This is a genomic window from Cutibacterium modestum, from assembly GCF_008326345.1.
In the GTDB taxonomy this organism is placed as follows: Bacteria; Actinomycetota; Actinomycetes; order Propionibacteriales; family Propionibacteriaceae; genus Cutibacterium; species Cutibacterium modestum.
This window is the reverse complement of sequence record NZ_BJEN01000003.1, coordinates 288,358-403,700: the sequence shown is the minus strand read 5'-3', so window position 1 is coordinate 403,700 and position 115,343 is coordinate 288,358. Positions and strand designations below refer to the sequence as shown.

The window sequence follows — 115,343 nt, the reverse complement described above, 5'->3', positions numbered from 1 at the left end:
TCCAGCTCCACCGATCACGGACGGATCAGCAGCAGCCTTGTCCTGCAGGGCGCCGAGGCCGCGAGCAGCCTTAGACGGCAGGGCATTGAAGACCACGGCGGCCTTCGTGAGGTTGGCCTTGAGGCCACCGGCGAGCTTAGCGAGGAGGACCTCGCGGGACTCGAGATCGGCGAGCTTCTTAACCTGGTCGGCGTCGAGGACGTTACCGTCCATCACACCGCCCTTGATAACTAGGAGCGGGTTGTCCTTTGCGAAGTTCTTCAGACCCTTGGCCACGGAGGCCACATCACCGTTAATGAAGGCGAGGGCGGTGGGGCCGACGAGCTGCTCATCAAGTCCCTCAATACCCGCCTCCTTGGCGGCGATGCGGGTGAGGGTGTTCTTCGCAACGGCATAGGTGGCCTCACTCCCCAGCGAACGGCGCAGATCCTTGAGCGCCGACACGGAGAGACCGCGGTACTCGGTCAGTACGGTGGCGTCGGCCGAAGAGAACTTCTCCTTCAGCTCGGCGACCGCAGCGACCTTGTCAGGCCTAGCCATTGGGTCTCCTTCCCACTTCTCGTATGTCGCGCTGGCAGTCGAGCTGCTAGCGCCGGAGCCGTAGCGGAGGACAAAAAGAAAACCCCGGTGCACAGGCGCACGACGGGGTAACAGAGTCATCTCGGCATTCACCTGCGCGGGCCATCCGTCACTCCGGATGCTTGGCGGGGAACCCCGACCAACGGTCTACGGCAACGTATAAAGGGTAGCTGACTGGGGCCATAGCACCAAATCACGTAATAGACAGGCTCCCGCCGCCTCAGCAAAACAGGCAAGAACCGGTGGGATGTGTGCCCAGGAACTCGCCTTGCGTCATGATGCCGTCACAACCACGCTCGCATCTGAGTTGCCCGCGCTGAGCTTGGCCACGAGAAAAGAATGATGGCCCCCGCCACGATGTGGTGAGGGCCATCAGTAGTTCAGTTAGTCACTCTGTGTCGCGAGCGGCAGCAGTATCGATCTGCACACCGGGACCCATCGTCGAGGAGACGGTAATCTTGCGCAGATAGCGACCCTTAGCAGCGCTTGGCTTGAGACGCAGGATCTCGTCGAGAGCAGCGAAGTAGTTCTCGGTTAGCTTCTCCGATCCGAAAGACACCTTTCCGATGAGGAAGTGGAGGTTGGCGTAACGATCAGTGCGGAACTCGATCTTGCCGCCCTTGATGTCGGAGACAGCCTTAGCAACGTCCATGGTGACGGTGCCGGTCTTGGGGTTCGGCATCAGACCACGCGGACCGAGGACGCGGCCCAGACGGCCGACCTTGCCCATCATGTCCGGGGTAGCAACCACGGAATCGAAGTCCAGGTACCCGCCCTGAACCTTGGCGATGAGATCGTCGTCACCGACCTCGTCGGCGCCCGCCTCGCGGGCCGCCTCGGCCTTCTCACCAGTGGCGAAGACGAGGACCCGTGCCGTCTTGCCAGTACCGTTGGGAAGGTTGACGGTACCGCGAACCATCTGGTCGGCCTTCTTAGGGTCGACACCGAGCCGGATAGCCACGTCAACGGTCTCGTCGAACTTGGCCGATGCACCGGCAGCCACCAAGGACAAGGCCTCCTCCGGAGAGTAGAGCTGGTCGAGGTTCACCTTCTCGACGGCTGCGCGATAAGCCTTGCTGCGCTTCATATCTGGTTCCTTTCACCAGGTGTGGTGAGGGCGGCGCGTGCCCCTCCACAAAAACTATTTATGCGAAAAACTGTCTGAGGGTTCGGGGGAGCTCAGGCCTCAACCTCGACGCCCATGGAACGAGCGGTACCGGTCACAATCTTCATGGCGGCCTCAATGTCGTTGGCATTAAGGTCGGGCATCTTGGTCTCAGCGATCTCACGGACCTGATCCGTGGTGATCTTGCCGACCTTGTGAGTCAGAGTGTTCTCGGTACCCTTCTTGATCCCAGCAGCCTTCTTGATGAGCTCGGCCGCCGGAGGGGTCTTAAGGACGAAGCTGAAGGTACGGTCCTCGTAGATGGTGATCTCGACCGGGACAATGTTCCCGCGCTGTCCCTCGGTCTGGGCGTTGTAGGCCTTGCAGAACTCCATGATGTTGACACCATGGGGGCCAAGAGCCATACCAACGGGCGGGGCTGGGGTGGCCTGTCCCGCTTGCGGTGCGACCTTAACGACGGCCGCTACTTTCTTCTTAGCAGGCATGTTGGGTCCTTCTTTCGGTGGTGACAGCACCGGTCGGTGCGGTCAGTGCGAATCCGAGTGTGACGAGCACCCGGACACAGACGCACCGGCCAAGTCTAAGCATCTCGGCCGGTTGGGGCCAAAATCAGGTTCAGATCTTTTCGATCTGGTTGAACTCGAGGTCCACTGGTGTGGAGCGGCCAAGAATCTCGACTAGAGCCTTGACGCGCTGGTTATTGGTGTTGATCTCAGTGATCTGGGCCGGGACACCAGCGAACGGGCCATCAGTAATCTGCACCGACTCGCCAACCTCATAATCGGCAACCTCAACCTTCGGCTTGGCTTTCGGTGAGGGAGCCTTGTCCGCATTCTCGCGACTAGCCTTGGCGATGACCGACGGCGTCAGCATCTTGACGACCTCGTCGAACGTCAGCGGGATCGGAGTAGTAGATTGCCCGACGAACCCAGTCACCGACGGAGTATGACGCACGATGCCCCACGAGTCGTCAGTCAGGTCCATCCGCACCAGCACGTAACCAGGCAGGTACACCCTGGTGATCGTGCGGCGTGCGCCATTGCGGATCTCGACGACCTCCTCAGTAGGAACGACCGTCTCAAAGATGTAGTCCTCCATATTGAAGTTCTGTACCCGGGCATCAAGGTTCTGCTTCACCTTGTTCTCCATGCCGGAGTAGGTGTGCAGCACGTACCATTCGCCGAACTTCGAGGACAGCTCGTCGCGCAACTCCTCGATGGCAGCGTCAACGACATCCTGGTTACCAGCCTCAGCCGGCTCATCCTCGTCGGCGCCTTCCTCATCGTCAGCTGCCTGCCCGATGCCGAGATTGCGAGCGATGTCGTCGTCTGAAGCCTCAGCAGACTCATCGTCACCAAGATCAAGGGTGACCTCGGGCTCCTGAGCGGAGCTCTCCTCGCTGAGGTCTCCAAGGTCGATCTCGGCCTCGTCGTCCTTCTCCTCGTCGGTGTCGGGGGTCAACACGTCGAGGTTGATCTCGACGTCGTCATTCTCGCTGAAATGGGGGCTGTCAGTCACAGGTCAATTCTCCAATGTGATCGTCAGTTGCCAAAGAGCTTGATGACGATCCATCCGAAGAGGACGTCCAAACTACTGACGTAGGCGATGATGAGCAGAACAAAGACGAGGACGACGATGAAGTACTGGCCCAACTCGTCGCCAGTAGGCCACTTGACCTTACGCAACTCAGCAACCGACTGCTTAGTAAAGATCACCGGGCCAGCGCGATGCTTGTCTTGGTCGACGGGCTTATGTTGAGAGCTCGCCTTGCGAATCGGAGCCTTCGTTAGCTCACGCTTCGGCGTAGGGCCAGTAGATTTAGCAGCAGACGCAGCGGGCTTCTCATCGCTCGCGTTAGCCGCTTTGCGCACGGGCTTGCCGCGGCGGGCAGGTTTGCCAGCAGAATCCTTCTTATGCACTGGGCGGGAAGAACGAGCCGATGCGGCGGCCCCCTCCGCTTCCTCAAGTTGGTTAGGATCGTCAATGACCACGTCTCCAGGATCGGCTTTATCCGGAGTCTCATCGACGACATCATCTGGGCTCGTCAACTTCTCAGCCTCTGAGTCAACGACGTCATATTCGTCAGCCTCCGGAAGGTTGTTGGATGCGAGATCCTCGCCCCTCGGAGACAGCTCGCCCTTGACGGAAGGATCGTCTCCGTCACTGAGGTTTCGCTTCTCGTCGGTCACGCTATTCCTTCGGGTCCTGCCTGACGGTTGGTGCCGTGGACAGGACTTCGCCACGGCTATGCACCAGGGAAACGCCCCGCACAAGCGTCCCGCAGGGCACGAGGGACTTGAACCCCCAACCTGCGGTTTTGGAGACCGCTGCTCTGCCAATTGAGCTAGTGCCCTTCAGCGTTGCCTGGGTGACAACACCAGCACAGGGAGTATAGGAGAGAATCCGGTCCCGCGTCGAATCAGGCACGGAAGACACCTACAAAACTCCCTGCCAACCATCCATCACGCCAAACGGCTGGCCACGTACTTATCCATCGTGTCGGTGCCCATCGCCTGCGCCAACTCCTGCATCCCGGCTTCATCAACGACGTCGTACTGCTGTCCATCCTTCGACTTGCCAAACCTTTAACTGGGGGCCTCAACGGACACGATGTCGTCACCAGAGTCAAACTTGAGGCTGGTCGCAAGTTTGCACACCTCCTTGGTGAGCGCAGGGCCGCTGCACCGTGTTTAATCAGGCTGCTTTCGTGACCGAAATTAGTCTTTCAACAGCTTCTCGCTAGCTGCGAGCAGAACGCAGGTCGAAACACCCTCCATGGCATCTCGCAGCTCGCCCATGCCCGGAAACGACGGGGCCAGACGAATCGTGCGATCGTGCGGATCGTGGTGCAGCGGGTGAGACGCTCCAGCCGGGGTCAGCGCGATTCCAGCCTCCTTAGCCAAAGCAACAACCCGCGATGCAGTACCGTCCATAACGTCGAGGGTGATGAAGTAACCGCCAGTCGGGTGGGTCCAAGATGCGACACCACGTCCGCCCAAGCGATGCGTGAGGATCTCGTCGACAAGCACGAACTTCGGAGCGAGGATCTCACGATGAGCACGCATGAGCTTGCGAACCCCCTCGGCGTCACGCAGATACTGCGCGTGACGCAACTGATTGACCTTGTCAGGACCGATCGAGCGAATCGCTGCATGTCCCAAGTACCAGTCCAGGTTGGCCTTGGAGGAGGCAAGGAAGGAAATGCCATCACCGGCGAAGGTGATCTTGGACGTTGAGGCCAGCTCGAACACACGGTCGGGATTGCCTGCCTCCTCGGCCCATCGGAGCACCGGTAGGGCGGGACGCTCGGTGTCGGTGAGGTGGTGCAGGGCGTAAGCGTTATCCCACCAAATGCGGAAATCTGGCGCTGCCGGCATGGATACTAAGGCCCGGATTGTCTGTTCGTCATAGATGACGCCGTTCGGGTTGGCGTACATCGGTACAACCCACATGCCTTTGACCGACGGATCGGCGGCAAGCTTCGAGACCTCGTCGACGTCAGGTCCGTGCTCTCCCAGCTCCACCGGGATCATCTCGATACCCAGATGCTCGCAGATGGCAAAGTGGCGGTCGTAACCGGGAACCGGGGCGATGAACTTGACGTTCTCGCCAGACCAAGGCCGCTGTCCGGCGATGCCATGAACGAAGGCAAACATCGCCAGGTCGTGCATGATCGACAGGCTGGAATTATCGGCAGCGATGATGTGGTCGACGTCGACGCCCAGAAGTTCGCCGAAAATACGGCGAATCTCGGGGAGGCCTCGGTTACCGCCGTAATTGCGGACGTCCTGGCCATCCTCGGCATGGGAAGGGACGTCGATCGTCAGCAAGTCTGCGTTGAGTTCGAGCTGAGCTGGGGAGGGTTTGCCGCGGGTGATATTAAGAGAGACACCACGAGCGGCGAGGTCGGCATGCTCGCTACTCAACTGTTGATGCAAGGCGGATAGGTCATCGTAGGACAGGTCAATTAGCGGGGTGGTCATGGCCCAATTGTCTCCCCCCGCCGGTCAAAATGATACGCGACCCTCCCCTACAGCCGGGCATGAAGGGTCATCTGCCATGCTGGGACCAACCGTGATGGGAACGGTCAGATCGTGCAGCCGATCAGGCGCGGCTCCGGCACCAAGGTGATCCCATAGGCGTCGCGGACTCCGTCGATAACGGTGCGTGCCAGGGTGGTGAGATCGTCGGAACTGGCACCTCCACGATTCGTCAGAGCCAGCACGTGCTTGGTCGACAGACTTGCCGGGGCGTCGCCAGCCACCTTAAACCCCTTGCCGTAACCGGCGTGGTCGATGAGCCAAGCCGCGCTCGTCTTGACCCGACCGTCGGGCTGGGCGAAGGCCGGAGCTCCGTCGGGAACCTGATCCGGAGCCACCAGCGGGTTGGTAAAGAAAGATCCGGCACTCCAGGTGTCATAGTCATCGGGATTGAGGACCATCCCTTTGCCGCCACGGACCGCCAGTACCGTCTCGCGCACCGTGGACGTATTGACCCTCTCCCCCAGCTTGACGCCCAAACGTCGCGCTAGCTCGGCGTAGCGGACTGGTAAAGAGCGGGTACCGAGGTTAAATTGCATGGTGACGTCAAGGACGACGTAACGATCAGGCTCAGCCTTGAAACGGCTAGAGCGATACCCGAAGCCACACTGATCAGCGGTAAAAGTGCGCTGGGTGTCGTCGACACGGTCCCAAGTACGCACCCTCGCGATGAACTCGCTCACTTCGACGCCGTACGCACCGACGTTCTGAATGGGCGTCGACCCGACGAGACCGGGGATACCGGAGAGGAATTCCGGGCCGATCCATTCCTGCTCGATGGCGTGGACGACAAAGTCATCCCAAACCTGGCCCGCAGCGACCGTCACCAAAGCACCCCCGCACGACGAGACCTCCGCGGACAGCCCCGAGGTAGCGACGCGGACAACAGTACCGTCGAACCCGCCGTCACCAACGAGGACATTCGAGCCGCCACCGAGCACCAGGCATGGTTCGCCGCAACGATCACAGTCGCGAACAGCCCCCAGGAGTTCATCGTTGGTCGTCGCAATGACGAGGCGACGGGCCGGGCCGCCTACCTTCAAGGTTGTCAATGGGGCCAACGAGACGCTGTCGCCACCAGACAGTGCGGATGTTGCCCCAATGGCCTCATGGTGGATAGTGCTGCATGCCTCCGCGGGATCGTCGTCCTCGTAAGGGCCGATGACAGTGGTACTCATTACTCCCCCCGCCTGACGCCGACCTCGACGCGGCCGAGGACCGATTGGCCATTGCATTTGACGTCGACGGCAAGGGTCGCCGCTTCATCACTGACCTTGCGTACCATGGCGGCAACCTCAATGGCTGCGCCCTCCTTGGTATCCGGAACCTGAACCGGTCGGGTAAAGCGGGCCCGCTGCGAAATAACCCGCTCAGGGCCACCAACCCAGTCGATGACAGCACCAAGAGTCGCACCCATAGTCCACATGCCATGGGCGATCACTCCGTCCATGCCGGCCTCACGGGCGGCGCAATCACTGTAGTGAATAGGGTTAAAGTCGCCGGACGCGCCTGCGTAGCGGACCAGAGTGGTCCGAGTGACCTTGATGGTGCGCGGTCCGAACGTTTGGCCCTCTGTCAGCTCAAGGCTCACGCGTCCCCCTTCGGACGGGTGTGCCACAACGTTGAGGTGGCATTGCCCAAATGCTCGCCGTTGACGTGATCCAAAGAGACGTCGATACCGATGATGTCGCTATTGCCTCGGATACGTACGGAAGTGATCGTGAGGGTGGCTGTCACCTCGTCGCCCTTGTGGAGCGGACGGATCCAGTTAAAAGACTGGTCGGTGTGGATCATGTGCTCCAGGTGCAGGTCAAGCTGCTCATCGTCGAACAACGCCTCCCACGCCCGAGACGCCAGCACCATCGCGAATGTGGGCGGGGCAATCGGGTCGTCGCCTTGATAGGCCGGAGCGGTGTCACCCAAAGCAGTGGCAAGTTCACGGATTTTCTCCGCTGTAACGAGGTAGGGGTCTGTCGTCGGGTAGGTGCGCCCGACGACATCAGGACTGATCGACATGCTGTCAGGCTATCCCAGACCCCCGACGCCGCGGAGCGCTTCGAGATGGAACAAAGCAAGCAGCACAGATATGTGTGGGACCTCTTCTTCATCTAGCCGGCTAGGCGTGATGTTGGGTGAACATACTGCGAGAGCATGGTAGGGCAAGTCGCAAAGAACTATCCGCAATGTGGTGTATGTGAGGCCCGATACCAGCGTTTACTGTCCGTAGCTGCCCAAAAAAGCCGACGGTAACGTTACCGTCACGAATCCAAGGTAGTTTTGGCAGCTAGCGGACACCATCCGAAAGACAAGCGGCGCCCACAGTGGCCAGAGGGCTGCTGCCGGCTACACGAAGCCCCCATGTGTGCTTCTACCCTTCTGCCGCCAAATCACAGAGCCCGCCGGAACACGCTCTCCGCTCCACACACAGCACGAGGGACCGCTCTAAAGACGACCCCTCGTTTAAGGTTCTTGGATCTAGATCCCGATGTCAGCGGGTCTCACGGTGCGCCGTGTGCTTACGGCAGCGCGGGCAGAACTTCGCCATCTCCATGCGATCAGGATTGTTGCGGCGGTTCTTCTTGGTGATGTAGTTGCGCTCCTTGCACTCGGTGCAGGCGAGCGTGATCTTCGGGCGAACGTCGCCGGACTTTTTGGCCATCTTTCCTACTTTCGAGCCGTGCGGAGTGGGCACTCCCGGGTTTCCCCGGTTTAGGTTGGTAGCGGGAGCGGGAATCGAACCCGCGACACAGCGATTATGAGCCGCTTGCTCTACCCCTGAGCTACCCCGCCAATGTGATCCTCGGCACCACTTTATTGGCCCGACCCACCGGGCAAGTGGGGCCGATTCACACCCAGAGCCCCCAAGCAGAATCGAACTGCTGACCTTCTCCTTACCATGGAGACGCTCTGCCTACTGAGCTATAGGGGCAACGGATGAGAAAGCTACACGAGCTTCCGACCGTTGGCAAATCAGAACCCGACTCCCCTGACGCCGGGGATTAAACCCCTGAGACTGGCTTTCAGCCGAACCGAGTCGTCCCACCACAATCACATCTCCGACCGAACAAATGCCAGCCCAAGACCCAGCCATAGCGAAACCAACCCCCGAATCCATCCGACCCCGGGGGTTGTGTGGCAGGTGTTGGATTCGAACCAACGTAGGCGAACCGACGGTTTTACAGACCGCTCCCTTTGGCCACTCGGGCAACCTGCCATGCTGGCGCTAGCCAACGATCGCTGATGCTAGCAGGCAGACCGCAGCCATGACCAATCCAGACAGCCTCACGGGCGTATTTCCGGCCGCGCGGCATCGCTCGTAAGCACGGCATTCCTCAGACATCTTCGCAGGTGAGACCGAAACAACCACCTCCGCGCACCATCGTTGTGACACACTCTGTATATGCGCATCGCCAGCTTCAACATCAACGGCATCCGAGCCGCCCTGAAGCGGGGGTTCTCCGAGTGGATGGCAGCTCGCGACTGTGACGTCGTCGGGCTGCAGGAAGTGCGCTGTCGACCTGCCGACCTACCCGAGGGAGCCTTCGGCGACCGTCACGTCTCATGGGCACCCGGCTCGCTGGCCGGACGCAACGGCGTCGCGCTACTCACCCGTACCGCCCCAGCCGAGGTCCGGTCCTGGGGAACCCACCTCGTCATGGCTCCCGGCCAGACTCCCAACCTAGATGAGGTAGTCACCGGCAACACTGACGGCCTCCCCACCGAGTTGCTGCCCTTCGCCGAGGAGGGACGCTACATCGAAGTCGACCTGGCCGATTCTCTCCTCACTGTCGCCTGCCTCTACCTACCCAAGGGAGCCACCCCGGATCCGACTAACGAGAAAGCCATCGCCAAGCAGGACCGTAAAATGGCTTTCTTGGCAGGGTTCCGCGATCACCTAACCCGACGCTGTCAGGAATGCGCAGCCCAGGGTCGTCACTTCCTCGTCATAGGCGACTTCAACATCGCCCACGAGAACGCCGACCTCAAGAACTGGAAAGCTAACCAGCACAACGAAGGATTCCTGCCCGAGGAAAGACAGTGGTTCGACACCATTGTCTCCCCCGACACCCTCGTTGACGTCCTGCGCGCCCAACACCCTGACATCAACGGACCCTACTCATGGTGGAGCTGGCGCGGCAAGGCCTTCATCAATGACGCGGGCTGGCGCATCGACTATCACCTGGCATCACCAGAATTAGCGAAAAGGGCCGTCACGACCGAAATCGACCGTGACTCCTCTTACGCCGAGCGCACCTCCGACCACGCCGCAGTCGTCGTCGACTACGATGTGTAAGTCAGGACGGGTCGAACATCCCCTCAACCTGGCGAGCCGACACGTTAGCCAAGCTCCCGTGGGACCAGTGCGGGTTGCGGTCCTTGTCGACCAGCTGGGCGCGCACCCCCTCACAGAAGTCCGAATTGCGCATGAAGGACCGTCCCAGGGCACGATCGGTCTCCAATACCTCGCCGAGGCCTGACGCGGATTCGGCCTTGATGACAGCCGCCAAAGCGACAGCTACCGACAACGGGCAGCGCGTCGCAATGTGCTCAGCCGTCTTGCGCGCGGCTTCCTCGGGACGATCAGCCAATCGACGGCACACCTCGACGGGGTCATCAGTGTTGTAACACTCCTGAATCCACACCGCGTCACGAGCCAACTGACACGCGACCGGATCAACGTCAGCGGGGTCGCCGCCGGCGTCGACGACCTCATCCACCAAACCAGCCCACAGCGCCGAAGCCGCGTCAATAGCGGCCCCGGTCATGGCCAAATGGCGTCCGACAAGGCGCGGGGCTCGTGAGAGCTCGAAGCACACGCCAACGTCAGGCCATAGACCTATACCTGTTTCCGGCATCGCAAAGACGAGGTCGTCGCGGGCTTCAACGTGTTTGAGCCGTAACGCCAACCCCAACCCGCCGCCCATGGAGATACCGTGTAGGTGCGCGGTCCCCGAGTGCACCTCGGCAATGGCGGCATCGACGTCGTACTCAGCATCCAGCCAGTCACCGGCTGCCTCGGGATCCTCCAGCGCCACTGACCTGAGTTCGCGAATGTCAGCCCCCGAGCAGTAGCCGCGCTCCCCTGCCCCCGACAAGTCGATGCTGCGCAGCGACCCCTTGACGACCTTCCCAATAGCCCCCAGCATCTCGCCGGACAACGAGTTGATCGCTCGGGGACGGTTCAGGGTGATCGTCACATCGTCGGTACCGCTGATTTTCACCTCATCCATGTCCCCAGCCTGCCACGTCGGGGGTTGAGGCCTCGCGCACCATCAATCATGACGCCCGCCACCCGCCGTCCCGGCGCCACACAGTGCGCCACTGTGGCAGTCAGTGAACCTTGTGGGGATGCGGAACGTGGACGTCCTTGTGCGTCCATCCCTGTCCCAGGCTGCGTTCATGCCACACCAGGCGGGCCGCCAGCACCAGAACCAGCGCGATGCCGAGGGCGGCGGCGCTATTGCGCCAGGACAGGTTGACGGCGTCGAAAGACAGCAAGATGACGGTGGTCCACACCGCGGGGCGGACGAAGCGGGCAGCTTCGTCGATCAGCGGCAGTAACAGTGCTCCCCAAAGCACATACCAGGAGTGCAGGGCCGGGGCACATAGCGCGACGGCAAGAAATCCTAACACCAGAAAGGACAGCGGCTTGCGCGGTAACAACCGGACGGCCATAACCACCAACAACAACGCACCAACGAGCACACCAATAGCCTGAGCAATCGGAATGACGGCCGCCGCCGCCTGATGCGCACCCAAGGCACCGAGCACCATTCGCACACCCATGCCGACAAGGGTGAAGGGGGACACCGTCAGCACCATACCGGGAACGCCAACGGCATGGTACCAGCCAATTCCCAAACCGGATGCCCACGAAATACCTGCAAAGACCGCCACCGAGATCGCCAGGGACCCTACTGCTCGTCCCAGGGCTGGAAAGAGGTGGCGCGGGTGCCACGACGCCATAGGGTGACGGATCAGTGGCAGGGCAACTGCGACCATAAAAGCCGGCTGCTTGACGGCCGCCGCACCCCCGACGAGTATCGCGCCAGTCGTCCATGACCAGCTCGACATACAGGCGATCCACAACCCGATAACAACCAGCCCCATCATGAGGGCGTCATTATGCGCTCCTCCAATGAAGTCCACCACGAGGATGGGGTTGAGGGTGGAGAACCAGGCTGCAAAGTGCGGATCTCGACCGACTCGACGCGCCACCCGGGACAACAACAGCCCTATGGCAACGACGCCCAAAAGAGCCGGGACACGCATAAACACCGACGACCAATAAGGATTGTCACCGCTCAGATGAACAATCCAATGTTGGACGACGAGGGCTAGGGGCCCGTAGGGGGTCCTAGTGTAACGCCATTCCTGGGCGACCTGATCGGCGAAGGCCCCCGGCAACAACCCCGGATATCCCTCGTAGGGGCTGATGCCGTTCTCCAGCAGCCAGCCCTGAGCGGCATAGGAATAGGAGTCGTGACTGAAGATGGGTGGGGCTAGCAGGAAAGGCAAGCCCCATACGCCAAGCACAGCCCACGGGTGAAGCCCAGCACGAATACCCGGACGGTGGTTGAAATATCGACGCACATGCCTCGGCAGCGGCTCTGCGGCCAGGTCGCGCGGCTCGCGACCTGGCCGCAGCCGCAACCAGGAACCGACTAGCAGACCGACGCCGACGAGGACGAGTATGGTCCCGACAATGCGCCACGTCGATCCACGCAACCCCGCCTCATCCAGCCGAGACCACCATGGCGAGTTCAACGGCAGATAGGCAGGAGTGAGTGATCCAGCCGTGATGAGAATCGTCCCGACCAGCCCTTCCAGGACCGACCGGGACCGCCAGGCACGCAGGTAGGCAAGCCATTCGAGATGGATTCGTCGCTGCCAGCCAACCGGCTGTTTCACCGCTCACCGTCCAATCCCCACACACTGACCAGGTCGGTGCGCGATGCCGAATCTGGAACACGCTTGTCGCTCCAGGACAGGGCGTCGAACGGACAGGACTCGATACACATGCCGCAATACATGCACAGTCCCCAGTCGATAGTAAACTCGTCAAGAACGGCTACCGTGCGGGGACGGCGCACATCGGAGCTCGGAACCGATTCGTGGTGAGCGTCAATGGTGATGCACCAGACCGGACATTCTCGGGCGCAGATCACGCAGGAGGTACACGCGTCGACGTTGAGGTCGATTGCCGAATGTCTCATGCTCGCCTCCCCAACGTCGTCCTCGTCATGTGCGCCGCCCGCGCGGCGCCTGATCGCGGACGCCGACCTGTCATAGCCGCGACAACCTCAACATCCGGAACACCCTCGCCACCTTTGATACGCCGCCACGTCTCAGGGTCGGGAACACCGGCAGGCAAACGCCGACTAGCGGACTTCGAGGTGGCCCGGTCAGCCGACCCCGGCCACACAGTATCGGCTCGCTGCGCCAACACAGCCTCCTTGCGCAGGGGCGGCTTCAGCGCGTCATGGATAAGGAGGGCACGGTCATCCGCCCCAGGGCCGACAAACCTCACCCCAAAAAAGTCGTGGATCTCCCGCTGATACCAGGATGCTCCTGCCAGGACGTCGACAACCGAGTCCAAGGTCCCGTCATTACGGGGCACACGAGTGGAGACGGTGACGTCATCGCCGTCATGGTTCTCCATACGGCAGACCACGATGATGTCGGGATCCTGGCCGCGCTCCCCGACCCCGTCGATAGCCGTCATATGAGCCAGCCATGGATGAGTAGACACCGCCTGGGCGACGGCATCGTGCCAGGCAGTTGCGGGGACATCGCGGGTTGTCATGCGGCCTCCCGGGAGGATGCCATAAACCCGGTGAGCGCGTCAGGGCCAGGAGGACAGCCCGGAATCCAGTGGTCGGCGTCCAGCCCCGCATTCGGAAGCCCAGCAGCGACGCCAGCGGAATCCCAGTAGGGACCGCCGGCGCAGGCGCATGCTCCAAAAGCCACAACGTCGACAGGATGGTTACGCTTCAGTTCATCGACAGTGACACGCACCGCGGAGGCCAGACCAGTCGTCACCGTCCCTGAGACGAACACCACTATCGCGGCTCCGTCTGGGATCTCCTCACGCACCGCAGCAGTGGCTGGCACGGCCACCTCGCTCTCGACCCCGCAGCAGGCCAGGGCGAGGTCGACGACATACACGGATCCGTCGGCGAACCAGTCGATGAATTTCACCAGGTCATTCTACCGAGAATGCTATTCACCCTGAGGTTCGCGCTATGTGCAAGCGTGCAGCACCGACCGAAGTTCGATAAGCAGAGGCTCGATGGTAGCGTTGGTAGCCGGTTCCGAAGCATCCAGACGCCCACCGCGGGTGCGGTCATTAGACACCCGCATGACGCGTCAACAAGGGAATCCCGCGATGAGAAAAGAGGTCAGAGTGCCTTCTACCGACACGGCACATCACACCACTGGCGAGCGAGAGGTCCAGTCCCTCGACCGAGTCGTCATTCGATTCGCCGGCGATTCCGGCGATGGCATGCAGCTGACCGGCGACCGCTTCACCGCCGAGTCCGCCATTCACGGCAATGACATTTCGACCCTGCCAAACTTCCCTGCCGAAATTCGCGCCCCCCAGGGCATTATTCCCGGCGTCTCAAGTTTCCAGGTGCACTTCGCTAATTACGACATCGCCACCCCGGGCGACCAACCCGACGTCTTGGTCGCCATGAACCCCGCCGCCCTGGCTGCGAACCTCCGTGACATCCGCCGAGGCGGTCTCATCGTCCTCGACTCCGCCGAGTTCACCAAGAAAAACCTCAAGAAGGCCGAGTACGCCGAGGATCCACGCCACGACGGCACCTTGGAGTCCTACCAGGTCGTCGAGCTCGACCTCACTAGCCTGGCCGTAGCAGCCGTCGAGCCCTTCAACCTTGGCCGTAAGAACTCCGAGCGCGCCAAAAACATGTTCGCGTTGGGTCTGCTGACTTGGCTGTATGGGCGCCCCCTCGGCCCCTCGGAGAAGTTCCTGGCCAGCAAGTTCGCCTCCAAGCCCGAGATCCGGGACGCCAACCTCGCCGCGCTTAAGGCCGGACATGCCTACGGCGAGACCTGCGAGCTGTTCCGGGTGCGCTACGAGGTAGCCCCAGCGCCGATGCCGGAGGGCACCTACCGTCAGATCACCGGAAATATTGCCACCGCCTACGGTCTCATCACCGGTGCGAACAGGGCCGGTGTGCAGTTGTTCTTGGGCTCTTACCCCATTACCCCGGCCTCCGACATCCTGCATGAGCTGTCTAAGCGGAAGGCCCACAATGTCGTTACCTTCCAGGCTGAGGACGAGATCGCCGGGGTCAGCTCGGCTATTGGCGCGTCCTTCTCCGGTTCCCTGGGCGTGACGACGACCTCTGGCCCCGGCATGAGCCTCAAGTCCGAGGCCATCGGCCTGGCCGTCATGACCGAGCTGCCGCTCGTGGTCGTCGACGTGCAACGCGCTGGCCCGTCCACTGGCATGCCGACCAAACCTGAGCAGGCCGATCTGCTCCAGGCCATGTTCGGACGCAACGGGGAATCCCCTGTCCCGGTGCTCGCAGCAAAGTCCCCGTCGGACTGCTTCAACACTGCCCTGGAGGCCTGTCGCATCGCGGTGACCTACCGCACACCGGTCATCATGTTGTCTGACGGGTACCTCGGCAATGGGGCAGAACCGTGGAAGGTGCCCGATCTGGCTGAGATCCCGCGCATCGACCCGAACTTTGCTACCGAGCCCAACTCCTCCGCTGCCGACGGCTCACCGCGATTCATGCCGTACCACCGCGACCCGGAGACCCTGGCCCGTCCGTGGGCCTTGCCCGGGACCAAGGGTCTGGAGCATCGCATCGGCGGTCTGGAGAAGTCGGCTCGCACCGGCGCCATCTCCTACGACCCGTCCAACCACGAGGGCATGGTCGCCACCCGAGCCGCCAAGGTTAAGGGCATCGCCAAGACCATCCCGCTGACCGTCGTCGACGATCCGTCCGGTGACGCTGACGTCCTCGTCCTCGGATGGGGATCCACATATGGCCCGATCACCGCTGCGGTGCGTCGAGTCCGTGCTCGTGGCCTGTCCATCGCTCAGGCCCACGTGCGTCACCTCAATCCGCTGCCGGAGGACCTGGGCAAGATCTTGCATCGCTACCGACGCGTCGTCGTCCCCGAGATGAACACCGGCCAGTTCGCCATGTTGTTGCGTTCGACATACCTCATCAACATCAAGACGATCTCTCGGGTGCGCGGACTACCGATCTCTCCGGTGGACCTGTGCGAGGAACTGTGCCAGTACTGCAACGACGAGACCAAGGAGGCCTGAGATGACCGACATCACCCCCGAGAATCATCCCGTCGGTCTGGCTGGCGTTCCACTAGCCGTCGAGCCGCTCAAGCGTCGGGACTTTGCCTCCGACCAGGAGGTGCGTTGGTGCCCGGGCTGCGGAGATTACGCGATTTTGTCTACTTTCCAGGGAGTGCTGCCCGACCTGGGCATCGCTAAAGAAAACGCCGTCGTTATCTCGGGTATCGGCTGCTCCTCACGCTTCCCGTACTACATGAGCACCTACGGCATGCACTCCATCCATGGCCGCGCACCGGCCATCGCGACAGGAGTCGCAGTCTCGCGCCCTGACCTGGCCGTGTTCGTCATCACCGGCGACGGCGACGCCTTGTCCATAGGCGGCAACCACCTCATCCACGCCATGCGACGCAACGTCAACCTGACGATCCTCATGTTTAACAACCGGATCTACGGACTGACAAAAGGCCAGTACTCCCCCACCTCGGAGGCTGGCAAGGTCACGAAGTCGTCTCCAATGGGGTCGATTGACGCCCCGTTTAACCCGTTGGCGGTGGCGTTGGGGGCTGGGTGCTCTTTCGTGGCTCGTGCCGTCGATTCCGACCGAACACACCTCGCCCAGATACTCACAGCAGCCGCCAAACACCGCGGCACCTCATTTGTCGAGATGTACCAGAATTGCCCAATCTTCAATGACGGGGCTTTCGACGATTACAAGGGGCCCGAAGCCGCCCAGCACCTCATCCGACTCGTTGACGGCGAGCCGGTCCTCGTCGGGGCTGACGGTACCCGTGGCGTAGTCCGCGACCCCGTCAATGGCGAGTTGACGGTCGCAGACGTCGCCGAGGTGGGTATGGACCACATCCTCGTCCACGATTCCCACCGCACCGACCCATCCCTGGCCTTCGAACTAGCCCACCTCGACGACGGCAACCTCATCACCCAGACCCCAATCGGAATCTTACGCAACATCGAATGCCCCACCTACGACGACCAAGCCCGCACCCAAGTCCAGCTCGCCGCCGGGGACACCACCACGCTGCAGGATCGCGACAAGGGGCTCCAAAGCCTGCTCCTCGGTACGGATACGTGGCAGGTGCGGGAACGAAACGCCTGAGCAAGGCACGCATCCCGGAGAAGTCAAACACACCATCGCGAGACGACTCCTCCGGGGCCGACTCATCAATCGCACTCCACACCCACACCTTCCATAGGGATTTGGATATGCTAAATCTCGTAAATCCGTGGACATCAACTCAGAAGGAGAGACAGCGTGAGGAATCGAACGCTTGCAGGCATGACGCTGGCACTTACCGCTCTTGTCACCTTCTCACCTCTCGCAGGATGGGCGGAACAAGCGGATGGGATCAAGAATACATAATCTCTAATTGGATGGTGGGCAAGGAATCGTCAACATGGGACGATCCCAACCACCACGATGGCAGGACAAGCCTTTCACACTACGCCAAATGTTCACCCGCACCGGACAGCGCAGGCGTCATCCCTAGGAGCGCAACTTACAATCTTCGCAAAGTGAGACGTTTCCAGCCTGACGTGAATTCCGGTGACAGAACACTGTCATGCGCAAGGACAGGATCCGCCTATTACGGACGCATGCCTGCCGGGACCTACAGGTTCCGATTGGTCGGTCTGACTGGAGGATCTCCAACTTGGTTGAAGCTTTCCGTACGTGACTTCAGAATCCGATGGTAGCCCAGACCTTGACCCTCAGGGGAATTCGTTTTTCATATTCTCGACGAGAACCCCCACTTTTTGATGGGTTGAACCTGACCCTGGGGGATACCGAAGGTCCAACCGTCCTCTTGGGACTCAATGGTGCAGGAAAGACCACCTTGCTGCGGCTGTGTGCGGGCCAGCTCAAGCCCTTGGCAGGGTCAATCACCGTGGACGCGGGGATTGCCCCTCGGTCTGCCGTGTCCTTGATGCCACAGCAAATCAGGCCAATACCTGGGTTCAAGGTGGTTGAACAGGTGGCATATTCGGCATGGCTCACTGGGTGCAGTTCCCCCGAGAGCGAGGACCGAGCGGTCACGGCATTGAAGGCCGTTCAGTTGGACGATCACCTGACGGACAAGCCCGATCGGCTCTCCGGTGGACAACTGCGCCGAGTTGGTTTGGCCCAAGCCCTGGTGGGCGAGCAGCCAATCATCTTGCTCGATGAACCAACTGCCGGTCTCGACCCGGCGCAAAGGCACGTCTTCAGGGATTTGCTGACGCACCTTAGTAGCACTCGAAATCTTGTCGTGTCGACTCACGACACATCCGAGATCGACTCGATGTACACCAGAGTCATCGTTCTCGATAAGGGACACATTGTCTACGATGGCGCCACTCATGATTTTCTGAGGCGTGGCGAAAACTCTCTCCACGCAGCCGAGGAGGCATTCCTTGATGTCGTGGGAGAATCAGAGGTGTCACAATGACGTGGCGACTCCTTCTCCGACGATCTTATGGCATCCGTCTTTTACCTGTCATGATTCTCATATGGTGTTACGGGGCGTTGGGAAATCCTCCTTCACCGTCAGACATCGAGCGATCTGCGAGCGTGCTCTACGCCTTCATGATGATCGCTGGACCCGTGGCTCTGGGTGCTTGCCTGGAACTTCGGAGGTTCACCGAAGGTCACATCCTCACCACACCGACCGGGAGGTCTCGACTGCGAATCATCCTTCCATGGTGGGCCATCGCCGTTCTCCCATCGACCGTGGCCGTAGGCATTTCTGTTCTGGCGTCAGGATCTGGAAACCAGATCATGGAAATGTCGGCCATCGGTGCCGTTTGGATGCTCGCATGGGGCGTCTTCGGTGCTGCCATTGGGGCATCGTGGCCGCTGGCACTGTCAGCACCAACGGCCCTTCTCCTGCCCTTCATCCTCGTCTTATATGGACCAGCCGTATCGGTCATGGAGCTGCGATATCTTTTTGGCTACTACATGGGCTGCTGCACCGTAGGTGAGATGTTGAATCCTCGAGTCCTCACAGCTGGAATGACGATGGCAGGTGGGATCCTCATCGTGTCAGCCCTGGCCCTCGTAGCAGGAAGACGGAATCATCACGCACGTATCACCGTGACCCTGACCCTGATTATTGGATTGGTTGCGACGACGTTCATCGGCTTTCACACAGTCAAAGGCATAGGTCCGCTGCCCGCCACCCCCCCCCCGAACCAGACCACAGATCTGTCTGAGAGGTAGTGATCCCGTGGTGTGCGCGTGGGAATCTCACGATCTCGAGCTGTTGGGCCCCGTGATCCGGAAAGCAGACACAGCGTGGCGAAATTCCGGTATTCACGTCCCCGAAGAATATAGGCAAGGTACGCAGGACTCAACCCGAGAAACCGTGTGGTGGTCGGCATCTGCGATATCCACATCTGAGTCGCCGTCGAAGGCGGTTCTGGCCGTTGCTTCGGGGTTGGCCGTCGCCCCGTGTCAGGACCACAAAGATCAGGTGGCAGTCTGGGTTCTCGACACTCAGGATCGCGTCGTCGCCTGGCTGACGAAACATTCGGGAATCGCGATGACGGGTCAGGAGTTTTCCCCTGAGACGCGCGAATGGCTGAAGTCCATGGATCGACTGCCCATCCAGGATCAAGCCAGGATTGTCGAGAGTTATCGATCTCGACTGCAGAAATGTTGAGAGGACACATAGCGCTTGGTTGGAGAGCCTGGGCGCGCAATCGATCATTGGCATCTCTTCTCGTAACCACCGTGGTGTGTTGCATCCTTATTGCGTTCACATCTGAGATTATGATTTCGCTTCCTCCACTGTTGTCAGGGAGAGGTGTTGAAGTTCCCAATGCCGCCGTAATACCCCTCTGCGTGGTCGTCGTACAAGGTTGGTGCCTCTCGCGTCGCGACATGAGAGCAGAATCAGGGTCCGTGCGACGGATCACATACGCAGATTGTCTCCTATCGATGACACCTGCGGTGCTTTTCGGGATATTGTCATGGTCGGCAGATCTTCCGCTCGGAATGGTCTCCACCCGCAACATCGTTGGGTTGTCCGGTTTCACCCTTCTCACAAACGCCATTGGCATCAAGAAATTGTCATCCATCCCTGCGATCATCTGGGTTCTGACAAGCCTTCTGTTGGGGAGAACGGAAAGTTACACATCCTGGTGGTCATGGCCGATCAAGGATCGGACGGACGTGGTATCGGCGATATTGTCCGGGGTTCTTTGCCTTCTCGGAATCCTCGTCTCGCTTATCAAGCCTCGTCAGACGGTGTAGCCCTTGGTGATCCCCATGCACCCTTGAGTGGATCCGGACAATCCCCAGCCTCGTGGATCCAGGGCGTTCCACGCTGATCGGCTTCCCGTGCTGCATGAATACCTTGCGATATGCACTCCTCCATGGCCGCGCACCGACCTGGCCGTGGCCCTGGGTGCCGGATGCTCCTTCGTGGCTCGCGCCATAGACTCCGACCGCACACACCTCGCCCAGATACTCACAGCAGCCGCCAAACACCGCGGCACCTCATTTGTCGAGATGTACCAGAACTGCCCAATCTTCAACGACGGCAACCTCGTCACCCAGACCCCAATCGGAATCTTACGCAACATCGAATGCCCCACCTACGACGACCAAGCCCGCACCCAAGTCCAGCTCGCCGCCGGGGACACCACCGACCAAGACTCCCGCGACGTCGTTCTAGCCACCCTACTGACCGGCAACGGCACCTGGCAAGTCTAGGGCTGCGAACTGAATCTCCGGATCATGAGCAATGACCGGCGCCATCGCTGCTTCCAGGGTCTTGACGACCTGGGGCATGTGGCCCACCCCGCAACACCGTTTCCCCGTTGCTACATGATTGCTGCACTTGCTGCATGCGGACCATCAGCCAGCGGGAGATGGCAACGGACGATGATCCGCTGGTATCTCGACGCTTCAGCTGCCGCCAAGCTCATGGTGGCAGAGAGTGAATCAGCTGCCTTGATTGACGAGATCAACCGTTCACAACCACATTTGGTGGCCTCACTGTTGCTGGAGACCGAGCTACGTCGAATGGTTCACCGCTTCCCGCAGCTCACAAGACATGATCAGCTCACTTCTCACGAAGGTGTCCCTGTATCTCATCGAACCAGCGCAGCTCACGCATGCGGGGCTCCTCCCCGGCCAGAACCTGCGCTCACTGGACGCGTTACATCTGGCCACTGCCATAGACCTTGGCGTTGACGCGTTGGTCACCTACGATCAGCGTCTACAGTCGACGGCGCACGAAATCGGCATGCCGGTTGTCGCGCCCTCGTGAATCCCCCAACGACCGAAACACAGGAGCTGCCGCATCATTTCGGTGCGTATGGAGTATTGTGTTCGCTGTCAGCTTGGTTGACGGGTTAATGCCCGGATGGCCTGGGGAAGCCGGTGGGATTCCGGCACTGTCCCGCAACCGTGACCATGTCGCAAGGTGTGGAAGTCGGAGTACCAGCCATATCGGGGTTGAGGTTCTTGGTTCCGCCGTGGATTGCGGATCGACACCGATGTGTCGCGCCTGTGTTGTTAGTGTCCTTTCGGAACGTTTCCAAGGAGGAGCGGGACATGACAGTGGAAACGACGACGAGGCGCGGGCCAGTGGTGGGCGCATATCGGGCTCATCTTCGTATTACTGATGACAGTGGCGCCAGTGACACTCTCACCTTCCCCATCGAGATGACCCGTAACGGTGATGGTGTCCCCGATGCCCGGGATAACTGCCCCACCATCGCTAACCCGGAGCAAGTTGACTCCGACCACGATGGCGTAGGAGACGCCTGCGACCCCCACACCACCACGAAGGCACCGCGATGACCACCCACAACAGCACAACCAGGGAACAGTACCGTCGCGCGCGCCTCAACGGCCTCGCCATCGGCACCATCGTTGGAGCGCTCTGGACGGTTGAGTTTTTACTACCTTTCTTATTTCCGATGGGCGGGTATTCGCGGAACATCAAAATGGCTTTTATTGCCCTGACGCTACCTGGGCTTGGATGGATAACTGGCTTGTGGGGCAGAACAGCCTACAATTGCACAACTCCGGCGAAAAAGAAACGCAGAGTCAAGACGACCGGCATCGTCATGACAACCACCATCGGGGTACTTATGTCAATCACTTATTATACTCTTGTTGCAGGCATGGGGACTTTTGAGATACCAGATAATTCCACTTTCAGTTGCAAAGCTTTTATTATGTTCCTGGCTCCCTTATTCGTGTTTCCCATTGCCGGATGGAGGCTCAGTACTGCTAGAAATTAATACTCCGAGCGATCGTCCCTCAGTAATCTCAAAAATGAGCGCCTGGGTTGCTCTCGGTCTGTACCTGTCTACAGCAGCCTGGTTCGCAATTAGCTTACTTTTAAATATATTATTCTTTTTGAGTTCTAAACACATTCTCACGACGCGCTACTTTTCCGAGCATTAAGACACGCCGAAGCACGACAAGGAGAATCGATACACCACCCACACGACACCGTCAAGAAAATGTCACAACAACCTTTCGGCAGTAGCACCAATGCTACTTTCATCTAAATAACCGAAAAGTTCCTATACATAGACAAAGCCAGCATAGTAACTTTGCATAATTTCAATTATCAGCGTATCGTTGCGACTAATGCAGGGTTAATCACTAGCTTTATCTGCTATATCGGCGTCGACAAACCGGCAGATCGCGTAGTACTACACAACTCCGCTTTAAGTGCAAAAATATTTGTTGCATTGTTCGTCCACCCGATAATCTGAGACTCTTGCTTATCTCCTGGCCGGAACTGACACCTGGCAGGCTTAGGGATGACACCCAGTTGATGTCCTAGTCACGTACGACCAACATCTACAGTCGGCGCACTACATCGAGACGATGGCCGCACCACCGTCGTGAAGCCTTATAGGCTGGGCCCCATGACCGCATTCTTCGAGGACCGTGACCCGAGCGTCCGTCCAGCCGATGACCTCTTCCGCCACGTCAACGGGTCGTGGCTGTCGGCAACGACGATCCCCGATGATCAGGCAAGCACCGGGTCGTTCCGGGTTCTGCGCGACAACTCCGAGGCCGCCGTCCGCGACATCCTTGCTGAATTGAGCTCGGGCAACGCTCACGAGTTGCGGCAGGCGGCCAGCGAGTCAACCGACCACGAGGTCGAGCTCTTGGCCGAGTTGTACCGTCGTTTTATGGACGCCGATGCGGTCGAGGATGCCGGCACCGGCCCCCTGGCCCCGATCTTGGCACGCATCGACCGCGTGACGACGACGTCCGAGTTCATGACATTGCTGGGCCAGCATTACCGCGAGTCTCTGGGTGCCCTGTTCTACCTCGCCGACGAGTCGGACCCCGCCGACCCCACGCGTTACGTGCCGTGGATGGGTCAGGCTGGGCTCGGCCTGCCCGACGAGGCCTATTACCGTGACGACGACAAGGCTGAAATTCGCGAGGCCTATCAGGGCCACATTGCCCGTATGCTCACCCTGGCCGGGCTGGATGACGCCGACGATCAGGCACGGATCATCCTGGATCTCGAGACCGAGATCGCGTCTCACCACTGGGATCAGGTCCGCTGCCGAGATATGAAGGCCGCGTTTAATCCCAAGTCTTTTGACGAGCTGTCGAAGGCTCATCCAGGTCTTCACCTGGACCTGTGGAGAGAGGGTGCGCGCATCCCGCAGCCCGTGCTGGCTACCATCATCGACAACCAGCCGTCGTTCTTCGACGAGGTCGAACCGATGCTGACCGATGAGCGCCTGGACCAATGGAAGTCGTGGGCTCGCTGGCATGCCATCTCGTCCTTAGCCCCGTACCTCACCTCGGCCTTCGTCGACGAGAACTTCGACTTTTACGGTCGTGTCCTCAACGGCACCCCTGCGCTCAAAGCGCGGTGGAAGCGTGGTGTCTTCTTCGTCGAGTCGACCATGGGTGAGGCGGTCGGCAAGCTGTACGTCGCCCAGCATTTCCCACCGGCAGCCAAGGAGCGGATGGACAACCTCGTCGCGAATCTGCTGGCGGCATACCGTCAGTCCATCTCGACGCTGACATGGATGGGCGAAGCGACCCGTGCCGAGGCTCTCGACAAGCTCTCGGCTTTCCGTCCGAAGATTGGGTACCCCACGCGCTGGCAGGACTTCTCAGGGTTCCAATTGCCCGACGGCAGTCTCGTCGATGCCGCCTTGGCCTGCAGTTCGTTTCAGCTCGATCACACCATCGAGAAACTCTCGGGACCCATGGACCCTGACGAGTGGCTGATGTTCCCCCAGACGGTCAATGCCTATTACCACCCATTGCGCAATGAGATCGTTTTCCCGGCGGCCATCCTGCAACCGCCATTCTTCGACGTCGAGGCTGACGACGCCGTCAACTATGGCGGGATCGGTTCGGTCATCGGCCACGAGATCGGTCATGGTTTCGACGATCAGGGCTCGACGTGTGATGGCAAGGGTCTGCTGCGTGACTGGTGGACGATCGACGATCGCGCGGCCTTCGAGGAGCGCACCAAGGGTCTCATCGCCCAGTACAACGAGCTGATTCCCACGCAACTCGGCCCCGACGGCCCACACGTCAACGGCGAGTTGACCATCGGAGAGAACATCGGGGACCTTGGCGGGGCTGGAATCGCCTTCAAAGCCCTCCAGATTTCCTTTGCGGGAGCCGAACCCGAACCGATTGAAGGCCTGCCGTGGCAGCAGCGGTTCTTCCTGTCTTACGCTCGAATTTGGCGCGAAAAACAGCGCAATGAGTCCCTGCGCACCCAGATTGCTACCGACCCCCACTCGCCCACCGAGTTCCGCTGCAACCAAATTGTGCGCAATATCGACGCCTTCCACGACGCCTTCGATGTCACCGAGGATGACCCGATGTGGCTGCCTCCCGAGAAGCGAGTCACCATCTGGTGATGACGATGCCCCCGAGTTCCATGAACCCGGGGGCACTTTTCATGTCGATGCCACTGCTCACGCAGCAACTCACAGGGCTTGTGTGACCTCGCCGAGGCCACGGTGCGCGGCAGGCATCCCAACGGGACCGCGGCAAGAAACACCAAGGGGAACCATGCTCCCTGCTCCAGCACATCGGGCAACGGCACCAAGGTCATCGCCACCGGCCCCAGGTAACACCTGCGGCCGTCAATGTAATCGCTGCACCACACAACACCAGTCCAACAACAACGATTCCCAGCGCCATCACCACACCAATGAGAAAAGCCTCCATTTCAAGGCAACCGAGAATCCACTCCCCCAGAACGGCCGAAAGCCTTGAAAACGGCAATCTGAGAACCACGCTGGCGAGAGATCGTCGAACCAACACTCACGCCAAGCACCAACGCCGCCAAGCGGATGACGACGATGAGGACTGTCTGCATCCGCTGGGCATGAGAGGTCATCTGATCGGCGTATCCGACCACATCGGCCTGGCTGGTTGCAGAGAACCCTGCCTGGCTCAACTGCCGATGGACATCCGCGACGTGGGCACGTGAATCTGCCTCGACGTAGGCCCTTGTAACGCCCTGCCTGTCAAAGGTTTGAGGGGACATCCCTGCGTTGGCGGCCTCCCAATTCTTGGCGTCTTCAACATTGACGTAGACCGTGTCAGGACCGTCATTGTTCGGACGGCTGGTGTCGTAAAGGCCGACGACCTTGAGCTTCGTCGGGACGGCCTCGGCTTCAGATGCTTTCGTCTTGCGCTGATAGGAGACGTTGATCGTCTCCCCCAACAAGTCTTTAAGGTCATGGCCGTTCACGGCATCCGGAACGATGACCTCCCCGGACCGCAACGGCCTAGTGTGACCGTCAAAGGACACGGTGGCGGGCGGAATGTCGGGGATCTGTGCCGTGGCCCACACGATCTGCGGAAGGCCATTGTCGCCATCGGAGAGCAGCCCCGCCTGCGACCACTCGTAGACCTCGGCCACATGGTTCATACCCATCATTTGCTGACGAGCTGCGGCGTCAATCGGGCCGTCGACGACCACGTAGTTGAGCCTCTTGCCGACATCGGCAGTGTCGATCTGGTCACGAACGTGGCCTGCGACGATAGTGTTCATTGCCAGGGCGCATCCCCCCAACAGAGCCAGTATGACGATGAACCAGCGCTGTCGAGGCAGACTGGAGCGTCGTAAAGACATCCGAGTGGCGCGATGCTGACATGCTCATCGTGTCGCCTCCACCTCGACGCTCAGGTGTGGGAAGTCAATCGGTTGATGTGAGGCCATGACGATCGTTCCTCCGTCGTCCAGATATTCTTGAAGTAGCTTTTCCACGGCCGACCGGTTGTCGTCGTCAAGAGATGCTGTCGGCTCATCGGCCAGCAGCACTGCGGGCTTGGACGCCAACGCCCGAACCACAGCCACGCGCTGCTGCTGCCCGCCGGACAAAGTGCTGGCCTGCTGATCGACCAGGTCTGCCATGCCGCAGGACATGAGTAGCTGGTTCGCCTCCTCGGAATCGGCACAGAGTGCAGCATTCTCGAAAACCGTCAGGTACGGCGTGAGGAAAGGGTATTGGAACGCGTAGGCCACCAAACCAGCCCGTCGAGCGTCGATGGGATCCAGGTCATCACCATCATGAGCGACGGTGATGTGCCCGCTGGAAACGGGTAGTAGGCCGCCAATCATCGCCATCATGGTCGATTTTCCCTGACCGGATGCTCCCTTGATGAGACATGCCTGACCTGCGTCAACGGTCGCATCGGCGCAATGAATCGTGCAGCCCCCACGCGCGGAATCGCCCGAGGGGAATGTCTTGGTCACACCTTGCCAAGAAACCGTCATGTCACCACGCCCAATTCCCGGAATACCTCAGCAGGTACGCCGATTCGATACTGCACTTGTTCTTGACCGGCTTTCCATTGCGAATGAGCGCCGGGCCAAGGTCCTTCCTCGGGCATGGCGCATCCGTGAGACGGTCGCCGATGCGTTGCAACTGGGAACGAGACAATGCGGAGACTGTATCCGCCGCTGACAAAGCCATCGCGATGGTTGTACCCGGGCCGCTGTAAGTGTCGAGATGGCGCAGATACCCGTCCGCGACCGCCCTCCACCCCGATCCCTCGACGTCGTCAACATTGCCGAACAGGTCGGCACTGGCCAACGCCTGCATCGCCCAACGAGCGTCCTCGGAAGAAGTCGTGTAGTCGGTCACCGCGACCTTCCACGGCGTGAGGCACAACCCGTCATTGGTCAGCCCGATCTCCCGCCTTATCGTCGCGATGGGCAGATCCGTCATCACCGACTTTCTCGTGATGCAGCCCTTCGGCAGGCGGGTACGTTTGTCGACCTCTGATCTCTCCTTGTCGGACAACGCGTTGAGGGTCTTCAGGGATGACGCCGCCATGAGTTGGTTGACGTGGGCCTGCCGACTGTCTCCACCATTCACCAAATACGGGCGCAAAGCCGCGACCAGATGATCATGAGCGTAGCCATCGTCGTCGGGTAGATCGTGACCGTCGATGAGCCGGAGGTACTCATATGTACTCTTGAGCGTCCCATTGACTGACGAATTCGCCGGCTCGCGAATGAGGGAGTTGGAGGGGCTGAGGACCGTCCCGAGGTTATCGACAACGGGTGCCTGTGCATCATCCTGCCGAGAGCACGCAGTAGGCAGGAGAAGCAAGACGGCCGCTATCCCCGCCAAAAATCGTTGAAAAGACATACTGCGTACAATAATGACGCAATCGGCTCACCCCGACGACGTCCTGTCCATGGTCGGGAGGGCATGCGGCATCAATGGCCGCGTGCCTCGATCGCCTCGGCCATCGCGAGGGCCCGACGCGCCGTGTCGACGTGCAGGTTCTCGATCATCCGTCCCTGGTAGGTGACGACCCCGGAACCGTTGCCATTCTCCCAGGCATCAATGATGCCGCGGGCCGCCTCGACCTCGTCAGCATCGGGGGCGAAGACCTCATTGGCCGGGGCCACCTGATCGGGGTGTATCAGGGTCTTGCCGTCGAACCCCATAAGCTGGGCCTCGCGGCACTGGGAGGTGAATCCATCAACGTCGCGAACGTCGTTGTACACGCCGTCGAGGATGACGACGCCAGCCGCCCGAGCAGCCAGCATGCACAACTGCAGCGCCGTCGTCACTGGGGCACGTCCAGGCACATGGGAAGCGCGCAACTCCTTGGTGAGGTCATTGGTGCCCATAATGAGAACCGTCAGGCGATCCGATGCCTCGGCGATGGCCCGACAACCCAGCACCGCGCCAGGGGTTTCGATCATGGCCCACAGCTTGATGTTCTCGTCAGCTCCAGCGGCCTCCATATCGGCCACTATTGCTCGCACTTGCTCAGCCGAGCCGACTTTGGGAACCGCGATGGCGTCTGGCCGGGCAGCAACTGCGGCAGCGAGATCGTCGGCATACCACTGGGTGTCCATCCCGTTAACCCGGACCGCGACCTCTCGATACCCGTACGGATGCTCCTTCACCACATCGGCCGCACGGCCACGGGCCTCAACCTTGAGGTCGGGGGCCACGGCATCTTCTAAATCGATAATGATGCCGTCGCAGTCGATGCTGCAAGCCTTCTCCAGCGCCCGAGCATTGGCGCCGGGCATGAACAAAACGGAACGACGTGGGCGCAAAGAATCCATGTCCCACATTGTGCCGTACCCGCTCCCGGCGCCAGGTGCGGGTTGAAGTCCAGTCATTTTGACCGAGTACTCACAGCCAAATTGACTGGACTTCAACGACGACGCAGCAAATACGTATCAAACACCCACCCCAAACGCTGTTCAGCGTCGGCCCGGGCGGTCAGGATCTTCTCACGAACCTCCGCGAGGTCCCCGCTGATGAGAATCTCGTCGGGAGTGCCGATGTAGGCGGCCCAGTAAATATCGATACCGGTGGGGTCAATGAGGCTAAACGTCCGACGCCCGTCGAGCATGACGATGACGTCGTCAACTCCCTCAGGCATGCCGTCGGCCAAGAGCCGAGCAGGCGAGATTTGGAGCGCGCGGCCCTGCCGGTTGAGCGGAATTTGGTGTCGCGAGGCCAATGACAGCGAACTCGAAATACCCGGAATGACGTTGAGTTCAATCGGAACTCCCCCGTCGGCGTCGACGGCAGCGATGAGCTTCTTCACGATGGCCAGCGTCGACTCGTACAAGCCTGGGTCGCCCCATACTAGGAAGCCGCCGCGCTGACCGTCAGCAAGATTATCTGCGACGGCATGGGTCCACTGGTCCAAGCGCTGACGCCGCCACGTCGCGACGGCCTCTTTGTAATCCTCGGCGGTCTTCCATGGACGGGGCGGATCCTGCAATTCGACGATGCGCAAACCGACCGCCTCAGCGTCTGGGCGATGGCCATGCTGAAATACGCCACGCCTGTGCCGACGCAGCACCTCGCGGCGGAACTCGACGAGATCGTCAACGTCGTGCTCCTTAAGGACGACGAACAAGACGTCGAGGTGCTGGATGGCGTCAACGGCAGCCAGGGTCAACCAGTCTGGGTTGCCGGGGCCAATGCCGATGAGGTCAAGATGACGGGTCACGATGTCTCCTTGGTAGTTTCGGACGTGGCGTCAGGAGGAGCGAGACACAACCTCGTCACACAGAGCGTCAAGGGCCTGTTTAGCCTCCCCGTCAGGCAGCGGAGCCAAATGGGTTCGGGCGCGGTCAGCCCGGCGCTGGATCTCGGCACGAGCCTCTTCGATGACGTGGTTGGCGCGCAGCTGCTCCAATACGTCAGCCAGCACGGCGTCGTCGGAAAGGTCAGCGTCAAGCATTTTCTTAAGCTCGGCGTCTGCCGGGTCGCCAGAGGCGCGCAACAGAAGCGTAGGCAAGGTCGGGACCTTCTCGCGCAGGTCAGTACCGGGGGTCTTGCCGGTCGCCGTCGAGGTGACGTCAATGAGGTCATCGGCGAGCTGGAATACCTCTCCGATGTCCTCGCCAAACTGCTCCAGTGCAGTGACGTTTTCTGCGGATGCGTGGGAAACCATCGCCCCAAAAACAGCAGAGGTTGCAATGAGAGACCCGGTCTTATCGGCAACGACCTTGAGGTAGTGGGCCAGCGGATCCTCCCCCTGGGACGGGCCACGGGTCTCGGCAATCTGCCCCTGCACCAGGCGGGAGAACGTCCGGGCCTGCAGTCTGACGAAGTCGACGCCCAGCTCTGCCACAGCCAGAGAAGCCTTAGAGAACAGGTAATCGCCCACCATAATGGCCACCGAGTTACCCCACCTCAGGTTCGCCGAAGGGGCACCGCGGCGCTTGGATGCCTCGTCCATAACGTCGTCGTGATATAGCGAGGCGACGTGGGTGAGCTCCACCACAACGGCGGCACGCACGAGGTCGGCCTCGTCGGCCTCGTGACCAAACTGAGAGCACAACACCACCAACAACGGACGAAATCGTTTGCCACCGGCAGAAATGATGTGATTGGCCGCCTCAGCCACAAAAGGTGTGTCGGCGCCGGCCTGACGACCTAGCTCGTCCTCGATGAGGGCAAGTTTGGCGCTCACCAGATCGGTGAACTCGCTGCTTGCGCTGTACGACACGGTTCTCCTCTTCCGACCAGGCGATCGCCCGGTGCTCGTCTGGCCATCGTCTTGACGTGACCCGGCCATCTTCCACACTACTGGCTCAACAGTGCTCCCGTCTTGCTGGGATGTCGTTGCCATGGCCTAAAGATGTAGCCGGGTCGAGGTCGCACGTCTTCCGGACAGCGGCCCCGGCCCCATTGAAACTCAGCGCAGGAAGGTGCTTGCCTGGTTGAACAGGTCAATAACCGGCTGTGGGACTACACCCATGACGACGGTGAATACCGCGCAGACGATGAGGGTAATCCATCCAGCGATGGACGGCTCGGCAACCTCGACGGGATCGTCGTCCTCCTTCGGGGATCGGAAAAACACGACGACGATGACGCGCAGGTAGAACGCCGCTGCCACCAGGGAGAATAGGACTCCAATCAACACCAGCCAGGCGTATCCGCCTCGCCACCCGGCCAGGAAGACCACCAGTTTGCCGGTGAAACCTGCCGTCAGCGGGATACCAGCGAAGCTCAGCACGAAGATGACGACCAGCACACCGATCCACGGATGACTACGACCGATACCCGCCCAAGAGGCGATCTCGGTGGACTCGCCACCGGCGCGACGCACCATGAGGATGAGCAACCAGAAACCGATCGAGGCCAGACCATAGGCTGTCATGTAGACCAGCACCGACGACACCGAACCGGTCTGGCCCTCAACCATGCCGGTTTGGGTCGTCCAGGCCCCGACAACACCCACCAGCACGAAGCCAGCATGGGCGATAGCGGAGTAGGCCAGCAGACGCTTCATATCGGTCTGCGCAAGACCTACGATGGCACCGATACCCATCGAAGCAACAGCCACAACGGCCAGCACGATCTGCCAGTCCCACCTCATCGCGCCCAAACCGACGTACATCACACGCATCAGGCCTACGAGAGCGACGAGCTTAGTTGCGACGGCCATCCAGCCACTGACCGGGGTCGGAGCGCCGGTGTAAACGTCGGGGGTCCAGAAGGCGAATGGAACCGCGCCAATCTTGAACAGCAGACCGACGGCCACCAGGATCATGCCCGCGACGATGAGCTTCGACGAACCGACCTGAGTGACGCCCACCGCGGCCACGTCGCCAAGTTTGAAGCTGCCGGCGCATCCGTACAGCAGCACGATGCCGTACAAGAACAAGGCCGAGGACAGCGAGCCCAACAGGAAATACTTCAGCGCGGCCTCCTGAGACAGGAGTCGACGACGACGCGACATCCCGCACAGCAGGTACAGCGGCAGGGAGAAAATTTCTAGGGCCACAAACATCATGATGAGATCGTTGGCTGCGCAGAAGCACATCATGCCCAGCACCGCAAACATCAGCAGCGGGTAGACCTCGGTGTGCTCGCGATGATCCTGCTCGGCCTTGGCCTCCAAGGGGGATCCAGGCACCGACGAGGCACTAGCCACAAAAGCCGTCTGGGTGGTGCCGACCCGCTCGGCGAAAAGCACCACGGCGCCGAGGCCGGTCACAAGCAGGATGCCCCAGGTAGCTAGGGCCGGTCCGTCGAGGGTTAAGGTTCCCTGCCCGGCGACGATCCTGGTGCCGTGAGAAACGGTGGTCAGCGTCGAAGCAATAGCTACCGCCAGAGTAGCAACCGTCACAACGATCTGGGTCGGACGACGACCCGATCGGGGCACAAAGGCCTCCACCAACACAGCCACGCAGGCCCCAGCCATGAGGACGAACACTGGCGTCAGTGGCCCCCACTCAATATGCGGAGCCGCGACGTTGAGGAGCGCTGGCAATCCAGACGCGGTAATCAACAGGGCGGGATTCACTTGAGACCCTCCTTGACGACGGGTGCCGGATCGGTGGCGTGGACCTGAGTCATGGTCGTTGTGGCCGCCGGTTCAATGGCGTGCAACATCGGCCTGGGGAAGAACCCAAATACCAGCAGCAAAATGATGAGCGGTGCAAGCACCAACTTCTCCCGACCAGTGAGGTCGCTGACCTGCTCGCAGGCACCTTGCACTGGGCCAGTCATAGTGCGTCGGTAGGTCACCAGGACGTAAACCGCAGCCAGCACCATGCCGATAGTGGAAACCGCGACATAGATCGGGTGACGCAACCAGGCACCGGCCAGGGCCATGAACTCGCTGACGAAGTTTCCCGTACCCGGCAGCGACAGGGTCGCCAGCCCAGCGAAGAGGAAGGTTCCGGCGAGCACCGGAGCGACCTTCTGGACCCCGCCATAACCATCGACCTTTGCCGTCCCGCCTCGGCGCACCAAGAAGCCAAGCACCAAGAACAGCGCCGCCGTCGAAAAGCCGTGGTTGAACATGTAGAAGATCGAGCCGGTTATCGACGTCGTCGTCAGGGCAAAAATACCAATGACCATGAAGCCGAAGTGGCTCACTGAGGTATACGAAACAAACCTCATGAGGTCGCTCGAGGTGGCGGCCATCATCGCGCCCCACAACACCGAGATAATCGCCAGGGTAAGAACGAAGGGAGTCGCCCAGTCGGAGGCGGCCGGGAACAGGCCAAGGCACAGCCGCAACATTCCGAAAGTGCCGATCTTGTCGAGCAAGCCGACGAGCAGCGACGACGCCCCTGCCGTGGCCTGCTCGGCGGTGTCGGGCAGCCACGTGTGTACAGGAACCATTGGTGCCTTAATAGCGAAGGCGATAAAGAACCCAACAAAGAGTTCCTTGCCGATCACCCCCGAAAAGTCCACCTTGGCCAAGTCGCTCAGGAGGAAGGACCCGCCGTGTACCCCGACGCCAATGACAGCGAACAACATGACCAGTCCACCGGCCAAGGAGTACAGCAGGAATTTCATTGCCGCACGACCCCGTCGTGGACCGCCCCATCCTGCGATGAGGAAGTACATCGGGATGAGGGTGGCCTCAAACATCAGGTAGAACAACAAAACGTCGGTGGCCGCAAAACAGAAGATCGCCAGTCCTTCGAGCATGAGGGCCAGGCCAAAAAACACCCCGGTCGACCACCGAGCCGTGTCCTCGTCGCCCACGTGCCACTCGGCAAGCAGCACCACCGGCACGAGGATGACGACCAGCAGGATCATCGTTAGGGAAAGGCCATCACCGCCCAGCGCATACCAGGCTCCCACCGCTCGAATCCAGCGACAGGTCTCCGAAAGGTCGGTGCCATTAACGCCGATGATGAAGGCGTAGATGCCCAGTATTAGGGTGACCAGCGAGAATATTACTCCGGTGGCTCGGGCCGCAGCTCCGCGCAGCATCATGGTGATCACGCCGCCGACGATCGGCAGCAGCGCGATCACTGTGAGGATCGGGAAAGACATGTCAGCTCCTCCTGCGCTCAGGCCATCCGGCCCAGGACGACGACGAGTCCGACGACCACCACGCCGACGACCATCATGAGGCCGTAACTACGCACGTAACCGTTCTGGACCTTGCGGATAACCTGGGAACAAGCCGTGGTAACGGAGTCAGCGCCGTTAACCAGACCGTCGACTATCGTGCGGTCGAAGCCGGCGACACCACCGGCCAGCCAACGTCCCGGCTTTACCATGACCACATCGTTGACGTCGTCGCCGTAGAGGTCATGACGACCAGCGACCAGCAGCGGATCGCGAGTCTTGGGTTCCTCGCTCGGCACATCGTGGCGGTTGAGCAACCAGCCCGCCACAATGCCGAGAATCACGACGACAAGGGTGACGATGCCGATCACGCCCATGTGCCACATGCCGACATGTTCGACCTCAGCACCAGTGGCCGGGGCCAGCCAGTCACCGATCCAGTTATTCATGAAGGCGCCAGCGAAGATCGACAGGACGGCCAGCACGATAAGCGGAATCGTCATGACCGCCGGGGATTCATGCGGGTGGACGCCCTCACGCCACCGCTTAGATCCCAGAAAGGTCAGCACCATGAGCCGAGTCATGTAGTAGGCGGTGATTCCGGCACCGATGAGGGCCAGCACCCCGAACACCGCACCCTTGTCGAAGGCGGCCTCAATGATGTGATCCTTGGAAAAGTATCCGGAGGTACCGGGGATGCCGATGATGGCAAGGTAACCGCAAGCGAAGGTCCAGAAAGTCATGGGCATCACCTTGGATAGCGCACCAAAGTGGTACATGTCGGTGTCGTCGCCAGTACCATGCATCACCGAACCAGCTCCAAGGAACATGTTCGCCTTAAAAAAGCCGTGGGTGAGCAGGTGGAAAATCGCCAGTGCCGCACCAGCAGGTCCAAGACCTGCAGCTAGCATCATGTAGCCGATCTGGCTCATCGTCGATCCGGCGAGAACCTTCTTGATGTCCTTCTTTGCCGAGCCGATCCAGGCACCGAACAACAAGGTGACGGTGCCGACGATCGCCACTGCCAACGAGGCCGCGCCCGTTTGAGCGTAGATCTCGTGGGAGCGCACCACCAGGTACACACCGGCGGTGACCATCGTCGCCGCGTGGATAAGGGCCGAGACCGGAGTCGGGCCCTCCATAGCGTCAAGCAGCCAGGCCTGCAGCGGAACCTGAGCGGACTTACCACAGGCAGCCAGTAGCAGCATGAAGCCGAGTAGGGTGGCCCAGGTTGACGTCAGCCCCGACGCCTTAGCCGAGACGTCAGTGAAGCGCACGCTGCCGAACTGGGCGAGCATTGTGAAAATCGCCATCGTCAGACCGAGGTCACCGATGCGGTTCATAATGAAAGCCTTGTTACCGGCGCGGGCAGCAGCGGGACGACCAAACCAGAACCCGATAAGCAGGTAGGAGGCCAGACCAACGCCCTCCCAGCCGACGAACAGGATGAGGTAGTTGTCGGCCAGCACCAACGTCAGCATCGCGGCGATGAAGAGGTTGAGGTAGGCAAAGAACCGACGACGATCGGTGTCATGGGCCATGTACCCGATCGCGTAAATATGGATCAGGGAGCCCACGAAGGTGATGAGCAGAACGAACAGTATCGACAGTTGATCGATTAGGAGCCCCACTCGCAGATCCCAGGATCCGACGACGATGAATCGGTAGACCCCCACTTCGACGGCACGAGACGCGACATCGCGTCCGAGCAGGTCGATGAAAAGGACCAACCCGATGACGAAGGAGACGATTGGGGCCACGGTGGCCAACAGATGCCCCCAGGCGTCGCTGCGGCGTCCAAGCACCAGCAGCAGCGCGGCGACCACCAGTGGTACCGCGATCATGAGCCAGGCCATGTTGAACAGGCCGGTTTCTAGGACAGTCACGGCGCCTCCCTCAGAACTTCAGCAGATTGGTGTCGTCCACCGAGGTGGTGCGACGGGAACGGAAAATGGTGACGATGATCGCCAAGCCGACGACCACCTCAGCAGCCGCCACGATCATCACGAAGAACGCCCCGACCTGTCCGTCGAGGGAGCCGCGCACGTGGGAGAAGGTCACCAACGCGAGGTTTGCGGCGTTGAGCATGAGCTCCACCGACATAAAGGCCACCAGGGCATTACGCCTCGTGAGGAAGCCCAGGATGCCGATAGCGAACAGGATCGCCGAGAGCACCAGGTAGTCATTCGGATTCATTCGAGTTCTCCTTGGACCTCGTGGCGGGCGGCACTAATAGACGCAAACGCCCGGTGCGTTGGAGCCCTCAGTTCACCGGCGTCGATAATGGCGCCACGGGTCGCCAAGGTCCCCGAAACCGAGTCCTGAGCCACCGTGCCGTCAGGCAGCAGGGCCGGTGCACCAATCTGATTCGTGCGGGCGTAAACACCGGAGTTGGGACGAACCCCGGGGTGAGAGCCGTGCTGGGCGTAAACAGCCATACGGTCTGTGACCCGCTCACGCTGGGTCTTTTTCTTGTCAGCCTCACCATGGGCCAACACCATCGTGCCGACGGCGGCAGTGATGAGCAGGGCCGAGGTCGCCTCAAAGACGATGACGTACTTGGTGAACACCAACTCGGCAAGCAATTTGACGTTATCGCCACCCGCCGCGTTGGCCTGCCCCAAGCCCATCGGATGATCAGTGCCGATCACACCGGTCGTCACCGCATTGCCGACGGCCAGAATCAGCAGCACCACGAAGGCCAGAGCAGCGACAATGGCCGCCACCTTATGACCCTTGAGGGTCTCCTTGAGGGAGTCAGTGGAGTCGACGCCGACAAGCATGACGACAAAGAGGAAGAGCATCAGGATGGCGCCGGTGTAGACGATGATCTGCACCACAAAAAGGAAAGGCGCTTCCTGGCTGGCGTATTGCACGGCCAAACAAATCATGACCACGGCCAGCGACAGAGCCGAGTGGACCGGCTTTCTGGCAAAGACAATCACCAGGGCCGCACACACCATGATCGGCGCCAACAGCCAGAAAGCCCACTGGGAAGCCGTCACCATAAGTACGAGACCGGCGAGCAGGGGAAGTCCTGTAGTCATCAGGCGGCCTCCTCGTCCTTATACTGAGTGTCCTTGTCATCGCCTCGGCGCGCGGCGGCACCACTGTTTGTCGGACCAGTACGCACGTCGTCCTGCCCAGAGGGAGGTAGGCCGTTGAAGTAGTCGTCTTCGTCGTCACCGAGACGACGCGGATGCGGCGGCTGCTCCATGCCCTCCTTGAGGGGAGCCAGCAGCTCGTCCTTGGTCCAAATGTGCTTGGCACGCGAGGTGTCTGCCATCTTGAAGTCGTTGGTCATCGTCAGAGCACGAGTTGGGCATGCCTCAATGCACATTCCGCACAGAATGCAGCGCAGATAGTTAATCTCGTAGACGCGGCCGTAACGCTCGCCGGGGGAGTAACGCTCTTCGTCAGTGTTATCTGCACCCTCGACATAAATGGCATCGGCTGGGCAAGCCCAGGCACACAGCTCACAACCCACGCACTTCTCCAACCCGTCAGGCCAGCGGTTGAGCTGGTGACGACCGTGCATGCGCGGGGGCATCGGCTTTTCCTTGCCCTTCTCCGGGTATCCCTGGGTGAAGGGCTTGCGGAACATCGTCTCGAAGGTGATCCCGAATCCTGACCAGGCTCCCATCACAGACCTCCGTTCTCGTCGTGGTCTCGTCGAGCCACCGTGGTGGCGGTTGCGGCCCCAGCCAGTGGAGCCTGCACCTGATGTGGCAATGGCGGTACCGGATAGCCACCGGCGAAAGCGTCGAAGGGCTTATCAGGACTCTCCTTGGCCGCGGAATCGGCTTTGCCCCCCATGAATGCCCAGACGATGAGGGCAACAATGATGACGCCGACGATCGCCAGGAAGACCGGGTTACGACCCCACCCTTGGTTGATGACGGTGCGCCAAGCAGCGACCAGCAGGACCCACCCCAGTGACACCGGAATGAGGACCTTCCAGCCCAGATCCATGAAGTGGTCGTAGCGGAACCTCGGGATCGCGGCACGCACCCACACGAAGAAGAAGATGACGAGCTGGGTCTTGAGGAAGAACCACAGCAAACCCCACCAGCCCGAATCGATGACACCAAAGTAGTTCAGCGGCCATGGAGCGCGGTAGCCACCCAGAAACAGGGTGGTGCACACCGCCGACAGGGTCGCCATGTTGATGTATTCCGTCAGGAAGTACATGCCATAGGGGAAGCCCGAATACTCGGTGATGTAACCGCTGACAAGCTCCGACTCACACTCTGGTAGGTCGAAGGGCAGACGGTTGGATTCACCGAACATCGTGATGACGTAAATGATGAAGCTCGGGATCAGCAACAGCCAGTAGTGCCCTGCGATATGGGTATCAAACCCGCCGACGACCAAGTGACTTGCTTGGGATTCGACGATCTGCGACGTCGACATCGAGCCGGAGAAGATGAATACCGTCACCAGGGATAGGCCCATCGCGACCTCGTAGGAAATCATCTGGGCGCTAGAACGGAGCGAGCCGAGCAGGGAGTAGGTGCCCGCCGACGACCAGCCGGCCAGCACCACGCCGTAGATGCCGATGGACGCCACCGCAAGGATGAACAGCACGGCGACCGGTATGTCGGTGATCTGGAGCCTGGTGGTGTGACCGAACACTGACACCTCACCACCGAGCGGGATGACAGACCAGGACGCAAAACAGGCGATGCCCGCGATAACCGGTGCCAGGTTGAAGACAATCTTGTCGGCACCCTTCGGGGTGAGCATCTCCTTAAAGATGAGTTTCAGACCATCACCGACAGCCTGGAACACACCACCAGCCCATGCCGAGTTCATAATTGGTCCGATGCGGTTCTGCATCTTGGCCAGCACACGACGCTCGAACCATACGTTGAAGATGGTCCAGGCCAACAGGATCACAAAGAGGATGACGACCTTGATAATGATGAGCCACACCGGGTCAATGGTGGCCTCGAGGGGACTCATACCACACCTGCCTCTCGGGAAGTTTCGGATTCAACGGCGCTCAGCGAGACGACAGTTCCCGGAGCGTCGGGGACGGTGGTGCGGCTCTGCGGGGCGGTCGAATCGCCACGCAGCGACGGGATCCACACCGCCTCAGCCGTCATCGTCGCGTCGACCTTGACCGGCAGTCGCAGACTGATAGGCCCGGAGACGTCGATGAGTTGTCCGTTAGTCACGCCAAGTTGCTTAGCCGTCAGCGGATCGATGACGGCAACCGGCGCGGGTGCGGTGGCGACGAGGGCATCGGCGCCAGTTAGGCTTGCTGAGCCCTCCAGCAACTGACGCCAAGTTTCCAGCGCTCGGCCAACCGAACCGGCCTCAACCATGGGTGCCTGCGGTACGAGCGGGGGAGTCGACTCCATCTTCGGATGGCCCCCCTGCCACTGCCCAAGGTCCTTCCAGGCTTTGTGGGCCTGAGCGACCGTCGCGAGGCCGGAGACCGACCCCATCTGTGCGCTCAGCGCATCAAGGACGCGAATCTCGTTCATGGGAGTCGCGGGCTGCTTGTTAACCACCCGGACTCGGCCGGTACGGTGTTCCCAGTCGAGGAAGGTGCCGGAGGTCTCCTCTAGTAGACAGACTGGCAAAACGACGTCGGCTCGGGCCGAGACCTCGGAGAAGCGCTGCTCGACTGAAACGACGAACCCGCAATTCTCGACGGCCTCGCGAGCCCCGGTCGGGTCAGGCATATCGGCCAGCTCAACGCCAGAGACGACCAGCGCGTCGAGTTGTCCGGCTCGGGCGGCAGCCAACATTCCGTCGGCGTCAAGGCCGGGCTGGTTCGGCAGGTTGGTAGCTCCCCACGCAGCTGCGATATCGATGCGGGCTTTGGCATCGTCGACGAAACGCCCACCTGGTAGCAACTGAGGTAGCAAACCAGCCTCAATGGCACCAATCTCGCCGGCTCGACGCGGCACCCAGGCCACCCGTACCGTCGAGTCAAGGTCGTTGATGGCCGACAGGGTGCCAGGCCGGGTGCCAGCTCTCTCCCCCACCAGCACGATGGTTCCCTCACCTATGGTCCCGTCGGCTACCAGCTGGGCTAGGGCCTGAGGCTCCTGACCAGGCAGGCAGCGAGCTAGCTCGGCTCCCATCTTCGCCGAACCATTGGACAGGTGTGTTCCAACCGCAGTGATCGCGACCTTGTGGCGACGCCACGCTTTTCGCAGTCGCAGGAAGATCATCGGGCACTCGTCTTCGGGCTCGAGATCGACCAGGACCACCCGCGAAGCCTCTTCAAGGTCGGCGTAGGTGACGGACTCCTCGAGGCTGCGCCCGGCCACCCGGCTTGCCAGGAAAGAGGCTTCCTCCGCCGAGTGGGGACGAGAGCGGAAATCGACGTTGTTCGTGCCGAGTACGACGCGGGCGAACCGCGACCAAGACAGGCATGTCTCCACCGGGAGTCGTCCACCGGTGAGAACGCCGACGCTGGTGCCAGCCTTCGTCAATCCAGCGGCGGCGGTCTGCAGGGCCTCAGCCCATGACGCCGGTTCCAGCACACCGTTGTGACGCACTAACGGAGTCGTGACCCGGTCGTCGCCACGGCCATAGCGGAAGGCGAAACGACCCTTATCGCAGTTCCATTCCTCGTTGACCTCCCGCAGGTTACCGGCATTGCGACGCTTGACCTCGTAATGACGGTGGTCGGTGCGCAGCTGGCAGCCGGCGGCGCAGTGCTCACAGGTCGTCACCGTCGAGACCAGATCAAAGGGACGGGAACGGAAGCGGTACTCGGCACTGGTGAGAGCACCCACCGGGCAGATCTGGATGACGTTCCCGGAGAAGTACGAGTTGAAGTCATCACCCTCATAAGCTCCAATCTGGGAAACGGCGCCGCGCTCCTGCAGGTTGATAAAGGGATCTCCGGCGATTTGGTCAGCGAACCGAGTACAGCGCTGACACAGCACACAGCGCTCGCGGTCCAGCAACACCTGGGCTGAGATGTTGATCGGCTTGGGATAGGTGCGCTTGACCCCGCCGTAGCGGGACTCACCGCGTCCGTTAGCCATCGCCTGGTTCTGTAGGGGACATTCGCCACCCTTGTCGCAGATCGGGCAATCCAGCGGGTGGTTAATGAGGAGGAACTCCAGCATGCCCTCCTGGGCCTTGCGAGCCATCTCGGAACTGACCTGGGTTTTGACGATCATCCCCTCGGCCACCGGCATAGTGCAGGACGGCTGTGGCTTGGGGAACCCACGCCCATTACCGGCGTCGGGAATCTCGACAAGGCACTCACGGCAGGCACCGGCCGGGTCAAGCAGCGGATGATCACAGAACCTTGGGATAACGGTGCCAATGGACTCAGCCGCGCGGATAATGAGGGTTCCCTTGGGTACGCTCACCTGCTGACCGTCGATGGTGCACGTCACGAGTTCGACAGGCTTATTTTCGCTCATGCTCCGGCCCCCTCCAGGACTCGGCGATCGGCGTCGTTGAAGATCGAACTGCGCTCATAAGGCAGGTACTGCCAGGCGGGAATCCCCCGGCACCCGGCTTCGAACTCGTCTCGGAAGTGGCCAATAGCCCCACGCAGACAGCCCACAGCACCGTCGGCCAGAGCGCAAAAAGAACGGCCGCCGATATTGTCGGCGATGTCCAACAGCTTGTCGACGTCACCCTCCTGGCCCTCACCGGCCTCAATGCGACGCAGCATCTGGACGACCCACCAGGTGCCCTCACGACATGGGGTGCACTTGCCACAGGACTCGTGTTTGTAGAACTCCAGCCACCGCAGCGTGACGCGAACCACCGAGGTTGTCTCATCGAAGCACTGCAGAGCTTTCGTACCGAGCATCGTCTTGGCCCCGGCCATCCCCTCATAGTCGAGCGGAAGGTCGAGGTCGTCCTTGGCCAGAATCGGAGTCGAGGAACCACCGGGGGTGAAGAACTTCAGCTCATGTCCCTGCCGCATGCCACCGGAGATGCCGAGGAGCTGACGCAGGGTTATGCCCATGGGAGCCTCATACTGTCCGGGGTGGGCCACATGCCCTGACAGCGAGTAAATGGTGAAGCCATCGGACTTCTCAGTACCCATGGACTTAAACCATTCCTTGCCGTTACGCAGAATCGCCGGCACCGTCGAAATGGACTCAACGTTGTTGATGACCGTCGGGCTGGCGTACAGTCCAGCAACAGCCGGGAAAGGCGGGCGCAGACGAGGCTGTCCTCGACGCCCCTCCAAAGAATCCAACAGAGCCGTCTCCTCGCCACAGATGTAGGCGCCTGCGCCAGCATGGACGACGACGTCGAGGTCATATCCGGAACCGAGGATGTTCTTGCCAATGTAACCCGCTGAGTAGGCCTCCCGCACGGCCTGCTGCACGCGTCGAATGACGTGCAACACCTCGCCGCGGATGTAAATGAAGGCCACCTTGGCCTTGATGGCGTAGGAGGCGATGATGACACCCTCGACAAGGGTGTGCGGGGAGGCCATCATAAGTGGCATGTCCTTGCAGGTGCCCGGCTCGGACTCGTCGCCGTTGACAACTAAGTAGGTCGGGTTGGGGTTGTCCTTAGGTACGAAGGACCACTTCATGCCGGTAGGGAATCCGGCGCCACCGCGACCACGCAGGTTAGCGTCCCTAACCAGCGAGACGACCTCATCAGGCTGCATCGTCAAGGCATGCCGAAGGCCGGTGTATCCGCCCTGTCGCTCGTAGTTGAGTAACTTCCAGCTGCGCTCGTCGCCCCAATTGGCCGACAGAATCGGGGTCAGTGGATCGGTCACTTCTTTTCCTCCACGGGCTCAGCGGGAGCGGGCAGGTTATTCGAATCTGGAGCTTTCCAGCCGTTCTGCTTCGCTAGACGGACACCTCGTAAAGATGCCTCACCGGCGCTGGGGCCCTCGTCGGCCCGACCATCGGGGAAACCAGCAAGCACCCTCTCGGCCTCACGCCAACTAGTGATCTTCGCACCGCGGGTGGAGTGAACCTCTTCGTCGCGGGCCAAGGCGTCTAGGATCTCTTCGGCACGAATCGGGGTCATGTTGTCCATGTACTCCCAGTTGACCATCATGATCGGCGCGAAGTCACAGGCTGCATTGCACTCCACTCCTTCAAGGGAAAACTTGCCGTCGGGGGTCGTCTCCCCCTCCTTGATGCCAAGCTTCTTCTCGACGCGGGCAAGCACTTCTTCGCCACCCATGACGGCACACAGCGCAGTAGTGCAGACACCGATGTGGTGTTGACCAGCAGGGTGCTTCTTGTACATGGTGTAGAAGGTCGCCACACCGGAAACCTGAGCGGTCGTTATGCCCAGCACCTCAGCTGCGGTCTCAATGCCGACCGGGGAGACGCGTCCATCCACCGACTGCACCAGGTGCAGGATCGGCAGCAGCGCCGAGCGCGGATCGGGGTAGCGCGAGGCAATCTGGCGCATCTCCTCGATGGTGTGCTCGTCAATATTGGTAGAACGGTCGGACTGGTCAATTCCACCGCTCCCCGAGAAGTTCGAATGGAAAGACTCGACGTAGGGGTATCCCAAGCTGACAGGTTCGCGATCGCTCATCGGTCGACTCCTCCCATGACGGGGTCTAGGGATGCCAAAGATGGCACCACGTCGGAAAGCATCCCGCCTTCACACATGGCGGGCAGAGACTGCACATTGATAAATCCGGGATCGCGTAAGTGGGAACGATAAGGCCGGACACCACCGTCAGAAATAAGGTGGCAGCCAAGCTCGCCCCCGGCTCCCTCGATAGCCTGGTACACCTGGCCAGCAGGCACCCGGAATCCCTCAGTGACGATCTTGAAATGATGGATGAGAGCCTCCATCGACTCACCCATGATGTGGCGAATATGCTCATTGGAGTTGCCCTGGCCGTCGGGGCCCAGAGCCAATTCGGCCGGCCACGCAATGTGCGGGTCCTCAACCATGTGACGATCGCCCTGGGTGTCCTCAAGGCGCTTGAGACATTGCTTGAGAATGCGCACCGACTGATCCATTTCTTCCAGACGGATGCGGAAGCGCCCGTAACAGTCGCACGTATCCCAGGTGGCGACGTCGAAGTCGTACGTGTCGTAGTCGCAGTAGGGCTGGGTCTTTCGAAGATCCCACGGCAAGCCAGTGGCGCGCAGCGCAGGGCCGGTAACTCCTAGGGCCATACAGGTAGACAGGTCGGCGTAACCGATGCCCTTAGTGCGAGCTTTGAAGATTGGGTTTTCATTGCAGAACTGGCCGATCTCGGGGAGGTACTTCTCCATGCGCTTAATGAGGTCACGCAACTGGTCGAGCCCGGTCTCGGGCAGGTCAGTGGCGACGCCACCAGGACGGATCCACGCGTTGTTCATACGCAGACCAGTGACGGCCTGGTTGAACTCTAGGATGATCTCGCGTTCCCTCAGGCCAACCTCGGCCACTGAGGAGGCACCAAGCTCCAGGCCGCCAGTACCCACCGCGATGAGGTGCGAGGAAATGCGGTTCAGCTCAGTAATCATGACTCGAAGTACTCGAGCACGCTCGGGAACGTCGTCGGTGACGCCGAGCAGCTTCTCAACGGCCAAACAGTACACCAGTTCGTTGAAGAAGTTCGCAACGTAATTGCACCGGGTCATAAAGGTGACACCCTGAGCCCAGGTGCGAAACTCCATGTTCTTTTCGATACCGGTGTGGAGGAAGCCGATCCCAACTCGTAGGTCCGACACCGACTCGCCATCAAGCTCGATGATGAGCCTCATGACACCGTGGGTGGACGGGTGGGAAGGCCCGAAATTCACGATGATGGTCTCGTCGCCTCGCTCAGCGGCCTCATCAACGATCTGGGCCCAGTCGCCGCCCTGGGACAAGTACTCGTTCTCGCTGATCAATTGTAGCTCCTGCGCTGGTCCGGCGGTGGCACGACGGCACCCTTGTACTCGATCGGGATACCACCGAGCGGATAGTCCTTACGCTGCGGGTGGCCGACCCAGTCGTCGGGCATGAGGATGCGAGTAAGGGCTGGATGACCGTCAAAAATGACCCCGAACATGTCCCAGGCCTCGCGTTCCTGGAAGTCCACATGCGGGTAGACCGAAACGATGCTGGGTACGTGGGGCAGCAAATTGACATTGCTGTGCCCGGTACGGGCGACGTCCTCCTGGCCGGGATCAGCCAGGGCGACCTCGAGGCGAATGCGTCGGTTATGTGTCATAGAGAGCAGGTCGTACACGACATGCATCTCACGCCCAGTCATCTTCGGATAATGCACGCAGGTCAAGCACGAACAGCTCTCAAAGCGCAGAGCCTCGTCGTCGCGAAGAACTTTGACCAGTTCGAGGAGCTTCTCAGGGCGGACGAAGAAGGTGATTTCCCCGCGATCAACCACGGTCAAGCCGTCAGAAAAGTCGGGGACGAGCTCCGCCATGCGATCGGCGACCTCATCAAACCAGCCGCCATAGGGGCGTTCGGAATTGCCAGCTATTTCGACGGTGCGAACGATGCCGCCGTAACCAGACGTGTCGCCGGGGCCAGAGGTCGCCCCCCACATGCCCGTTCGAGTATCGATGCGACGATCGGTCCACTCGCGGCCCTTGGCCGGGGTGTGAACCTGATCGGGATGGCTGGGATCAAGGGAATTGCGGCCGTCGGGGATGCGGTCCCCAGAGTCCGAGCCGCCTGCGGCGCCGCGCGGGGTCGGCTTGTCACTCATCGCATGAGCCCCTTCTGCTCGAGGGTGGTCTTGGCTTCAAGGGTCTGCTTCTCCTTGGCTGCCTCGACCTCGGACATGTGGCCCATGAGCGGCCAGTGCTGGATCTGCTCACGGATCTTGAAGACGGCGTCAATGAGCATGTCCGGGCTGGGCGGACAGCCTGGCAGGTAGACGTCCACCGGGACGATATGGTCGCATCCCTGAACAACCGCGTAGTTATTGAAAATGCCGCCAGAAGATGCGCATGCACCCATCGAGATAACCCACTTGGGTTCGGGCATTTGGTCGTACAGCTGACGGACCACCGGAGCCATCTTCTGGCTCACCCGGCCCGAAACGATCATAAGATCTGCTTGACGGGGAGAGGCACGGAACACCTCGTGACCCCAGCGCGCAGCGTCAGCACGCGGGCCACCGTAGGAGATCATCTCGATGGCGCAGCAGGCCAGGCCCATCGTCAGCGGCCAGAATGAGGTCTTGCGGAGCCATCCGACGATGGCCTCCATTGAGGTCATCACGATGCCAGCTGGGACGTCGGCGTCGTACTCAGCCATCTCGCGCATCCTTTCTTTCTTAGACGTTGAGTGATGTGGCGCTCGGGCCACTCAACATATTTGCTGCGCGCGACCCCAAGGCCGCGCGGGAAGATCAGGTCCAATCCAGGCCGCCGCGGCGACGGATATAGAGGTAGGGGATGAAAACCATCGCCACGAACAACACCATCTCCACCAGTGCAAAGACGCCGAGGTGGTTAAAGTCGACCGCCCACGGGTAGAGGAACATGATGTCGATGTCGAACACGATGTAGAGCATTGCGACGACGAAGAACTTGACCGGGAACTTTCCGCCACCTGCAGGTTGTGGCGTTGGTTCAATGCCACACTCGTAAATCTCATGCTTTGCGCGGTTGGGTCGTTTTACCGCAAGAACGACGTTGACTGCGATCGTCGCCAGCACGAAAAACGCACCGAGGACGACCATCCCCACCAGGGGAGCATATCCGTTCATCTCACCACCTCTAGTCAGCACCATTCGCTCAGACCATACGACTCTCATTTGTCGCGCTGGTACTTTGGGTAACCTAACTTGAGGTTTGGCGACGCCAGATGGCAGTCGTCGACCACGACCTCACACCGACGGGGCAGCCCTCGTCAGGGCGTTGATAATACGGTCATCAAGGTCTCCAGATTCGGAATCAGTGAGGTTTGCCAATAATTTATTCACAAACTTCATGAGTCGACGGCGAGGAAGCCCGTACGTCGTGCAGATCTTCATGACGCGCGGGTCACCAATGAGTCGCACGAAGATCGTCCCCAGCCGGTAGTAACCACCGAAGTGGTGCCGAAGGGCGCGCGGGTACCCCTGAAGCGCTTTCTCGGCAGCCGGTGTCTGGTGGCCACAGTAATAGGCCTCAGCGATGGCGTCAGCCGCCAACTCACCGGCCTCCATGGCGTAATCGATGCCCTCGCCATTAAATGGGTTAACCATGCCGCCGGCATCCCCTACAAGTAGCAGACCGTCGTGATAGTGAGGTTGACGATTAAACGCCATCGGCAAGGCGGCACCGCGGATCGGCCCCTCCTGGTGTTCTTCGTCAAGGGTCCACTCGGCGGGCAGATGTGACAGCCAGCGCTTCATCAAGGAGCGGTAGTCAGTGTTCCCAAAGGCGGCAGAGGAATTGAGCATTCCCAAACCGATATTGACCGTTCCATCCCCCTCAGGGAAGGCCCAGCCGTAGCCCGGCAAGAGGTCAGATTCTTGCGGGGTCCCGTCCCACGGTTCTAGCCAGCTCTCCAAATTACGCGACTCCGACAGCACAGAGCGGTAATAGGCGCGTACCGCCACGCCCATCGGACGATCGTCCCGCTTGTGCAGGCCCATCGCTAAGCCGAGTCGAGAAGAATTGCCATCGGCTGCGACGATAACGGGGGCGGAATACTCGGCACCCTCGGACGTACGGACGCCGCGAATACGGCCGTTAGGATTGAGGATCGGCTCAATGACATTAGCATTCTCAACGAGGGTGACTCCCTGCGACTCGGCGTGACGGGCCAGACGCTCGTCGAGAACCGTGCGTCGGCACACCATGCCGAAATTGGGGTAGTCAGCCAGCTCGGGCCAAGGAAGAACAAAGGGGGTGACACGTCCACCGTGGATCCGCAACCCCTCAGTGTGTTTCCACCCGGCTTTTTCGGAGACGTCTATTCCCAACCGGATGAGCTGCTTGACAGCACGCGGAGTCAGGCCGTCACCGCAGACCTTGTCGCGGGGGAAGGTCGCCTTCTCCAGCAGGGTGACGTGCAACCCCCTGCGGGCAAGATGTGCGGCAGTCGCCGAACCGCCGGGACCAGCACCGACGACGACGACGTCGGACTCCATCTGACTCGTCACGTGGACCCTCCTCATCGACGACGGCGCCGAACTACCGGCATCTGCAAAGGCGAGTCTAGGGGCTGTCAGCTACAAGCATGTCGGCGCGCCAGGTTCACGAAGCCGGAAGGCAGATAAACCTCTACCCGGGACGCCGTCGTCTCCAACACCTTAGTGACACTATGCAGTGCTATGCTCCAAACGAAAGTCTAAATGATTTTCGCTAATTTCCATACGTACGACATATCGGGAGACCATCATGTTCGTCCAAATCGCTGCCAGCCTGGCAGCCGCATCGACCATTGCACTCGGCGTTCCCGGAGCTGCCACACCCCTTAATGGAAGCCAACTTCCGACCGGTCCCCAAGTGTCGGTGACGGACCCTGCACAGCACACTGGACCGTTCAGTACGGCCACCCCTCTCACCATTAAGGTCAAGCCAAGCGCCCCATGCGTGAGAGCCGACGGTCGCCAGCAATCCCTGGTGGCCCGCGTCCTCGACGACAAGGGCCATCAGGTATGGTCCGGAACGTTCGACGAGTCACAGCTCATCGGCGGCACTGGACGTGGCACTGCAACGTTCCACGTTGGATCCGCGGCCGCAGCATTCAACTTTCACGGCGGCAAGCGCACCACCTACCGGGCTCTCGGCTACTGTGCCTACCCGCACTACGTTAACGGCACCCGGGAGCGTCTCTCCCAGGTGAGCGTCAAGACATTCACGGTGGATCCCGCCATCAACTGAGCTAATAGGCGTGGGCAGCGCCGCCAGGCCAACGCGAATTGGCCGTTCTCGTCGGCGCTCATAGCGATGAGACGGCGCTGCCCATGTAGACATCTGGGTTATCCTGCCACCGTGATCCTTGCCCCAGGTTCAGCCCGTTTGTGCGCCCGCACCGTCTCGATCCCGGACCCAGGCCCGCTCGAAAACTACATGACGCCCGAGGACTCGGTATGCTTTTTGCACCGCAACTACGGCATGGTCGGGTTAGGTGAGATCACACGATTCGAGACTGATTCCCCGGCAGCCGCCGACGTCTGGTGGGAGGCGTTGTGCGACGATCTTGAGCACGAGACCGAGATACCTGGCGCTGAGGCCACCGGGCCAGTCGCTTTCGGATCGTTCACTTTTGACCCGGACAGGTCCTCGTCACGGTCCGTGATGATCCTTCCCAAGACGATTATTGGACGCTGGCCCGGTTACTCCTGGCTCACCCAGCTCTCCCAGGACAGCATTACCGATGACGCCCCTCGCCAGCAAAGCGTACCCCGGTCCCCCGGATCTATGACATTGCGTGACGGCGTCGTCAACAAGTCGAGTTGGCGTCAGGTCGCCCGACTCGTCCAGGGCATCATGGGGCCTGAAGAGCTCGACCAGATCGTTCTCATGCGTGACCTCGAGGCCAAAGCTGGCTCCCCCATCGACCCGCGATGGATCGTCGAGGTCCTGCGTCGTCAATTCCCTAACGCATATACCTACCTTGTCGAAGGATCTGTCGGCACCACTTCAAAGCTCACCGTCGGAGTAAGCAAATCCTTAATCACTTCCCGGGTATTAACCCATTCCCCCGCTACTGACGCCAACCACCAGACCCTGTTGTCTGCGCTTCAGGGCACGGGGCCGCTAGCAGCCCACCACGACGAGATCGTCGAGCAGACTTGCGAACGTCTCGAGCAGTTCTGCGACACGGTCCACGTTCCTGATTGTCCAGGATGTGTCTATAGCGACGCCTCAAACTATCTCGTTACCGACGTCACTGGTGTCCGCTCCCCCGACCAGGGGTCTTGTCTGGCCCTCGTGGACGCCCTATGCCCGCCAGCCTTTGTCACCGGACTACCACCACATCGCGCCATGTCCGTGCTGGCCGAAGTTGAGCACGTCGACCGGGGCCGTGTTTCCGGCCCCACCGGTTGGGTCGATTCCTTGGGCAATGGCCAGTGGGTTACTGACTGTCGTGGCGGCCAGATCGACGCCACCGATCCCTCACTCGTCCACATCTTCTCTGGCCATCCCGTCGGTCATGACGACGACACGGACGTTTTATCGACCGAAGCGGAGCATCGCATCGACGTGCTGCGGAATCTCTTCCCAGTTGACGTTAGTTGAAGCTTCACCATACGAAGTCCAGTGGTGGGACAGCTCGGCAGCGGCACGCACCGATAACCGACCCGATCCCGCCCGGCGGTCATCTCCGCTTACGCTCAATGACCTTCTTTTCGGCCTTACCGCCTCGCGCTTCCTGACGGGCTTCCGTTAGCTGTCGCTGCGATTCCTCGCGCATTTCAGCCAGGTCCTGCTGGTTCATTCCGCCCATGCGCAGGAATCCGAACACCACCACAGCGATGAACACCGATACCCACGGCGACCATCCCAGCACCACTGGGATGGTGACGACAGCAACCATGTCAAACCCACGGATGAGGTTGAACATCAACCCGGGAGGCATTGCGCCGGCCTGGGTTGCCACCATCGGCGAGGAGTAATCGGCCGGTTTTGCACTCACCCACCGAATCGCACCAGCAAGGCCACCAGCAGCCGTCACCAAGCCGTACATGATGGCCTGCTCCCACGGTCTTGAGGTCGCCGAACCGGCGCCGTGGAAGGCTGGCATAACGGCAATCGCCCACAACGCTGCTGCCACCGCAGGAATCACTGAGGCCGCCGAAATCACCTGGCTAGTCGTGAAAGGTAAACAACGCACCAGGCCTTTGCTGCGGGTAAGCACTCGCAGGCTGGTAAAGAAGGGCACCAATGCCGCGACGAGTACTAGGGCCGACACTGGAACCGTCAAGGCACCAAATCCCAGGGCTGAGACGGCGTAGGGCACCACAGCCGTCACGATGAGGGTAAGCAGCGGCTTCGGGGAACGCATGATGCGTTGCACATCTCGCCACACCAGGGCCTTCAATCCCTCACCCCGCCCGCGGGTGGCGCGTACCTGGCCGCGCTCAATGGCCTCACGCTCCTGAAGGATGTCGCGTATAAGGGCGAAGTCGAGGGCGAATGCGGCCCCCTGCATACCGGAGGCCAGTGAACCACCGGCCATAAGACGGGCCCGTCGGATCCGGTTCAGACGCAGTCGTGCCAGCAATAACGTGACGACAAGTAGCGCCGTCCCAGCCCCGGCCACTGCCCAGGCGGAAGTGAAGTTAGCGTCACTCGACACCGGCACCGCGTACCATCCCGACGCCGTCGAAATGACTCCCAGCAATACCGTCAGACCAGCTAACCCAGCTAACGCCTCGATGGCTTTCACTGACCAGGTACGTTCGGCCCCTTGCTCAGCGGCCGCAAAGGAGACAACTCCGGCAGCGCCTAGGGCGGTCGCCAGGGTCCAGGCGACGACGGCCTTGCCAGCGGCTCCGGTGAGAGCAGCCACCAAGGCTCCCAAGACAGCACCACCGAGCACCGAAACGAGCACCGCAGCTCGCAGTCGTTTAGCGAGGAATTTAGCCCGGTCAATGGGAGCGTCCATGAGCCAGAACCCCTCAGCCGCCGAGGCGAGTACTGGTCCGAACACCCGAGCCGCGGCCAACGCAAAGGCCAACACTCCTGACAATGCCGCCCACGGCAGCAGGCCGCGTGCCGTCTGGCATCCCGTCGAGGTGCAACCCGAGGCCTGCCCCTGGGCCTGTACGATGAGGCTAACGATCATGGCGAGGACGACGACCAGCGAAAAGACGAGCACGTAAGCATCGCCTATGGCCTGCCAGATATTGCGGGTGGTACGGCCTTTACGCCAGTCACCCATCAGGAGGGAGAGCTGGCGCTCGTCGGCCTGACCACCGAAGAATTCGTCGGGACGGTGAGCGATGACTAACTCCGGATCGGGGGCGACCACCGCCTCAACCCTGGCGGTCTGCGGTTCAGGCTGGGACGCCTTGGAGCGGGGCTTGGAGTGCTTGTCGTTGCGCCGACTCATCCGCGCGGGCCTCCCAGCTCAACGGTTCGGGCCCCCAGGGTCGCAACGAGGGCCGGCTCGTGACTGGCCATCACGATGGCGAGACCGTGATTCATCTCCTGGCGCAGCCTCTTGCCGAGCCAGGCAACACCTTCGACGTCAAGGCGGGCTTCGGGCTCATCAAGGACGAGGAGTTTGCGAGGGCGCACGAGGGCCGTTGCCAGACCCAGCCGTCGCCGCTGGCCCGAGGAGAGGGTGCCAGGAAGCTGGCCGGACTGTGGGACGAGCTGGACCTCCTCAAGCACCTCATCAACGAGGGCGTCAGCATCGACCAGGCCGTGAGCGCGGGCAAGTAAGTCGAGGTGCTCCACCACCGACAGATCAGGGAAGAAATCAAGGTCGTCAATGACCGTGGCAACGTTGCGACGGAACTCCGGGTTCGTCTCGGAAACTTTTTTGCCAAGCACCTCGATCGTTCCAGAGCTTGGACGATCGGCTCCCACCAGCATCCTTAATACCGTCGACTTACCGGCACCGTTGCGGCCAGTGAGGGCGACGGCTTCTCCTTCGCGGACGATGAGGGAGAGGCGATCAATGATGGTTCGGTCACCGTAGGACTTCGAGATGTCCTTGGCAACGAGGACGGTAGAGCGGGATGCCATGTTGGCTATTCTCCCGCACTTGTGAGACCTACCTCAACCTGCGCCCAACCCGATCGAGGGAATCAGGGGACACGCACCCCCTTCGCGGGAACCCACCCCGATCGAGGGAGGTGAGGGGGGAGTCGCCTGCCCCTTAAAATGAAACTCGTGTTGACAACCCGAGCCACCCTGGATAAGCACCACACCGATGTCGCATCAATGTTCGATGGGGTGGCGAAGCGCTACGACCTTATGAACCAGATTATGACGCTGGGGGTGGTCGACACTTGGCGTGACCTTGTCGTTGACGCCGTAGAGCCGGAACCCGGCCAGATCGTCCTCGATCTGGCGGCCGGAACCGGCACATCCTCAGCTACTTTCGCAGCTCGAGGTGCGCAGGTTTACCCCACCGATATTTCCACCGGGATGCTGGCGGTAGGCAAGCAACGTCAGCCCCATCTGCACTTCGTGGCCGGGGACGCCACTTGTTTACCCTATGCCAATAACTCTTTTGACGCGGTAACAATCTCTTACGGTCTACGTAACGTCGAGGATTCCCAACAGGCGCTGCGTGAGATGCTGCGTGTCACCAAACCGGGCGGTCGCGTCGTTGTCTGCGAATTCTCGTACCCCACTTGGGCGCCGTTCCGCCACGTCTACACCAAGTATCTGCTGGCTGCGATACCGGCGATGGCGCGGTTGGCCTCGTCGAACCAACAGGCCTATAACTACCTGGCTGAGTCGATCCTCGCTTGGCCCGACCAGACCCACCTGGCGGACATGATGGCCGAGTGCGGCTGGCAGGCCGTGGCATGGCGCAACATTTGCGGTGGGGTGGTGGCTCTGCATCGTGGCTGGAAAGGCAGTGTCGGCCCCCATCCCAATGGCCACCGTCATGACGATGCCCACTGGCAGGAAGGAGATGGCCTGAGGTGAAAGGCCCTTCCTCCCCCATCCTCCTTAGCGCCTGGGCAGCTTGCAGTTGTCCGGTTAAGACTCAGAACACTTTCGACCCACAATTGTCCGAGCCGGTTGGGGATCCCCGCGACGACGAGCTCTTTGCGGGCGCGCAAACCCATATGACGGCGGTCTGTGACGCTTTGGCTGCTATCGCTGACGCTGTCGATGTGCGATCTGACACGGCTAGCCCAGCCAGCCGTCGAGCTGCGACTCACCGGGCTATAGATGCCGGGGCACCCGTCATCGTCTGCCCGGAACTACCATCGTCTCCCCAAGGCCATCGCTCTGGTTCTCCGGATGCCCTCGTGCTGGCCGGAATCCGCGCCGATAGGGGCCCCGGATACCTACCGCTTATTATCAAGGACTACCTTGTTTTGGAAAAACACCACACGCTAGCCGAATTCACGTGGGTGTCTCCGCTTGACGACCCGGATCCTCGTCATGCCCGAATGTCACTCGACCAGACATTTCGTGCTAGCCGGGAGCGCGCTCTCATCCAGGCTGTCCACCACTGGCGCTTGCTTGACGACCTCGGTCTGGTGGCCACCCCTGACCAGTGCCCGAACCATCGTCGTCTGGTGGGGCTGGTCGGTCGCGACGAGATCGCCATTTTGAGTGACGCCCTGGCAGTCTCCTGGTTGGACCTCGACCATAAGTTCATCCGTACGTTCTCACGGTCGGCGGCGTCGGGATGGCGTCGACGCAGCCTATTTGACCGCTATGACCACGAGCACACGTTCCGGGTCTCGGTCGCCGAACACGCCCTAGCTGGAGGCGAGCCGATGGTCGCCCCAATTGTGGTGCCAGAGTGCGAGTCGTGCCAATGGTGGGCCACTTGCGAGCCGCGTCTTGCCGACGATGACCTGTCCCTGCGCATCTCGAAGGCTCCGCTGGACGTTCGGGAAATCTCGACCCTGCGTCGCCTCGGAGTAGCGACGGTTAACAATCTGGCCGACGTGAGCCTCGACGAGCTGCTGCCGGTTTACCTGCCTGAGGTGCAGCACCGTCCCCGTTCGGAGCAGAGATTGCGGGCAGCGGCCAGGCGGGCTCGACTCATCCGCGAGGGCGTGCTGCTGGAACGTAACGATGAAGGCCCGATCGAGGTGGCCTCCTCGCGTCTGGAAATTGACTTCGATATCGAGACGTCCCCCGATGGCCGCGTCTACTTGTGGGGGTTTGAGGTCAGCGACCCTGAACGTCTACTCGATTCGACCACAGGCTGCGAGCCCTACTACGTGGCGTTTAGCGATTTCACCGATATGGACGATGCTACCGAGCACAAGCTGGCTGCCCGTGCAATCCGGTGGCTTGAGGGTATCGTCAACGCCCATCCCGAGACGATCATCGTCCACTATTCTGACTACGAGATCGTCCATTTGCGTCACTTCGGCCATGTTTGCGAGGACGAACGCGCTGCCGTCCAACGCCTCCTCGGCTCGGGCTGTTTTGTGGATCTCTTTACCACGATCAGGGCCCATTTCTTTGGGGTTAATGGAATTGGACTCAAGGTCGTCGCGACGGCCGGGGCGGGATTCTCTTGGCGCGACCCAGATCCAGGCGGCCTGAATTCCCAGACCTGGTGGGACCTTGCTGTCCACGACCCAGATCCAGACGTCCGGGCGGCGTCCAGGACTCGGGTGCTGGAGTACAACGAAGACGATGTGCGGGCCACCCTGGCTGTTCGCCGTTGGCTCAACGACACGTATCAGGCTCAGCCCTGAGTCACGTGGCCCCAGGGCCTTGACATTCACGCGATGCGGTTACGCAGTTCAACCATTGAACGCGTGAACGAGCACGACGAAGTTCCAAGCCTCGAGAGGACATCGTGGTGGCGGTCTTATGAGGGGGAACACAGAGGTACAGCTGTGTGGGTTGTGATGTGGTTATTTTTGCTCGTGTTGATAACTGGGGCCAGCGCAAAAGACGACGTGGCCTGGTGGTAGCGTCTCATCTTGCTAGCAGAAAGTTAGCTTTTACTAAGTTTCTAACCCTTAGGAGAAACGATGCGTCGCACAAGGATCACCGTGGCAGCTGTAACAGCAACCGCCCTGGTCGGGTCAATAGCAGCTATCACCCTCTCTCTCCCCCCCCCCCCGCGAGTGCCACTTCTGACAAGGGCAGCTCCGTAACCCAGTCAGCTGCCCTCCGTCCCGACACCAACAAGACAAAAATCGACGCGGACTGCCGCAAGGCCATCATCAACGACCTGAAGCTGCGCGCCGCGATCGTCGACGCCCTCATCAAGGCCGGGCTCAGTGCGGCCGACGCAGCCGCTCTGGCCCCCCGCATCGCCGCAGAAATGGCAACAGAGGGGCCCTTATCATCAACCACAACCATCTGAAAGCCCTCGTCGCTTCCCAACTGGGCCTCATAGCAGACGCCAAGATTCAACGCGCAGCTGCAGCCATTGACGTCAGCTTCAAGGCCATCCTGGCCGCGTCGATCATCCCCAACGCACTGGGATCAGCCGCACTGAAGAGCGCGGTCATCACAGACCTCGTCGCGGCTGGTATCGACAAGCACCTGGCACGAGCCACCGCAGTGGCTATCGTCGCCACCGCACTCAACCCCGCCCTTGGGCCCATCGCGAAGATCGAACTCATCAAAGCCGAGATCGCCGCTCAAGCAGACCTTCTCATCAGAAGGGGTGTCCACCTCCAGAAGGCAGCCATCGAGCACATCATCGGCCGAGCCTTCGACACTGCTGTAGCGACCGCAATTATCAGCTCCCCGATCCTGAGCGCGCGCATCGTCACTCACCTTGTCAGGGCTGGAATAGACAAGTCCATTGCCATCAGCCTTGCGCCCCGTATCGCCAAGCGCCTAGCAAAGGAGCCGCTGCTGGCGTTCAACACCGCTAAGCTCGTTAAGGACATCGCCCAAGAAGTCGTCGACGTCCGCAACACTAAGGAAGCCGTAGCAATCTACAAGCAGCTCAAGGCAGAGCTACCAACCCTGGACGGGCTCGTGCAGAAGGCCTGCACCCCGAAACCGGCTCCCGATCCGACACCGACCCCAACTCCAACCCCGACTCCGACTCCAACCCCAACCCATGCGGCCACACCCAATAGGTCGATCAGCCGTACAACGGATCGCCACGACCTTGGGTCTCGCGATCTCCAAATCGCGGCCTCCGCGTTGACCCACGTAAAGGCCCTCCCAGCAACAGGAGTCTGACACCTTCAAGAGAGGCTCCAGAGTCCCTCTAACAACCACAATGGCCGTGGTCCACATCTGTAGACCACGGCCATTGGCTCTTCCCCTAAAAAAAGGGGGTAGAAGAGTTTTCAGCGACCTTTAGCGCAGTAGGTGTACACAGTAATAGGCGATATTTTCGACAGACGAAGTCGAAAAATAGGTTCGATTTCACCGTAGCTGTGGGTTCCATTCTTGCCCTGGACGCCATTCTTTTCCGGAGACGACCGATCTGTCAATAAATATAAATGATGGATGAACCGAGGCATAGCTCGATTAGGATTTCGCACCTCGATTGCCTCGAGACTTATCCGACGAGGGCGCCCACGAACAGGCCGATCGAGCACACCAACTCGGCGAGTCCGGTGTTCTTCAACGCCGACACCAACGCCATCCCCGTGGCCTTGGTGACCATTGCCCTTACCGGGGAGACGAGTAAGGCAATCGCAAACAAGCCGAACAGAGTCCACCACGTCGTCAAGGCCGCGACGGCAACCACCCCGACGCAGGCCAGCGTCACCAGAACGAGGTAAAAGATCCGTGTCCCCTGGTGCCCAAGCTTGGTGGCCAGAGTGTGCTTGCCACTGACGCGGTCACCATCGATATCGCGCAGGTTATTAGCCGTCAACACCCCGCAGGCCGTTGCGCCGATGAGGCAGGCCGCCACCCAACCAGCCGCACCGACGTGGTCAGTCTGCACATAGACCGTGCCGCCGACGGCAACCAGCCCAAAGAACATGAAGACGAAGATCTCCCCTAGCCCAGCGTAACCGTAGGGGTGGGAGCCCCCGGTGTAGAACCAGGCGGCGAGAATGCAGACCACCCCCACGGCGATGAACCACCAATGCCCGGTGACGATAGTGATGATCAGTCCGGCCACTGCCGAGACCCCGAAACACGCGAAAGCCGCAGCCTTGACCTGGGCGGGTTCAGCGATTCCTGACCCGACCAACCGAAGCGGACCAACTCGATTATCACCGTCGGAGCCGCGAATACCATCGGAGTAATCGTTGGCGAAGTTCACCCCGATGACCAGTCCCAAGGCCACCACTAGGCACAGCGCGGCCAGTCCCCAGCATGCACCACTATCGGCGATAGCGATCGCGGTACCTGCCAACACCGGCGCGATTGCGGTGGGAAGGGTGCGGGGGCGAGCCCCTTCAAGCCATTCAGCTGCTGTGGCCATAGACAACTCCCTAAGTCAGTGGTAGACACGCGAACTGTGCGCGTCAGGCGGGCGTTGAGCGGAAGATCTTTTCAGGACGTGCACCTAATGGCGACCATATCGCCGCTGCACGTTCAAACCCGCATCTACACAAGCTAACGAAACGATAAATAACCACAGAAGCCCTTACATCCCCATTCGAGTTTGGCAGGAGACCTCGCCGTGAGAACCATGTTCGCCAGCCTGACCGTTCCGAACTATCGGATCTACTTCTCGGGCACTCTCATGACGAACATGGGCCAGTGGATGGCTCGCACCGCCCAGTCCTGGCTGGTACTCATCATTTTAACCCACGGCAACGCCGCAATGCTTGGCTGGGTAATGGCGGTCAACTTTGCACCAATTCTCCTCGTCACACCGTGGGCTGGCGCCCTGGCCGACCGAATGTCCAAGCGTCGCATCATGGTGGCGGCACAGTCCGCCATGGCTGTTGACGCGGCCATTCTTTCCATCCTTGTCCTCACCGGAACGGTGCAGCTGTGGATGGTTTTCGTTATCTCAGCGATGGACGGCGTCGCCGGAGCCTTCTACAGCCCAGCCACCCAGGCCTTCGTCTCCGAGCTGGTCCCGCTAAAAAACCTCCCCAATGCGGTGAGCCTCAACTCGGCGTCCTTTAATGGCGCCCGGTTGCTAGGCCCGGGCCTCGGTGGCTTGCTCATTGCGGGAGTCGGTGTCGGCTGGGTGATGGCAATCAACGTCGCTTGCTTCATGGGGTTCATCTCCACCCTGCTGCTCATCAAGGCTGATCGCCTCTACACCTCCCCGCCAGCAAACGACAAAGCCCGAGTCCGCGACGGCATCCGTTACGTTAAGCGGCGTCCAGACCTCGTCATTTTGTTGACGATCGGTTTCATGATGGGCACCTTCGGATTCAACTTCAACATCTCTGACGCCGTCATGGCCACCCAGGCGTTTGGCAAAGGGTCCGGACAATACGGCCTCCTCGGTTCCCTTATGGGCATCGGGTCAATGGCCGCCGCCCTAGAAGCAGCTCGACGCAAGCCGCGGCTGCGCTGGGTCGAACTCGCCCTGTTGGTCTATAGCATCAGCATGGCCTTGTCGACGCTGGCGCCAAACTACGGCACCTTCGCCGTCCTGAAGATCTTTGTCGGATGGGGAGCCATCTCGACCCTCATCACCGCCAACGCCATGGTGCAGACCTCCGTCAGGCCGCAAATGCGTGGCCGGGTCATGAGCTTGTGGGCCGCCCTGGTCATGGGCGGCACCCCGTTCGTCTCCCCGATCGTCGGCTGGATCGGCAATACGGTCGGCCCGCGCGCCACGGTCGCCTGGGGAGCCATCAGCCTCGGCATCACCTTTGTGATCATCACTGCCGTGATCATGCACAACGATCACATTCGGGTCGTCTTCGATCCCTCCAAGCGGGCGCCGTGGCTGCGGCAGGTTCGCGGCAAAGTGACCATCGACTACGTCCAGCAAACGAAGTAAGTCAGCCAGTCGCGCATCAGCAAGTGGGCACGCTGCACGGTGTAACAATCCCCCTCTGGAATTTCGGGATCGGGATGGTTCACTGGTGCCATGAAGAAACTCATCAATGCTGTTGAGGATATCATCGTTGATTCCCTGCGCGGCGTAGCGGCCGCCCACCCTGACTCTCTGAAAGTCGATCTCGAACATCGCATCGTGCTGCGCGCCGACGGACCGGTCAGCGGAAAGGTTGGTCTGGTTTCTGGTGGCGGTTCCGGCCACGAGCCGCTGCACTCGGGCTACGTCGGACGAGGTATGCTCGACGCCGCCTGCTGCGGGGAGGTCTTCACCTCCCCCGTTCCTGACCAAATTACCGAGGCCACCAAGGCCGTCGACGGTGGTGCTGGCGTGCTCCACATCGTCAAGAACTACACCGGTGACGTTATGAACTTCGACATGGCTGCCGAGATGGCCTCGATGGAGGCTGGCATCCACGTCGCGTCCGTCATCATCGCCGATGACGTTGCCGTACAGGACTCCCTGTACACCGCCGGGCGACGCGGGGTGGGTTTGACGGTGCTGGCCGAAAAAATCCTCGGTGCAGCAGCTGAAGAAAAGCGTGATCTCGACGCCCTGCTCGAGCTCGCAAAACGCATCAATGACGGTGGTCGTTCCTTCGGCGTAGCCCTCACCTCTTGCACCGTCCCGGCAGCCGGCAAACCCACTTTCGACCTCGGCGCGAACGAAATGGAGTTGGGCGTCGGCATCCATGGCGAGCCCGGTCGCGAAACCGCCACGTTGGGCACTGCCGCCGAGGTTGCCGCCCAGATCATCGAACCTATCCTGGCTGATCGTGACTTCACCAAAGCCCCGGTCATCGCTATGCTCAACGGCATGGGCGGCACTCCTCTCATTGAGCAGTACCTCGTGTGGGGCGAAGTCGCCAAGATTCTGGCAGGAAAGGGCGTCGCGGTTGCCCGCACCTTGGTCGGCAATCACATTACGAGCCTGGAGATGGCAGGATGTTCTTTGACCTTGCTCTCCGCTGACGACGATCTCCTGACGCTGTGGGATGCCCCAGTGGAGACTTCTGGACTTCGATGGGGATGCTGATGTCTGAAATTTCTGCCGTGACCGTTTCTGAGTGGCTCAAGGACTACTCAGCGGTCATCTCGGAACATGCGAATGAGCTCACTGACCTGGATCGCCAGATTGGTGATGCTGACCACGGCTCGAATATGGCTCGCGGGATGACCGCAGTGGCCGCCCTCGACCCGGAGTCCTTCACCTCTGCCTCCGAACTCCTCAAGAAAGCAGGAATGACGCTGGTAAGCACCGTCGGTGGCGCTTCCGGTCCTCTCTACGGCACTTTCTTTCTGCGGCTGTCGACGGTTATCAAGACTGACGGCGAGCCCAATGCCCAGTTGCTCGCCGAAGCCCTCGACGCTGGCTTGGCCGGCATCGTGGCACGCGGCAAAGCTGAGGTCGGCGACAAGACTCTGGTTGACACCCTGTCCCCTGCCGTTGACGCTGCCAAGCAGGTTGCTGCCGGCGGTGGTTCTGTTGTCGAAGCGCTCATAAAGGCAGCCGAAGCCGCTAACAAAGGCCGCGACGCGACTATCGAGATGGTGGCTCGTCGCGGCCGAGCATCATATCTTGGGGAACGAAGCAAGGGGCACCAAGACCCCGGAGCCACCTCAATGGCCCTGCTCATCGAGTCCGCAGCACAATGCCTGTCAGGAGCTAATCATGAGTGACCAAGGTGTTGGAATCGTCATCGTCTCCCATAGCCGCCCATTGGGCCGAGCTGTGGCTGACCTGGCATCGCAAATGCTGCCTGGCCCAGAGATTCCCCCCATTGAGATTGCCGCCGGTCTTGACGACACCACTTTAGGCACCGACGCCTCCGCGGTAAGCGCGGCGATCAAAAAGGTGGGCGGCTGTGACGGGATCCTCGTTCTCGTCGACCTCGGATCGGCAATTCTCTCAGCAGCAATGGCCCTGGACTTCCTCGATCCCGACATCGCTAACAAAGTCAAGATCTCCACTGCCCCGCTGGTCGAGGGGGCTGTCGTCGCGGCCGTCATGGCATCAACGGGCGCCGAGTTAGAGGTCGTCGCTGCCGAAGCAGAAAAGGCCCTAGACCCGAAGGTTTCCCAGCTCTCCAATGACTGAACCTGGGCGGTGTCGGGTTCGCTCAGACATTACCGTTGTGCCTTCATAGGCTCGCCTCCTGACGAGGACGGTGCAGCTAGTGAGCCTTTCACAGCTCCCAGTTGACCAGATCGTCTTCACCAAGCTCACCATCAGGCCAGACTGCCCGCACGACGCCAGCTGCTGCCAGTGCCTTGCGGCATCCAGAACACGGCTTATCGGTCACGTAGGCCGTCGATCCAGCAGTATCTCGGGTGGCGAAGAGCAGGGCGTTCACCTCGGCGTGAATGGCTATGCAGAATCCGGGGGAACCGGGCACGTCATAGTCGGAAAATGCTGGCACCTCGCCATAGCCCAGTTGACCGCGCGGGCAAGCTCCTTCTAAGCAGTCCGGACGGCCGGGAGCGGCGCCGTTGTACCCCGTAGCGATAATGCGATGCTCGTGAACGAGCAGAGCCCCCACTCGACGGCGAGTGCACTTAGCGCGCGCCGAGACAGCCTCAGCTATACCCAGGAAATACTCGTCCCAATCGGGCACTGTTACGATCTTGCCGTTCACCTCGGCCATCTTGGACTCCTCTCGCTCAGCTTCATGCGTTCACGCCCGCTAGGCGCCGCATTCACTGAATCACCATGTCCGACCATAACCCGGGTCAGACGTCCATATCCTCGTAAGAACGCGGGTCCTCGATAGGTTCCAAATGGCCGCTCACCCTCATCTCGGGCCATTCTTTAAGAATTTCATCAATGAGGTCTTCCATAGTGTCATGGCCTTGCTTGACCGTCCAAGACCCTGGAACGAGCATGTGAAACTCGAGAAATTGTCGGTATCCAGCTTCACGGGTGCGCACCGCATGGAACGTAATGTGCTCATTGGAGTGGGCGTCAAGGAAATCCCGGATAGCCGCGTTATCCTCCTTGGGTAAGGAAACGTCGAGCAAAGCAGTACTCGACTGTCCGACGAGTTTGGCCCCAGTGACGAGGATATTGATCCCCACCGCGAGGGCAACGATCGGGTCGAGGCGCTGCCACCCCGTCAGCCAGACCAGGCCCACTCCTACCAGAACGCTGACGGAAGTCCACACATCGGTGAGAAGATGCTTGCCGTCGGCGATAAGGGTCATCGATCGACGGTTGCGGCCATTCCTGAGCAGAACCCACGCGACCGCTCCGTTGATGATTGAGGCTAGCACCGAGACCAACAGGCCGATACCGACGTCCTCAATGGACTGGGGATGGAGAAATCGCTGAATCGCGGTGTACACAATGACCGCAGCAGCGATGAAGATCATCATGCCCTCAGCACCGGCTGAAAAGTATTCGGCCTTGGAATGACCAAAATGATGGTTCTTGTCCGGAGGTCGGATCGACACCTTGAGGGCGACGAGGGCGATGATGGCTGCAACGAGGTTCACGAGGGATTCAGCGGCGTCCGAGAGCAATCCGACCGATCCGGTAATCCGCCAGGCGAGAGTCTTTAGCAGGATTGTCGCGGTAGCCGCTGTGATTGACAGCCATGCAAAGCGGCTAAGGTCCTCCGGAGGTCGGTGCCTCGAGGCGACCGCGGGAAAGTCGGGAATTGTTGTCACCCGAGCATTGTCCCAGCCCAACCTGTGCTCCCCAAACAGGACAGGTGAGCGCCCTGTTAGGACGCAGCGTGTGCGTCCTGGACAAACTCTGCATGGTGGATGGGCGGGGGAGACAGCCGTCACCATAGCCACGGCAGCTACGGTGGAGGGGGTGTCACGATACTGAAACCTCTTGGGTGAAGGATAGGGATGCAAGCAAGTACTTCGTGATGATTGCAGGAGGTTTCTTATGCCCATCAAACCACACAAGCTCGGGATTATCGGAGTCGGCCGGGTCGGTGATGCCGTGCTTTCCGACGCCATGATGAGCGGCCTCTTCGGCGAGATTTGCGTCATTGACATCAATGAAAAGATGGCTGCCGGGCAGGCCCTCGACCAGCATCACGCTACCGCACTGCCCAACGTCACCAGTGTCGCTGTGTACGCCGGCGACTACGATAGCCTGTCTGACGCCGACGTCATCATTTTGACTGCCGGGCCATCTATCGACGCATCCAAAGGCCCAGCCACCGGCGCTGCGCGGCGTGAGTTGGCTGCCACTAACAGCAAAATCATCCGCTCCACCATGACGGAGATCACCAGCCGCAACCACGACGCAGCTATCATCATCTGCTCCAACCCTCTCGATGCCCTTGTCCACATCGCTAGCACCGAGTTTGACCACCCGCAGGGCTTGGTGCTCGGCACCGGAACGATCCTTGATTCGGCCCGCATGTGTCGTGTAATCGCCGACCATCTCGGCGTCGACCCAGACTATGTGCGCGGCTACATGATCGGAGAGCACGGGCCGTCTGGATTCCCGATGTTTACCGGAGTCAATGTTGGCGGCGTCGGTTTTGACAGCCTGGCTAAGCTCTTTGATGCCGATCCGATGGACCGCGACGAGCTGACCACGCGTATTAACGATGCCGGTACTGCCGTGCTCAACCTCAAGGGCTGGACGAGCGCTGGCATCGGCCAGTCGGCGATCACCATTGCGCGCTCTATCCTCCTCAATGAGCACGCCGTCTACCCGGTTTGCACCACTCTGCACGGCCAGTACGGCCACGACGGTGACGTGTCTATGGGTGTGCCGTGCGTTATCGGCGCTAAAGGCGTCGAACGCATCCTCGAGGTGCCGCTGGACGACTGGGAGCAAGCTCACCTGGTCACCACCATCAAGGCCATCCAGGAGACCGTCGAGGCGGCCTCCTGAGCATCCTTTCCTGAAGTCCGTAGGATCGAGTCATGGAACTCCCCTCATGGCTCGGTATCCCTACCCTCGCATTCGGACTCGGGAGTCGAACCCCCCAGCAGGGTCTAGTCCTTGCCGGGGGCGGGTCGAGGACCTCCTTCCAGATGGGGGCGCTGCGGCACCTTTATGACGTCGTCGGGATTGCCCCCACCGCGGTGGTAGCCACTTCAGCTGGGTCGATTGTGGCCTGCGCTCTGTCCCAATGGACCGATCCAGCCAAGCAATCGGCGGCACTGCGCCAGCTGGAGACGATGTGGCTCGGAATGACCGATAAGTCCGACATGTTCACGCCGCGGACATGGTTTTCCCGGTTGCTCGAGAAGGGTCCGGAATGGATGTCCTTGCTCAACCGAGAAGCCGCTAGAGCCAAGAGCCAGCGTCCCTGGATGAGCTTGCCATTCCATCGCGGCCCCGAACAGACGAAAGTCCCCGATCCAGCAGAACCTATCGCTGGCCGTGACGACGACCGCCTCACCGGTCAGGCGTCGACCTTGGAAATGGCCACTCGTGACGACCCCGTTGCGTGTGATTCCTGGACCCCAGGTGTCGTCCTGCAGCTGCTGTCAGCCCTGTCCCGATTGAGCCTCGACGGTGGCGATATTTCGGCGATCGCGACAATAACCCCATCGGCTCCTCAACCTTTGATGTCTCTCGCGGGGTGCTCGCCTCCTGTTCCATTCCCGGGGTATTCCGTCCTGTTTACCTCGACGGAGAGCACTACGTCGACGGTGGACTGCGGGAAAATGTGCCGGCCGAGATGGCTATCGGGCATCTCGGCGTCACAAACCCCTACGTCATCACGTGTTCGCCACGAGGAGCCGCACGAGAGTCCGATTTCGGCTCCCGCAACATGCTCGATCTAGTAATGAGGTCGGTGTCGATCCTAACCGACGAGACCGAACGGGACGAGGTGGCTTATGCTCTCAATGCTGGGGCCGTCGTCATCGGCCCCGAGATTTCCGTGCATGACTCCATGACAGTCGATCCTGGCCTGCTACGCATCAACCGTGATTACGGCTGGATGTGCTCGGCGGAGAGACACGTCAAGTCGGGGTTTGACGATCACGAGCTCGTCAAGGATGCGGTACGTACTCGGGTGCGCGGCTGGGAGCTCGAACAAGCCTGGCTTAAGGAAGAAGCCTCCCGTCACGACATGAACGAGATGCAGCACGTCAAGGACCATTTACGCGACGTTGCGGCCCGACTACCGCTCGATCTAGCTCCTGACGGGGTCGAGACGTGGGGGCGGATTCTCGAAGGACACGGCCATCCGCAAGCCCCCGAGGATGTCGTCATCCCCTGGCAGACGTAAGACCATTCTGGAAGTCTCCGCCTACGGCACGATGGTGGCGAACGAGGCTCGCCACCATCGTGTCGTAAATGTCTCAGATGAGCTCGTTGAGATCGGCAACCGAATCAAGAATGATGTTGGGACGGTAGGGGTACTGCTCGACGTCCTCACGTTTGGTGATGCCCGAGAGTACCAGGACGGTCAGCAGCCCAGCCTCCATACCAGCAACCATGTCGGTATCCATCCGATCACCGATCATGGCGGTGGTCTCAGAGTGGGCCTCGATGCGATTCAAAGCTGAGCGGAACATCATCGGATTCGGCTTTCCGACGATGTAGGGCTTGTGCTTCGAGGCAGCCTCGATCATCGCGGCGACGGCGCCGGTGGCGGGCAACGGCCCGTCCTTACTGGGACCAGTCGCATCGGGGTTGGTGCAGATGAACCTGGCACCGTCGACGATGAATCTGACGGCCCGGGTAATGGCCTCGAACGAGTAGGTACGAGTCTCCCCGAGGACGACGTAATCGGGCTCGGTGTCGGTGAGGATGAATCCTGCCTCGTGCAGGGCCGTCGTCAGGCCGGCCTCACCAATGACGTAAAGGCGAGCTCCAGGCTGCTGGTCGGCTAGAAAATGGGCGGTAGCCAGGGCGGAGGTCCAGATATTATCCTCCGGCACCGTCAAACCCGACACCTGCATCCGGGCAGCCAGGTCACGCGGGGTGAAGATCGAGTTGTTGGTCAACACTAGGAATCGCTTCGAGGTGTCGACCCAACGATTGATGAGATCGCTGGCGCCAGGCACCTCATGGTTCTCGTGGACGAGCACACCGTCCATGTCGGTCAGCCAGCACTCGATGTCTGCGGGATCTCTCATGACTCTAAGCCTATCGATAGGCGGGCATGCACATGAAGGATGCACCCCAAACGGAACCTATGACCACCTGGACGCCAGGAGTGCGCACGATTCACGCTGCTTCTCCCCTGCCGTCTGTTCTACGGCTTCGACGGGCTATGACGATGAGGTGCCCCCACTGGGACTCGAACCCAGGACCCGCGGATTAAAAGTCCGCTGCTCTAACCAACTGAGCTACGGGGGCCCCCCTAGTGTAGCGATGGTTTCGCCAGCATGCGAAGCGACCACGCATCCAGTCATCGATTCCCGGTCACTCGCCGCAGGAATCTCGGTTACTCAGCGCGTGACGTGAAAATACCTACTCATAAGCGTCAACCCGTACTTCAGAGTTGCCATGAGATTTTCAGACTCGCCTTGGCAACGGCGGCAATCGAGACGATCACCTGCACCATGCGCGGCATCACCCCTAGTCAACGCCGATTAGGGGCCCCTCAGAGTCATCAGCGGACTCCAAACAACATCTTTGAGATTCTCAGCCATTTCACGGCGTGTCGCCTTGCGGGTGACAAAAAACTCTTTGGAGCAAGTAGACGAAAACGGTTTTGACAACTTGAATTGCTCTTGTCACGCGAGGTGTTCCTGGTTGGATCGGTGGACGGATCCGGGGAAGAGCCAGGAGCGACTCGAATGAAGGCGGGTCCACACGCCGGAAGGAGTCAGTCCCATGGGTGTAGTGCACCCGCTCCGGGCCGGGGTTGCAACCCTAGCCACCGCTGGTCTCGCAATCGGCGGCAGTCAGTTGTTCGTCCCCCAAGCCCAAGCCTCCAACACCGCAGTCAAGGCCCGCGTGTCCGCTCGCACCGCCGTTAACATTAGAGCCCAGGCGGGCATGAAAGGAAAAATCTTGGGCGTGCTCGAGAAGGGCCAGCAACTCAATCAAACCGGCGCACCCATCAATGGCTGGGTTCCGGTCGCTTACCGTGGCCATACCGCTTTCATCGACCACCACTACCTGTCGTCAGTTGCTTGGCGCCCATCTTCCTCCAACCCCTCCGCCTCCAGCTCTCCGGTCGGATTTGCCCAAGCAACCACCTACGTCAACGTCCGCGCGGGGCATTCTATACGGTCCGCCAAGGTGGGTCTGCTCTCCCCCGGTGAGAGGGTCGGCCTGACCGGACGCTCTTCGCAGGGGTTTAGCGAGGTCATCTATAACGGGGTTCACCGTTGGGTTGGTTCCCGCTACCTGAGCGCCACCCCGGCCAAGCCTGCTCCAAAACCGGCGCCAGCCCCCAAACCAGCCAAAACGGTCTACACCACAGCAAACCTCAACCTACGAAACAGCGCCTCCATGAGCGCCCCCATATACACCTCAGTAGCAAAAGGCACCGCCCTAACAACCACCGGACGCACCACCTCCGAATGGACCCAAATCACCTACCACAGCCGCACCCTATGGGCCTCCACCCGCTACCTCACCACCACCAACAACAAACCTGCCCCAACACCGATCAATAGTGCTCGGGCTGCCATTGTCAACTACGCCATGGCACAGGCAGGCAAGGCCTACACTTGGGGGGGCGAGGGCCCCAACAGCTTTGACTGCTCCGGTCTAGTGATGAAGGCTTACCAGCAGGCCGGAATCGACCTGCCTCACTACTCGGGGTCACAGATCCAGCGTGGCCACCGAATTTCCCTCGACCAGATCCGACCTGGGGACCTTTTCGCCGCCTCAGGTGGCGGTCACGTCAGCATCTACACTGGCGACGGGCAGATGGTGGAAGCAGCGAACCCTCGCGCCGGAGTGCGGCTGAGCCCCATCCGCTCCTCAATGTACCCAGTTCGCATCAATTCAGACCTCCTAAACTGAACTAGCGCGACGCCGGCAGCCTCCAAAGGTTGCCGGCGTCTGCCATGTTGCGAGCCGTGGGCACACTGGTACATGCTCGTCCGCCGCAATGGTCAACAGTAACTCTGGGCGGACGATTTCTCGCCAGTGATACGACCTGGATATGATGGCCTAGTTCGGCAGTTGCCCTTGCATTGATGAGCAACCGCCGAGTCCCGGTCGTCCAGAGGCCTAGGACACCGCCCTTTCAAGGCGGCAACGCGGGTTCGAATCCCGTCCGGGATACTCAAGGTCCTGCATCGACACCGATGCAGGACCTTCTCATGTGTGGGCTGGCTGGTTTGTCAGCCAGCCCAAGCCCATTCACACCTTATCCCCGAAGTCATGTGACCGACGCGGTGAAAGTGCGCACATCAGTCCGAGAGCGTCATCAACACCCACAGCCGGTCAACCGCAGCGGCCATCAGTTCGTCCGTTCCTGCAGAAATGCCCATACGACGTTGGCACTGCCCGATTCGGGCTACTTTTGGCAGGAACGGACAGTAAACCCTGAAGTGCTTCAGGAAACCGCTTAACGCCAAGCTGCCTCTGCCCTTCCACCTCCACACACATCCAGCCCGTGATCGAAGACTTCTCGCCATGTTCGCTTATCGCGAATTTCCACCCCCACAAAGCAGCACCACCAGTCCATACAAAACCCCTAGTCACAGCCACTTTAGGACGACTCGCAAGCCTCAATTTCCCTTCAGGGTCAGATCCTTGCTATATTTTTCGAGCTGCTTCAAGCAGCGGTCAGGCTTGAAAGAGCTAAGGCCCCGTGGCGCAGTTGGTTAGCGCGCCGCCCTGTCACGGCGGAGGTCGTGGGTTCAAGTCCCATCGGGGTCGCTGAAGCGGTGATGAATACATCACCGCTTTCGTGTTCATGAGACCTTTGCGTGAACACGATGGCCGGGTAGCTCAGTTGGTAGTAGCGTTCGCCTGAAAAGTGAAAGGTCACCGGTTCGATCCCGGTCCCGGCCACCTCGCGGAATGGTTCCGTCACTTCGAAGTTCAGCCCCCCGAGAGGCGTGCTTAGGCCGGAACACACCAACCTACGCCGATCCTGGCGTAGCGGAAGAGCACCAACAATCGCGGGCGCCTTCCTCGTTCATGATCTGCGGATAATTCGGGTTCTGTCCAGAAACCAGAGCGTTAAGGCCGATGGTGACAGGCCCGTTGTTTTGTCAGCACCCAAATCAGCAGCCACAAGAGACTCAAAGAGCTCGGTCTGGGCCCGGACACCACCGATTGACAACGGGGTGGCGACACCCGCACCTTGGCCCTCTCCACGTTGGCCATCCAGCCCTTGATGTCGGTCGGGGTCTTAGTGACGCCGGCCCTCCTGAGGCGAGCTGAATTGGCCCACGTCACGGTGACGCGGCAGATGTCAACCAACAAGTAGATATGGCCATCGACCGTGAGCGGGTCGACGAGGGCCTTCGGGAAGACCGACTCACCACCAAGCTCCTTGATGCCGCCGCAAGGGCTGAGATCTTCTTGGCGTACATTCCAAACCTCCGTGTGGTTCGGTCAGACCGCCGTCTCCGGGCGCTCATGCCGCAAAGTCGACCTGTACTGGACGGCGGTGCCCAGCACAGGAAATGTGTCACAAAATATTAACGACGTCCAAAGCGTGTCAGATGTGAGTCATTACGCCAGATAAGCGCCAACCCAGCGCTCCATTTCAGCGAAAACATTGGCCCGAACTGCCGGAGCGGAGAGCACCAAGTCGTGGAGTCCACCCCGGACACGGACCAGCGTGAGATGGCGGCCAAGGTTGACTGATGCACGTGCCAGCCGGTCGACGTTGAGGACGGTATCAGCAGCCTTCATCGACGGCTTCCACGTCGCTGAAAGGTCACTGCGAGCGGATATAAGCACCAACACTGGGACGTCAATGTGCAGCCCCTGAGCCACCTTCTGATGACCATCGAGGATAGCTGCCAGCCATCCAGCACGGGTAGCGAAAGGGGCCCATGACGGGTCCTTCACCTCCGGGACGTCCCATTCCCCGTCAAACTCACGGCGGATTGAGCGACCGAAATTGTCCCGAGACGGAATAGGCAGCACGGTCGTCGGTTCTGCGACACGGACTGACCGAGCCAGTGGCCCGGCTAAGGCTCGGGTCAAGAACGACCCCTGGAGGTCGATCCACGGTGAGTTGAGAATAACCCCGTCAACCCGGCCTGGATGACGTGACACCCACAACGGGACAATGAGCCCCCCTGTGGAGTGGCCCATGATCGTCACCGAATTGTGATCCGCACGCAGCAGTGACACCGCAGCGCTGATTTCCTCATCATATTCGGCCAGGTCACGAACCCAGCCGGCCATCTGACCGGGAACGAGATTTCGCCCGTACCGACGCAGGTCGAGCCCGAGGAAGTCGTATCCCCAACTCTCCACCGCCTCAGCTAGGTGAGCCTGGTAGAAGCAGTCCGACCAGCCGTGGACGTAGAGCATGGCACGACCATGACGTGGCTCACGACGACGCACCACGCTCGCAGTCAGAAGCCCGTCGGGATCTCCAACAGCTTTGGCTGCATGTGGGAGACCGATGCGGGCATATTCGAACCCGTCGAGCAGGGGGTCGTTGAGCCACTTCATGGCCGCATTACCGGCTCAGTCGTCCTCGCCGTAGTGGGCGTACTTTTCAGCCAAATCTGCGTACTCATCTGACAGGCCGTCCTCGTCATGAGGATCCTCCTGCTGATGGTTGTCGCCTCTCAGCTCTCGCTCCAGTGACTCGAGATCCATGTTCACCGAGCGATACTTCAAATCGCGGGCAACCTTGGTCTGTTTCGCCTTTGCACGGCCGCGCCCCATGTGGGTCGACCCCCTCGCTTCTCAATAGCGGCATTGCCGCCCAAAATCATCAACTGTCGTGGAGCACAGGCTACCCGAGCGATGACCCACGTACCAAAGCGGGCCACCGCAAGTTGTGTTTCCGGGAGGAACTGCCTAATGGCGAGGATGGCTTGAGACCAGCGCTGCCCCCGGCTTTTTCGTCGCGTCACGATGGGAAACATGACCGCACTGCCAAGCGGAAAGACCACGCTCAGCAAGCAGATCGATAGCTGTGGAGATGTTCGCGTCGGGCATGACGACGACCATCCCGACTCCCATGTTGAGGGTCGCCTCGATGTCAGGCTGGGAAATGTTGCCCACCTGCTGGACGAGACCGAAGATCGGAGCGGGCGTCCACGTGGACCGGTCGACGGTGGCAACGACGTCGTCGGGGAGGACCCGAGTCAGGTTGTTAGCTAGTCCCCCGCCGGTGACGTGACTCATGGCGTGCACCTCGACCTGGCGGATGAGAGCCAGCAGATCAGCAGCATAAACCGTCGTCGGCTCCAGCAGCTCTTCACCAAGGGTGCGGCCTAACTCATCGACATGACGGTCCAAAGCCCAGCCAGAGTCAGCCAGCAGCACCTTGCGGACTAACGAGTAACCATTAGAGTGCAACCCCGAAGAAGCCACCGCTAGCAGGGCGTCACCCTCCTGCACTCGCTGAGGACCAAGGATGTCGTCGTACTCGACGGCACCCGTCGTAGCGCCGGCAACATCGTACTCGTCGCCGGCCAGCAGGCCCGGATGCTCAGCCGTCTCTCCGCCCAACAGGGAACAGCCAGCTTTCGCACAGGCTGCGGCAATGCCCTTGACGACATTGGCAATCCGGTCAGGGTCGACGTGACCGCATGCGATGTAGTCGGTGACGAACCACGGCTCGGCGCCCACCACGACGAGGTCGTCGACGAGCATGCCGACAAGATCAAAACCGATGGTGTCGTGGACGTCCATAGCTTGGGCGATCGCCACCTTGGTGCCAACCCCATCAGTCGAGGTGGCCAGCACCGGGTGATGGTACTTACCCAGGGCGGAGGCGTCGAAAAAACCAGCGAAGCCGCCCAGGCCACCGAGGACCTCCGGGCGACGGGTAGCGGCCACGTGGGCCTTCATGAGGTCGACGGCGCGCTCACCAGCCTCAATGTCGACTCCGGCGCGGGCGTAGGCGGACTCATTGCTCACTGCTGCTCCTGGTTAGGGTCGGTGTGGGTGGCGTCAGCTAGCACGGCCCGCGCAGAGACAGGCACTTGCACAGGATAGACGCCGTCAAAGCAGGCTCGACAAAGGCTGTCGGTGTCTACATGGGTGGCACGGACGAGGCCGTCAAGGCTGACGTAACCGAGCGAGTCAGCGCCAATAGATCGGCAGATGTCCTCGACGTCGAGGCCCGGGGCGATGAGCTGAGCGCGGGTGGCGAAGTCGATGCCGTAGAAGCAGGGCCACTGCACCGGTGGAGAAGAGATGCGCACGTGCACCTCGGCCGCACCAGCCTCACGCAGCATTCGGACAAGCTGACGCTGGGTATTGCCGCGCACGATGGAATCATCGACCGCGACGATGCGTCGGCCCTCGATGACGTCACGCAGCGGATTAAGCTTGAGCCGAATACCCAGATTGCGCAGGGTCTGGGAGGGCTGGATGAAGGTCCGACCCACGTATGAGTTCTTGACCAGACCCAGGCCGTAGGGAATACCAGACTCGTCGGCATAGCCAATAGCTGCCGGGGTGCCAGACTCTGGCACTGGGATGACGAGGTCGGCGTCGGCAGGATGTTCCTGGGCCAGGATTTTGCCGATCTTGACGCGAACGTTGTGGATCCGTCGTCCGGCGATGACGGTGTCCGGGCGAGCCAGGTAAACGTACTCGAAGATGCAACCTTTGGGGTGGGCCTCGGCAAAACGGCTGGTACGCAACCCAGCGGCGTCGATGGCGATCATTTCGCCAGGTTCGATCTCACGGACGAAGGTGCCCCCGACGATGTCGATGGCCGCAGTTTCAGAGGCAACCACCCAGCCACTAGACAGGCGCCCGAGCACCAGCGGTCGGATGCCTTGCGGGTCGCGAGCAGCGCACAGGGTGTGGTCATCCATGAAGACGAGGCTGAAGGCACCCTGGAGGTGGGGCAAAACCTGGGTGGCGACCTCCTCAAGGGTGCCGTCATAGGTCGTCATGAGGGCGGTTATCAGCGAGGTGTCGTTGCTGGAGTCCATGCGGTCCTTGTGGGGAACCTCGGTATCCGGGGCGCGCTGAGCAACGAGGGCATCGGTGTTGGTGAGGTTACCGTTGTGGGCAAGGGCCAGTCCGCCACCACCTTGACGCGACCTGAACGTCGGCTGGGCGTTGTCCCAGATACTCGCGCCAGTTGTTGAATAGCGGGTGTGGCCGACGGCCATATGTCCTTGGAGAGAGTTGAGGGTGACTTCGTCGAAGACCTGAGACACTAGCCCCATGTCCTTGAAAACCATCATTCGGCGACCGTCTGACACCGCCATGCCAGCTGATTCCTGGCCACGGTGTTGCAGGGCATACATGCCGAAGTAGGTGAGTTTGGAGACCTCCTCACCGGGGGCATAGATCCCGATGACGCCACAGGCATCCTGGGGTCCGTGGTCCTGAGGGTTGAGGTCTGCGGTAAGCCTTCCGTCTGCGCGCGGCACATAAACACACTACCGCAGATCGGTCGCACCCCAGGACCGGGGTTCAGAGATTGTGCGGACGAGTTGGGAAATGGGGAAACGGATTTTCAAGACCCGTCCTGGATTCCAGTTGCGTCAGCACATCGTCAGGCCCTGACCGGGGCCACCCTCCGCGCCACCGGAAGGGCCAACAGGGTCGCCGCCACACCGACTCCCACCGTCACCCCATAGGCGGGAGTCGGCCCGCCCCAGTCAGCGAGACGCCCGGCCAGGGTCGTCCCAAAGGCGTAGCCCAGACTGTTCATCGCCGCAAGCAAGGTCATAACCGTCCCGATTCGCCCCGCCGACGCTGAACTCTCCGCCACACTAAACAAGGTGATCATATACGGGGCCGCCGCCATGCCAAGGATGATGAGGACCGGCACCAGCGGCCCAAGGTGGCCTATCAGCAGCAGGGGAGCTGCAAAGACCGCCAGTCCAGCAGCGAAGAGACGCCACCTGGCCGCAAGATCCAGACGATGAGCCAGCCTTGGCAGGGCCAGCCCGGCAACAGCGCTGCCCACCGAGAGGAGGGCGTGGAATATCCCTGCCAGACCAGGACGTCCCGCCTGTGTGGCAAGGCTGGTCGTTCCGGTCTGCACCGAGCCGAACACTATGCCCATAAAGACCATGCCGACGTTGGTGGCCACAACACCAGCGGTGAACAGCGGGCCGGGGGCATGGTGATCCTGCCGCGACCCCCCAAGTTGCCCAGAATCATCGGCTAGATGGTGCCCAGGTACCAGCTTTGACGTCGGGTCCAGGGCAAACCAACTCCCCAACACCAACAGCATGGCACCGGCTACGAGAAGCCCCGGAACCGGTCCAGCCAGCACAGCGAGGACACCGATTGCAGCCGGGCCGAGAGCGAAGGAGGCTTCGTCAATGGCGCCCTCCCAGGCAAAAGACGTTTCGAGAATCCCTGCCCCCATCGTGGGATTCGCTGCACTCATGGCACGCCAGCGAACCCTGGCCATCGTGCCGATCTGCGGCAGAAAAAACCCCGCTAAACCACCAATCGCGGCCACCACTGGCCACGCAGCACCCATTGTCGCAGCCAGTCCCTCAGCGATAAGGGCTGCGCCACCGACAAGGGACTGCACAAGCAGCACTATTCGCTGACCATGACGGTCCGTCAGAGCACCAAAAAGCGGAGAACCAATCGCGATAGCCAAGGCGACCATACCGGCTGCCAACCCCCCGGGGGCTAACCGTCCCGATACCTGCGGGCTGGACACCAGCAACAGCGTACCCAATTGGCTCATAGCTAGAGGCAGACGAGCCAAGGCAGAGACGGTGACGAACGTCCCGCCAGGCAGCGAGAACAGGGTTCGGTAGCTCACGGAACCGGAGGGCATGAGACAGACCTCTCGATGACGGGGACAACGTGCTGTCCGCGCCTGCCCACCCTTCTGACGCGAATCCCAGTGATCGTCACGCAAACGGGGCAATTCCCCCGCCGGACGTCCCAGGCCCTGCCTGCCGGCTCAGCCGACGGCAGGGTCATTGTACGCGGGAACACCGTGCAGTGGAATTCGCTACTCACTCGGCCAGACCGGCGAGAATGAGGGCCTCGGTGAGAATCGCCCGACGGAAATCACCCAGGTGCAGGGACTCGTCGATGCCGTGCATACGCGAATCCGGGTCCGTGACGGCAGTCACCAACACCGTCGCCGATGGGAAGGCATGCTGCAAGTCGGTCACCAGCGGGATAGCGCCACCGGTGCCCATCTCGACGGGTTCCTGGCCCCACGCCAGCCTGAAGGCCTCCTTGGCAACGTCGGCCTTATCGCCAGTAAAGGGGACGACTCCCGGCTGCCCCAACTGGCCACGAGTCACCTTGATGTGAGCGCCAAACTCGATATGAGACTCTAAGTGCCTGACGAGGGCTTCCATGGCCTCACCAGCGTCCTGACCGGGAGCAACACGCAAACTGATCTTGGCTCTGGCGCTGGCGGGAAGGATGTTGATGGCATCCGCGACTGGAGTGGCATCAATGGCGATGACGGTCACCGACGGTTTGGTCCACATCTTCTCAACAGCGCGTCCCTGCCCGACCCATTGAACACCGTCGAGGACACCGGTCTCCTCACGCAGACGATCCTCCGGATAGTCCAGTTCGGGACCCGCGAATCCCTGCAATCCGTCAACGGTGACCTCACCGGACTCATCGTGCAGGGTTGCGATGAGGCGGCACAGAGTAGTCAAAGCGTCGGGAACGATGCCGCCGAACTGGCCGGAATGCAGGGCGTGGTCGAGGGTGGAAACCTCGACCACGCAGTCGACGACACCGCGCAGGGTGGTCGTAACGGATGGAACGCCCTGCTCCCAGTTGACCGAGTCGGCGACGACGATGACGTCGGCGGCCAGCTCGTCCTTGTGCTTGGCGATGATGGCCTCCATGGACGACGAGCCGATCTCTTCCTCGCCCTCAACGAAAAGGGTGACGCCGACCGGGGGTTTACCGTCGAGGGCACGAATGGCGGCCAGATGGGCCGCGACGCCGCCCTTATCGTCAGCGGTGCCACGGCCATACAGCCGCTCACCCTTCGTGGTGGCGACGAAGGGCTCGGTGTGCCACTCGTCGAGGTTACCGGTGGGTTGAACGTCACCATGGGAGTACAGCAGAACGGTAGGCTTGCCTTCAGGCGCCGGCCAGTGAGCGATGACGGCCGGCAGGCCATCGTTCTCGGTGACAACGGTGACGTCGGCGGCACCGGCTTCCTTGGCCGCGGCCGCAACGAACTCGGCTCCGGACCTCACATCGTCGGGCCGTTGAGAACTGACCGACCGGACTGCCACGTGACGGGTAAGTTGCTCAACAGCATCGTCGAAACCGGAATCAACCTTGGCAGACAGGTCCTTGAGAGCATGAGAAAGATCCATGGTCAAAGTCTAGAGCCGTTGACGTGACGGCTCGTCGGATTGTGAGGTGGTGGCGTGCTCGGGCTGCTCTATGCCTCAGGCAGTCGAGATGCTCATGGAAGCAGATTGAGGCCCAACCAACCCGACGGTCAGGCCACCATCGGTCAATCCCCGTGATATTTGCGGATGAGGGGGGCAAGGACGTCAATAGGCAGTGGGAACACCACCGTCGAGTTCTGATCGGCTCCCAGTTCTAGAAGCGTCTGCAAGTATCGCAGCTGCAAGGATGCCGGACTCTTCGAAAGCTCGTCGGCAGCCTGCCGCAGTTCTCCCGAGGCCTGCATCTCACCCCGCGCGCTGATCACCTTGGCCCGTCGCTCACGCTCTGCCTCTGCCTCGCGCGCCATGGCCCGCTGCATCGCCTCCGGGATTTCCACGTCTTTAATCTCTACGACGGACACCTCCACACCCCAAGGGCCTGTCTGCACTTCAATGATCTCGCGGAGGTCCCTATTGAGGTCCTCGCGATGGGCGAGGAGGGTATCGAGATCTGCTCGGCCCAGGACGCTTCGCAACGTCGTCTGAGCGATCTGGCTCGTCGCGACCGCGTAGTTCTCCACGTTCATGACGGCGCTCATGGGATCCGTCACATTGAACAAGACGACAGCATTGACACGAGCCGGCACGTTGTCCCGGGTAATGATCTCCTGCGGCGGGATCGTCAGGGTCACGGTGCGTTGGTCGACCCTATGCAGCTTGTCGAGACCGGGGAAGATAAACACGAGCCCGGCCCCGTGCAGACCCCGCAGTTTGCCAAACCGGAAGACGACGCCGCGCTCATATTCGGGGATGATCTTGAAGCTCGACACCAGGAACCCGATGATGAGGATGACGATCGCGATCGTCGTGAAGGCCCATTCGAGATCACTCATGCCCTGCTCCTGCTGACGTCGACGCCGCGGTAATACCTGTCCTGGTCAAGCACGCTCCGTGCTTCAGCCTTGGCCACAGCTGCCTGCTCGACCGAGCGATACCGGGTGCGTCCGGATCTCCAGCGGGACCCGTATCGCGCAATGAGGCGATCGGCCTCATCACCTGCTCGGTCGGTCGTCGCTTGCCCATGAACGCCGAAGACCCGGACACGGCCGTCCTCCTGCGCCATCCCGGTATCCGATACTGATGTTTCCAGCGGTAACCCCTCCGGGATATCCACCGGACGATGACGCATGGACGCAGCGGTGGGTACGAGAGCCAGACAGACGATGGCGATGGTCGCCACGAGAGCGACGACCTCCGCCACCGACCGTGCTACGAAAAACATGCCGACCGGCAGGGCCAGCGCCGCGACCATGGCACACACCGTCATGCCGCGATGGAACAGCCCAGCCTCAGAATATGGCCACGGGTCAATAGGCATAGTTACCTCTCGCGCGGGCACTGTCGGCGAGCAGGTGTCCTTGACGGGGCACCTGCCGCAGATCTCATGCTGACCGCGATATCTCACGACCCGCTTCTGTGGGTCAAAACTCGCAGGCCACAGCCAGTGGTCCTCGTGGCACTTCCATCCATCCCGATCGTTGTGGTAGACGAAGTTCGTCGTCTTCCACTCCCGACTCATCCGGGAGCCGTGACGTCCCAGCACGTCCAGCAGCCAGGCAACGATGAGCAGGAGCATGGAATAGCAGCAGGTGAGGATCACCTGGGACGATGTGTTCACTTCGACTCCTCCGACGACCACGCGTACTCACGATCGTCCGCGGTGGGCTCGACGAAGAGGCGTTCTACCGGCAACGTGTCGGAGGTCCTGCCCTCTCGGTGATGTATTAGTCCTTGGAAGGCCATCCACAAGAACGGCAACACCCCGCCGATAATGAAGACAAGGTCACCGGGCATACGAAGCCACTCGAGGACGACGTTACGGTGCTCGGTGACGTAGTTGAGCTGCCGGGCCTCAAAATACCCAGCGCCTACTGACCGGTACAGTTGCAGGATGCCGAGCGGCAACAAGGTGACGAAGACCATCCAGGCCAAGCCAATATTCGTGCACCAGAACGAAATCTTGGCAAGCTTGTCGTTCCATCTGTCCTCGGGTATGAGGTATCTCAACGCGAACATCGCCAAGGCCATGGCCATCATCCCGTAGACACCCATCATGGCTCCGTGGGCGTGGTTGGCGGTCAAAGTGGTGCCAATCTCGTAGTAGGACACGATTGGCAAGTTGATGAGGAAGCCAAAGACCCCGGCACCGAGGAAGTTCCAGAACCCGACCACGACAAGGAACATCACGGTCCAACGGTGGGGGAACGGAGTTGACGACCGTGACTCACGCCGGGCTCCGAGCTGCATGAACCCCCAGGCCTCGACCGTAAGGAACGTCAGTGGGATGACCTCCGCAGCCGAGAAGAAGGCGCCGATAGCCATATGAGCACTCGGAGTGCCCGAGAAGTACAGGTGGTGCATGGTGCCGAGCACACCGCCAGCCGAGTACAGGATGACATCCATGTAGATGACACCTAACGCCACCTTCTCGCGAACGACGCCGAGCATGACGAATATGTATGCGACCATGACAGTGGTGAAGAGTTCAAGGAAATCCTCAACCCACAGATGAACCACCCAGAAGCGCCAAAACTCGGCCACTGACAGCTGGGTATGTGTGCCGGCGAGGAGACCCACGGCATAGAACATCGGGATCGATAACGCCGAGAAGAAAAACACCCACGGCATGTTGCCAACGGACTCAGTTTTCATTCGGGCGCGCATGGCACGCCAAATGATGAACACCCACAGGAACATGCCAAGGGTGAGGAGTAACTGGAACATCCTCGGCAAGTCGAGGTATTCCCACTGTTCACCGAAGACCGGCCCCTTGGCCCATGAGACTCCGTACACCGACAGGGCCTCACTGGCGAGAGAACCGAACACAACGAAAGCCACCGCCCCGAGCAGGACGTAGGTGAGCACGTGCTGCCTCTTGGGCTCCTTGCCCGAGACGAAGGGAGCTAGAAAGATGCCACCTGCGAGGAAAGCAGCGGCCGTCCAGAACAACGCCAGCTGGACGTGCCAGGTGCGGGCAAGGTTGTACGGCAACCATGAGGCCAGATTGAACCCAAAGAAACTCGAGATGTCAGCCCGGTAGTGTTCGGCGGCCGCACCGACAAAAGTCTGCACGAGGAAGAGTGCGGCGATGACGAAGAAAAACCATGCCGTGGCGCGCTGTGACTTGGTGAGCCCGACCTGGCTGGGACGGATGAAGTTCAGTGACGGAGTCTCCGACTCGTGCCATCCGATGTTCCTGCTCCACCGTCCGTAGATCGCGAACATGACTCCGGTACCGCCGATGAGGACGATGAGGGAGAGCGCCGACCAGACGACCATGTCCGCCGTTGGACGGTTCGCCACAGTCGGATCTGCCGGCCAGTTGTTCGTGTACGAATAGCTATGCCCGGGCCGATCCGCAGCTGAGCCCCACGCGGTCCATGCGAAGAAATCGGTCAGTTGCTTGGCTTGTGCCGGGTCCTTAATGTCGTGGGCCAGGAGACCAAGGTTGTGCGAGTTCCTCCCGAAATATGTCGTGTAGTGGGAGACGAGATGGTGGTACGCGGCAGTCTGCTGACGTGACAGGACGAGCACGCCGGTGCGGGAATCGTAGCGGTTAGTACGCCAGTCCTTGATATTTTCCTGGTGCGGTTGGCTTTCCCTTGCCTTGATTCGAGCGTCCAAGGTGAATGTCGCGGCACGGCGCAAGTAGTCGGCGGTGAAATCGGGCCCAAGATACCCGCCGTGACCGACGATGGACCCATACTCCATAAGGCCTCTGTTGTTGAAGGTTTCCTGCCCGGCAACGATGTCATCATGGGTGAACAGCACCTCCCCGGTGGTGGAGACAACTTTGTCAGGTATAGGTATGGAGTCGTTATATGTGTGATAAGCGAGAATGCCCATCACCGTGAATCCCAGGATCATCACGAGGGCGATGCCTTGCACCCACCCCTTACTGACGACCATCGGTCGACGACGAAGCCCCTTTGGGCTCTTGCCTCCATTGCCCATGGCGTAAGAGTATCGTTTATTGACGATACAGTCGTCAATAAACGGCTAGTGCGTCTTCCACACTCTCGGCACAATTCCAACAGGCCGTCTCGGGTAGCGGCCTCTATCCTTAGTGCTAGCGCTCTTGCACCGCAGCGGATGTCACCGAGGAGGGCCCGTGATCCTGCTGGTCGACAACCACGATTCCTTCACCTTCAACCTCGCGCACCTGCTGGCCGAGACTAGCGGTGTCGCGCCAGTGGTGGTCCGACCCGAGGAGGTCAAGCGTGAGGGAATCCTCCACCGGCTGGCTGACGGCGAATTCGATCATGTGGTCATCGGGCCAGGCCCTGGCACCCCGCTCAACAACAAAGATTTCAACATTGCTGACCGGATAATCGATGCCTCCAGCGAGCTCCCCCTACTTGGGGTATGCCTTGGCCACCAGGGCCTCGGGCTGCGTCACGGTGCCCAGTTGGAGACCATCCGACCCCACCACGGCATCGTTAGCCGGATTCATCACTCCGGACAAGGGATCTTCGCCGGATTGCCACAGGACTTCGAGGCCACTCGTTATCACTCACTGTGCCTGTCAGCACTGAGCGATGACACTTTTGAGCACGCTCGCGCTGAGGATGGCACCATCATGGCGTTCGAGGTGGCCGATCGGCCGCACTGGGGTGTGCAGTTCCACCCGGAGTCGGTGATGACGCAGGTAGGCGCCCAGCTGGTCGCCAACTTTCTGGCGATCAGCCACCCACAATGCAACACGATGTCTGAAAACCGCGACGTAGTGTCAAAAAATCGCAAACCAGGTTATCCCCCGTCACGCACAAGCTTTCGGACCCCTGCGCGATGGGAAATATGCCACCGCGACGTCAGTATCGACCTCGACGCGGGAGCTACCTTCGCCAAACTGGCTCGTGACGTCGACGCCTTTTGGTTGGACTCGGCAGTCACCCGCGGTGACGCTGGTCGTTGGAGCATGATGGGCACGACGGCGGGATCGGCGTCAGAAGTCGTCAGTTACGACCTCAACACGAATACGTTGATAGTCAATGGGCGATCCAAGCCCGGAGATGTGCTGGGTTTTCTGGCACGCCGTCTTGCGAAAGGGGCAACGAGACCAAAGCTAGGTGATATCCCGTTCACCGGCGGCTACGTCGGCTTCTTAGGCTATGAGTGCAAGGCGTTGACCTTGGGCCCGAATGCGCACCGCAGCGAACTACCCGATGCCATGTGGCTGCGTCCGGCAAGCTGGATTGCGTACGACCACTACCAGCAGCGTGCCCATCTGCTGGCCTTGGTGGACCGCAAAACGCCACGCCGTGACGAAGCCGCTGATCTGCTGGACACGTTAGCAGCGGCGTTAGTGGCTCGACGAGAACCTGACGAGCCATCCACTCCGCCGATGAGCGCGCCCGTCGGGTCGTGGCGGCTCAGCCGAGGGGGCTACCGGGACCGGATCTTGGCAATCCAGCAGGCGCTGGCATGCGGGGACTCGTACGAGGCCTGTCTCACCGACACCTGGACCTCCGAGTGCGACGTGGACGGCTGGCAGCTGTACCGGGCGCTGCGGCGTCGAAATCCGGCTCCCTACGGGGCCTACCTTCGGTTCACCAGCCCGCGTGTAGAGGTGTGCTCATCCTCCCCGGAACGGTTCCTGACGGTGCGCGACGGCATCGTTGAATCCAAACCGATCAAGGGGACGATCGCCCGGTGTGGTGATCCGGTTGGGGACGCCCAGCGGGTCGTCGATCTGCGAACAGACGCGAAAAACCGTGCCGAGAATCTCATGATCGCTGATCTGGTGCGCAATGACCTGTCCCGGGTGTGTAATCCCGGTACGGTTGAGGTGCCACACCTGATGGCGATCGAGTCATATGCGACGGTGCATCAGATGGTGACTACGGTGCGCGGGCAGCTGCGCGAAGACGTCGGTCTCGTCGACGTGCTGCGAGCGACCTTTCCTGGTGGGTCGATGACCGGAGCACCCAAGGAGCGGTCCGTAGAGATCCTGGACGGCCTGGAGGCCGGCGCCCGGGGAATCTACTCGGGAATACTGGGGTATCTCGGGTTCGATCGCACCGCCGACCTCAGCATCGTGATCCGAACGTTGATCTTGGCGGGGTCGAAGGTGACGGTCGGCGCCGGTGGCGCGATCGTTGCCGCGTCCGAACCCGATGACGAGTGGCGCGAGAAAAACCTCAAGGCGGCAGCGCCGTTGGATGCGTTAATGGAGGCGGTACAGGATGTCTCACTAGCCTAGAGAGGTCCCAGCAGCGTGCACTTTTCCGTACCGGAGGTGCGTCATAAAAACGCTCAGCTATACGGAATCCCTCGCCAACGCCCGCCGTCTCCTTGATGCGAGTCCACCTGGAAAGCGATGAAGGCGCCCGCCACGACCTGGTAGAGGACTGATCGTGGCCACCCTGGTGTGGGATGACATGGCGTGGGAGGGCTGCGGCGGTGGCAGGCTGACGGCCACCGGGCTCTCAAGCGGATCACCATGCTCATCGGGAACATCGCGCGCAATGGCAATGAAGGTATCGGCAAGCCAGAAGCTTTCAAACATGGTCTTTGGGGATATTTTTCACGCCGCATCACCGATGAGCACCGTCTGGTCTACAAGGTCGTCAGTCAGGCGACCCGCATCACACGTTGCCGTTATCGCTACGGTAGGTGACCAAACGGAGCGCACATGGCCACCATGGCCATTAACACGAGCGACGGGAGAATCTTTTCTAGATCCTGACGCTACGACGTGTCCCATCATCCAACTCCGTTCGACGGGGTGCCTACAGCCCCGTCGTCTAACCTATCGAGAACAGGATCGATGACGCTGACGACTGCGGCAGCGGTGTCGGAAAACTCCTCGGGTAGGTTCTCCCCCACGTCGCCCAGACCCTTCCGATAGGCAATATAAAGCGTTGCGTCCCCTCCGCAGTCTGTACTAGCGGGGCCAACGTGATCTCACCGAAAATCGCAGTCATTCTGATCGTCTCGCGCACCGCCGTATGCTAGAGAACTCCGTGCGCGCGTCAGGATATGGATATTCATGAAATCACGCCTCAGCGTATTCCACCATGAGCTGGCCTCGAGCCCGGGGTTTCCAGATATTGGCGTAGCGCGACAAGTGCAACGGGTAAGATGGCTCCGCCCCGGGCTTCGCTGGTGACGGGCTGGGAATAGCCTTTGAGGCCGACCACGAGCCCACGCACAATGTCAGCCTCGTAAGCGATGAGGTAACCCTCCACTTTTAGCCAGAAAATAACCATCTTCGACAAGAGGGCGCTTAGCCTGCACCACGTCGTCTCATCCATAACGAACGTATGCATCTCGCAATAGCGTGGATTAGACGGGCCAGGTATACCCGCATTTGCCAGTCGCGGCCGGGATGAGGGCTTTGTCCTTGTACCCGGCGAGTTACAGTCTCTGCGCAGCCATCGAATGGTGGCTTCTTTCTGATCATTCCCCCATTGCACCCGGAATCGGCCTGCGCCAGGCTCGCTCGATCTCCTCACAAGGGAGGCTAAACAGACCATTGACCTCGAACTCACCGTGATCGATGACCTCGCCAATACGCGCGACCGGCACGCCGTGCTCCTGGCACAGCTCCTTGAACTCGCGATAGTCCGCACCGGACAGCGAGACGATGGCCCGAGCAGGACTCTCGGAGAACAACATCACCGACGGTTCACCCTCAGGCAGACTCACCGACACGCCAAGTCCCCCTTGCAGGCAACTCTCCACAAGCGCCTGGGCCAGGCCGCCATCGGATAGGTCGTGAGCGCTAGAAAGCAGACCGCGCTTTGACGCTTCCACCATTACCGCAGCCAGAGCCTTCTCGGCATCCAGATGAGGCATCGGGGGCATACCGCCCAGGTGGCCAGCGTGGATGACGTCCTCGTAGACCGATCCACCGAACTCGCACTTCGTCGTTCCCAGCAGCACAACGGCGTCGCCGTCGTGGGCGAAGGCCGACGGAATGCGACGATGCACATCGTCAATAACGCCGAGGACGCCAACTAGCGGAGTTGGACGAATCGACTCGTCTCCAGTGCGGTTGTGCAAGGAGACGTTGCCGCCCGTCACGGGAACGCCGAGCTCGCGGCAGCCGTCAACCAGACCAAGGATGGTCTCGTCGAATTGCCACATGACGTCGGGGTCGTAGGGCGAACCGTAGTTGAGGCAGTCCGTGACGGCCACCGGGGTGGCACCCGTGACGGCCACATTCCGGTAGGCCTCGCACAAAGCAAGCTGAGCACCCAGGTACGGGTTAAGGGTGGTTTGCCTACCGTTAGCGTCCAGGGATAGCGCGATGCCGAGGTCCGTCTCCTCATCAACGCGAATCATGCCGGCATCATTTGGTTGGGCGAGCACAGTATTGCCACGCACGAACCGGTCGTACTGGTCGGTGATCCAGGACCGGTCGCACAGCTGGGCAGACCCAACGAGGGCCAGCAGCGCCCCAGCAAGACCTTCACCGGAGTTATCACGCGGCAACGCATTAGCGTCGTTCCCGTTGAGCTCGTCGATCCACCACGGGCGCGCGGCCGGCATGTCGAGGACCGGGCCGTCGTGAGCAACCGTCCGTGGATCGACGTCAACAATCCGCTCACCATGCCAGTCGATGTGAAGGCGGCCAGTGTCAGTGACCTCACCAATGACGGTGGCAGCAACGCCCCAGTGGGCGCAGATTTCCATAAAGCGGTCAAGCTGATCGGGGCACACCACTGCGGCCATCCGCTCCTGGGACTCACTCATGAGGATCTCCTCGGGAGCGAGGTTCGGGTCGCGCAGCGGGACGCGGTCGAGCTCGACGTGCATACCACCGTCGCCAGCACTAGCCAGCTCGGAAGTGGCACAGGAGATACCGGCCGCCCCGAAATCTTGCAGAGCCTCAACTACCCCGGCGTTAAAGAGGTCAAGGGTGCACTCGATGAGCAGCTTCTCCATAAAGGGGTCGCCCACTTGGACGCTGGGTCGCTTCGACTCACCCCCTGCGGCGAACGACTCCGAGGCGAGAATCGACGCACCCCCAATACCGTCACCGCCAGTAGCCGCACCGAAGAGAACAACGAGATTACCCACGCCTGAGGCCTTGGCGAACTGCAAGTCTTCGTGACGCAGTACCCCGACGCACAGGGCGTTGACGAGCGGATTGCCGTAATAGGTGGGGTCAAAGAGGGTCTGGCCGCCAATCGTCGGCAAGCCAAGGCAGTTGCCATAATCGGCGATCCCGGAGACCGCACCAGGCAGCACACGCGCAGTATCCGGAGCGTCCAGTGGCCCGAAGGCCAAAGCATTCATGACACCGACCGGGCGGGCTCCCATCGCCATGATGTCGCGAACGATGCCGCCGACCCCGGTAGCCGCACCCTGGTGAGGCTCGACGTACGAGGGGTGGTTATGAGACTCCGCCTTAAAGGTGACGGCTAATCCGTTGCCGATATCAACGACACCGGCGTTGTCTCCGATGCCAGCAAGCAACGGGCCGAGCGGCGTCTGCTGAGGAAGGTCACCGAATCGACGAAGGTACTTCTTCGATGACTTGTAGGAGCAGTGCTCTGACCACATCACCGAGTACATGGCGAGCTCGCCGCCGGTCGGGCGGCGTCCCAGGATCTCCCGGATGCGCTGGTACTCGTCGGCGGACAACCCCAACTCAGCCCAGGGCTGCTCGACGTCGGGGGTGCTGACGGCGTTCTCCACTGTGTCTGCCACAGGACAAATCTAGCCGTTGAGTAGCGTCATTGCCGCCTCGACCAAGATGCAAGCCCCCCCTGAGGGCACATCGCGGCGGCAGAACGTCTTACCATGAGCCAAGTGCGTACCACCACATTGAACCCTCGTCGTCGCGTCGCCATGACATGGGTGGTGTGGATTACCGCCGTGGTTGCATACGGGTTCGCGGTCATGCAGCGGACCTCGCTGGGCGTCATGGGGCTGACGGCAGCCGACCATTTCAACGCCCCCGCCTCCGTCGTCGCCACCTTCATGGTGCTGCAGCTAGCGGTCTACGCCGTGCTCCAGATTCCAGCCGGCATCACCGTCGACCGATTGGGATCGAGGGTCGTCATCACCGCCGGATCAATTGTCATGGCCATCGGGCAGGTCGTCATGGCACTCGCCGGGAGCGTCAGCGGAGCAGTGCTGGCTCGCATCCTCGTCGGTTGCGGCGACGCCTTCATTTTTGGTGCCGCGGTACGGCTAGTATCAGCGTGGTTCTCTGCTAAACAGATCCCTCTGGTAATCCAACTCACCGGTTTGCTGGGCCAGTTCGGACAAGTCGTCTCGGCGGTAAGCCTTGTGGCCATGGTGAACAGCAGTGGATGGCGTTCCACCTACCTCCTGGCAGCCGGTGGTGCTGCGGTAGCGGCCGCATTGACAGTTCTCTTCATCCGTGACGCTCCGCCCGGAGTGGAGCCGGAACGCACTGACGCCAATGTTAAGCAACTCCCCCACCAGGTCGTCGAGGTTGTCAAACATCCCTCGACGCGGCTGGCATTTTGGGCGCATATGTCGTCGAATTTCTCCGGTATCGTGTTCTCGCTGATGTGGGGTATGCCTTACCTCACCCATGCTGAGGGACGCTCGACGGCCACCGCATCGACCCTCATGACCGTCTACGTCATCGCCAATGCCATTGCCGGACCAACAGCGGGCATCCTCACCAGCCGCCACCCTATTCGTCGTGGCACCCTTATCGAAGGAATGATCACCGCTTCTGCTCTGGCGTGGCTGATCGTCCTGGTGTGGCCGGGGCCCGCCCCGCTGTGGATGCTTTTCCTCCTCATCATCTGCCTGGGCATCTCACTTCCAGGCGGAAACGTTGGCTTCGACGTGGCCCGCACTTTCCAGCCAGGCAGCCGGTTGGCCACCGCCACAGGCGTGGCTATTACGGGCGGCTTCTTTTTCGGTCTTTTAGAGATCGAGATTATCGGCTTACTACTCGACGTCCTGTGCCCCGGCAGCCGATACACCCTCAGCGCGTTCCGCTGGGCGATGTCAACTCAGCTCATCTTCTTCGCCATCGGGTTGATCGGGTTGGAAATCAACCAGCGTCGGCTGTATCGGATCATGGCCGACAACGGCGTGACGGTACCCACCTGGCGCGAGGCGCTGGCGCGCCAGTGGCGGGTTGCCAAACAGCATCGCCGCTGAACAACCCGCCTCAGCGTTACTCAGTTATTGAAGTCACGGGCGGTCTCGGCACGAGATGCCGCATCGCGGCGCTCCTTGACCATTCGAGTCAGACCACCAGTGGCCGACTGGTGACTTGCCAACCAACGATCAGCAATCTCGGCAACATCACCGTCGGGGAATAACCCGACGACCAACCGCTGAGCCATCTCGATCGGGAACTCCTGCCAGATCTGCTCGAGATCATCGAAATAGGAGCTATTGAGATCGGCAAAGGTCTCGACACCCAACGGGGTTCGCAGACCGTCGATATAAGCCAGACAGTGCTCATTGGACAGTTCTCCCGGGGTCCGTAGGCGGCGATAGGCCTCCTGCTTGGCGACATCGTCGGGACGGGCGGTGAGGGCAGCCATGTGATGGGCGACGCCGGTCTTGGTGCGGTCACGCTCTAGCTCAGCATCAAGGTCTTCGGCGCTGGCCCGCCCCAGAGCAGCCAGTGCCATCCAGGACTGCCATCTCATCTCCGGATCGACGACCAAGCCGGTGACATCGCCATCGAGCAGACCTCGAGTCCTCTCGACCGAATCTGGATCGGCTGCCGACAAGGCCAAGGCGTGACGCGCCCAAATACGCTGGAGGTCGCTGCCAGGCTCAGACACGTCGAGTCCTCGCCAAGCCCGGGCTGCTTCGGCGCGACGTGCATCTTCACGGGTAGAGTCAGGCAGGTAGTTCTCGACGGCCATTTGTAGCTGCTGCAACACGGTGGCGAGGATAGCCGGTTCGGTCTCCTTGGGGCTGTGCAAGGCAGCCGCGTCGAGGTAATTTTGCACCTTGAGCTTGGCGTCGCGCACGCAGTTCCATAGCATCGACCAAACCAGGGCGCGAGCCAATGGCTCGGCCAGGCCCGACAAGTGGGAAAGAGCGGTCTTTGTGCCAGTGGCACCGAGACGCGCCTTGGCGTAGGTGAGGTCGTCGTCGTTGATGAGGATGAGGTCGGGGGCCGGCTTGCCAGCAGCCTCACGCACCGGCGCGCGTGGGGAGGAGATGGTGAGGTCGACGAGGTCGGCACGCACCAGATCGTCACCGCGCAGAGAGTACAGGCCGACGCGCAGGGTGTGGGGACGATTGACGTTGCGGCCGGTGCGGGCGTCAACTGAATCGCACACCACGGCCAGCTCGGAAACGACGCCGTCACGGATGGTGAGTTCAGGTAGCAGAACGTCAGGACCAGTGGTCTTGAGCCATGCGTCGACCCAGGAGCTCAGATCGCGTCCGGACGCTTTTTCCAGGTAACGGATGAGGTCGTCAAGGGTGGCCGACGAGAAGGCCAATTCACGAAAATAGCGGCGGGCTGCGCCAAAGAACTGCTCGACGCCGACATGGGCCACCAGCTGCTTGAGCACCGAGGCACCTTTGGCGTAGGTGATGCCGTCGAAGTTCTGACGGGCGGCCTCTAGATCGACGATGTCAGCGACGATCGGGTGCGTCGTCGACTGCTGGTCGGCGGTATAGGCCCAAGCCTTGCGGCCGACGGCGAAATTCGTCCACGCCTCGCGGTATTCGGTGCCAGCAACTGAGGCGTGGGCGCCCATGTACTCGGCGAAGGACTCCTTGAGCCACAGATCGTCCCACCATTTGGGGGTGACGAGGTCGCCAAACCACATGTGAGCCATCTCGTGGAGGATGGTGTTGGTGCGCCCTGCAAGCTCAGACCTGGTCGCCGGGCCGCGATGGATGTAGTTCTCGGTGAAGGTCACCAGGCCCGGATTCTCCATAGCGCCAAGGTTGTATTCCGGCACGAAGATCTGGTCGTACTTGCCCCATGGGTAGGGGTAATCAAAGGCACGGTGGTAGAAGGTCAACCCCTGTTTGGTGATCTTGAAGATCTCTTCGTGGTCGACGTATTCGGCGAGCGAGGCGCGAGCCAAGATGCCCAGTGGAATCGACTCGGAACCGTCCCGAGAATGCCACTCATCATCGAAGCGCACGTAGGGTCCCGCGGCAATGGCGGTGAGATAGGTAGACATTCTCGGGGTGAGGGCGAAGTCGTGTAGGAGGCCATTTTCCTCCTCCCGAATGTCCTCGTGAACCTGGTTGGAGGCGACCCGCCAGCCGCTCGGGGCGATGACGTCAAAGTCGACGTGGGCTTTGAGGTCGGGCTGCTCGAACACTGAGTACACCCGGCGAGAGTCGGCGGCTTCGAAGTGAGTGTAGAGGTACACCTTGCCGTCGGCCGGATCGACGAAGCGGTGCAGGCCCTGCCCAGTGTGCTGATAGGGCAGCTTGGCGGTGACGATGACGAGATTCTTGCGGTGAGTGTGGAGTCGGTGGAGCTGAATACGCGATCCGTCGTACTCCGGCTCGATTTCCTCGTCGTTGACAATGACCGATTCGATCTCGCCGTCGAGCAGGTCCAGGAAGGTGTCGGGTTCCTTGGTGGAAAACCGCACCCTGGTGTTGGAGGTGAAGTGGGTGGCGCCATCCGCGTCAGCACCACGTACGTCGATACGGACGTGGTACCTCTCGACCTTGATGATTTCAGACCGGTGACGGGCTTCCTCACGGGTCAAATTCGTCGAACTCACACCACCAGAGTATGGCAGTGGCGCATACCATGAGCATCCAGACCGAGCAGTTCCTCCGGATGAAGCTGCACCCCGGCTCGACCGGGATACCTGGTGTTCGCTCTTGGCGGGTACAAGCCGGTGGCTAAGGACAGCAGTGTCAGGGTAACTAATCCAGCGATTCCTTTGGGCAGTCCACCTGCTGGACCGTCACACCATGCGCCACGTCATACACCCGACACGCGACCGAGGAAGCGGATTTTCCCACGTCAGGTGGCAGCAGAGAGCCAGACTTCATATGCCTATACAGGTCGACACGAAACCGGGTCCCCTGGCGCCAACGCACCACCCACTCATCGACGACGTTGACATCGGGCGGGTTGGTCTCGTTGAACCATGTCTGCGCAGCGTCCGCACGCGCAGTAGGAGAGGTGAGCCCTCGTGAATCAAGTTCCTTGCGCAGCGCATCAGGCAGGTCGTAGTCAGCTCGCCCAGCAACATCCTCATCCGTCTCAGACTGGATCGTGCTGCAACCCGCCAAGCCGAAGCAGAACAGCACACACACAGTCATCACAGCCAGGAACCAAGGACCCCTCATCGGCGCCTCCTCAGTTCTCGCACAGCAGCCGCACGCCGCTCAGGTAAGTAGGCATCCACGGTACCAGCGCCTCCTGATGCATCCACGTGATCGACCATGTCGAAATGGCTCCGCAATCGTCCCACCTCGGGTGCGGTCGGCCCCTTCGCGAGGTAGATCAAGGACTGGTCAGGCACCATGAGATGTCCACCCCAGGCCAGGACCCCTCGCGACTCAGCAACGATATCCTCCAGCACAACGATCTCATCGGGGAAAAGATTACCCGTTGACCCGTAGGGGAGAAAGCTCTCACGAAAAAGGAAGGCCGTTCCGGACAGAAGGTTGGAACGTTGCGGTGAGGCAACATTCCGGTCATACTGGAGCCCTGACACGTCACCGGGACGCAATGAGACAAGTTCGTAGTTGATGCGCCTCAAAGCGTGCAGTAGCACGACCGACGGCGCACCGGTCGTCAGAGTCACGTCGATCCCTGCACCCTCGACGAGCTGTGTAGTAGTAGCAGCACCAATCGGCCAATCGTTGGCGCTGCGCATCCCAGACCATCGTTGCGCGCGAGAAGGCTGGATGGGCGATGCCGGGACCGGTGGCAGGGCAAAGGCCTCGGGAACCAGAGCGACCGCTAGTCCACTTGCGGCCATACCACTCAGCAGGGCACGACGGGAGATTTTGTGGGAACTGTGTGACATCGCCGCATAACCTCTCACACGCTTGCCGCCAGCTGGCTGACGACCTTGGCGAAACCTGCAAAGAACGGGGATAGTTTGCTGGATGGCAGTACTCCCGGAAGCAGAGCTTTCTCGTTGATCTGTTCCTCCACCGCCGCTACTTGCAATTTGTGCAAGACCGGATCGGATGAATCAAAGAACATAGCCCGAGCTGATTTCTCAACAGCGTCGGACGAGGAGTTGAACCGTAGCCGGTAGAACTCGCGGAAGCGAGTCGTGATCGCCTGGCCAGTCACGTAATCTCTCAGCACCGTCTTGAAGGGCCTACCGGCCCGGATTGCCCGACCCAAGAGGTATCCATCCACATCTTCGATCATGTCCGAGAAACCAAAGGACGACTCGACGCTGCGATGGGCAAGCCGATCCATACAGAACGCGTAGCCCGATGCATAACTCCTCTCATTGTTCATCCAATCGGCGTAAAAGGTCGAGAGGTCACCACCCCAGCCCCCGAAATCGCCTCGGTTCGCATTTTCCCCGTGGCCCCAGCCCATAAGCATGACGGCGTTGGCAGTCGCGGCGAGATGATCCATTGACACGGTCTCATTGTGAACAGGATCCGTGAACGTGATCGGACGCCAGTGGAGTTCGCTCGTAGCTGCCGTGAGCCAGTCCTCTTCAAGGGGCCCGAGCAAGATCCTCCAACCTGCGTAGACGCGGGTGTACTTCGGGTGTCGAAGGAACTCCAACACCCGCTTGTTGATAAGGGCGACGTCGCTGGTGCCTCCATCGAATTTCGCCGCCATCTCGTGGAGTTGGTCGACTTTAGCCAACACGTCCTCCAGTTTTGACGGTGTATGCCCACCCACTCCCTCCGGGCCAATTCCTGGATCAATGTTCATACGGTGCACATCGCGGTCTAAATCAATTTCCCCGTCCGGGTCAGCAGAGTAGCGAAACTCCTGGATCTGGTTGAATGACCAATTGTACGGGAGGGGGAACCCGAGGTTGCCGGAGTAGCCCCACGACATCCCTGAGACGAAGGAGCTGACCGTGTAGGTCTGCGCTGACACGCGCGAGCAGACATTGCGGCTACCGTAGACACCGGCGCGATAGGCATGGCCTCGGCTAGCCAAGGCCGCCTGAATTCCCCGAAAATAGGGGATAATATTACTGTCAATCTCAGGATCGGTCGCGTCGTAGTCCACCGCGAAGTAGACAATGGCACCTGGGTTGAAACCATAGTGGACCATACGGTCATGTGCCTTGTTCCCGTGCTCCCACCCAAAGTCGAAGGAGAAATCGATCAGCCGGCGTGCATTGTATTGCCAAATGGGAAACACCCTCATGTTACCAGCGAAGATGGCCTGGAGTTCACCGTCTTTGAGTTTCTTGTCTAACGTGCTGTCTGGGGGCTCATCAAGATACCGGCCTACCACCGTGTAGCCCGATTTGACTAGCGAATGTGCAAGCGACTCAGTGATTGTGAACCGCGTATCACATGCATGAGCCGTGCGATTTGGATCGCCCGTAGATACCAGTAATTGACACCAAGTAGCGTAGTCCACGCGATTGGTAACGGGTAGCAAGCTGAACGCCTGAAATGCCCGGATGTACGATGCCAACTTGTCATCGAACTCATGCTTGAACACCGTATGAACCATGCCTTCACCGCTTGGAACAGCACCGTTGAAGACGCAGGCCGCAGACAGCAACTCGACAAGAACGCCACTGTCACCGGGCTTTAGACTATGGGCCGCCAACTGCTGTCGGGTCGCCGGCCCGAAATTCCCATTCACGGAGGCGTCTGCTATCCCAAACTCACATTGGAGGGCCTTCATTAGTAATTTCTGAACATCGCGTGAATAATGTCCCTCCGTAGGGATAAGCGTTGCAAAACTACGCCGCCAATACCGGCCATTCAACCACTGCTGGATCTTACGAATTTCCGGATCACCCCCGGAGACTAGAACGTAAGCATCCATTGTGAGTAAGGCCTTGAAAAGTTTGGCGTTCAGCCTGTCCTGCCTCCCAATCCCCATGTTGTCGGTCATGGCGTACAAGGAACCCGCTACTGCGTCCTGCTGTGGTCCAAAAGAGGGTGAACTCTTCCAGATCCCATCGAGATTTCCACCGGGATAGCCTTTGCAGTAGAAGGCACACTTGATGATATTGACGATGTTTTTGTTCCGCTCACCTGGCCCGACACCACCACGGGCGTCCACCTTGGACATCGTGGTCGGACCGAACGCATGCGACAATTCCTGGATCCCCAATTCGTGCTGCAAGCCTTCGGTAAGCGAGTACATCGTCGCCCAGTTCGTCTTGCCGTCCTCTGGACAACGCTCATATCCTGCAATCCCAGAATAAGTCGTGTTGACCCACCTCTGGGCATCCAGCACCCGCTCGTCCATACACACCCTAACTGTGCTAGTGGTAAGCTACCTACTTTTAATTATCACGATCTTCGTGTTTCTACGCTACCCGCTCAAACACAGATAGTTTACAAATACGCTGCTCGCAAGCTACACGATAGCATCCTTGCCCGGATGGGAGCCACCCCCACGGTCAAACCTTTTACACACAGCGATTTTGTGGGGTCAAAATCGCCATGGTTACTGGGAGCCCGAAGATCGTCTGGGCCTCTGGGGCACTAGTGGTTGCGTAACGCACCGCCATCGACAGAGTATTATCTAGAGTGAGTATGCTTTGATCGATGACCCCGCCCGGTCCGAGAGCGTAAGCGTGATCGGTGTCAATGAATATTGCATGAAGAACACATCACCGTGGGCATCACGCCTACCCGACATTGTCTCGCACCATTCCCCAGCCCTTAACCGTGTGCTTTCACAATACCGTGGTCAGGCCGGTAATCACAACGACAACAAGCCCGCCGTGATCATCGACCAGAAAGACTCGCTAAGCCTCATTCAATACCGCTTCAAGGAGCAGGAGTCGAACTTGAGCAAGCCGAGTGTCTTGCTGAACCAGCTCACAAAGCATCCTCGGCACCATGCTGGCCCCGGAGACAACCAGACATCTAGGTGTTCATTAGCGAAAAAGCCAACGGATCTCGCACCGGCACGTATCGGCATCGATACCCGCTCCGCGAAAAAGGGACCGGTCACAGCCGCCGTCGCGCAAGAATGGCTATGCCGATGTCGGCTCCCTAGTGGGGTAATCAGCCTCAGTCACGTATGAAAGGGCACAATGAGCGAACTGAAAGTAGACGTTCTGGTCATTGGATGGGGCAAGGCAGGTAAGACTATCGCCGGACGCCTCGCCGGGGAGGGACGCAAAGTTGCCCTCGTGGAAAGGTCACCCCAAATGTACGGCGGTGCCTGCATCAACATCGCCTGCGTACCTACCAAAGACCTCATCGATTCCGCCTCCAAACGAGACGGTCAAGACCCTGTCACCTACTTCGCTTCCGCCGTCAGCGACCGCGACGCCCTCATCGCCAAGCTGAATCACGCCAACCACGCCATGTTGGAGGGCAAGGTGCTCCTCCTCGACGGGGTAGCCAGCTTCACCGGGCCTCACAGTGTGAAGGTGTCCGGTGAAGACGACGAGATCGCCGTGCAGGCCAAAACGATCATCGTCAATACCGGCTCCCACCCAGCTACCCTCCCGATTCCCGGGGCCGATGGACCACGTGTTCATGATTCCACCACGATTCAGCACGTCGATCCCCTGCCGTCGCGGCTCGTCGTCGTCGGTGGCGGGTTCATCGGCCTGGAGTTTGCCCAAATGTTCGCCCGCTTCGGCTCCCAGGTGACCCTGCTCGAGGCTGGCGAGACCTTCGCCCCGGCTCTAGATTCCGACGTCGCCGATCGTGTGCGCAGCATGCTGGAGAGCGAGGGGGTCACGGTTGTTACCGGCGCTCGTGCGATCTCCTTTAATGACACAGGCCACCACGTTGACGTCGTCACCGACGATCAGACTTTCACCTCCGATGCCGTGTTGGTAGCCGCGGGCAGGCTCCCCGCCACTGAGGACCTCAATCTGGCCGCCGCCGGGGTCGCTACTAACGAGCGGGGCTACATCCCTGTTGACGACCAACTGCGCACCAATGTCAGCGGGGTGTACGCAGTCGGTGATGTCAACGGCGGTCCGCAGTTCACCTACGTCTCCCTTGACGACAACCGGGTGCTGTGGGACACCCTTCACGATGGGCCCCGCCGTCGCGACGATCGGGTGGCCGTCCCGACGACGACCTTCCTCGACCCGCCACTGTCGCAAGTCGGCATGACGATGCACCAAGCTCGGGAGTCTGGTCGTTCCGTGCTCGTGGCCTCCAAGGACGTCGCCACGATAGCTGCCATGCCGCGTCCCAAGATCGTCGGACAAACCGAGGGCCTCATTCGAGTTTTCGTCGATGCCGACGACCACACCATCCTGGGCGCGACCCTGTGGTGCATCGATTCGCAGGAACTCATCAACCTCGTCTCCCTGGCTATGCGGTTGGGGACACGCTACGAGACGCTGCGCGACGGCATCTGGACCCATCCATCGTCGACCGAAGCCTTCAACGAAGTACTCGGGGTGCTCGAACCTCTCACGTGAGAAATGACCGAAGTCCAGTTATTTTGACCGAGTACTCACGGTCAAAATAACTGGACTTCGAAGGGTTTGGCCTCGGGAAACCGAGACCACCTCGGGCTTGAGGTTCCCGGTCTCGACCTTAACGACATGCCCAGCCTTGTCGACGGTCACTTTGGCGCGCTGCCAGCCGCCCGAAGACGAGTCAAGGGCATACCCAGCATCAATCTCGGTGGCAGCCAGCACCTGACGGCGCTGGGCATTGGAGAGGGTCGGGAACGCGGTCTCAAGCAAATTCTCAGCGCCCGCCGGCACGACCGCAGCTGTGGTGCTGGGGGCCGGGCCACCATAGGCGAAGGCTTTGTCAAAGCCGTAGGTCATACGGGCGCGGTATGTCTTGAGGGCCGAGGCACGATCGACCACCGGCGCCGTGGACACCGAGTCGGTGAAGGTGTTATGGTACCCCTTCTTGTCGTTAGCACCCACGTTTCCGATGCAGGCCTGCAAGGTATCGCCGTGACCGTCAGTCTTGCAACGGTGGGTGAGGTATGCCGTCAGTTCGGTGCGAGCGGCCTTGAGGTAGGCAACGTACAACGTGTCCGTCGACAGTGCCGAGGAGACATTGTTGTGGCCCTCGATACGCCCACCCATGACGCCCAACGGGTAGTGGACGCCTAGCACAACATGATTGTTGCCGGCCTCGGATGCGCGGGCGAGGATTTCGGGCCCCAGCTCAGGCAAGATCTCGGCCATCGCCAGGCCATAAGCGTAGGCGGCGGTGTGACCCGATGGGAAGGCCTGGCTGACGGTCAGGTTCGTGCCCGATGCGCCGTCCATCAGGTCGTAGCCGGCGGTAAGGAAGCCCCGACCACCCCTCTTGTGGTCTAGGTCGATCCGGCTCGGCACCCGCATGATGTCGAGGCTCTTTTTGAGACCACGAAGATTGTTCGGGTTTCGGGAATCAGCAAAGCTGCGATCGACGAGGTAGGGGCGCGGGTAATTGAAGTATTTCTTAGCAGACCCGATGCTCTTCGTTGTCACTTCCTGTAAGCCTGTCGACCAGATGAACCGGGCAACGTGAGTAAGCCTGCAAGCGTGAAGATTCACCAGGGTGCACTGGGCAAGCCCCTCGGCCACGTATTTACCGAGCACCGGGCCGAGGGAATCGTTGTCCTCCTGCAACGGATCAGTGAACATCACCGCATCGCGCAGGGCACGCCGCTGTTGGGATCTTCCTTGTCGGTCAGCGACTTGTTGCGCCTCGTCAACACCGGCTTTGTTGATTTGCTCGACGCCCTCGTCGTTGCGAGCCAGGATCTTCGAGCCTTGCGGGGTGACGTCGCCGCGAAAAGCAGTCTCGAAATTGCGCTTGTCGAACGGCTTGGGGTCCAATAGCGGTTGTACTCGTTGAGAAGAGTGATGTGTGGATCCGAGGGTTCATGAGGTTGCGCAGCTTCGGCAGGGCTGACCTCAGCACTACTGACGAATGCGGTCAGACAGGCAAGACCCAGGATAGAGGTACGAAGAATTTTCACCGGATAACTCCTGACGCGGTACATAGACGTAACGGCTGTAACGAATGGACGGCACAAAAGGTAGGAAGTCCTGACATGTCGTATCAGGCGCTATATCCCTTCGGCGGAATGAGCGTCGCCATCTGGTCGAAACTCAACGTGTAGGTTGGCGATCCGGCGAATCCGGCCGGGTCAGCAACCAGAATTTTTCTGGTGTCTGAGTTATATTCAAGGATCGTCAGATAGTGGTATATCGTCTGGTTAGGGTAACGCGGAGGATGGTTATTCGCAGGGGCCACAATATTAGCAACAATGACGTATCCCTTGTCGGTGTCGGTTGTAATGTCTTGCCACAGCAAATTCTTCTGAGTCACGCTGGGGGGATCGTTGGGCATGTATTTGTTTTCATACCACTGTGGACTGAGATGGTTATTGAGAACTTTAGTCACTAGCGAGATATCATCAGTGCCATTTTGCGTCGTGCCGAGTTCGTCAGCCATCTGCTGCTGACTGACGATAATTCCCCGAGCAGACAGGGCAATCCGAGTCGAAGCCGGACCACACCACCATCCGGTGACCTGATACTCGAAATCGATCTTGACGGTATGAAATCCGCGCGCCGCGGCATCGGCAATTTCCTTATTTGCGACATCAGCGGCGGTAGCTTGGGCCTGCGGCGAAGCCACCTTAGCGACCTGCATCTGAGCGCCCGCGTGGAATACAGCCTGAGCCGACACCGCGGTCGGGCCAACTCCGACGGCCAGGACAGCCAGACCAACGACCACACTGCGCCGAAGTCTGTTCATCGTGGAACTCATAAGCTTTCCCTTGTCACGTACCAGTTTTGGATTCGGTAGGTTTTGGATTCGGCGGAATTAACCACCGAGGTGGCCACCACCGGGGACGCCACTGAACAGTCACGCCACGGCGGTGACGATCCTCAGCGGCCGGCGCGGTAATCGTTAAGTAATTCGACCGACAGGTCGTACCAATTGTTGTAACGATCGGGGTAGGCGGAATGTTGCACAGCCTGCGCCAATTGACCGGGGCTCATGGTCTGCCATCCAGGCTGTTGAATAACACCCGGATTGCTGCCATAAGAATTGATCCCATAAAAGGACTGTGACGCGAAGACCGGGTCCATAATCTGCTGAGCTGATCCCCAGCCACACGACGGTCGCTGTTGAAACAGCCCCACAGAGTCACGATCGCCGTAATTAATGTTGCGCAAACTGGATTCCTGCATGGCGGCCATGAGCGCCGCGTGAATGGCGTTATCTTTACCAGCTCGGTCAATCGAGTTGGATTGTTCTGCGACACGAATACATCGTGTACGCATTCTGACGCTGTTCAGCGGTCAGACTGGCAGCCGAAACGCTCGAAATGGAGACAGTGGGAGCCGCCTGAGCCACTGCGGACGCAGCCGCTCCCGCCCCGGTCAATGCCATTGCAAGGGCCGCCGTCGAGCCGACCAGACGTGCCATCGTGTTTACAAACATGCTGTCCCCTTTCGGTCGGTGCAGCACATTACGTGAGGCGGTGTCACCGAACCTCCGCATCACATTCCTGTTATTGGTGACGCCAGCGCCGCGACCTGGCGAACCTCCGCCATGATCACAGCACCCCACATAAGCCCCACACAGTTGCACCCCGCTGTTCCCAGACGGCACACCCGAAACTGTCGTGTTCACCTTGAGTGAACGCACTGCTGTTTAAAAGACCACAGCCTGCTGTTCGATCGGACGCCGTGATCGTCCGGGATGCTCTGATAGGCACACCGCGCCGCCTCCCCATACTCTTGGCTACATGAGTGATGCTGAGCTCAGTAAGTCCTCCCCCGTCCTGGCCGTCGACGCCGGACAGTCCAGCACCCGCGTACGATGCGAGTCCGGGCCGTGGGGGCCGGGCTGGATCGTCACGTCGTCAGGGGTGCGCACCGCGCTCCCACTTGCTCAGCAGTTTGCGACCGTCATGCAGGACGTCGTGACAACTCACCCGGAGGTCGCTGAGTCCGAATGCACAGTAGCCATCGGATCATCGGGAGCCCGCGACGACGAGGACCCGCTCCCCGTCCTGCAAGCCCTCAAGCCCTTCGGCGTCAGCCGAGTACTCCTCGCCCACGACTCCATCACCTCTTACCTCGGCGCTCTCGGTGACCAGCTAGGAGTCGTCACGGCGTCCGGCACCGGGGTCATCACGCTGGCCGTCGGCCGCCACAACGTTGCCCGAGTCGACGGCTGGGGGTACATCATCGGCGATGCCGGATCGGCCTTCTGGCTGGGCCGTCATGGCCTCGACGCCGTCATGCGTGCTCACGATGGTCGCGGCGAGCTGACCCTCCTCAGCGACACCATTGGCAACGATTTCGACGACATTGAGGCCGCCTACCTGGAGCTCCATGCCGATCCGCTCATGGTCTCCCGGATCGCCCGCTACTCCGCCAAGGTCACCGCCGCGGCGGAGGCGGGCGACCACGTCTCACGCGACATCTGCATGCGTGCAGCCCGTGAGCTGGTCCACTCCACCGTCACTGGCCTACGCCAGGCCAAACTCACTGACGCCGACTGCCCCGCCGTCGGCCTGCTGGGCGGTGTCATGAAGTCTCAGCTCATCCATACCGCCATCGTCGAGGAAATCTCAGTGACGATGCCGGGAGCGCGGATCGTCGAGCTTCTCGGCGAAGGCCTCGACGGCGCTGCTGCGCTACCAACCATCAGCCCCGACTCTCCACTCGGCCAGCGCATTCACGTCGCCCAGTAACCATGGTCGTGGGCTACCTGCAGAATCTTGTCGACGCAAGGGGGGTAACCCACGGGACCGCCCCGTCATACGCCTCCGGGATCCCAGACACAACGTTTTATACCTGGGCCGACAAGAAAGTCGTCAACGAACGGAAGAACCCCAACCCGTCGGTTCCAGCACCGGTAAGCTCCTCGACAGAATGTTCAGGGTGCGGCATGAGCCCGACAACGTTACCTGCCTCATTGGTGATGCCAGCAATGTCGTGGACCGATCCATTCGGGTTCACGGTGTAGCGGAAGACGACTTGATTATTAGTCTCCAACGCAGCCAGGGTTTCGGCGTCGACGACATAGTTACCCTCGCCGTGCTTAGCAGCAATATGGATGCGCTGGCTGGGGCAGAAGTCGCAGGTCCACACGGTGTCCACACTGGCAACTTGGAGCTGTTGCACCGAGCAGTGGAAGCGTCGTTTTTCGTTGCGCATCAGGGCGCCGGGCAGCAGATGCGACTCGCACAACACCTGGAATCCGTTGCAGATGCCGAGCACCGGCAAGCCCACGTCTGCGGCTCTGCGAATAGACGACATTACCGGGGAGGCAGCAGCCAAGGCTCCTGCCCGCAGGTAATCACCGTAAGAAAACCCACCCGGAAGGACGACAGCGTCGACGCCGGCCAAATCGGTCGAGGCGTACCACAGCGATACAGGCTCAACCCCAGCCAGGCGAATAGCCCATGCTGCGTCCTGGTCGTCAAGAGTACCGGGGAAAGTAACGACTCCAATCCGCGCCATCGTCAGTCCTCCACGTGGACATCGAAGGACTCGATGACGGTGTTGGCCAACAGCTCAGAGGCCACTTGGTGGATCTCGTCAAGCCGATTCTCCAAACCCTCACCGGTGATCTCGAAGCGCTTACCCTGGCGCACCGTCAAGCCGTCATGGCCAAGCCGAGCGAGCACCGACGTGATGGCCTTGCCCTGAGGATCGAGGATCTCGGGCTTGGGCATGACCTCCACCACTACACGTGACATGGCTCCAATCCTATCGGCACCACGGGATTCCGGCTCGCCAGGGACGTCGGCAGCTGTCGGCACAACCTCCCCAGACTCCTCGGAAAGGCCATCCGTCCGCTTCTCATTCTGGGCCTGCTCATCGCTAACCTCCTCGGGCCCTTGTCCGCCGGTTAGACGCGCCCAGGCCTCCTCATAGCGACGGCTGGTGGCCTTAACGACCTCATCCGGGAGGGCAGGCGGTTCCTGGTCACTAGCGCGGTCCCAGCCCGACTCCTTCGTGAGCCAATCGCGCACATATTGCTTATCGAAGGAATCGGCCCCTTTACCGGGCTGCCAGCTCTCAGCGTCCCAGAATCGCGAGGAATCAGGGGTAAGCACCTCATCAGCCAGCACGATAGTGCCGTCAGCACGGCGTCCAAATTCAAACTTGGTATCAGCGAGGATGATGCCTCGCTTCCGCGCGATCTCCTCTGCACGCTGGTAGATCTGCAGCGAAAGGCTACGCAGCTGAGCCGCGACCTCGGGGCCGACAAGTTTGACCAGGCGCAGGTAGTCGATGTTCTCGTCATGCTCTCCCTGTGGGGCTTTGACTGCCGGGGTGAAGATGGGTTCTTCGAGTCGGGAGCGGTCCTGCAACCCGTCGGGGAGGCGAATTCCGCACACGGAGCGGTGGCCCTGATACTCGGCCCACCCTGAACCGGTGAGATAGCCCCGCACGACACATTCAACCGGGAACATGTCGAGTTCCTCAACGACCATGGCGCGCCCCGCGACCTCGGCGGGGACATCTAGGCCTACAAGATGGTTATCGACGATGTCGGCCAATTGGTCGAACCACCACAAAGACATACTCGTCAGAATGGCCCCCTTGCCGGGAACACCGGGGGTTAGGACGTGGTCGTAGGCGCTAATCCGGTCAGTAGCAACCATAAGGAGGCGACCGGGCTGATCGGGAAAGCGGTAAAGGCGACGGACCTTGCCCTCAGCCAACAACGGAAGATCGAGGTGCGGAGTGACCATGGGGGCATCATGCCACGGTTGCAGGTCTTGACGACACAGAGCATCGCGATTCGTGTTCTTTATAGACATTGGCTATCGATACCTGTTTAGTGATAGCCTTGACCTATCACGCCGTCGATTAGAAAGGTCTCGCATGAGTCTCATCAACACCAAGATCCTTCCGTTCAAGGCCAATGCTTTCCGTAATGGGGACTTCATCGAGGTCTCCGATTCTGATATCAACGGCAAGTGGTCCATTTTCTTCTTCTACCCCGGTGACTTCACCTTCGTCTGCCCCACCGAGCTGGGCGACCTCGCCGACCACTACGAGGAGCTACAGGCCATGGGGGTCGAGGTCTTCTCGGTGTCCACCGACTCGCACTTCGTGCACAAGGCCTGGCATACCGACTCTGACACCGTTGGCAAGGTCACTTACACGATGATTGGCGACCCGAGCCTTCAGCTGACCCGCAATTTCGACGTCGAGCGTGAGGGAGCTGGACAGGCCGATCGCGCCACCTTCCTCGTCGACCCCGACGGCACCATCCAGTTCTACGAGCTGACTGCCGAGGGCATTGGACGCAATGCCACCGAGCTAGTCCGCAAGGTTAAAGCCGCCCAGTACGTCTACACCCACCCAGGCGAGGTCTGCCCTGCCAAGTGGGAAGAAGGCGAAGAGGCCCTCGCCCCGTCGATCGACCTCGTCGGCAAGATCTGAGTTCCGACCTGAGCACCTGTCGCAGGGGCATTCGTCCCTGCGGCGGGTCCTCGGACCGGCGCCGCCGCTCCTCCTCCCCACCTCTTTCAGGAGAACCATGCTTGATAATGCCCTGACCACCCAGCTCAAGTCCTACCTCGAGATGGTGCGCGAGCCGATCATCCTGGTGCCTTCCCCGTACCAGGGTGACGACGCCACCAAGTCGTCGAAGTCAACCCAGATGGACGAGCTGCTGTCGGAGATCACCGCCTTGTCTGACAAAGTGAGCGTCGGTGAGCCCGTCGACAATGAGCGCACCCCGTCCTTTGCCATCACTCGCCCCGGAAGCCCCATCGACATCCATTTCGCCGGTCTGCCGATGGGCCACGAGTTCACCTCCCTCGTGCTGGCCCTGCTGCAGGTGGGTGGTCACCCTGTCAAGGAGGAGCAGTCCCTCATCGACGCCGTGCGCGCAGTCAAAGGGGAGCACCATTTCGTCACCTACATGTCGCTGACCTGCCAGAACTGCCCGACGGTAGTGCAGGCCCTCAACGCGATGGCCGTTCTCAACCCCAATATTCATCACACCGCCGTTGAGGGTGGCACCTACACCGATGAGGTGGAGGCCAAAGGAATCGCCTCAGTGCCGGCCATCTACCTGGATAGCGAGGACTGGGGCTCCGGACGCATGGACATGGCCGACATCCTTGAGCGTCTCGACACCGACGCTGCCCAGGGAGCCAAGGAGGATCTGTCGCAGCGCGACCCCTACGACGTACTCGTGGTCGGGGCTGGTCCTGCTGGTGCCGCCGCCGCGGTGTACGCGGCTCGTAAAGGTATCCGCACCGCCATAGTCGGGTCTCGGATCGGCGGTCAGGTGCTCGATACCGAGGCCATCGACAACCTTATCTCGGTGCCCCACACCACCGGCCCGCGTCTGGCCGACGCCCTACGCAGCCACGTCAATGACTACGACATTGACGTCATTGAGCGTCAGACCGCCAGTGCTCTGGAAACCACCGACGGCATGGCCACCGTGCATCTAACCGATGGCAACCTGCGGGCGCGCTCGGTCATTCTGGCCACCGGTGCACGCTGGCGCAACCTTGGCGTGCCCGGCGAGGAGGAGTACCGCACTAAGGGCGTAACCAACTGCCCGCACTGCGACGGCCCGCTGTTCAAGGGTAAGAAGGTGGCCGTCGTCGGGGGCGGAAACTCCGGCATTGAGGCCGCTATCGACCTTGCCGGTGTCGTTGACCACGTCACCGTCGTGGAGTTCCTCGACGTCCTCAAGGCTGACGACGTCCTGTTGCGCACTTTAAGCTCGCTGCCGAATGTTGACGTCATCACTTCAGCCCGCACCACCCAGATCCTTGGCGACGGGTCCAAGGTGACCGGCCTGGAATACGAGGACCGCACCAGTGGTGAAGTGAAGAGCATCGAGCTAGCAGGTGTCTTCGTCCAAATCGGTCTGCTGCCCAACACCGAGTGGCTCGAAGGTACCCTAGAGCGCAGCATGCGGGGAGAAATCGTCATTGACGAGCGCGGCACCACTTCAATTCCCGGTGTCTTCGCCGCCGGTGACTGCACCACTCAGCCGTACAAGCAGATCATTATCTCCATGGGGGCTGGCGCCACCGCGGCTCTGGGGGCCTTCGACCACCTCATCCGTCAGAATCCAACGCAGAACTGAGGCCGTGTGAACCTTCGTGATCTGAGGTATTTCGTCACTCTGGCCGAAGAACACCACTTCGGCCGAGCAGCAGCATCATGCGGTGTCAGCCAGCCCACTCTCTCAACCCAAATCCACCGGCTCGAGAACGAGCTCGGCGTGGTACTGGCTGTGAGGGTGGGACGACGCATCGAGATCACCCCCGTGGGGGAGCGCATCGCCCAAGCTGCCCGGGACATGCTGGCGCTATCCGACGACATCCGGGCAATGGCGCGGGAGGAAGCCGACTGGATGACCCTTCAGCTGAGGGTCGGGGTATTTCCCACCTTAGGGCCGTTCGTGTTACCTCGGCTGATCGGCCGGTTTGACCAATACGGACCCGACGCGAATGTTCGTATCGTCGAGAAGCGCACGGCTTGGCTGCTAGAGGCGGTTCACGACGGACAGCTAGACGTCGCCGTAGTGGCAGCCCCCGTTGATGACGACTCTTTGGAGACTATCCCCGTCTTTCGGGAGGAGTTCTTGCTCGCGACGGGGGCTGACGACGAGTTGGCCCAGGAGGAAGGTCCAATCGATCCGCATGACGTTCCCACCGAAGGACTCATCCTCATGTCGGAGGGGCACTGCCTGAGGGACCAGGTGCTAGAGGTATGCAGCCATGCGTTGCCTCCCGACGCCTTAACAGCAGGATCCCTCGAGACGCTCCGCGAACTGGTCTCGGTGGGAGCTGGTCGAACCCTCATGCCCCGCAGCGCGGTCTCGGCACCATTTTATGCGGACCCACGCATCGTGGTGCGCGAATTCACCCACCCCAGGCCCCACCGCGACATCGTGGTGTGCGGCAGAGCGACAACGATGACCCGTCCGGCAGTGCAAGCCTTGGTCGCCATCCTGCGACAGCTGCCAGGTGACGTCATCGAACCGCTCGGCGTTGCCGGGGCATCGTTGTGCTCCCACGGGATGTGAAGTTATAGGTCATGCCGTGGCTGGCTACTCCGACACGCCCCAAGCAGCCTCACAACACCAGACCGGGAAGGTAGCTGGCAGCCTCCGGGTACTCCCGAATGATGTCCTCCACCTTGGCGCACAGCGCCTCGACCTGATCCTGGGCACCACCGGTGAGATCTAGCGGCGAGGAGACCAAGCCGCGTAGCTGCTCCTTGGTAAGCGGGATCCGCGGATCAGCAGCCAGACGGGCAAAAAGGTCGTTGTCGGTGCGGCCGGTCTCGCGCATGTCGAGGGCGACGCCCACCCCGTGCTCCTTGATGGCCTCGTGAGCGTCCTCCCGACCAACCCCAGCGCGCACGCACGCCATAAGGATTTTGGTGGTCGTCAGGAAGGGAAGGTAGCGCTCGAGCTCGGCCTCGATGACGGCCGGGAATGCCCCGAAATCGCCGAGGATCGTCAGGAAAGTCTCGAAGGCTCCGTCGATGGCGTAGAAGGAGTCTGGCAGCGCCACGCGACGCACCACCGAGCAGGAGACGTCACCCTCGTTCCACTGCACACCCGCCAAACCAGTAGCCATCGTCAGATAGCCACGCAGCACGACGAGGAAGCCGTTGACCCGCTCGCAGGAGCGGGCGTTCATCTTATGCGGCATCGCCGACGACCCCACCTGACCGGGCTTGAACCCCTCCGTGACGAGTTCGTTACCGGCCATAAGGCGAATTGACGTCGCCAGGTTGGACGGACCCGACAGCACCTGCACCAGGGTCGACATGACCTCGAAATCCAAGGATCTCGGGTAAATCTGACCGGTTGAGGTGAGCACCTGGTTGAATCCCAGGTGATCAGCAACGCGATGTTCGAGTTCGTCGAGCTTGGAGTCATCGCCGCCGAGCAGATCGAGCATGTCCTGGGCTGTTCCCATCGGACCCTTGATACCACGGGCCGGGTAGCGCTCAATAAGCTCGTTGACGTGATCCCATGCCACCAGCATCTCATCGATAGCGGTGGCGAACCGCTTGCCCAGGGTCGTCACCTGGGCGGCGACATTATGGGAACGTCCAGCAATAGCTTGATCGGAGTATAGAGCAGCTAACCGCGACAGCTGGTTGAGTGTAGCAACCATCCTGTCGCGTACCAGCCGTAGCGACTCCAACACCTGCATCTGCTCGATGTTCTCGGTCAGATCACGGCTCGTCATGCCCTTGTGGATGTGCTCATGACCAGCCAGAGCGTTGAACTCCTCGATCCTAGCCTTGACGTCGTGGCGGGTGACGGCCTCCCGCTCGGCGATCGAGTCGAGGTCGACATCGTCGATGACCGCCTGATAATCGGCCAAGACCTGTTCGGGATCGTCGCCGCCGAAGCTGACACCGAGGTCGGCCTGTGCTTCCATGACGGCTAGCCAGAGCCTGCGTTCGGCACGGATTTTGTTCTCCGGCGTCCAGATGGATCGCATGGCAGCGGAGGCATAACGGGTGGCAAGGATATTGGGTACGCTCATGATGACTCCCCGTCGGTCAGGTAGGTGGAATTCTCGGGATACGATGCGGCTTCGTCAGCCAACTCGTCAGCGGCCTGGAGCTCGGCTGCGTGGCGGGCAATGTCGGTGCGGTGAAAACCGCCACTGACCTCCAACTGGTCGATCCTGCGGTAGGCGTCGGCGCGGGCTCCGGCCAGGGTTTCGCCGTGACCGAGCACAACGAGAACGCGGCCACCACTAGTGACGAGGTCATCCCCTTCAATTCGGGTTCCGGCATGCAAAACGTCTTCGTCATCAACTGGGGCGACGACCTGACGCTCCTTCGCCGGGGAAACGGGATACCCCTCGCTGGCCATGACGACACCGACGGCTGCGCCATAGCGGAAACGGAGGCCGTCGACACCAGACAGTTCCCCACGGGCTGCGGCAGCCATAATCTGGGCCATGGGCGATTCCACCATACTCAGTAGGACCTCGGTCTCAGGATCGCCGAAGCGCACGTTGAACTCAACGACCTTTGGGCCAGCAGAGGTGAGCGCCAAACCCACGTAAAGCAGGCCAACGAATGGGGTCCCACGATCAGCCATGGCCCTCAGAGTCGGCGTGATGACCGTGGCCGATACCGTCTCAACGAGATCGTCCGGGGCCCACGGCAACGGGGTGTAAGCACCCATACCACCGGTATTTGGACCAACTCCCCCATCCCCGACCCGCTTAAAGTCCTGGGCCGGTTGCATCGGAAGGACATGGGTGCCGTCACAGATAGCAAAAAGACTGACCTCCGGGCCGTCAAGGTACTCCTCAATGACCACTCGGTGACCGGAGCCGAGACACCGTTCAGCATGGGCGAGAGCCTCGGTGCGATCGTTCGCGACGACGACTCCCTTCCCCCCGGCCAGACCATCGTCCTTGACCACATATGGTGCCCCGAACTCGTCGAGGGCAGCCGAGACGGAATCGACGTCGTCACAGGAACGGGAAGCTGCCGTCGGCACGCCAGCGGCGACCATCACCTCTTTAGCGAAGGCTTTCGACCCTTCCAGTCGGGCAGCCTCGGCACTTGGACCGAAGCAGTCGATTCCAGCATCGCGCAGAGCGTCAGCCACCCCGGCGACCAGGGGAGCTTCCGGGCCGACGACGACGAGATCAGCCTCCAGGTCACGCGCCAGGGAGACGACGGCGTCACAATCGCACGGATCCAGTGGGTGGTTCGTGGCGAAGGATGCCGTTCCCGGGTTACCGGGAGCAACGTGGACGGCGACAACATCAGGATCACGATGGCAAGCTAAGGCAAGGGCGTGCTCGCGGCCACCAGACCCGAGGACGAGAACAGTCATGCTGGACACGGCAACCACAGTAGAGGGTCGTTACGACAGGTCTATGCCCTCTACCCATCGGGCTTCCAGGCACGGACGGATGGACACCTCACCGTGCTCGCGACAAACCGTGAAGCGACTCGTTGCCATATTTCTTGACGTAGCGAGTTGATCACCAGAGATTCATCCCCACATGGCGCTTCGGGGCCGATCGTCCCCGTCAATGACCGAAAGCCGTGAACATGTCCTCGAAATCCTGGACGGGGCCGAGACCATCATCAGGGACGGGGCCAGACAACTTGCGTCCGTCAGTTTCGGAGTCGTCGCCCGCAGCCACCTCAGACCCTGAAACCCCATTCCAGCCAGCGAGCACTCGGACGAAGGTCCGAGCTGCCCGCTGAATTCGTCGGTCCAAGGCCGACGGGTTGCCCCAGTCCTCCGTGGCGGCAAACACCGACACCGGCGAGACGAGGGCATGGTGATAATGCAGCGAAGCCACGATGTCCCGGTCCATCACGAGACTATGACGGACCGTCCCGCCGGTGGCCCCAACGAGCACCGGCTTCCCCTCCAATGCCCCCACATCAAGGACCTCGAAGAGCAGATGGAACACTGCCGCGGCATGGGCGTTGAATACCGGCGAAACCGCTAGCAGGCCGTCGGCTCCAGCGATGGACTCCAGGGCCTCGGTAACACCCACCGAGCGCACGCCAGTGAATTCAGCGTTGAGCAGGTCGTGGCCCAAATCGCGCACCTCCATAACCTCAGCTTCGGCGTTGGGAAGATCCTGGGTGATCTGAGCGACCAGACAGTCGACCAACATTCGAGTGGACGAAGGCTGTCCCAGCCCGGCGCTGATAGCAACAATCTTCATATCAATTCCTGTCGGATGTTCCAGCGACCTCGTCACCGGGAGTAAAAGGTACCCGTCGCTGTGCTCACTGCAAGCCGCCACGAGGGAGTCATAGGTGGGGGCGTCGGGAGTATCGGCTGGACGACCCTCAGCAAACCCCTTGCGCAGCTCGGGAAGGATCTCACCCAGCAAGTCCATCTGCTTCACGATCATCTTCAGCGGCAATACCGCATGGTCGAAAAGGAATAGCCGACGCTGACAGTGACCGACGTGGTCCTTGAACGACAGCGTCTCCTCAATAACCTGCTGCGGCGAACCGACGGTCAACGGGGTGGCCGATGTGAACTCCTCCAGACCGGGCCCGTGGCCGTTGTCTAAGTAGCAATGGAACTCGTGCATGGCATCCTGGGAGTTCTTGCGTAGGAAGAACTGTCCGCCCAACCCGACGATGACATCCTTGGGGTGTCCGTGAGCGTAATGGGCGTGCCGAACGCGGAATCGCTCGATCACCTTCTGAACGTGGTCCATCGCCTAGAAGATGTTGTTACGGAAGAACCCGTCGCCGTAGTAGACGGCCTGCTCCAGGAACTCCGGGGAGCGGATCGAGCCATGCCACACAAATGGCGGGACGTCGTTGAGGGGACTCGGGATCGACGTGAATGACTACGGCGGAATGCGAAACCGCCCCTTCCAGTTGACGGCGCCCTCACACCACAACCGATGGAGTAGATCATAATTCTCCAAGGTGAGCTTGATGCCGCCGCGGATGCCACAGACGAACCAGGGGGCAGACCGGGGCGGTGTTTCCCCTCTCCAACATGAGGTCGTTGTGACATCTGTCCCAACGTCACGCCACCCACATCTGTTCCCGCCAACCAGGAGGAATTAGTCGATGAGGTCGTTAATGACGATCGACTCGTCACGTCCGGCTCCCACGCCGATCCCGGAAATCCGAGCACCCACTAACTCCTCTAAACGACGCACGTAAGCCTGACAGTTACGCGGCAGATCATCGAAAGAACGGGCTGTGGAAATGTCTTCACTCCAGCCATCCATGAACTCATAGACGGGCTTGGCATGGTGCAAATCAGACTGGGTGACAGGCATGACGCCGGTGCGCTCACCATCAATGTCATAGGCCACACAGACCGGGATCCTCTCCCAGCCTGACAGCACGTCGAGCTTGGTAAGGAAGAGGTCAGTCACCGAGTTGATCATGACCGCCTGCTGCACTACCAGCGCGTCAAACCAGCCACAGCGACGCGGACGCTTCGTCGTGACACCATATTCGCTGCCCTCACTGCGCAGCCGCTCACCATCATCGTCAAATAACTCAGTCGGGAATGGACCTTCTCCAACACGAGTGGTGTAAGCCTTGGCAATGCCAACGATGCGGTCGATGCGGGTCGGTCCGACACCTGAGCCAGTACACGCACCCGCAGCGATCGGGTTGGAGGAGGTGACATACGGGTAAGTGCCGAAGTCAACATCAAGATGATGGGCCTGGGCACCCTCAAAGAGCACGACCTTGCCCTCGTCAAGGCCCTTGTTGAGGACTCGAGCCACGTCGACGACGTAGGGACGGATGCGCTCGGCGTGGGCCAGCAGACCGTCGGCAACCTCGTCTGGATCGATGGCGCGACGGTTGTAGATCTTCACCAGGATCTGGTTCTTCTGGTCCAACGAGGCCTCGACCTTCTGACGCAAGATCGACTCGTCAAAGAGGTCCTGGACGCGAATGCCCATCCGATTGATCTTGTCCGAGTAGGTTGGCCCGATGCCACGACCCGTGGTGCCGATGCGGCGATTGCCGAGGAAGCGCTCGGTGACCTTGTCGAGGGTCTGATGGTAGGGGGTGATGAGGTGAGCGTTGGCGCTGATGAGCGGGTGCGGGATCCCGACGCCGCGACCTCGCAGAGTGTCGATTTCGTCAGCAAGTACGTCAAGGTTGAGCACGACTCCGTTGCCGAGCACGGCTGTGGAGTTCGGGTTGAGAACCCCGGAGGGAAGCAGGTGCATAAAGAACTTCTCGTCACCGACGACGACAGTGTGTCCAGCGTTATTGCCTCCCGAATACCGCACGCAGTAGTCAACGCGCTCGGACATTTGATCGGTGGCCTTGCCCTTGCCTTCGTCACCCCACTGGGTACCCATGACGACGATTCCAGGCATGTGTTCCTCCATTTCCTTGCACCCCTGTGCGGGTTGCCTCTGGTTGCACCGGCACGGGCCGCTACGCAACCAGCCACACTCTACGTGTCCGTAACGACATGAGGAACGCCAGCCCGGGCCAATCCGTTCTGCCCGAGCCTATTAGCAACGCCCCTCAGACAACGGTTGCGCCATCGTCCACCGCATCATCGACGTCGTCAGCCGGCAGGACCGAGATCTCCATGAGATTCAGGCTGGCTCCCTCCAGCGGAAGGCGAGACGCGAGCGGGCCGAAGTGTGGGTCGCTACGATGACCGTCGAAATTGATGCGCTTAAAGCCGGCATCCTCGGCCCAGGTGATCACCGACGACATTGCTGAGGCGACGGCTTCGTCACCCGCCGGGGTACCAGCCTGCACGGTTTCTGCCACCACAGTCGGGTTTTCGTCGACAAAAACGAAGGCCACCGCCGCAGGCTGACCATCGACGAGTGCCACACGAGTGGCTTCGGCGTCGAGGTCTTCCAGTTCCTGACGCAGTGCCTCATGGGCCGCCTCGCTGTCATCGACCGGGGACCACGATTCGTGCATCCAGACGTACATCTGCTCCCACAACGCTTCGAGCACGCCAGGAGCCAAAGCTGCGCCCGAGATGGCTCCACCCGGGCCAAGGCTAGCCTCCGTCAACACCTCAATCGCTCGTCCAAAATGGCGGCGAGACAACTCGAAGGGCGGGCACGACGCGTAGACCTCCGCACCCAAAGAAAGGATGAAGCTCTCAGCGTCAGAACCAGCAATAGCCTTGGTTGCCAATGGACGGTCCACCCTCTGCTGAATCTGACGCACCAACCTGGTACCGATCCGGCGGCCTCGAGAGTCGGGATGGACCTCAACGTCGATGAATCGACGAGTGCGGTGGACGACCGCCAACCACGAAACTGCATATCCGACGATTCGGTTCTCGTATAGAGCAACCCTAGCGACAACATCCGGACGGTCGATGCGATCAATTAGGGAGCCAGGTTCTCCGAAAGTGATGACCTTAACGTCCTCTGGCCGCATATCGCGGAAAACAACGTGCTCGCTCATGTCGCGCTCCTGGGTCTGGCGACGCCTTCAACGTCGCTGTGTCTCCATTCTTCCGCCTTTTGCCCCCGCGCGTCACCCAAGCCAGTTTTCCGGTGTCGCTATCATGACGTCCATGCCATGATTGACGGCATGTCAGATACGAACGGCGCCGTCCACTTAGCCGATAATCTCAATCCGGCGGCTCAGCGGATGTTCGAGTGGATCCTTTCCTCAAATCTTGTCCCCGGGGACCCCATCCCAATCGAACAGGACCTCGCGACCCAGTTCGGGATGGCCCGTGGCACCGTTCGTGAGGCAGTGCGTGAATTGCGCGCTCTGGGCATCCTCGAGGTGCGTCGTGGTCTAGGGACGTATCTGTCAACGGCATCTGCGTCAACAATCCGGCCCAGTCTCGTCTACCGGAGCGTCAAGCAGGTCGCCAGCGATGAGAGCGGAGCCCGAGACTACACTGGGCTGCGAGAGATGGTGGAAGTGCGGGCCCTCATGGAATGCTCGCTGGCCGCCGAGGTTACCGGCACCATCAGCACCGAGACCGGTCGCGCCCTACACGCCCTGGCAGCCCGGATGGACGACCCTAAAGAGTCGGCCGTCGCGGACCGTCAGTTTCACCGACTGCTGTACGCGGACATGGCCAATCAACTCGCCCGCGAGCTCATTGACGTCTTTTGGGACTCCCTCAACCTTGCTGGGCTGATGCTTCCTCCCACCAATACCATGCCGGCCACTCGTCAGGCCCATGACCTCATCGCCGACTGCGTCATAGGCCATGACCCACAGGCCAGCCGCGAGGCCATGTGGCACCACTTCGCCGCTATTCGGGAGAGGCTAGGAGGGGTGCCCCGCAGCTCCTGATAGATGCGCGCCACGCAACCTTGAAATAGTCAGCCTGATTTGGCTAGCTGTTGGACGCACTGGTGGGAAATACCGAGTAGTTTCCCGGCTTCAGTCTGAGAAGAGCAGATAACAAACATCTGCCCACAAGGGTAATGTGACGAATCGAATCACCTCAGAGCATCACAGAACCACCTGGTGATCGAGGTCGGATGGGTAATCGCGGTTCCCACGACGACGGCGTGGGCCCCCAAGTCCATCGCACGGCGAGCTTGGTCCGGGGCGTGGATGCGCCCCTCAGCGATGACGGGACGCCCACCATCAAGCCTGTTGACAAGAGTCTCAATAACCTCATAATCGGGACCGTCGGTCTTCGGGCGCTCCCCGGTATAGCCACACAGTGTCGTCCCGATGAGATCAGCCCCTGCTTCAGCGGCGAACAAACCGTCGTCAACCGAGCCGCAGTCGGCCATGACGACGACGTCGTACTCCTCCTTGAGGCCCCTAATCGTTTCAGCCAGCGTCAGCCCGTCGACGCGGTCACGTCGGGTGCCATCGAGGGCGACGATGTCAGCCCCAGCAGCTGCCACGCAACGTGCATGTCGCAGAGTTGGGGTGATGTAGATGCCCTCGTTGCCCTCCTTCCAGATACCGACCACCGGAACGCTCACTCGCCCCCTGACAGCGGAAACATCGGAGAGTCCCTGAGCGCGCACCGCCACCGCTCCCCCGACCTCGACCGCGGCCGCCATCTGGGCCATCGTCTCAGGGTGGCGCAGCGGTTCTCCTGGGTAAGCCTGGCAGGAAACCACAAGTCCTCCCGCCATGGATGCGATGAGCCTGTCGGTGAATCCGCTCATGCTTAAGTCCTCCTCAGATCGGTGTTTGTCATTCACGCGAGCTGGCCGACGCGACGAAGCACCTCGGCGACTCTCTCTACGTTGTCATCTGTGAGGGTTGGCAGAGGCACGCTCATGGTGTTGGTTGCGATGATGCCCAGGAGCTGCATGGCCGTCTTGAAAGCGCCCACACCGGCGGCCGGGCCGACGACACCCTGCGGGGCGAAGACGATCTCGAACAGCTCGGTGGCCTTGTCCTGCTCGATACGAACGGTCTCCCAATCCCCCTCACGGTAGGCCTTGTACATGGCGACGTAGTTGGTCGCGTCAACGTTAGCCAGACCAGGCACGACACCGTCGGCGCCCGACATGAAAGCCCCGTCGACGACAACCTCGTGACCGGTGAACAGGGATAGCGGAGAGCCGGCAGCACGGTTAGCCAAGGCGAGACGGCGGAAGGAGACGTCATCGGCCGAGGAATCTTTGCAGCCCACAATGACCCCCTCGCGTCCCAACCTGATCATAAGCTCGACGGGGACTTTGACGTGCACGCACACCGGGATGTCGTAGACGAACAGTGGTAGGTCAGTGGCCTCGTGCAGGGCGCGGAAGTGGTTTTCGACTTCGGTAGGTCCGGTAATGGCGTAAAACGGCGCGGTGGCGACGACGGCGTCGACGCCAACGTCCTCGGCCTGGCGGATGTGGCGAATGACGCGCAGGGTCTCGGTGTCGATGACGCCAGCCAGCAGCGGCACCCGTCCGTTAATGATCCGCTTGGCCTCGGCCAGGACGCGTCCGCGCATCTCGTCGTCAAAAAAAGCGACCTCTGAGGTGGACCCGAGGACGAACAGTCCGTCCACGCCTTGGCCGAGCAGGCGGTTTATAAGCTTCTCATAGGACGGGACGTCAAGGTCGCCATTGGTCGTCAGTGGGGTGACGACAGGGGGAATGACGCCGTGGAACTTCGTGGTCATGGTGTCGTCCTTCGTGTTGTTTGTGGATGTCGTGTCGTTGATGGATGTCATGCCGCCACCATGACGTCATGGATGGAAGCGATCATGGCCAGCCGCCGCTCGACGGTGGCGTTGGA

The 115,343-nt window shown here is 60.6% G+C and carries 96 protein-coding genes, 8 tRNA genes, 8 pseudogenes and 1 riboswitch (2 of these 113 only partly in view); of the genes and pseudogenes, 35 read left to right on the top strand and 77 right to left on the bottom strand.

Annotation, left to right across the window (positions count from 1 at the left end; all coding sequences use genetic code 11):
• The 14 genes from rplJ to F1563_RS10165 all read right to left on the bottom strand — a co-directional run.
• Positions 1–540, bottom strand: the 5' portion of a protein-coding gene (rplJ, locus tag F1563_RS10235) for a 50S ribosomal protein L10 (RefSeq protein WP_007434077.1). The gene continues 72 nt to the left of window position 1, outside the view; 540 of the gene's 612 nt are visible here — the first part of the coding sequence; it begins with the start codon at positions 538–540; the stop codon falls past the left edge of the window.
• Positions 541–967: 427 nt separating this feature from the next.
• A complete protein-coding gene (gene rplA, locus F1563_RS10230; RefSeq protein ID WP_002528788.1) occupies positions 968–1,666 on the bottom strand; it encodes a 50S ribosomal protein L1 in 699 nt (232 codons plus the stop codon).
• 92 nt (positions 1,667–1,758) lie between these two features.
• Positions 1,759–2,190: a 50S ribosomal protein L11 gene (gene rplK / locus F1563_RS10225; protein WP_002528789.1), complete on the bottom strand. Its 432-nt coding sequence runs from the start codon at positions 2,188–2,190 to the stop codon at positions 1,759–1,761.
• Between the two features lie 130 nt (positions 2,191–2,320).
• Positions 2,321–3,223 carry a transcription termination/antitermination protein NusG gene (gene nusG / locus F1563_RS10220; protein WP_002528790.1) on the bottom strand — a complete coding sequence of 301 codons (903 nt, stop codon included), beginning with the start codon at positions 3,221–3,223 and terminating at the stop codon, positions 2,321–2,323.
• Positions 3,224–3,246: 23 nt separating this feature from the next.
• On the bottom strand, positions 3,247–3,894 hold the full coding sequence (secE, locus tag F1563_RS10215; RefSeq protein WP_002528791.1) for a preprotein translocase subunit SecE: 648 nt from the start codon (positions 3,892–3,894) through the stop codon (positions 3,247–3,249).
• A gap of 92 nt (positions 3,895–3,986) precedes the next feature.
• A tRNA-Trp gene (locus F1563_RS10210) sits at positions 3,987–4,059 on the bottom strand.
• Between the two features lie 363 nt (positions 4,060–4,422).
• Positions 4,423–5,688 (bottom strand): aspartate aminotransferase type Ic, encoded by a 1,266-nt coding sequence (locus F1563_RS10200; RefSeq protein ID WP_002528792.1) that lies wholly within the window; start codon positions 5,686–5,688, stop codon positions 4,423–4,425.
• Positions 5,689–5,792: 104 nt separating this feature from the next.
• Entirely contained in the window at positions 5,793–6,923 is a 1,131-nt protein-coding gene (locus F1563_RS10195) for a UDP-N-acetylmuramate dehydrogenase (RefSeq protein WP_002528793.1), read from the bottom strand.
• Positions 6,923–7,336, bottom strand: coding sequence for a MaoC family dehydratase (locus F1563_RS10190; RefSeq protein ID WP_002528794.1), 414 nt, complete (start codon positions 7,334–7,336; stop codon positions 6,923–6,925). Before F1563_RS10190 ends, F1563_RS10195 begins: the two co-directional genes overlap by 1 nt.
• On the bottom strand, positions 7,333–7,761 hold the full coding sequence (locus F1563_RS10185) for an FAS1-like dehydratase domain-containing protein (protein WP_002528795.1): 429 nt from the start codon (positions 7,759–7,761) through the stop codon (positions 7,333–7,335). The genes F1563_RS10190 and F1563_RS10185 overlap by 4 nt, the downstream gene beginning before the upstream one ends.
• Before the next feature lie 472 nt (positions 7,762–8,233).
• Entirely contained in the window at positions 8,234–8,404 is a 171-nt protein-coding gene (gene rpmG / locus F1563_RS10180; protein WP_002514900.1) for a 50S ribosomal protein L33, read from the bottom strand.
• A 56-nt stretch (positions 8,405–8,460) separates the two neighbouring features.
• Positions 8,461–8,535: transfer RNA gene (locus tag F1563_RS10175), tRNA-Met, on the bottom strand.
• Between the two features lie 66 nt (positions 8,536–8,601).
• A tRNA-Thr gene (locus F1563_RS10170) sits at positions 8,602–8,674 on the bottom strand.
• A gap of 204 nt (positions 8,675–8,878) precedes the next feature.
• A tRNA-Tyr gene (locus F1563_RS10165) sits at positions 8,879–8,959 on the bottom strand.
• A gap of 186 nt (positions 8,960–9,145) precedes the next feature.
• On the opposite strand from F1563_RS10165, the gene F1563_RS10160 reads away from it, so the two are divergent.
• Complete coding sequence (locus F1563_RS10160; RefSeq protein WP_002528797.1) at positions 9,146–10,039, top strand: exodeoxyribonuclease III; 894 nt, start codon at positions 9,146–9,148, stop codon at positions 10,037–10,039.
• A gap of 1 nt (position 10,040) precedes the next feature.
• Here F1563_RS10160 and F1563_RS10155 read toward each other — a convergent pair whose 3' ends face one another.
• From F1563_RS10155 to F1563_RS10135, 5 genes are all read right to left on the bottom strand, one after another.
• Positions 10,041–10,976: an enoyl-CoA hydratase/isomerase family protein gene (locus F1563_RS10155; protein WP_002528798.1), complete on the bottom strand. Its 936-nt coding sequence runs from the start codon at positions 10,974–10,976 to the stop codon at positions 10,041–10,043.
• 100 nt (positions 10,977–11,076) lie between these two features.
• Positions 11,077–12,657, bottom strand: a complete 1,581-nt coding sequence (gene mptB, locus F1563_RS10150; RefSeq protein WP_007434078.1) for a polyprenol phosphomannose-dependent alpha 1,6 mannosyltransferase MptB — start codon at positions 12,655–12,657, stop codon at positions 11,077–11,079.
• A complete protein-coding gene (locus tag F1563_RS10145; RefSeq protein ID WP_002527880.1) occupies positions 12,654–12,962 on the bottom strand; it encodes a 4Fe-4S binding protein in 309 nt (102 codons plus the stop codon). The genes mptB and F1563_RS10145 overlap by 4 nt, the downstream gene beginning before the upstream one ends.
• A complete protein-coding gene (locus F1563_RS10140; RefSeq protein WP_002527881.1) occupies positions 12,959–13,552 on the bottom strand; it encodes an NADH-quinone oxidoreductase subunit C in 594 nt (197 codons plus the stop codon). The genes F1563_RS10145 and F1563_RS10140 overlap by 4 nt, the downstream gene beginning before the upstream one ends.
• Entirely contained in the window at positions 13,549–13,947 is a 399-nt protein-coding gene (locus F1563_RS10135) for an NADH-quinone oxidoreductase subunit B family protein (RefSeq protein WP_069181747.1), read from the bottom strand. The genes F1563_RS10140 and F1563_RS10135 overlap by 4 nt, the downstream gene beginning before the upstream one ends.
• Positions 13,948–14,107: 160 nt before the next feature.
• On the opposite strand from F1563_RS10135, the gene F1563_RS10130 reads away from it, so the two are divergent.
• The 10 genes and pseudogenes from F1563_RS10130 to F1563_RS10085 all read left to right on the top strand — a co-directional run bounded on the left by F1563_RS10130 (position 14,108) and on the right by F1563_RS10085 (position 24,913).
• Positions 14,108–16,060 (top strand): 2-oxoacid:acceptor oxidoreductase subunit alpha, encoded by a 1,953-nt coding sequence (locus tag F1563_RS10130; protein ID WP_149302683.1) that lies wholly within the window; start codon positions 14,108–14,110, stop codon positions 16,058–16,060.
• Between the two features lies 1 nt (position 16,061).
• Positions 16,062–17,156, top strand: coding sequence for a 2-oxoacid:ferredoxin oxidoreductase subunit beta (locus tag F1563_RS10125; protein WP_002527885.1), 1,095 nt, complete (start codon positions 16,062–16,064; stop codon positions 17,154–17,156).
• A gap of 589 nt (positions 17,157–17,745) precedes the next feature.
• Positions 17,746–18,483 carry an ATP-binding cassette domain-containing protein gene (locus F1563_RS10120; RefSeq protein WP_002527886.1) on the top strand — a complete coding sequence of 246 codons (738 nt, stop codon included), beginning with the start codon at positions 17,746–17,748 and terminating at the stop codon, positions 18,481–18,483.
• A 50-nt stretch (positions 18,484–18,533) separates the two neighbouring features.
• Positions 18,534–19,695, top strand: a pseudogene (locus F1563_RS14785) (DUF7224 domain-containing protein).
• Positions 19,689–20,288 (top strand): hypothetical protein, encoded by a 600-nt coding sequence (locus F1563_RS13690; RefSeq protein WP_172623664.1) that lies wholly within the window; start codon positions 19,689–19,691, stop codon positions 20,286–20,288. The pseudogene F1563_RS14785 and the gene F1563_RS13690 overlap by 7 nt, the downstream one beginning before the upstream one ends.
• 126 nt (positions 20,289–20,414) lie before the next feature.
• Positions 20,415–20,750: pseudogene (locus F1563_RS10105) on the top strand (2-oxoglutarate synthase); the annotation flags it as partial.
• 343 nt (positions 20,751–21,093) lie between these two features.
• Positions 21,094–21,309, top strand: a complete 216-nt coding sequence (locus F1563_RS10100) for a PIN domain-containing protein (RefSeq protein ID WP_002527892.1) — start codon at positions 21,094–21,096, stop codon at positions 21,307–21,309.
• Between the two features lie 57 nt (positions 21,310–21,366).
• Positions 21,367–21,505, top strand: a riboswitch (cobalamin riboswitch).
• Between the two features lie 130 nt (positions 21,506–21,635).
• Positions 21,636–21,845: pseudogene (locus F1563_RS10095) on the top strand (thrombospondin type 3 repeat-containing protein); the annotation flags it as partial.
• The gene (locus F1563_RS10090; protein ID WP_002527894.1) at positions 21,842–22,291 is read left to right on the top strand and encodes a hypothetical protein; all 450 of its coding nucleotides are present in this window, start codon (positions 21,842–21,844) and stop codon (positions 22,289–22,291) included. The pseudogene F1563_RS10095 and the gene F1563_RS10090, both read left to right, overlap by 4 nt.
• Positions 22,292–22,930: 639 nt before the next feature.
• Entirely contained in the window at positions 22,931–24,913 is a 1,983-nt protein-coding gene (locus F1563_RS10085) for a M13 family metallopeptidase (RefSeq protein ID WP_002527895.1), read from the top strand.
• Positions 24,914–24,969: 56 nt separating this feature from the next.
• On the opposite strand, the pseudogene F1563_RS10080 reads toward F1563_RS10085, so the two are convergent.
• The 21 genes and pseudogenes from F1563_RS10080 to F1563_RS09975 all read right to left on the bottom strand — a co-directional run.
• Positions 24,970–26,167: pseudogene (locus tag F1563_RS10080) on the bottom strand (ABC transporter permease family protein); the annotation flags it as partial.
• Entirely contained in the window at positions 26,164–26,784 is a 621-nt protein-coding gene (locus F1563_RS10075) for an ABC transporter ATP-binding protein (protein WP_002527898.1), read from the bottom strand. The pseudogene F1563_RS10080 and the gene F1563_RS10075, both read right to left, overlap by 4 nt.
• A gap of 1 nt (position 26,785) precedes the next feature.
• The gene (locus tag F1563_RS10070; RefSeq protein WP_069181745.1) at positions 26,786–27,664 is read right to left on the bottom strand and encodes a hypothetical protein; all 879 of its coding nucleotides are present in this window, start codon (positions 27,662–27,664) and stop codon (positions 26,786–26,788) included.
• 71 nt (positions 27,665–27,735) lie between these two features.
• Entirely contained in the window at positions 27,736–28,602 is an 867-nt protein-coding gene (locus F1563_RS10065; RefSeq protein WP_268869498.1) for an HpcH/HpaI aldolase/citrate lyase family protein, read from the bottom strand.
• Positions 28,603–28,694: 92 nt separating this feature from the next.
• Positions 28,695–29,504, bottom strand: a complete 810-nt coding sequence (gene cobF, locus F1563_RS10060) for a precorrin-6A synthase (deacetylating) (RefSeq protein WP_002527901.1) — start codon at positions 29,502–29,504, stop codon at positions 28,695–28,697.
• Between the two features lie 30 nt (positions 29,505–29,534).
• A complete protein-coding gene (locus F1563_RS10055; RefSeq protein ID WP_007434088.1) occupies positions 29,535–30,509 on the bottom strand; it encodes a polyprenyl synthetase family protein in 975 nt (324 codons plus the stop codon).
• Positions 30,510–30,698: 189 nt separating this feature from the next.
• The gene (nuoN, locus tag F1563_RS10045; protein WP_002527903.1) at positions 30,699–32,315 is read right to left on the bottom strand and encodes an NADH-quinone oxidoreductase subunit NuoN; all 1,617 of its coding nucleotides are present in this window, start codon (positions 32,313–32,315) and stop codon (positions 30,699–30,701) included.
• Entirely contained in the window at positions 32,312–33,805 is a 1,494-nt protein-coding gene (locus tag F1563_RS10040) for an NADH-quinone oxidoreductase subunit M (protein ID WP_002527904.1), read from the bottom strand. The genes nuoN and F1563_RS10040 overlap by 4 nt, the downstream gene beginning before the upstream one ends.
• 17 nt (positions 33,806–33,822) lie before the next feature.
• Positions 33,823–35,709 (bottom strand): NADH-quinone oxidoreductase subunit L, encoded by a 1,887-nt coding sequence (gene nuoL, locus F1563_RS10035; RefSeq protein WP_002527905.1) that lies wholly within the window; start codon positions 35,707–35,709, stop codon positions 33,823–33,825.
• 10 nt (positions 35,710–35,719) lie between these two features.
• A complete protein-coding gene (gene nuoK / locus F1563_RS10030; protein WP_002527906.1) occupies positions 35,720–36,019 on the bottom strand; it encodes an NADH-quinone oxidoreductase subunit NuoK in 300 nt (99 codons plus the stop codon).
• Positions 36,016–36,870, bottom strand: coding sequence for an NADH-quinone oxidoreductase subunit J (locus F1563_RS10025; protein ID WP_002527907.1), 855 nt, complete (start codon positions 36,868–36,870; stop codon positions 36,016–36,018). The genes nuoK and F1563_RS10025 overlap by 4 nt, the downstream gene beginning before the upstream one ends.
• A complete protein-coding gene (nuoI, locus tag F1563_RS10020; RefSeq protein ID WP_002527908.1) occupies positions 36,870–37,466 on the bottom strand; it encodes an NADH-quinone oxidoreductase subunit NuoI in 597 nt (198 codons plus the stop codon). Before nuoI ends, F1563_RS10025 begins: the two co-directional genes overlap by 1 nt.
• Positions 37,466–38,788, bottom strand: a complete 1,323-nt coding sequence (gene nuoH, locus F1563_RS10015) for an NADH-quinone oxidoreductase subunit NuoH (protein WP_002527909.1) — start codon at positions 38,786–38,788, stop codon at positions 37,466–37,468. The genes nuoI and nuoH overlap by 1 nt, the downstream gene beginning before the upstream one ends.
• On the bottom strand, positions 38,785–41,223 hold the full coding sequence (locus F1563_RS10010; RefSeq protein ID WP_149302677.1) for an NADH-quinone oxidoreductase subunit G: 2,439 nt from the start codon (positions 41,221–41,223) through the stop codon (positions 38,785–38,787). Before F1563_RS10010 ends, nuoH begins: the two co-directional genes overlap by 4 nt.
• Positions 41,220–42,554 (bottom strand): NADH-quinone oxidoreductase subunit NuoF, encoded by a 1,335-nt coding sequence (nuoF, locus tag F1563_RS10005; RefSeq protein ID WP_002527911.1) that lies wholly within the window; start codon positions 42,552–42,554, stop codon positions 41,220–41,222. The genes F1563_RS10010 and nuoF overlap by 4 nt, the downstream gene beginning before the upstream one ends.
• Complete coding sequence (gene nuoE, locus F1563_RS10000; protein WP_002527912.1) at positions 42,551–43,333, bottom strand: NADH-quinone oxidoreductase subunit NuoE; 783 nt, start codon at positions 43,331–43,333, stop codon at positions 42,551–42,553. Before nuoE ends, nuoF begins: the two co-directional genes overlap by 4 nt.
• Positions 43,330–44,628, bottom strand: coding sequence for an NADH-quinone oxidoreductase subunit D (locus F1563_RS09995; protein WP_002527913.1), 1,299 nt, complete (start codon positions 44,626–44,628; stop codon positions 43,330–43,332). The genes nuoE and F1563_RS09995 overlap by 4 nt, the downstream gene beginning before the upstream one ends.
• Positions 44,628–45,452 (bottom strand): NADH-quinone oxidoreductase subunit C, encoded by an 825-nt coding sequence (locus tag F1563_RS09990; RefSeq protein WP_002527914.1) that lies wholly within the window; start codon positions 45,450–45,452, stop codon positions 44,628–44,630. The genes F1563_RS09995 and F1563_RS09990 overlap by 1 nt, the downstream gene beginning before the upstream one ends.
• Complete coding sequence (locus tag F1563_RS09985) at positions 45,449–46,006, bottom strand: NuoB/complex I 20 kDa subunit family protein (RefSeq protein WP_172623663.1); 558 nt, start codon at positions 46,004–46,006, stop codon at positions 45,449–45,451. The genes F1563_RS09990 and F1563_RS09985 overlap by 4 nt, the downstream gene beginning before the upstream one ends.
• A gap of 94 nt (positions 46,007–46,100) precedes the next feature.
• Positions 46,101–46,484 carry an NADH-quinone oxidoreductase subunit A gene (locus F1563_RS09980; RefSeq protein WP_002527916.1) on the bottom strand — a complete coding sequence of 128 codons (384 nt, stop codon included), beginning with the start codon at positions 46,482–46,484 and terminating at the stop codon, positions 46,101–46,103.
• A 96-nt stretch (positions 46,485–46,580) separates the two neighbouring features.
• Complete coding sequence (locus tag F1563_RS09975) at positions 46,581–47,858, bottom strand: geranylgeranyl reductase family protein (protein WP_002527917.1); 1,278 nt, start codon at positions 47,856–47,858, stop codon at positions 46,581–46,583.
• A 223-nt stretch (positions 47,859–48,081) separates the two neighbouring features.
• Between F1563_RS09975 and roxP the strand changes: the two genes are divergently transcribed.
• Positions 48,082–48,567, top strand: a complete 486-nt coding sequence (gene roxP / locus F1563_RS09970; protein WP_002514937.1) for an oxygenase RoxP — start codon at positions 48,082–48,084, stop codon at positions 48,565–48,567.
• Positions 48,568–48,756: 189 nt separating this feature from the next.
• The gene (locus F1563_RS09965) at positions 48,757–49,929 is read left to right on the top strand and encodes an isochorismate synthase (RefSeq protein ID WP_002527918.1); all 1,173 of its coding nucleotides are present in this window, start codon (positions 48,757–48,759) and stop codon (positions 49,927–49,929) included.
• Between the two features lie 79 nt (positions 49,930–50,008).
• Here F1563_RS09965 and F1563_RS09960 read toward each other — a convergent pair whose 3' ends face one another.
• Entirely contained in the window at positions 50,009–51,745 is a 1,737-nt protein-coding gene (locus F1563_RS09960; RefSeq protein ID WP_002546852.1) for a DUF6297 family protein, read from the bottom strand.
• Positions 51,742–52,395: an ABC transporter ATP-binding protein gene (locus F1563_RS09955; RefSeq protein WP_172623695.1), complete on the bottom strand. Its 654-nt coding sequence runs from the start codon at positions 52,393–52,395 to the stop codon at positions 51,742–51,744. Before F1563_RS09955 ends, F1563_RS09960 begins: the two co-directional genes overlap by 4 nt.
• Positions 52,396–52,524: 129 nt before the next feature.
• Here F1563_RS09955 and F1563_RS09950 point away from each other — a divergent pair, with 129 nt between their 5' ends.
• From F1563_RS09950 to F1563_RS13685, 3 genes and pseudogenes are all read left to right on the top strand, one after another.
• A complete protein-coding gene (locus F1563_RS09950; RefSeq protein ID WP_002527921.1) occupies positions 52,525–53,301 on the top strand; it encodes a demethylmenaquinone methyltransferase in 777 nt (258 codons plus the stop codon).
• Positions 53,298–55,046 carry a TM0106 family RecB-like putative nuclease gene (locus F1563_RS09945; RefSeq protein WP_007434094.1) on the top strand — a complete coding sequence of 583 codons (1,749 nt, stop codon included), beginning with the start codon at positions 53,298–53,300 and terminating at the stop codon, positions 55,044–55,046. The genes F1563_RS09950 and F1563_RS09945 overlap by 4 nt, the downstream gene beginning before the upstream one ends.
• Positions 55,047–55,328: 282 nt before the next feature.
• A pseudogene (locus tag F1563_RS13685) lies at positions 55,329–56,502 on the top strand (adhesin).
• A gap of 325 nt (positions 56,503–56,827) precedes the next feature.
• Here F1563_RS13685 and F1563_RS09925 read toward each other — a convergent pair.
• Entirely contained in the window at positions 56,828–57,706 is an 879-nt protein-coding gene (locus tag F1563_RS09925) for a 1,4-dihydroxy-2-naphthoate polyprenyltransferase (protein WP_002527927.1), read from the bottom strand.
• Positions 57,707–57,916: 210 nt separating this feature from the next.
• Here F1563_RS09925 and F1563_RS09920 point away from each other — a divergent pair, with 210 nt between their 5' ends.
• From F1563_RS09920 to dhaM, 4 genes are all read left to right on the top strand, one after another.
• Positions 57,917–59,194: an MFS transporter gene (locus F1563_RS09920; RefSeq protein WP_002527928.1), complete on the top strand. Its 1,278-nt coding sequence runs from the start codon at positions 57,917–57,919 to the stop codon at positions 59,192–59,194.
• Positions 59,195–59,284: 90 nt separating this feature from the next.
• On the top strand, positions 59,285–60,286 hold the full coding sequence (gene dhaK / locus F1563_RS09915) for a dihydroxyacetone kinase subunit DhaK (protein WP_002527929.1): 1,002 nt from the start codon (positions 59,285–59,287) through the stop codon (positions 60,284–60,286).
• Positions 60,274–60,930: a dihydroxyacetone kinase subunit DhaL gene (gene dhaL / locus F1563_RS09910; protein ID WP_002527930.1), complete on the top strand. Its 657-nt coding sequence runs from the start codon at positions 60,274–60,276 to the stop codon at positions 60,928–60,930. Before dhaK ends, dhaL begins: the two co-directional genes overlap by 13 nt.
• Entirely contained in the window at positions 60,923–61,348 is a 426-nt protein-coding gene (gene dhaM, locus F1563_RS09905; RefSeq protein WP_002527931.1) for a dihydroxyacetone kinase phosphoryl donor subunit DhaM, read from the top strand. The genes dhaL and dhaM overlap by 8 nt, the downstream gene beginning before the upstream one ends.
• A gap of 88 nt (positions 61,349–61,436) precedes the next feature.
• On the opposite strand, the gene F1563_RS09900 is transcribed toward dhaM, so the two are convergent.
• Positions 61,437–61,895: a deoxycytidylate deaminase gene (locus F1563_RS09900; RefSeq protein WP_002527932.1), complete on the bottom strand. Its 459-nt coding sequence runs from the start codon at positions 61,893–61,895 to the stop codon at positions 61,437–61,439.
• An 85-nt stretch (positions 61,896–61,980) separates the two neighbouring features.
• Positions 61,981–62,916, bottom strand: coding sequence for a cation diffusion facilitator family transporter (locus tag F1563_RS09895; RefSeq protein WP_002533849.1), 936 nt, complete (start codon positions 62,914–62,916; stop codon positions 61,981–61,983).
• Positions 62,917–63,145: 229 nt separating this feature from the next.
• On the opposite strand from F1563_RS09895, the gene F1563_RS09890 reads away from it, so the two are divergent.
• The gene (locus F1563_RS09890; RefSeq protein WP_002527934.1) at positions 63,146–64,111 is read left to right on the top strand and encodes an L-lactate dehydrogenase; all 966 of its coding nucleotides are present in this window, start codon (positions 63,146–63,148) and stop codon (positions 64,109–64,111) included.
• Between the two features lie 32 nt (positions 64,112–64,143).
• Positions 64,144–65,462 (top strand): annotated as a pseudogene (locus F1563_RS09885) (patatin-like phospholipase family protein).
• A 73-nt stretch (positions 65,463–65,535) separates the two neighbouring features.
• Here the strand turns inward: F1563_RS09885 and F1563_RS09880 are convergent.
• Together F1563_RS09880 and F1563_RS09875 are read right to left on the bottom strand one after the other, a co-directional pair.
• On the bottom strand, positions 65,536–66,315 hold the full coding sequence (locus F1563_RS09880) for an HAD-IIA family hydrolase (protein ID WP_002527937.1): 780 nt from the start codon (positions 66,313–66,315) through the stop codon (positions 65,536–65,538).
• Positions 66,316–66,464: 149 nt separating this feature from the next.
• Positions 66,465–66,538 (bottom strand) — tRNA-Lys (locus F1563_RS09875).
• Between the two features lie 480 nt (positions 66,539–67,018).
• Between F1563_RS09875 and F1563_RS09865 the strand changes: the two genes are divergently transcribed.
• The 4 genes from F1563_RS09865 (at position 67,019) to F1563_RS09840 (ending at position 69,160) form a co-directional block, all read left to right on the top strand.
• Positions 67,019–68,161 carry a C40 family peptidase gene (locus tag F1563_RS09865; RefSeq protein ID WP_002527939.1) on the top strand — a complete coding sequence of 381 codons (1,143 nt, stop codon included), beginning with the start codon at positions 67,019–67,021 and terminating at the stop codon, positions 68,159–68,161.
• 191 nt (positions 68,162–68,352) lie between these two features.
• Positions 68,353–68,425, top strand: a tRNA-Glu gene (locus F1563_RS09855).
• Positions 68,426–68,951: 526 nt separating this feature from the next.
• Positions 68,952–69,025: transfer RNA gene (locus F1563_RS09845), tRNA-Asp, on the top strand.
• A gap of 61 nt (positions 69,026–69,086) precedes the next feature.
• Positions 69,087–69,160 (top strand) — tRNA-Phe (locus F1563_RS09840).
• 202 nt (positions 69,161–69,362) lie between these two features.
• On the opposite strand, the pseudogene F1563_RS09835 reads toward F1563_RS09840, so the two are convergent.
• The 10 genes and pseudogenes from F1563_RS09835 to F1563_RS09785 form a co-directional block, all read right to left on the bottom strand.
• Positions 69,363–69,658: pseudogene (locus F1563_RS09835) on the bottom strand (carbohydrate ABC transporter substrate-binding protein); the annotation flags it as partial.
• Positions 69,659–69,829: 171 nt separating this feature from the next.
• Positions 69,830–70,786 (bottom strand): alpha/beta hydrolase, encoded by a 957-nt coding sequence (locus F1563_RS09825; RefSeq protein WP_002527943.1) that lies wholly within the window; start codon positions 70,784–70,786, stop codon positions 69,830–69,832.
• A 15-nt stretch (positions 70,787–70,801) separates the two neighbouring features.
• Positions 70,802–71,005, bottom strand: coding sequence for a DUF3073 domain-containing protein (locus F1563_RS09820; protein WP_002527944.1), 204 nt, complete (start codon positions 71,003–71,005; stop codon positions 70,802–70,804).
• Positions 71,006–71,140: 135 nt separating this feature from the next.
• Positions 71,141–72,208 (bottom strand): phosphoribosylformylglycinamidine cyclo-ligase, encoded by a 1,068-nt coding sequence (gene purM, locus F1563_RS09815; RefSeq protein WP_002527945.1) that lies wholly within the window; start codon positions 72,206–72,208, stop codon positions 71,141–71,143.
• Positions 72,205–73,683 carry an amidophosphoribosyltransferase gene (gene purF / locus F1563_RS09810; RefSeq protein WP_002527946.1) on the bottom strand — a complete coding sequence of 493 codons (1,479 nt, stop codon included), beginning with the start codon at positions 73,681–73,683 and terminating at the stop codon, positions 72,205–72,207. The genes purM and purF overlap by 4 nt, the downstream gene beginning before the upstream one ends.
• 125 nt (positions 73,684–73,808) lie before the next feature.
• Complete coding sequence (locus F1563_RS09805) at positions 73,809–75,059, bottom strand: MFS transporter (protein WP_002527947.1); 1,251 nt, start codon at positions 75,057–75,059, stop codon at positions 73,809–73,811.
• A 184-nt stretch (positions 75,060–75,243) separates the two neighbouring features.
• Positions 75,244–76,587 (bottom strand): dipeptidase, encoded by a 1,344-nt coding sequence (locus F1563_RS09800; protein WP_002527948.1) that lies wholly within the window; start codon positions 76,585–76,587, stop codon positions 75,244–75,246.
• Between the two features lie 143 nt (positions 76,588–76,730).
• The gene (locus tag F1563_RS09795) at positions 76,731–77,498 is read right to left on the bottom strand and encodes a slipin family protein (protein ID WP_002527949.1); all 768 of its coding nucleotides are present in this window, start codon (positions 77,496–77,498) and stop codon (positions 76,731–76,733) included.
• Positions 77,495–78,283, bottom strand: coding sequence for a hypothetical protein (locus tag F1563_RS09790; protein WP_007434104.1), 789 nt, complete (start codon positions 78,281–78,283; stop codon positions 77,495–77,497). Before F1563_RS09790 ends, F1563_RS09795 begins: the two co-directional genes overlap by 4 nt.
• Positions 78,280–80,619 (bottom strand): nitric-oxide reductase large subunit, encoded by a 2,340-nt coding sequence (locus F1563_RS09785; protein ID WP_007434105.1) that lies wholly within the window; start codon positions 80,617–80,619, stop codon positions 78,280–78,282. Before F1563_RS09785 ends, F1563_RS09790 begins: the two co-directional genes overlap by 4 nt.
• Before the next feature lie 157 nt (positions 80,620–80,776).
• On the opposite strand from F1563_RS09785, the gene pabB reads away from it, so the two are divergent.
• Positions 80,777–82,867, top strand: a complete 2,091-nt coding sequence (gene pabB / locus F1563_RS09780; protein WP_149302674.1) for an aminodeoxychorismate synthase component I — start codon at positions 80,777–80,779, stop codon at positions 82,865–82,867.
• A 183-nt stretch (positions 82,868–83,050) separates the two neighbouring features.
• Positions 83,051–83,284, top strand: a complete 234-nt coding sequence (locus F1563_RS09775) for a Txe/YoeB family addiction module toxin (RefSeq protein ID WP_002527953.1) — start codon at positions 83,051–83,053, stop codon at positions 83,282–83,284.
• Between the two features lie 385 nt (positions 83,285–83,669).
• On the opposite strand, the gene F1563_RS09770 is transcribed toward F1563_RS09775, so the two are convergent.
• Complete coding sequence (locus F1563_RS09770) at positions 83,670–83,936, bottom strand: hypothetical protein (RefSeq protein ID WP_002527955.1); 267 nt, start codon at positions 83,934–83,936, stop codon at positions 83,670–83,672.
• 130 nt (positions 83,937–84,066) lie between these two features.
• Positions 84,067–86,325 (bottom strand): phosphoribosylformylglycinamidine synthase subunit PurL, encoded by a 2,259-nt coding sequence (gene purL, locus F1563_RS09765; RefSeq protein WP_002527956.1) that lies wholly within the window; start codon positions 86,323–86,325, stop codon positions 84,067–84,069.
• A 93-nt stretch (positions 86,326–86,418) separates the two neighbouring features.
• Between purL and F1563_RS09760 the strand changes: the two genes are divergently transcribed.
• Positions 86,419–87,765: an MFS transporter gene (locus tag F1563_RS09760; RefSeq protein ID WP_007434109.1), complete on the top strand. Its 1,347-nt coding sequence runs from the start codon at positions 86,419–86,421 to the stop codon at positions 87,763–87,765.
• A 20-nt stretch (positions 87,766–87,785) separates the two neighbouring features.
• On the opposite strand, the gene pepN is transcribed toward F1563_RS09760, so the two are convergent.
• The 4 genes from pepN to F1563_RS09740 all read right to left on the bottom strand — a co-directional run bounded on the left by pepN (position 87,786) and on the right by F1563_RS09740 (position 93,985).
• Positions 87,786–90,329, bottom strand: a complete 2,544-nt coding sequence (gene pepN, locus F1563_RS09755) for an aminopeptidase N (RefSeq protein ID WP_007434110.1) — start codon at positions 90,327–90,329, stop codon at positions 87,786–87,788.
• Positions 90,330–90,477: 148 nt separating this feature from the next.
• Positions 90,478–90,906 (bottom strand): hypothetical protein, encoded by a 429-nt coding sequence (locus F1563_RS09750; RefSeq protein WP_002527960.1) that lies wholly within the window; start codon positions 90,904–90,906, stop codon positions 90,478–90,480.
• The gene (locus tag F1563_RS09745) at positions 90,903–91,592 is read right to left on the bottom strand and encodes a hypothetical protein (protein WP_007434112.1); all 690 of its coding nucleotides are present in this window, start codon (positions 91,590–91,592) and stop codon (positions 90,903–90,905) included. Before F1563_RS09745 ends, F1563_RS09750 begins: the two co-directional genes overlap by 4 nt.
• Before the next feature lie 14 nt (positions 91,593–91,606).
• Positions 91,607–93,985: a glycoside hydrolase domain-containing protein gene (locus F1563_RS09740; RefSeq protein ID WP_002527962.1), complete on the bottom strand. Its 2,379-nt coding sequence runs from the start codon at positions 93,983–93,985 to the stop codon at positions 91,607–91,609.
• 796 nt (positions 93,986–94,781) lie between these two features.
• Here F1563_RS09740 and F1563_RS09730 point away from each other — a divergent pair.
• The gene (locus F1563_RS09730) at positions 94,782–96,137 is read left to right on the top strand and encodes a dihydrolipoyl dehydrogenase family protein (protein WP_002527964.1); all 1,356 of its coding nucleotides are present in this window, start codon (positions 94,782–94,784) and stop codon (positions 96,135–96,137) included.
• An 18-nt stretch (positions 96,138–96,155) separates the two neighbouring features.
• On the opposite strand, the pseudogene F1563_RS09725 reads toward F1563_RS09730, so the two are convergent.
• From F1563_RS09725 to F1563_RS09710, 4 genes and pseudogenes are all read right to left on the bottom strand, one after another.
• Positions 96,156–97,648: pseudogene (locus tag F1563_RS09725) on the bottom strand (acid phosphatase).
• Positions 97,649–97,731: 83 nt separating this feature from the next.
• A complete protein-coding gene (locus F1563_RS09720; protein WP_227431941.1) occupies positions 97,732–98,433 on the bottom strand; it encodes a C39 family peptidase in 702 nt (233 codons plus the stop codon).
• Positions 98,434–98,567: 134 nt separating this feature from the next.
• Complete coding sequence (locus tag F1563_RS09715) at positions 98,568–98,882, bottom strand: hypothetical protein (RefSeq protein WP_002527967.1); 315 nt, start codon at positions 98,880–98,882, stop codon at positions 98,568–98,570.
• A 37-nt stretch (positions 98,883–98,919) separates the two neighbouring features.
• Positions 98,920–99,126, bottom strand: a complete 207-nt coding sequence (locus F1563_RS09710) for a hypothetical protein (protein ID WP_007434118.1) — start codon at positions 99,124–99,126, stop codon at positions 98,920–98,922.
• 307 nt (positions 99,127–99,433) lie between these two features.
• On the opposite strand from F1563_RS09710, the gene F1563_RS09705 reads away from it, so the two are divergent.
• Positions 99,434–100,387 carry an N-acetylglucosamine kinase gene (locus tag F1563_RS09705; RefSeq protein ID WP_002527969.1) on the top strand — a complete coding sequence of 318 codons (954 nt, stop codon included), beginning with the start codon at positions 99,434–99,436 and terminating at the stop codon, positions 100,385–100,387.
• A gap of 97 nt (positions 100,388–100,484) precedes the next feature.
• Here the strand turns inward: F1563_RS09705 and purQ are convergent, their stop codons facing one another.
• Together purQ and F1563_RS09695 are read right to left on the bottom strand one after the other, a co-directional pair.
• Positions 100,485–101,159, bottom strand: coding sequence for a phosphoribosylformylglycinamidine synthase subunit PurQ (purQ, locus tag F1563_RS09700; protein WP_002527970.1), 675 nt, complete (start codon positions 101,157–101,159; stop codon positions 100,485–100,487).
• Positions 101,160–101,161: 2 nt separating this feature from the next.
• Positions 101,162–102,400, bottom strand: coding sequence for a phosphoribosylaminoimidazolesuccinocarboxamide synthase (locus F1563_RS09695; RefSeq protein ID WP_002527971.1), 1,239 nt, complete (start codon positions 102,398–102,400; stop codon positions 101,162–101,164).
• Positions 102,401–102,533: 133 nt separating this feature from the next.
• Between F1563_RS09695 and ahpC the strand changes: the two genes are divergently transcribed.
• From ahpC to F1563_RS09680, 3 genes are all read left to right on the top strand, one after another.
• Positions 102,534–103,097, top strand: a complete 564-nt coding sequence (gene ahpC / locus F1563_RS09690; protein WP_002527972.1) for an alkyl hydroperoxide reductase subunit C — start codon at positions 102,534–102,536, stop codon at positions 103,095–103,097.
• Positions 103,098–103,194: 97 nt separating this feature from the next.
• Positions 103,195–104,769 (top strand): alkyl hydroperoxide reductase subunit F, encoded by a 1,575-nt coding sequence (ahpF, locus tag F1563_RS09685; protein ID WP_002533847.1) that lies wholly within the window; start codon positions 103,195–103,197, stop codon positions 104,767–104,769.
• 6 nt (positions 104,770–104,775) lie between these two features.
• Positions 104,776–105,714 carry a hydrogen peroxide-inducible genes activator gene (locus tag F1563_RS09680; RefSeq protein ID WP_002527974.1) on the top strand — a complete coding sequence of 313 codons (939 nt, stop codon included), beginning with the start codon at positions 104,776–104,778 and terminating at the stop codon, positions 105,712–105,714.
• 49 nt (positions 105,715–105,763) lie between these two features.
• On the opposite strand, the gene purB is transcribed toward F1563_RS09680, so the two are convergent.
• The 5 genes from purB to F1563_RS09655 form a co-directional block, all read right to left on the bottom strand.
• On the bottom strand, positions 105,764–107,197 hold the full coding sequence (purB, locus tag F1563_RS09675) for an adenylosuccinate lyase (protein ID WP_002527975.1): 1,434 nt from the start codon (positions 107,195–107,197) through the stop codon (positions 105,764–105,766).
• Positions 107,194–108,513, bottom strand: coding sequence for a phosphoribosylamine--glycine ligase (gene purD / locus F1563_RS09670; RefSeq protein WP_036958401.1), 1,320 nt, complete (start codon positions 108,511–108,513; stop codon positions 107,194–107,196). The genes purB and purD overlap by 4 nt, the downstream gene beginning before the upstream one ends.
• Before the next feature lie 199 nt (positions 108,514–108,712).
• Positions 108,713–109,873, bottom strand: coding sequence for an NAD(P)H-dependent oxidoreductase (locus F1563_RS09665; protein WP_002533846.1), 1,161 nt, complete (start codon positions 109,871–109,873; stop codon positions 108,713–108,715).
• Between the two features lie 357 nt (positions 109,874–110,230).
• Positions 110,231–111,529 (bottom strand): adenylosuccinate synthase, encoded by a 1,299-nt coding sequence (locus F1563_RS09660; RefSeq protein ID WP_002527980.1) that lies wholly within the window; start codon positions 111,527–111,529, stop codon positions 110,231–110,233.
• A 142-nt stretch (positions 111,530–111,671) separates the two neighbouring features.
• Positions 111,672–112,583 carry a GNAT family N-acetyltransferase gene (locus F1563_RS09655; RefSeq protein ID WP_002527981.1) on the bottom strand — a complete coding sequence of 304 codons (912 nt, stop codon included), beginning with the start codon at positions 112,581–112,583 and terminating at the stop codon, positions 111,672–111,674.
• A gap of 117 nt (positions 112,584–112,700) precedes the next feature.
• Between F1563_RS09655 and F1563_RS09650 the strand changes: the two genes are divergently transcribed.
• Positions 112,701–113,435 (top strand): FadR/GntR family transcriptional regulator, encoded by a 735-nt coding sequence (locus tag F1563_RS09650; RefSeq protein WP_002527982.1) that lies wholly within the window; start codon positions 112,701–112,703, stop codon positions 113,433–113,435.
• Positions 113,436–113,584: 149 nt separating this feature from the next.
• Here F1563_RS09650 and F1563_RS09645 read toward each other — a convergent pair whose 3' ends face one another.
• The 3 genes in view from F1563_RS09645 to F1563_RS09635 are tightly spaced (at most 32 nt apart) and all read right to left on the bottom strand, a layout consistent with a single transcriptional unit that may run on beyond the window.
• Positions 113,585–114,274 carry an N-acetylmannosamine-6-phosphate 2-epimerase gene (locus F1563_RS09645; protein WP_007434120.1) on the bottom strand — a complete coding sequence of 230 codons (690 nt, stop codon included), beginning with the start codon at positions 114,272–114,274 and terminating at the stop codon, positions 113,585–113,587.
• A gap of 32 nt (positions 114,275–114,306) precedes the next feature.
• Positions 114,307–115,278: a dihydrodipicolinate synthase family protein gene (locus tag F1563_RS09640; protein ID WP_002527984.1), complete on the bottom strand. Its 972-nt coding sequence runs from the start codon at positions 115,276–115,278 to the stop codon at positions 114,307–114,309.
• Positions 115,275–115,343, bottom strand: the 3' end of a protein-coding gene (locus tag F1563_RS09635; RefSeq protein WP_002527985.1) for a DUF4862 family protein. The gene runs 837 nt beyond the window's last position; only the last 69 of its 906 coding nucleotides appear in the window; the start codon falls outside the window, past its right edge; the stop codon is at positions 115,275–115,277. The genes F1563_RS09640 and F1563_RS09635 overlap by 4 nt, the downstream gene beginning before the upstream one ends.

Coding starts and splice junctions, on each gene's coding strand:
- F1563_RS09900 (WP_002527932.1), bottom strand. CDS start 61,895: ATGGCCGAGGTGAACGGCAAGATCGTAACAGTGCCCGATTGGGACGAG.
- F1563_RS09745 (WP_007434112.1), bottom strand. CDS start 91,592: ATGTCACACAGTTCCCACAAAATCTCCCGTCGTGCCCTGCTGAGTGGT.
- F1563_RS10155 (WP_002528798.1), bottom strand. CDS start 10,976: ATGGATGAGGTGAAAATCAGCGGTACCGACGATGTGACGATCACCCTG.
- F1563_RS10160 (WP_002528797.1), top strand. CDS start 9,146: ATGCGCATCGCCAGCTTCAACATCAACGGCATCCGAGCCGCCCTGAAG.
- dhaL (WP_002527930.1), top strand. CDS start 60,274: ATGGGGATGCTGATGTCTGAAATTTCTGCCGTGACCGTTTCTGAGTGG.
- F1563_RS09715 (WP_002527967.1), bottom strand. CDS start 98,882: ATGGCCGCCATGCAGGAATCCAGTTTGCGCAACATTAATTACGGCGAT.
- F1563_RS10185 (WP_002528795.1), bottom strand. CDS start 7,761: ATGTCGATCAGTCCTGATGTCGTCGGGCGCACCTACCCGACGACAGAC.
- dhaM (WP_002527931.1), top strand. CDS start 60,923: ATGAGTGACCAAGGTGTTGGAATCGTCATCGTCTCCCATAGCCGCCCA.
- F1563_RS09650 (WP_002527982.1), top strand. CDS start 112,701: ATGATTGACGGCATGTCAGATACGAACGGCGCCGTCCACTTAGCCGAT.
- F1563_RS09695 (WP_002527971.1), bottom strand. CDS start 102,400: ATGGTCACTCCGCACCTCGATCTTCCGTTGTTGGCTGAGGGCAAGGTC.
- F1563_RS09880 (WP_002527937.1), bottom strand. CDS start 66,315: ATGAGAGATCCCGCAGACATCGAGTGCTGGCTGACCGACATGGACGGT.
- nuoE (WP_002527912.1), bottom strand. CDS start 43,333: ATGAGCGATCGCGAACCTGTCAGCTTGGGATACCCCTACGTCGAGTCT.
- dhaK (WP_002527929.1), top strand. CDS start 59,285: ATGAAGAAACTCATCAATGCTGTTGAGGATATCATCGTTGATTCCCTG.
- F1563_RS09990 (WP_002527914.1), bottom strand. CDS start 45,452: ATGAGTGACAAGCCGACCCCGCGCGGCGCCGCAGGCGGCTCGGACTCT.
- nuoI (WP_002527908.1), bottom strand. CDS start 37,466: ATGGGAGCCTGGTCAGGATTCGGGATCACCTTCGAGACGATGTTCCGC.
- F1563_RS10075 (WP_002527898.1), bottom strand. CDS start 26,784: ATGACGGTTTCTTGGCAAGGTGTGACCAAGACATTCCCCTCGGGCGAT.
- F1563_RS10145 (WP_002527880.1), bottom strand. CDS start 12,962: ATGAGACATTCGGCAATCGACCTCAACGTCGACGCGTGTACCTCCTGC.
- rplA (WP_002528788.1), bottom strand. CDS start 1,666: ATGAAGCGCAGCAAGGCTTATCGCGCAGCCGTCGAGAAGGTGAACCTC.
- purQ (WP_002527970.1), bottom strand. CDS start 101,159: ATGGCGCGGATTGGAGTCGTTACTTTCCCCGGTACTCTTGACGACCAG.
- F1563_RS09950 (WP_002527921.1), top strand. CDS start 52,525: ATGAAACTCGTGTTGACAACCCGAGCCACCCTGGATAAGCACCACACC.
- F1563_RS09660 (WP_002527980.1), bottom strand. CDS start 111,529: ATGGAGGAACACATGCCTGGAATCGTCGTCATGGGTACCCAGTGGGGT.
- rpmG (WP_002514900.1), bottom strand. CDS start 8,404: ATGGCCAAAAAGTCCGGCGACGTTCGCCCGAAGATCACGCTCGCCTGC.
- F1563_RS09865 (WP_002527939.1), top strand. CDS start 67,019: ATGGGTGTAGTGCACCCGCTCCGGGCCGGGGTTGCAACCCTAGCCACC.
- F1563_RS09665 (WP_002533846.1), bottom strand. CDS start 109,873: ATGGACCACGTTCAGAAGGTGATCGAGCGATTCCGCGTTCGGCACGCC.
- F1563_RS09825 (WP_002527943.1), bottom strand. CDS start 70,786: ATGAAGTGGCTCAACGACCCCCTGCTCGACGGGTTCGAATATGCCCGC.
- F1563_RS10090 (WP_002527894.1), top strand. CDS start 21,842: ATGACCACCCACAACAGCACAACCAGGGAACAGTACCGTCGCGCGCGC.
- F1563_RS09710 (WP_007434118.1), bottom strand. CDS start 99,126: ATGTTTGTAAACACGATGGCACGTCTGGTCGGCTCGACGGCGGCCCTT.
- F1563_RS09655 (WP_002527981.1), bottom strand. CDS start 112,583: ATGAGCGAGCACGTTGTTTTCCGCGATATGCGGCCAGAGGACGTTAAG.
- F1563_RS09730 (WP_002527964.1), top strand. CDS start 94,782: ATGAGCGAACTGAAAGTAGACGTTCTGGTCATTGGATGGGGCAAGGCA.
- nuoH (WP_002527909.1), bottom strand. CDS start 38,788: ATGAGTCCCCTCGAGGCCACCATTGACCCGGTGTGGCTCATCATTATC.
- ahpC (WP_002527972.1), top strand. CDS start 102,534: ATGAGTCTCATCAACACCAAGATCCTTCCGTTCAAGGCCAATGCTTTC.
- F1563_RS10130 (WP_149302683.1), top strand. CDS start 14,108: ATGACGCGTCAACAAGGGAATCCCGCGATGAGAAAAGAGGTCAGAGTG.
- F1563_RS09805 (WP_002527947.1), bottom strand. CDS start 75,059: ATGCCCTCCGGTTCCGTGAGCTACCGAACCCTGTTCTCGCTGCCTGGC.
- F1563_RS09980 (WP_002527916.1), bottom strand. CDS start 46,484: ATGGTGCTGACTAGAGGTGGTGAGATGAACGGATATGCTCCCCTGGTG.
- F1563_RS10100 (WP_002527892.1), top strand. CDS start 21,094: ATGATCAGCTCACTTCTCACGAAGGTGTCCCTGTATCTCATCGAACCA.
- F1563_RS09820 (WP_002527944.1), bottom strand. CDS start 71,005: ATGGGGCGCGGCCGTGCAAAGGCGAAACAGACCAAGGTTGCCCGCGAT.
- F1563_RS09645 (WP_007434120.1), bottom strand. CDS start 114,274: ATGAGCGGATTCACCGACAGGCTCATCGCATCCATGGCGGGAGGACTT.
- F1563_RS10040 (WP_002527904.1), bottom strand. CDS start 33,805: ATGTCTTTCCCGATCCTCACAGTGATCGCGCTGCTGCCGATCGTCGGC.
- F1563_RS09740 (WP_002527962.1), bottom strand. CDS start 93,985: ATGGACGAGCGGGTGCTGGATGCCCAGAGGTGGGTCAACACGACTTAT.
- F1563_RS09985 (WP_172623663.1), bottom strand. CDS start 46,006: ATGGCTGAGTACGACGCCGACGTCCCAGCTGGCATCGTGATGACCTCA.
- nuoK (WP_002527906.1), bottom strand. CDS start 36,019: ATGAATCCGAATGACTACCTGGTGCTCTCGGCGATCCTGTTCGCTATC.
- F1563_RS10195 (WP_002528793.1), bottom strand. CDS start 6,923: ATGAGTACCACTGTCATCGGCCCTTACGAGGACGACGATCCCGCGGAG.
- F1563_RS09750 (WP_002527960.1), bottom strand. CDS start 90,906: ATGAGGGGTCCTTGGTTCCTGGCTGTGATGACTGTGTGTGTGCTGTTC.
- F1563_RS09640 (WP_002527984.1), bottom strand. CDS start 115,278: ATGACATCCATCAACGACACGACATCCACAAACAACACGAAGGACGAC.
- F1563_RS09890 (WP_002527934.1), top strand. CDS start 63,146: ATGCCCATCAAACCACACAAGCTCGGGATTATCGGAGTCGGCCGGGTC.
- F1563_RS09925 (WP_002527927.1), bottom strand. CDS start 57,706: ATGGCCACAGCAGCTGAATGGCTTGAAGGGGCTCGCCCCCGCACCCTT.
- F1563_RS09785 (WP_007434105.1), bottom strand. CDS start 80,619: ATGGGCAATGGAGGCAAGAGCCCAAAGGGGCTTCGTCGTCGACCGATG.
- F1563_RS10070 (WP_069181745.1), bottom strand. CDS start 27,664: ATGTCTTTTCAACGATTTTTGGCGGGGATAGCGGCCGTCTTGCTTCTC.
- F1563_RS10010 (WP_149302677.1), bottom strand. CDS start 41,223: ATGAGCGAAAATAAGCCTGTCGAACTCGTGACGTGCACCATCGACGGT.
- purB (WP_002527975.1), bottom strand. CDS start 107,197: ATGAGCGTACCCAATATCCTTGCCACCCGTTATGCCTCCGCTGCCATG.
- F1563_RS09720 (WP_227431941.1), bottom strand. CDS start 98,433: ATGAACAGACTTCGGCGCAGTGTGGTCGTTGGTCTGGCTGTCCTGGCC.
- F1563_RS09705 (WP_002527969.1), top strand. CDS start 99,434: ATGAGTGATGCTGAGCTCAGTAAGTCCTCCCCCGTCCTGGCCGTCGAC.
- F1563_RS10120 (WP_002527886.1), top strand. CDS start 17,746: ATGGTAGCCCAGACCTTGACCCTCAGGGGAATTCGTTTTTCATATTCT.
- F1563_RS10085 (WP_002527895.1), top strand. CDS start 22,931: ATGACCGCATTCTTCGAGGACCGTGACCCGAGCGTCCGTCCAGCCGAT.
- F1563_RS09920 (WP_002527928.1), top strand. CDS start 57,917: ATGTTCGCCAGCCTGACCGTTCCGAACTATCGGATCTACTTCTCGGGC.
- F1563_RS09760 (WP_007434109.1), top strand. CDS start 86,419: ATGAGCCAAGTGCGTACCACCACATTGAACCCTCGTCGTCGCGTCGCC.
- F1563_RS13690 (WP_172623664.1), top strand. CDS start 19,689: ATGTTGAGAGGACACATAGCGCTTGGTTGGAGAGCCTGGGCGCGCAAT.
- F1563_RS10125 (WP_002527885.1), top strand. CDS start 16,062: ATGACCGACATCACCCCCGAGAATCATCCCGTCGGTCTGGCTGGCGTT.
- F1563_RS09800 (WP_002527948.1), bottom strand. CDS start 76,587: ATGGATCTTTCTCATGCTCTCAAGGACCTGTCTGCCAAGGTTGATTCC.
- F1563_RS09960 (WP_002546852.1), bottom strand. CDS start 51,745: ATGAGTCGGCGCAACGACAAGCACTCCAAGCCCCGCTCCAAGGCGTCC.
- purD (WP_036958401.1), bottom strand. CDS start 108,513: ATGACTGTTCTCGTCCTCGGGTCTGGTGGCCGCGAGCACGCCCTTGCC.
- F1563_RS10200 (WP_002528792.1), bottom strand. CDS start 5,688: ATGACCACCCCGCTAATTGACCTGTCCTACGATGACCTATCCGCCTTG.
- F1563_RS09770 (WP_002527955.1), bottom strand. CDS start 83,936: ATGCATACGTTCGTTATGGATGAGACGACGTGGTGCAGGCTAAGCGCC.
- F1563_RS10140 (WP_002527881.1), bottom strand. CDS start 13,552: ATGACAACCCGCGATGTCCCCGCAACTGCCTGGCACGATGCCGTCGCC.
- F1563_RS10065 (WP_268869498.1), bottom strand. CDS start 28,602: ATGGATTCTTTGCGCCCACGTCGTTCCGTTTTGTTCATGCCCGGCGCC.
- F1563_RS09965 (WP_002527918.1), top strand. CDS start 48,757: ATGACGCCCGAGGACTCGGTATGCTTTTTGCACCGCAACTACGGCATG.
- roxP (WP_002514937.1), top strand. CDS start 48,082: ATGTTCGTCCAAATCGCTGCCAGCCTGGCAGCCGCATCGACCATTGCA.
- F1563_RS09975 (WP_002527917.1), bottom strand. CDS start 47,858: ATGAGGAGGGTCCACGTGACGAGTCAGATGGAGTCCGACGTCGTCGTC.
- F1563_RS09795 (WP_002527949.1), bottom strand. CDS start 77,498: ATGAGTGATCTCGAATGGGCCTTCACGACGATCGCGATCGTCATCCTC.
- F1563_RS10025 (WP_002527907.1), bottom strand. CDS start 36,870: ATGACTACAGGACTTCCCCTGCTCGCCGGTCTCGTACTTATGGTGACG.
- ahpF (WP_002533847.1), top strand. CDS start 103,195: ATGCTTGATAATGCCCTGACCACCCAGCTCAAGTCCTACCTCGAGATG.
- rplK (WP_002528789.1), bottom strand. CDS start 2,190: ATGCCTGCTAAGAAGAAAGTAGCGGCCGTCGTTAAGGTCGCACCGCAA.